This is a genomic window from Staphylococcus sp. EG-SA-14, assembly GCF_017151935.1.
GTDB lineage: Bacteria > Bacillota > Bacilli > Staphylococcales > Staphylococcaceae > Staphylococcus > Staphylococcus aureus.
On sequence record NZ_JACVZM010000008.1, the window covers coordinates 1 to 97524 of the forward strand.

Here is a 97524-nt window from a genome sequence, read left to right on the forward strand (position 1 = left end):
AATTGGAGCCGTTCTTATGGACCTACATGATGAATGGATTTATTCTTCAAGAAAATACATCAATTTTGATAAGTAGAAATGGTAAAAACATTGTATAGCATTTTACACAGGAGTCTGGACTTGACTTATTTTTATAGCTAGAAAGTTAGATATTTGTATTTTTTTAAATAATAAGTGCCGTTGTTATCGTTCAATTTAATTAATGATAGATTAGTATTATTATAGCTAAAGTAGTATACCTGAGAAAATAGCTCAATGTATCTCTTTATTAATAAGTTATATCATAATTATTTTAGTGCATACTTTATGGAAGGGATATCAGGGAATGGCTTTCAATTAAAGAAGAGGTTTAAAAGGATTACAACAGAATGTTATGATTTTGTAGAAAGATATATAACAACGTTTTATAAAAACATAATATTGTTAATGGAAAATGAAATGTAAGGGGGATTTCGAGTGACTAAGAAAGTTTATTTTAACCACGATGGTGGTGTAGATGATTTAGTATCTCTATTTTTATTATTACAAATGGAAAACGTTCAATTGATAGGGGTCAGTACAATTGGTGCTGATTGTTATTTAGAGCCATCTTTGAGCGCATCAGTAAAAATTATTAATCGTTTTTCAAATGAAGATATTCAAGTTGCGCCATCATATGAACGAGGAAAAAATCCATTTCCTAAAGAATGGCGTATGCATGCCTTTTTTATGGACGCATTGCCAATTTTAAATGAGCCAGTCAAACATGTTGCTTCAAATGTGAGCGACAAAGAAGCCTTTGAAGACATTATTCAAACTTTAAAGAGACAATCAGAAAAAGTAACATTATTATTTACAGGCCCGCTTACAGATTTAGCAAAAGCACTACAAAAAGATTCATCTATCGTTCAGTATATAGAAAAATTAGTTTGGATGGGTGGCACCTTTTTACCAAAAGGAAATGTTGAAGAACCTGAGCATGATGGTTCTGCAGAATGGAATGCATATTGGGATCCAGAAGCGGTTAAAATTGTTTTTGATAGCGATATAGAGATTGATATGGTTGCTTTAGAAAGTACGAATCAAGTACCGCTAACGTTAGATGTTAGACAAAGATGGGCGAATGAACGCCAATATACGGGCATTGATTTTTTAGGAGTAAGTTATGCAGCGGTACCACCATTAACACACTTTATAACAAATTCTACTTACTTTTTATGGGATGTTTTAACGACTGCTTATATTGGTAACAAGGACTTGGTTCATTCAATTGAGAAAAAAGTCGATGTAATAAGTTATGGACCAAGTCAAGGTAAGACATTTGAGTGTAAAGATGGGCGCAAAATTAATGTCATAAATCATGTAGATAACAACGCATTTTTTGATTATATAACTGCACTTGCTAAAAAAGTAAATTAACAGCTGTGTAGAATAATTAAGGTTTTAATTTATATAGAACAACTTATTGTAAACTTTTCGTTTCTTAAAGTTTACAATGGTGCTATAATAATGGTCATGAAATACGAAAGGAAGTAAAAAATGACAACAAAACAGTTAGTATATACAGCTTTAATGACAGCGATTATCGCTATTTTAGGATTGGTACCGGTAATTCCACTACCATTTTCTTCAGTACCAATTGTACTTCAAAACATTGGTATTTTCTTAGCAGGTGTGATTTTAGGACGTAAATATGGCACATTAAGTGTTATCGTCTTTTTATTATTAGTAGTTGCTGGCTTGCCATTGTTATCAGGTGGTCGCGGTGGCATCGGTGTATTCGCAGGTCCTTCAGCAGGGTTTTTACTATTATATCCAGTTGTAGCATTCATGATTGGTGCGATTCGAGATAGATTCATCAATGAAATTAATTTCTGGATTTTATTCGTTGGTATTTTAGTTTTTGGTGTTATAGCATTAGATGTTATTGGTACATTGATTATGGGCATGATTATTAACATACCATTTACGAAAGCTATTTCAATTTCATTAGCTTATTTGCCTGGTGATATATTAAAAGCAATTGTAGCAAGTTTGATTGGTACAGCTTTACTTAATCACTCGCAGTTTCGTCAAATTATGGGAATAAAATAATCATATTTAAGATAGTAAAGTAATTGAATAAGTTGCTTTGAAATTTATAAAAGTGAAAGGAGTAGGTGTCAATGGCTAGTATAAGTATGTCAGATATATATTGTAACGGCACTATATTTGAAAATGACGACGAGCAGTTGATTTATTTAACGCCTTCTTTTCCACAACGATACACAAGCAACACATGGATATATAAAAAGACGCCTACCCAAGAGCGATGGCTGAAAGACTTAGAACGTCAACATCAATTACATACAAATCAAGGTTCAAATCATTATGCGTTTAGTTTCCCGGAAAATGAACAACTTGATAATCATTGGATGGCTATGTTTAAAGATATGAATTTTGAACTAGGTATTATGGAATTGTATGCCATAGAAAGTGATGCGCTTGCCAATTTGCCGCGTAACTCTGACGTTGAAATTGCCATCGTTGACGAGTCGCATATAGATGCCTATTTAAAAGTTGCATATCAATTTAGTTTACCATTTGGAAAAGACTATGCAGATGCACATGAAGAAATGGTAAGGGAACATTATCAAAAAGATGTGATTAAACGCTTAGTAGCTTATTTAAATAATGAACCTATTGGCGTTGTAGATGTCATTGAAAGTGAAAATTACATTGAATTAGATGGATTTGGTGTATTAGAACAATTTCGACACCAAGGAATTGGATCTACAATTCAATCGTTGATAGGTGAATACGCCATATCAAAAAATCATAAACCAATCATATTAGTTACAGATGGTGAAGATACAGCAAAAGATATGTATGCAAAGCAAGGTTATGTCTATCAATCGTTTTGTTATCAAATATTAAAAGAAGATATTGGAAATTAACGATTGATGATATGTTTGTATTAGAATAAAAAAGCAGTAAGCTGGTTTCGAGTAGAAATCAACTTACTGCTTTTTAAATTATTTTGAGCTACTTATACTTATAAAAATAGTGCTTTTATATTGTTGATTCATGTAGAATATCGTTCATTATGACACACTATAATGAATATGTTATTGTTCAGAATCAATGATACGTTCTGGATGACTGTATATATTAAAGCCACCATTTCGAATAAATCCTACTGCCGTAATATTTAGGTCATTAGCTAAGGTTACAGCAAGCGTTGTCGGAGCTGATTTAGATAAAATGACGCCAACACCGATTTTCGCGGCTTTAATTAAAATTTCTGATGAAATACGTCCACTAAAAATTAATACTTTATCTCGGACAGTAATATGTCGCTGGATACAAAATCCATATAATTTATCTAGAGCGTTATGTCTACCAATGTCTTGTCGATGTACAAAAAATGTCAAACCATCGCTTATAGCAGCATTATGTAAGCCACCTGTTTCTTGGTAAATATGACTTGCACTTTGTAATCGAGTCATCATGTTAATAATTTGCATTGGAGTTAAAGTGATTTTAGACATAGATGTTTTAGCGATAGCAGCATCATTTTGAAAATAAAACTCACGACTCTTTCCGCAACAAGATGCAATCATTCGTTTTGTGGAATATTGAAAGCGATCGCCTAAATCTTTATTAAGTTCAACATGGGCAAAACCTTTACTATCATCAATCAGTACAGATTTTAATTCATCTCGCTTTAAAATGGCACCTTCCGAAGCCAGAAATCCAATGACTAACTCCTCAAGGTTTGTTGGACTGCATATAACAGTCGCAAATTCTTCACCATTCACCATAATTGTAAGTGGAAATTCTGTCACATATTGATCTGTTGTATTGAATAATTTTCCATCTTCATATCTAACAATTGGTTGACCTAAAGATACATCTTTGTTCATTATCTAACCCCTTTAATTAGCTTAAACTTTATTTTAAAGCAATTTGCTTAAAATTTTAACATATTTGCTTAAGTTTGAAATTTGATTGATAAAAATTAATAGCGAGCAATCTGTTTGATTTAAATTGAATTCGAGAATATACATACTAGGGCATCAATTAATAAATATCAATCTTATGCAAATTTGACAATTGTTTGAATCAATATATAAACAGGCAACGGTTCTTTTCAAATATAATAGTAAGTGTATAATGAAAATGTAAATATTATTAAAAATGGGGGTTCACTCAATGAAATTGAAACGTTTATTTGCTGTTGTGATTGCAATGCTTTTAGTATTAGCTGGTTGCTCTAATTCTAACGATAATAATGAAAGTAAAAAAGATGACGCAGACAATGGTAAGAAACAAGAGATTCAAGTTGCAGCGGCAGCAAGTTTAACAGATGTAACCAAGAAATTAGCTTCAGAATTTAAAAAAGAGCATAAAAATGCTGATATTAAATTTAACTATGGTGGATCAGGGACATTAAGAAAACAAATTGAATCAGGCGCACCTGTTGACGTATTTATGTCTGCAAATACTAAAGATGTAGATGTATTAAAAGACAAGAATAAAGCGCATGATACATATAAATATGCGAAAAATAGTCTAGTATTAATTGGTGATAAAGATTCAAATTACACTTCAGTAAAAGACTTAAAAGACAATGATAAATTAGCATTAGGTGAAGTGAAAACTGTACCAGCAGGAAAATATGCGAAACAGTATTTAGATAACAATAACTTATTTAAAGAAGTCGAAAGTAAAATCGTTTATGCTAAAGATGTAAAACAAGTATTAAATTATGTTGAAAAGGGTAATTCGAAACAAGGTTTTGTGTATAAAACTGACTTATATAAACAAAATAAAAAAATTGATACTGTAAAAGTAATTAAAGAAGTAGAACTTAAGAAGCCAATCACATACGAAGCTGGTGCTACATCAGATAGTAAATTAGCAAAAGAGTGGATGGAATTCTTAAAATCAGATAAAGCTAAAGAAATACTAAAAGAATACCACTTTGCAGCATAAGGAGTTGTAATCCATGCCTGACTTAACACCTTTTTGGATATCAATACGAGTTGCTGTAATCAGTACGATTATTGTAACGGTTTTAGGTATTTTTATATCTAAATGGTTGTATCGTCGTAAGGGTTCGTGGGTTAAAGTATTGGAAAGTTTATTGATATTACCTATTGTTTTGCCGCCAACGGTATTAGGTTTTATTCTATTAATCATCTTCTCGCCAAGAGGACCAATCGGTCAATTCTTTGCGAATGTACTACATTTACCTGTAGTGTTCACTTTGACAGGTGCTGTGATAGCATCTGTCATTGTTAGTTTTCCACTAATGTATCAACATACTGTGCAAGGCTTCAGAGGTATAGACACGAAAATGATTAATACAGCTAGAACGATGGGAGCAAGTGAAACGAAAATTTTCCTCAAATTAATTTTACCATTAGCTAAACGCTCTATTTTAGCAGGTATAATGATGAGTTTTGCTCGTGCATTAGGTGAGTTTGGTGCTACATTAATGGTTGCAGGATATATTCCAAATAAAACGAATACACTACCTTTAGAAATATACTTCTTAGTGGAACAAGGTAGAGAAAATGAAGCGTGGTTATGGGTATTAGTGCTAGTCGCATTCTCTATTGTGGTTATATCTACAATTAATTTATTGAATAAAGATAAATATAAGGAGGTCGACTAGATGCTTAAAATCAATGTGAAATATCAATTAAAGAACACTTTAATTCGCATCAATATAGATGATACTGAACCAAAAATTTATGCAGTTCGTGGTCCATCTGGCATTGGTAAAACTACTGTTTTAAATATGATTGCCGGATTACGTAAAGCAGATGAAGCTATTATCGAAGTGAATGGGCAATTACTTACTGATACGGCAAAAAACGTGAATGTTAAAATTCAACAACGACGTATTGGATATCTGTTTCAAGACTACCAATTGTTTCCTAATATGACGGTCTATAAAAATATTACTTTTATGGCTGAACCATCTGAACACATCGATCAATTAATTCAAACTTTAAACATTGATCATTTGATGAAACAATATCCTATGACATTGTCAGGTGGAGAGGCACAACGTGTAGCACTTGCACGTGCACTTAGCACGAAACCAGATTTAATTTTATTAGATGAACCTTTTTCTAGTTTGGATGATACTACAAAAGATGAGAGTATTACATTAGTTAAACGTATTTTCAACGAATGGCAAATACCAATCATATTTGTGACACATTCAAACTATGAAGCAGAACAAATGGCTCATGAAATTATTACAATTGGGTAATCATTTATTTGCCATTAAAGAGTTTAGAACGTATTTAAAATTGTAGAAGTGAATGCTTCTATCAGCATTTTAATGATGTTTTAAACTCTTTTTTAGGGGCAGTTTTTTTGAGAGACATTGACGCGCGTCATATAATGAAAGTAATGATAAAAAGAAAGGATAACTTAATGTGAGTCAAGAACGTTATTCAAGGCAAATTTTATTTAAACAAATAGGTGAAATAGGTCAAAGCAAAATAAATCAAAAATGTGCGTTGATTATTGGTATGGGCGCATTAGGTACACATGTGGCCGAAGGACTTGTTAGAGCAGGCATTGCCAAACTAATCATTGTTGATAGAGATTATATTGAATTTAGTAATTTACAAAGACAAACATTGTTTACTGAAGAAGATGCTTTGAAAATGATGCCTAAGGTGGTTGCAGCTAAAAAGCATTTGCTAGCGTTACGTAGTGATGTTGATATTGATGATTATATTGCCCATGTGGATTATTATTTTTTGGAAACACATGGACAGGACGTTGACGTTATTATTGATGCAACCGATAACTTTGAAACACGACAACTGATTAATGATTTTGCATATAAATATCGTATACCTTGGATTTATGGTGGTGTTGTACAGAGTACATATACAGAAGCTGCATTTATACCTGGTAAAACACCTTGCTTTAACTGTTTGGTACCACAATTGCCAGCATTAAATTTAACATGTGATACAGTAGGGGTCATTCAACCTGCCGTGACGATGGCAACAAGTTTACAATTAAGAGATGCGATGAAAGTATTAACGGAACAACCAATTGACACAAAAATAACTTATGGCGATATTTGGGAAGGTAGTCATTATTCATTTGGTTTCAGTAAAATGCAACGTTCAGACTGTACAACTTGTGGAGATGTACCAAGTTATCCGTATTTAAACAAGAATGAACAACGTTATGCAACATTGTGTGGTAGAGACACTGTACAGTATGAAAATGCATCAATTACACACGACATTCTTGTTCAATTTTTAAAACAACATCAGTTAAATTATCGCAGTAATTCGTATATGGTTATGTTTGAATTTAAAGGACACCGCATTGTTGCTTTTAAAGGTGGAAGGTTTTTAATACATGGCATGACACGCACATCAGATGCCACACATCTAATGAATTTATTGTTTGGATAAAAAAAGATAAGACAAAAGGAGTGTAATATTATGGGCGAACATCAAAACGTTAAATTGAATCGTACAGTTAAAGCAGCCGTACTAACGGTATCAGATACTAGAGACTTTGATACAGATAAAGGTGGTCAATGCGTGCGCCAACTATTACAAGCAGATGACGTTGAAGTGAGTGACGCACATTATACAATTGTGAAAGATGAAAAAGTAGCCATCACGACGCAGGTGAAGAAGTGGTTAGAAGAAGATATTGATGTCATCATTACGACTGGTGGAACAGGTATTGCACAACGTGATGTGACGATTGAAGCAGTAAAACCACTTTTAACTAAAGAGATAGAAGGCTTTGGGGAATTGTTTAGATATTTGAGTTATGTTGAAGATGTTGGCACGCGTGCATTATTGTCTCGTGCTGTAGCAGGTACAGTTAATAATAAATTGATATTTTCGATTCCAGGATCAACAGGCGCAGTTAAATTAGCATTAGAAAAGCTCATTAAACCAGAATTAAATCATCTGATTCATGAGCTTACAAAATAATTTATTGATTTGATTGGCGTTGAAAATCTCCAGATTTACCGCCAGACTTGCTTTCAAGGTAGGTTTCGCCAATAATCATACCTTTATCAACTGCTTTCGTCATGTCGTAAATGGTTAAAGCCGTTGCTGATGCAGCGGTTAAAGCTTCCATTTCAACACCGGTTTTGCCAGTTGTAGAGACAGTTGTTTGAATGTTTAAAGTATAAAGGGGTGCATTTGTTTCATCCCAGCTGAAGTGAACATCTATGCCAGTCAATGGTAATGGATGGCACATCGGAATAAGTGTTGATGTATTTTTGGCAGCCATAATACCAGCGATTTGAGCAGTGTTCAATACATTGCCTTTGGTATTGGTGTTATTAGAAATCTGCTTAAAAATAGTTTCATTTACAGTAATGCTTGAATGAGCGACAGCAGTTCTTTTTGTAATTTGTTTGTCTGATACATCGACCATTTTGGCGTGGCCTTGTTGATTAATATGAGTAAACTCAGTCATTTTACCCCTCCTAGTGCATCTAGTATATCATGAAAAAATAAAAGTTTTGGAGATGATTTTTAATGGTAGTAGAAAAAAGAAACCCAATCCCAGTTAAAGAAGCAATTCAACGTATCGTTAATCAGCAGAGTTCAATGCCGGCAATTACGGTAGCACTTGAAAAAAGTCTAAATCATATCTTAGCAGAAGATATTGTAGCTACTTATGATATACCAAGGTTTGATAAATCACCTTATGATGGTTTTGCAATTCGCAGTGTTGATTCACAAGGGGCAAGTGGTCAGAATCGCATTGAGTTTAAAGTGATTGATCATATTGGTGCAGGTTCAGTTTCTGATAAATTAGTTGGGGATCACGAAGCGGTGCGTATTATGACTGGAGCACAAATACCTAATGGCGCAGATGCTGTTGTTATGTTTGAACAAACGATTGAACTAGAAGATACATTTACAATTCGTAAACCATTTTCAAAAAATGAAAATATATCTTTAAAAGGTGAAGAAACAAAGACAGGCGATGTTGTTCTAAAAAAAGGACAAGTAATTAATCCAGGGGCTATCGCGGTCCTTGCAACATATGGCTATGCAGAGGTTAAAGTTATTAAGCAACCGAGTGTCGCTGTTATTGCAACAGGAAGCGAATTATTAGATGTTAATGATGTATTAGAAGATGGAAAAATTCGTAACTCTAATGGCCCAATGATTCGTGCCTTAGCAGAAAAATTAGGTCTTGAAGTTGGTATTTACAAAACACAAAAAGATGATTTAGATAGTGGCATCCAAGTCGTTAAAGAAGCTATGGAAAAACATGATATCGTTATTACAACGGGCGGAGTTTCTGTTGGAGATTTTGACTATTTACCTGAGATTTATAAGGCTGTAAAGGCGGAAGTGTTATTTAATAAAGTAGCAATGCGTCCTGGTAGCGTAACAACGGTTGCATTTGTAGATGGAAAGTATTTGTTTGGATTATCTGGAAATCCATCAGCTTGTTTTACAGGATTTGAACTATTTGTGAAACCAGCTGTTAAACATATGTGTGGCGCACTAGAAGTCTTCCCGCAAATAATTAAAGCAACATTAATGGAAGATTTTACCAAGGCAAACCCATTCACACGATTTATACGTGCTAAAGCAACGTTAACAAGTGCTGGAGCTACTGTAGTACCTTCAGGATTCAATAAATCAGGTGCGGTTGTAGCGATTGCACATGCTAACTGTATGGTCATGTTACCAGGAGGGTCACGTGGTTTTAAAGCGGGGCATACAGTAGATATTATATTGACTGAATCTGACGCTGCTGAAGAGGAACTTCTTTTATGATTTTACAAATTGTAGGTTACAAAAAGTCTGGTAAGACAACATTGATGAGGCATATTGTCTCTTTCTTAAAGTCACATGGTTATACAGTTGCTACTATTAAACATCATGGGCATGGTAAGGAAGATATTCAATTACAGGATTCAGACGTCGATCACATGAAGCATTTTGAAGCGGGGGCAGATCAAAGTATTGTACAAGGTTTTCAATATCAGCAAACTGTAACACGTGTAGATAATCAAAATCTTACTCAAATTATTGAAAAATCTGTTACAATTGACACCAATATCGTATTAGTTGAAGGCTTTAAAAATGCTGATTTTGAAAAAGTCGTAGTCTATCGAAATGAAGAAGAGTTGCAAGTATTACAACAATTGTCGAATGTTTGTTATAGCATTAATGTAAGGGAGCATGAAGATTTTACAGCATTTGAGCAATGGTTATTAAATAAAATTAAAAATGATTGTGATACACAATTAACATAGAGGATTGAAATGAATGAAACAATTTGAAATCGTGACAGAACCGATACAAACAGAACAATATCGTGAATTCACTATAAATGAATATCAAGGTGCAGTAGTTGTTTTTACCGGTCATGTTCGCGAATGGACTAAAGGCGTCAAAACGGAATATTTAGAATATGAAGCGTATATTCCAATGGCTGAAAAGAAATTGGCACAAATTGGAGATGAAATAAATGAAAAATGGCCTGGAACGATAACGAGTATTGTTCATAGAATAGGGCCATTACAAATTTCAGATATCGCTGTATTAATTGCGGTTTCTTCACCGCATCGTAAAGATGCCTATCGAGCAAATGAATATGCAATTGAGCGTATAAAAGAAATTGTTCCGATTTGGAAAAAAGAAATTTGGGAAGATGGTTCAAAATGGCAAGGGCATCAAAAAGGGAATTATGAAGAAGCGAAGAGGGAGGAATAAGAGAGATGAAGGTACTTTACTTCGCAGAAATTAAAGATATATTACAAAAAGCACAGGAAGATATTGTGCTTGAACAAGCATTGACTGTACAACAATTTGAAGATTTATTGTTTGAACGTTATCCGCAAATCAATAATAAAAAGTTTCAAGTTGCTGTAAATGAGGAATTTGTACAAAAATCGGATTTCATTCAACCTAATGATACTGTTGCATTAATTCCACCGGTTAGTGGAGGTTAAGGGAGCATGAAAGCAATAATTCTTGCAGGTGGTCATTCAGTGCGATTTGGTAAGCCCAAAGCTTTTGCGGAAGTGAACGGTGAGACCTTTTATAGTAGAGTAATTAAGACATTAGAATCAACAAATATGTTCAATGAAATTATTATTAGTACAAATGCGCAATTGGCAACGCAATTTAAATATCCAAATGTTGTTATAGATGATGAGAATCATAATGATAAAGGTCCATTAGCAGGAATTTATACAATCATGAAGCAACATCCTAAAGAAGAATTGTTTTTTGTCGTTTCTGTTGATACACCAATGATTACTGGTAAAGCTGTAAGCACGTTGTATCAGTTTTTAGTTTCTCATCTTATTGAAAATCATTTAGATGTCGCAGCTTTTAAAGAAGATGGACGTTTTATTCCAACAATTGCATTTTATAGTCCGAATGCATTAGGCGCTATAACTAAAGCACTACATTCTGATAATTACAGTTTTAAAAATGTATATCATGAATTATCAACGGATTATTTGGATGTAAGGGATGTAGATGCGCCCTCATATTGGTACAAAAATATAAATTATCAGCATGATTTGGACGCTTTAATTCAAAAATTGTAAGCTGTTAGGAGGTCCACAAATGGTAGAACAAATAAAAGATAAACTAGGACGTCCCATCCGTGACTTACGGTTATCTGTGACAGATCGGTGTAACTTTAGGTGTGATTATTGCATGCCTAAAGAGGTATTTGGAGATGATTTCGTATTTTTACCTAAAAATGAACTTTTAACGTTTGATGAAATGGCTAGAATCGCTAAGGTATATGCAGAATTAGGTGTAAAAAAAATACGCATTACAGGTGGAGAACCATTGATGCGACGGGATTTAGATGTACTTATAGCTAAATTAAATCAAATCGATGGTATTGAAGATATTGGTTTGACTACAAATGGTTTGTTATTAAAAAAGCATGGACAAAAGTTATATGATGCTGGGCTGCGCAGAATTAATGTCAGTTTGGATGCTATTGATGATACGCTATTTCAATCAATCAATAATCGTAATATTAAAGCGACTACGATTTTAGAACAAATTGATTACGCGACGTCTATTGGTTTGAATGTAAAAGTAAATGTTGTTATACAAAAAGGTATTAACGATGATCAAATCATACCAATGCTTGAATATTTTAAAGATAAACATATAGAGATTCGATTTATAGAATTTATGGATGTTGGTAATGATAATGGATGGGATTTCAGTAAAGTTGTAACTAAAGATGAAATGCTTACAATGATAGAGCAGCACTTTGAAATCGATCCTGTAGAACCAAAATATTTTGGGGAAGTAGCAAAATATTATCGCCATAAGGATAATGGTGTTCAATTTGGTTTGATTACAAGTGTTTCACAATCATTTTGTTCTACATGTACACGCGCAAGGCTGTCATCAGATGGGAAGTTTTACGGATGTTTATTTGCAACTGTCGATGGATTTAACGTTAAAGCGTTTATTCGTTCTGGCGTGACCGACGAAGAATTAAAAGAACAATTTAAAGCTTTATGGCAAATAAGAGATGATCGATATTCAGATGAGAGAACTGCTCAAACAGTTGCCAATCGTCAACGTAAAAAGATAAACATGAATTATATTGGTGGTTAATGTGTAGGGACCACTACATATTAAATCATTAGAGATGTTTTAATATTTCTGTCTTACTCCCTAAAATACAATATTATTTATTAAAGTAAAAACGGTCATATCTATGCCAGATTTAATAGAAATGATCGTTTTTAAAGTTTTTACAAATTGGCGGGGCCCCAACACAGAAGCTGACGAAAAGTCAGCATACAATAATGTGCAAGTTGGCGGGGCCCCAACATAGAGAATTTCAAAAAGAAATTCTACAGACAATGCAAGTTGCGGAACGGGGCCCCAACACAGAAGCTGACAAAAGTCAGCATACAATAATGTGCAAGTTGGCGGGGCCCCAACATAGAGAATTTCAAAAGAAATTCTACAGACAATGCAAGTTGGGGAACAACGAAATAAATTTTATGAGAATATCATTTCTATCCTACTCTTAAGAATCACTACATAATAAATCTTTAGTGGTTCTTTAACATTGATGTCACACTCCATGCCATTGAGTTGTAATATATCTTTTTTAGGTATAAATGTTGTCGAATAAACAACAAGTTGTCCAAAAGATATAAATCTAAACAAGATATAGCCAGCAATTTAATATTTGTAATAGATAAAATGCTAAGTTTGATATATAATAAATTTAAGTAATTGTATAATAATATGAATTACAAACATCTAAGAAGAAACATAGGAGGCATCATATTATGAGTAATAAAGTTCAACGTTTTATAGAAGCAGAAAGGGAGTTAAGTCAGTTAAAGCACTGGTTAAAAACAACACATAAGATTTCAATTGAAGAATTTGTAGTACTTTTTAAAGTGTATGAAGCTGAAAAGATTAGCGGTAAAGAATTGAGAGATACATTACATTTTGAAATGCTATGGGATACAAGTAAAATCGATGTGATTATCCGTAAAATCTATAAAAAAGAGCTTATTTCTAAATTGCGTTCTGAAACGGATGAAAGACAAGTATTCTATTTCTATAGTACTTCTCAAAAGAAATTGTTAGATAAAATTACTAAAGAAATAGAAGTGTTAAGCGTTACAAACTAAAAACTTAAAAAGCATGCCAATCAGTACATCATAATTGCGTCTTGGGGACAGACAAATGATGAATAGAGATTGGCATGCTTTTTATTTTTGAATATAAATATTTAGTTCATGGCATTTCTAGTTACATGACGTCCATGAATTAAGAAGTAAACAAGCATAGTAATGATTGCTAAAGCGGCCATAAAGCCGAAGATTTCACTATATGAAAACATATGAGTAAATAACCCAAGGAATGATGGACCGAAGCCGACACCTGCATCTAGACCAACGTAAAAAGTAGATGTCGCGATACCATATTTAATCGGAGGTGAGACTTTTATCGCAATAGATTGCATTGCAGATGATAAATTTCCATACCCTAAACCTAGGCAAGCACCAGCAAGTAATATTAACCAGCTTTGATAGCTTGAAATTAAGCATACAAATGAAAGGAAAAGCATGATAAATGCTGGGTAGACAATAATATTTTCATTTTTATCATCCATCAATCTACCAGCAATAGGTCTAGTAATTAACGATGCTATAGCATAGCAAATAAAGAAATAGCTTGCTGCAGTTACTAGGTGTCGCTCTAAAGCAAATGCTTGTAAATAAGTTAGGATGGACGCATAGGTAACGCCAATTAAAAGCATAATTACAGCAACAGGAATGGCCTCTTTTGCAATAAATTGATGAATACTAAATCTTGGTTTATCAATGACATTAGTTTCAGTTTTATTATTTGTTACTTCGAAATCAACTTTTATAAATAATGAGATAATGAGTCCGAGTATGCCTAATATGACACAAATAATAAACAGTAAATCAATTGGGTATTTTGTAATAAGTAACATGCCTAGAAATGGGCCAATCGCTGTACCTAATACTAAACTTAAGGAAAATAAACTGATGCCTTCACTTTTTCTATTAACAGGGGTAACGTATGCCGCAATAGTACCTGTTGCAGTTGTCACAACTGCAGTTGCGATACCGTTTATGAGACGTACAAAGATTAAAAAAGCTAAAGATCCATCAATAAAATAAAGTAATTGCGTGATAATTAAAGCAATTAAACCAATAAATAATAATCGTTTAGGTCCGATTTGATTTACAAATTTACCTGTAGCAAATCGACCAATTAAAGACCCGACAATAAATAGTCCTACAACTAATCCGGCTAATGAATCGGAAGCGTCGAAAGCTTGCTTACTATAGCCAGCAATAACTACAAGTAACAAATACATGCATAGGTATACGATAAAGTTGACAAAAAAGTTGATTGTAAAACTTTTGGTGAAAATAGGTGATTTATTTAATGAGCCTTGATTAGTCATTGTGTGTCTCCTTTAATAATATTTTATGAATTTGATTCATCACATTTATGGTTTCTTGCATTTGATCTTGCGAAATGTTTGTTTTGGCAACTACTGCTTGTTGGAGCTTTTGTACATCAAGACAAACAATCTCATATAATTCATGCCCTTTAGGTGTTAAAGTTAAAAACTTTTGTCGTTTATCCTCTAAACTGTTTTCAACTGTTATAAGGTCATTTTCTATTAGAGCTTTTAAAGTTTTTCTTGCAGTAGGCTTTTCAATTGCACGTCTATGTGAAATTTCAATAAGAGTAGTGGGCTGATGTTTAGCGATATCGCGTAAGATTAACCATTGGCCATAATATATATTGTGTTTTTCTAAAATCGGCTCGGCTAATTTTAAATAGGGGCGATATATTGTTATAAAACTATTGAAAAATTCTTGTGATAGCATAGTGACATCTCCTAAGACAAAATAGTTAGCTTAGCTAACCTTTTTACAACAATAGTAATTATAAAACGGGAGCAATTAGAAATCAATATATAATTATTAAGAGCAAAAATATTTATACTTTGTTAAAATAAGCGTAATTACATGTAAATAGGGGGATACTAATGATATTGAAATTTGATCACATCATTCATTATATAGATCAGTTAGATCGGTTTAGTTTTCCAGGAGATGTTATAAAATTACATTCAGGTGGGTATCATCATAAATATGGAACATTCAATAAATTAGGTTATATCAATGAAAATTATATTGAGCTACTGGATGTAGAAAATAATGAAAAGTTGAAAAAGATGGCAAAAACGATAGAAGGTGGAGTCGCTTTTGCTACTCAAATTGTTCAAGAGAAGTATGAGCAAGGCTTTAAAAATATTTGTTTGCGTACAAATAATATTGAGGCAGTTAAAAATAAACTACAAAGTGAGCGGGTTGAAGTAGTAGGTCCGATTCAAATGGAAAGAGATACACATAAAGATGGTAAGGTAAAGTGGCAATTGCTTTATATAATGAATCAGGATGATGATGAAATTAAGCCACCATTTTTTATTCAATGGGAAGAAAGTGATTCCATGCGTACTAAAAAATTGCAAAAATATTTTCAAAAACAATTTTCAATTGAAACTGTTATTGTGAAAAGTAAAAACCGATCACAAACAGTATCGAATTGGTTGAAATGGTTTGATATGGACATTGTAGAAGAGAATGACCATTACACAGATTTGATTTTAAAAAATGATGATATTTATTTTAGAATTGAAGATGGTAAAGTTTCAAAATATCATTCGGTTATCATAAAAGACGCACAAGCAACTTCACCATATTCAATTTTTATCAGAGGTGCTATTTATCGCTTTGAACCATTAGTATAAATATACGTAAGTGCTATGAGCGAGAATGCCCATATGAATAATGGCAAGCACAATGGAAAGAATCGTTAATATATTATTTAATCGTGATGACTTAATTAAAATGAAAAAGATTGATAATATAAATGTGAAAAAGATAAGTATAACCCGTAAACTAAAGTAATTCACGGTGAGAGGTTGACTCAATGTCATAATGATTGCAACGATGTTCATAATTATAAATAGACTTAAAATAATTGTTCTCATATCAAACACCTCATTGTTAGATTATTGACATTATAACAGGGGTAATTGTATATGAACATTAATGTGGTTGCTTGAGGAAAAATTTATTCATTGAAGTCAAGTTGGTTCATTTTAGAAATGAATATCGTGTTAGATGATGAAAGTATATTGAAGTATAGGTAACTAGTTGAAAAGTATTAATTGTACGATAACATTAAATTTAACACGAAACATAGATATAAAATGATTCACAATTAAAATGGGTAAATTTGAACTTGCTAAACTATTAATTGGAGCATGGACATTTCAAAAATAAGAGTTCAAATCTTACACAAGCTCTGAATCGACACTATAAGATACAAACTGTATAATTAAAGGTATTGTTAAATAGAAGGAGATATCATAAATCATGGAAAAGATGCATATCACTAATCAGGAACATGACGCATTTGTTAAATCCCACCCCAATGGAGATTTATTACAATTAACGAAATGGGCAGAAACAAAGAAATTAACTGGATGGTACGCGCGAAGAATCGCTGTAGGTCGTGACGGTGAAGTTCAGGGTGTTGCGCAGTTACTTTTTAAAAAAGTACCTAAATTACCGTATACGCTATGTTATATTTCACGTGGTTTTGTTGTTGATTATAGTAATAAAGAAGCGTTAAATGCATTGTTAGACAGTGCAAAAGAAATTGCTAAAGCTGAGAAAGCGTATGCAATTAAAATCGATCCTGATGTTGAAGTTGATAAAGGTACAGATGCTTTGCAAAATTTGAAAGCGCTTGGTTTTAAACATAAAGGATTTAAAGAAGGTTTATCAAAAGACTACATCCAACCACGTATGACTATGATTACACCAATTGATAAAAATGATGATGAGTTATTAAATAGTTTTGAACGCCGAAATCGTTCAAAAGTGCGCTTGGCTTTAAAGCGAGGTACGACAGTGGAACGATCTGATAGAGAAGGTTTAAAAACATTTGCTGAATTAATGAAAATCACTGGGGAACGCGATGGCTTCTTAACGCGTGATATTAGTTACTTTGAAAATATTTATGATGCGTTGCATGAAGATGGAGATGCTGAACTATTTTTAGTAAAGTTGGATCCAAAAGAAAATATAGCGAAAGTAAATCAAGAATTGAATGAACTTCATGCCGAAATTACTAAATGGCAGCAGAAGATGGAAACATCTGAAAAGCAAGCTAAAAAAGCGCAAAATATGATTAATGATGCGCAAAATAAAATTGCTAAAAATGAAGATTTAAAACGAGACCTAGAAGCTTTAGAAAAGGAACATCCTGAAGGTATTTATCTTTCTGGTGCACTATTAATGTTTGCTGGCTCAAAATCATATTACTTATATGGTGCGTCTTCTAATGAATTTAGAGATTTTTTACCAAATCATCATATGCAGTATACGATGATGAAGTATGCACGTGAACATGGTGCAACAACTTACGATTTCGGTGGTACAGATAATGATCCAGATAAAGACTCAGAACATTATGGCTTATGGGCATTTAAAAAAGTGTGGGGAACATACTTAAGTGAAAAGATTGGTGAATTTGATTATGTATTGAATCAGCCATTGTACCAATTAATTGAGCAAGTTAAACCGCGTTTAACAAAAGCTAAAATTAAAATATCTCGTAAATTAAAACGAAAATAGATTAACGACTGAAATCTGAACGCTCATAAGACTGTCATTTGCGTTCAGATTTTTTTACACAATATAGAATGGTTGAGTAAAATATTTTTGAATATAGTGAAAGAGGGGGAAGTACTGTGATAAAAAAACTATTACAATTTTCTTTGGGGAATAAGTTTGCTATCTTTTTAATGGTTGTTTTAGTTGTCTTGGGCGGTGTATACGCGAGTGCTAAATTGAAATTAGAATTACTACCAAATGTACAAAATCCAGTTATTTCAGTTACAACAACAATGCCGGGTGCAACGCCACAAAGTACCCAAGATGAAATAAGTAGTAAAATTGACAATCAAGTAAGATCGTTGGCATATGTGAAAAATGTTAAAACGCAATCCATACAAAATGCTTCAATTGTAACAGTTGAATATGAAAATAATACAGATATGGATAAAGCAGAAGAACAGCTTAAAAAAGAAATCGATAAAATTAAATTTAAAGATGAAGTTGGTCAACCAGAATTAAGACGTAATTCGATGGATGCTTTTCCGGTTTTAGCATATTCATTTTCAAATAAAGAGAATGACTTGAAAAAAGTAACGAAAGTACTGAATGAACAATTAATACCAAAATTACAAACGGTAGATGGTGTGCAAAATGCGCAATTAAATGGGCAGACGAACCGTGAAATCACCCTTAAATTTAAGCAAAATGAACTTGAAAAATATGGATTGACTGCTGATGATGTAGAAAACTATCTAAAAACGGCAACAAGAACAACACCACTTGGATTGTTCCAATTTGGTGATAAAGATAAATCAATTGTTGTTGATGGTCAATATCAATCTGTTGATGCTTTTAAAAACATAAATATTCCATTAACGTTGGCAGGAGGACAAGGGCAATCTCAATCCCAAAGTGACAATAAACAAAATTCAGCCATGTCAGATGTTAATCAGGCATCACCGCAGCAAAATTCAAAAGCGTCAGCATCAAATAATATAAGTGGTATGCCGACAGCGAAACTAGGAGATTTAGCTGATATTACAGTTGGTGATGTGCGTACTTCTATTTCTAAAACGAATGGCAAGGATGCGGTTAATTTACAAATAACTAAAGCTCAAGATGCCAATACAGTTCAAGTAGCCAAAGATGTACAACGTAAAATTGATACATTCGTTGATGAAAATAAAGATTTTAATGTCACAAAAACAATGGATACTGCAAAGCCTGTTGAGAAATCACTTTATACGATGGTTGAAAAAGCATCATTAGGTACAATCGTGGCAATTATAGTTATTTTGCTGTTTTTAAGAAACATTCGTACGACGGCAATTTCTATTATATCGATTCCGTTATCACTTCTTATGGCGCTTATTGCTCTGAAATTGAGTGATGTTTCATTGAATATACTAACGTTAGGTGCATTAACAGTAGCGATTGGACGTGTGATAGACGATTCGATTGTAGTTGTTGAAAATATTTATCGACGCTTAACAGATTCAGAAGAACAACTAAAAGGTGAAAATTTAATTATCAGTGCGACAACTGAAGTATTTAAACCAATAATGTCATCGACACTAGTTACTATTATCGTCTTCTTACCACTTGTGTTTGTATCAGGTTCAGTAGGCGAAATGTTTAGACCTTTTGCATTGGCTATTGCATTTAGTTTATTAGCATCGTTATTAGTGTCAATTACACTCGTTCCAGCGTTGGCAGCTACACTATTTAAAAAAGGCGTTAAACGTCGTAATAAACAACATCAAGAAGGATTAGGTGTTGTTAGTACAACTTATAAAAAAGTATTACATTGGTCATTAAATCATAAGTGGATTGTAATTATATTAAGTACATTAATTTTGGTTGCAACTATTGTATTTGGAGGACCGAGACTAGGCACTAGCTTTATTTCAGCAGGTGACGATAAATTTTTAGCTATTACTTATACACCGAAGCCTGGTGAAACGGAGCAAGCAGTGTTGAATCATGCGAAAGATGTTGAAAAATATTTAAAACAGAAAAAGCATGTAAAAACAATTCAATACTCAGTTGGCGGTAGTAGTCCAGTAGATCCAACGGGTAGTACAAATAGTATGGCAATCATGGTTGAATATGATAATGACACGCCTAATTTTGATGTAGAAGCGGATAAGGTTATTAAACATGCAGATGGCTTTAAACATCCTGGAGAGTGGAAAAATCAAGATTTAGGAACAGGTGCAGGTAATAAATCTGTAGAGGTTACTGTAAAAGGTCCATCAATGGATGCCATAAAATCAACTGTAAAAGATATTGAACAGAAAATGAAACAGGTTAAAGGACTAGCCAATGTCAAATCTGATTTATCGCAAACATATGATCAGTATGAAATTAAAGTCGATCAAAATAAAGCGGCAGAAAATGGTATTTCTGCAAGTCAACTTGCAATGGACTTGAATGAAAACTTACCAGAAAAAACAGTTACGACTGTTAAAGAAAATGGTAAAACTGTTGATGTTAAAGTCAAACAAAATAAGCAAACAGACTGGTCAGAAGATAAGTTGAATAATATAACTTTGAAAAAGCCGACTGGTGGTACGATTAAATTGGGAGATATCGCTACGTTAGTTAAAACAACGACACCAAGTAAATTGACGCAAGAACAAGGAGATTATGCAACGACGGTATCTGCTAAAGTAACAAATAAAGATGTGGGTGGCACAACACGACAAGTGATGTCTAAAATAAATAATTTGGACAAACCGAATAATGTAAAGGTTAATATCGGTGGTGCATCAGATGATATTAACAATGCAATGACACAATTAGCCTTTGCAATGTTAGCTGCAATCATTATCGTATATTTAATCCTAGTTATTACATTTAAAGGTGGCCTAGCACCATTTACAATTTTATTCTCTTTACCATTTACAGTTATCGGTGTAATTATTGCACTATTAATCACAGGAGAAACAATATCAGTACCAAGTTTAATTGGTATGCTAATGTTAATTGGAATCGTAGTAACAAATGCCATTGTGTTAATAGACCGTGTTATTAATAATGAGCAACAGGGCATGGAGATGAAAGAAGCATTAATCGAAGCAGGCGGTACTAGAATTAGACCGATATTAATGACGGCGATTGCAACAATTGGTGCATTAGTTCCTTTGTTATTTGGTCAAGATAGCTCGATTCTTATTTCGAAAGGATTAGCTGCTACAGTTATTGGTGGTTTAATTTCATCAACTTTATTAACACTTGTAGTTGTACCAGTAATATATGAAATTCTCTTTACTTTAAAAAAACGATTCACTAAACGATAGATAATATAAAAGCCATAAAAGCGGTCATGATATTGACTACTTTTATGGCTTTTTAAAATTTGAAATTTTAGACCTTATTTCACGTGCGATTTAATCGATGTGTTAATAAAACAATACTGGCATTCAACATGTAATCCGATAATAAAATAAGGTTGCAATTATGTTATTGCATATTTTGTTTATTACTTAGAATAATACGATGGTTAAGATGAAATATATGACAAAGATAAATAATGACATTAAATTCAAGATGTTTACGCCTTTTAGATCTTTTTTAAGCATTTTAAATCCTGTCACTTCGACATTACCGACTAAGAGTAATAAGACGATAAATACCCACCAATTCTCTTTTGGAAAACTCATCGTCGTTAATGCTAAGACGAATAATAACAACACACCCATAATAATTCTCAAAATGCGAGTAAATACAACTTCCATTTTAAAAATACTAATAAAACTAACAATTAGATAAAGTATTGCTAGTAAAATCAGATAAAATTGCATATGATAACTTCCTCTCCGTTTCAAAGGGTTCATGTAGTACAGCAGCGTAGAAAACATAAATAGCAGTGTTGGGATAGATATGCGTGTATGTTGTTAATGAAACACTAAATCATAACACGACAACATCTTGTGATTCTAGATGTAATTGAGCGAAAAATGAAGCAATTCATCAATATAACGTATTCAGAGCAATGCTAGTCAAATTTATGTAACAAAAAGCATTTATTGCTTGAATGATAGATTATTAATCTTGCATTTGAGCACGAACGTTTCTAATTTCATTTTCAATATCTTTAAGTTGACGAACAAGTGCGGAAGTATCTAAATTCAAAGATTCCCGTTTTTCTATGTCACCTTGAAGACGAACATAATCATATTTAAGTTCGGCTAGTTGGTTTTCTAAAGACATACTATAACACTCCTTTGAAATATAATTAAGTGCATTTAATGTAGATTATAGCATGAAACAGTAGACTTCTAAAATATCTGTGGAGTATGTTAAAGTTATAAATTATGAAGATTATTGAAAGAAGGGATAACAGTGACAGAACAATTTACTATGATTATTTTATTAATTGCGCTTGGTTACTTTTTGAAGCGCATTAATTTTATAAAAGCAACAGATAGTCAAGTCATTGCTACATTAGTTCTTAATGTCACACTCCCATCTTTAGTTATTGTGAATTTAAACAGTGCAGAATTAAAATTGTCATTCTCCATTTTACCAATTTTAATGATTATATATGGTATTGTGGCGAAAATGATTGCTGTCTGGTTTTTTAGAAAATATGATAATCACATGCGTGGATCAGTAGGTATGATGACTGGTGCTATGAATATTGGATTGTTTGCATATCCACTAATTGAAGTGATATGGCATAAAACGGGACTTATTTATTTTGTTATGGCTGATATAGGTGGTGCCTTTGTGATGTTTGGAATTACTTACTTTGTAGGTAGCTACTTTAGTGAAGGTAGTGATCAATTCGATTTTAAATATTTAGGTAAGAAATTATTACAATCAGTGCCACTCGTTACATACATTGTAATGTTTATATTGAATATAAGTCACATCCATTTACCACATGTGGCAATCGATTTCTTTAGCATACTTTCCCATGCAAATATGCCGTTATCAATGATTTTGCTAGGTGTCATGTTGAATTTTACTCTGGAAAGAAAGTATATACCTGCTACTATTAAATATTTATGTTTGCATTATGGATTAGCATTAGTTGCGGGATTTTTAGTATATGTGTTGTTACCAGTATCAGATGATATGATTAAGACGACATTGTTGGTCACTTGGATGTTCCCGGTAGGTGTTGCAATTATTTCTTATGGTATTCAGTTTAAATATCGAACACTGCCATTTATAGGTATGACGACCAATTTGACAATCATTATTAGTATCATTATTTTGTACGTGTATCAGGCAGTGTTTGTCTAGTTTACACATTTGAAAATAAAATCCATTTTAGTATTCGTAGAAAATGAGAGCCCCCTTTACCACAATATGTAAATGTATATTGTGAAAAGGGGGCTTTTATTTATGACATAGTTGTTCAACTCATACATTCAAGTTGATAATGCAGTGCGTTATGCAGCTATCCACTTCATATGTATGGCGCATACTTGATATATGAATATCATCAAGATTTTAAAAGTATCGCTAATTTTAAAGTCTTAAAACGCATGATTAATGTCATGATGTGTTATTGCGTTTTGTTTTTAGAGCCACGTATTTCCTAGGACATATAGAGGAACATTCAACGTAAAATTCCCGAAAATTAATTTTAATCATTCTATAAGTGAATGGTTATTTTCAGAAGTGATTACATTTTTACGTTACATGAGTATTTAACTTTCTATTTCAAATTACCTAGAATTATAGCAGCTATCACGATAATAATAATACCTGCCCAAATACCCGTCATCTGACGACGATCTTTTCTTTCTCCTAAAATGAAAATACCGCCTAAGGTTGAAACGATAACAAGTAACTGTGATAATGAGAAACTTGTAGCTACACCAACTTTTGGTTGAGAATAGAACATGAACAAGTTACCAATTCCCCAAATCACACCTGGCAATAGATTAAGTGCTGTTGATTTAAGTGATGTTTTATGATTCATGGATAGGATAAAGCCACCAATTGCCATACCGACAGATTGGAAGAACAATGCATCAGTTCCACCAACACCAAAGATGTCACCAAGTACAACGAAACCTACATATCCAACTGTAGATACAATTAAAATACCCATTGCTTTTTTAAATTCAGGATTATCTGATTGACGTTCATTTTTAGCTTTAAGTGAAGTAAGTGCTACACCAGTAACTAATAATATCATGGCGATTAAACCAAAGATAATTTGAGTCATTGAAGACCATTCACCTAAAAAGATAACGCTGAATAATGTTGTACCAACTAATTGCATACCTGTAGAAACTGGCATAGTATTTGATACACCGATTAAACTAATAGATTTAAGCTGATTCGCTTGTCCAAACGCCCATAATGCACCAGAAATAAGACCGACAATAATTACAGTAGGATTATTGAATTTTGCGAAACCAGTAATAAGTAAACCTAATCCAACAATGAGTGCGCCTAGCGTCGTACCACGAATTTGGTTGTAAGGTCCACCGCCGACGAACACATTAATAAGAACGACACTTCCCCAGAATAAAGCAGGTAAAAGTGCGATTAAGAAATCAAGAAATTGCAAGACTACTCACTCTCCTATACTATTTATGCAAGTGCTCCCCTTAATTGACACTTGCATGTTATTGTAAAGCATTCTGCCCTAATAGTAAAAAACAACTACTTATAATTTTCAATATTTACAAAAAGTAGAAAAACCCACAATACATGCTAATGATGTACTGTAGGGTATTTGCTTGGTATTTTATTCAGGGATTGTTTGATCTTTTACGTTACGTGATTCGAATTTGAATTTAATGTACTCATAGTTGATATGGAAACCTAGACCATTAAATCGTTCGATGAGTTTATTATTTTTATTACGAATTTTAAAATAAACTTTTCTAATATCAAAATTATCAAAAGCATATTGCAATGCATACGCAAGCAACTCGAAAGCGATACCTTTCAAACGGTAATCTACATGAGAACTGAAGTATTTAATCTCGGCGATTGACTGTTGTGAATCAATTTCAAGGTATAAATAACCTTTAAGTAAACCTTCGCTAACAAATAAAAACAAATGATGATGGTCGTCTAAACTATCAATGATATCTTGTGGTGACTGTGCCTGATATTTAAATGTAGTTGTGTGTAATTTGCTGAAAGCACGATAAAACCCTTTGTGATAAGGAATGATATTTGGTTGGTGCATATCTTCTTCTAATCTTGTACGGGCTTCTATGTAATAGTCAGTGAAGTTATAACTTGCTTGAATAACTTTCATTAATGATTTGTATTGTTGAATGCCTTCTTCAAAAGAAAAGTTAAAGACGGCATCGTCAGGTTGGTTCGAAGTCATTGCTTTAAATAGCGTTTCAAACGTATCGACAGATAATACATAATTGTCAGCCACGAAAGGGCCTATGACTTTGAATTTATTTTTATCGTATGCAAAAGACAATATGATTGCTTTGATTGAATCGTTTTCTTTAATCGAAAATACACCAGGTGATTTAATCGCATCGGTTATTAATACATCTATTTCATTGTACTGTTGAGGAAGTTTATATAAGTATGATGCTGATTCATAATTCGAATGTTCAATGAACGATTTTATTTGTGTAATATCATATAACTGAACTATGCTCATGTCATTACCTCCGTACTTTTTGTTACTTTTATTATATAGTATTTCAACTGAAATGAAAGTTAATAGTGATATTAACATGTTACAATACATTTAACACATCATTTGCAATCATTGAATTTAAATCAAAGATTAGTGGAATAGATGAAGCACGTTCGAAATAAAAGAACGTATGAGAAAGGATAATTTATGAAATCTTTAATATTAGCTGAAAAACCATCAGTCGCAAGAGATATTGCTGATGCTTTACAAATAAATCAGAAGCGTAATGGTTACTTTGAAAATAACCAATATATTGTCACGTGGGCGTTAGGTCATCTAGTGACAAATGCGACACCTGAACAATACGATAAAAATTTAAAGGAATGGCGATTAGAAGACCTTCCAATTATACCTAAATATATGAAAACTGTTGTTATTGGTAAAACAAGCAAACAATTTAAAACAGTAAAAGCGTTAATTTTAGATAATAAAGTGAAAGATATTATTATTGCAACAGATGCTGGACGAGAAGGTGAACTAGTTGCAAGATTGATTTTGGATAAAGTTGGTAACAAAAAGCCAATCCGTCGATTATGGATTAGCTCAGTTACTAAAAAAGCTATTCAACAAGGTTTTAAAAATTTAAAAGACGGGCGTCAATATAACGATTTGTATTATGCAGCGTTAGCGAGAAGTGAGGCAGATTGGATTGTTGGGATTAATGCAACGCGTGCACTAACAACAAAGTATGATGCACAGCTATCCCTGGGACGTGTTCAGACACCAACGATTCAATTAGTAAATACACGACAACAAGAGATTAATCAGTTCAAACCACAACAATACTTTACATTATCATTAACGGTAAAAGGGTTTGATTTTCAGCTAGAATCAAATCAGCGATATACCAATAAAGAAACTTTAGAACAGATGGTTAATAATTTGAAAAATGTCGATGGTAAGATTAAATCTGTTGCTACTAAACATAAGAAGTCGTATCCGCAATCACTGTACAATTTAACAGATTTACAACAAGATATGTATAGACGTTATAAAATTGGACCTAAAGAAACATTGAATACACTTCAAAGCTTATATGAGAGACATAAAGTCGTAACCTATCCAAGAACAGATTCAAACTATTTAACAACTGATATGGTAGATACTATGAAAGAACGTATTCAGGCGACGATGGCAACAACATATAAAGACCAAGCACGCCCATTAATGTCTAAAACATTTTCATCAAAAATGTCGATATTTAATAATCAAAAAGTATCTGATCACCATGCAATTATTCCTACAGAAGTGAGACCTGTCATGTCAGACTTAAGTAATAGAGAATTAAAGTTATACGATATGATTGTCGAGCGTTTTTTAGAAGCTTTAATGCCTCCGCACGAGTATGACGCGATAACTGTAACTTTAGAGGTTGCAGGGCACACATTTGTTTTGAAAGAGAATGTAACAACTGTTTTAGGTTTTAAATCTATTAGACAAGGTGAATCTATTACAGAGATGCAACAGCCTTTTTCAGAAGGCGATGAAGTGAAGATTTCAAAAACAAATATTAGAGAACATGAAACAACACCTCCAGAATATTTTAATGAAGGTTCGTTATTAAAAGCGATGGAGAACCCTCAGAACTTTATTCAATTGGAGGATAAAAAATATGCGCAAACTTTAAAACAAACAGGTGGTATCGGCACAGTTGCAACAAGGGCCGACATTATCGATAAATTATTTAATATGAATGCCATTGAATCAAGAGACGGTAAAATTAAAGTAACGTCAAAAGGTAAACAAATATTAGAATTAGCACCAGAAGAATTAACGTCGCCACTTTTAACTGCACAATGGGAAGAAAAATTACTTTTAATTGAACGTGGTAAATATCAGGCGAAAACATTCATTAATGAAATGAAAGATTTTACGAAAGATGTTGTAAATGGGATTAAAAATAGTGATCGTAAATATAAACACGATAATTTAACAACCACAGAATGCCCAACGTGTGGTAAATTCATGATTAAAGTTAAAACTAAAAATGGTCAGATGCTTGTGTGCCAAGATCCATCTTGTAAGACGAAAAAGAATGTACAGCGCAAAACAAATGCAAGATGTCCAAACTGTAAAAAGAAATTAACGTTGTTTGGTAAAGGGAAAGAAGCGGTATATCGTTGTGTTTGTGGACATTCTGAAACGCAAGCACATATGGATCAGCGTATGAAGTCTAAATCCTCTGGTAAAGTATCTCGTAAAGAAATGAAAAAGTATATGAATAAAAATGAAGGTTTAGACAATAATCCGTTTAAAGATGCATTAAAGAACTTGAATTTATAGATAAAATCGAACAAAGTTGAATCAGAAAAACGAAAAGTTCGCTTTTGGTATTGTTTTTTATTAAGAATGATATTAAACTATTAAGGTATTTTAAAAAAAGGAGCATCCATTCGTGAAAAACTATTTCCAGTTCGATAAATATGGAACAAACTTTAAAAGAGAAATCTTAGGCGGTATCACAACTTTCTTATCTATGGCCTATATTTTAGCAGTTAACCCGCAAGTTTTAAGTTTAGCAGGTGTTAAAGGCGTATCAGAAGATATGAAAATGGACCAAGGTGCCATTTTTGTAGCGACTGCATTAGCAGCATTTGTAGGCTCGCTATTCATGGGGCTAATAGCTAAATATCCAATTGCGTTAGCACCAGGTATGGGATTAAATGCATTCTTTGCATTTACTGTTGTGTTAACCATGGGTATTCCTTGGCAAGTTGGTTTAACAGGCGTTTTATTCTCAGGTATATTCTTTGCGATATTAACCGTCACAGGGTTTAGGGAAGTTATTATTAATGCAATTCCTTATCAAATGAAGATGGCTGTTTCAGCAGGTATAGGATTATTCATTACATTTGTAGGTTTACAAAGTTCGGGTATTATAGTTAAAAATGAATCTACATTAGTAACATTGGGACATTTAACTGATCCACCAGTACTTTTGGCGATATTCGGTATCGTTATTACAGTTATTTTATATGCAATTAAATTGCCGGGTTCTATCTTTATCGGTATGATCATCACAGCAATCGTTGGTATGTTCACTGGATTGATTCAAATGCCATCTGGTATTGTAGGTAAGATTCCAAGTATTGAACCAACGTTCGGTGCTGCATTTGAAGCGTTTAAAGACCCAAGTCAATTATTAACGATACAGTTCTTAATTGTTATTTTAACGTTCTTATTTATTGATTTCTTTGATACAGCTGGTACATTAGTAGCTGTTGCTACTCAAGCAGGTATTATGAAAGATAATAAATTACCAAGAGCTGGTAGAGCATTGTTCTCAGATTCTTTAGCTACGATTGTAGGATCAGTTTTTGGAACAACTACAACAACTTCTTATATCGAATCAACTTCAGGTGTTGCTGTAGGTGCTAGAACAGGATTTGCTAGTATCGTAACAGGTTGTTGTTTCCTATTAGCGCTGTTCTTTAGTCCGTTAATCGCTGTTGTAACAAGTGCAGTTACGACACCAGCTTTAGTGGTGGTAGGTGTATTAATGGCTGCAAACTTTGCTGAGATAAACTGGAAAAGTTTTGAAGTTGCAGTGCCAGCATTCATTACAATCATTATGATGCCTTTATCATACTCAATTGCAACTGGTATTGCGTGTGGATTTATTTTCTATCCAATTACAATGCTTATCTCTAAAAAACATAAAGAAGTACATCCGATAATGTATGTATTAATGGTACTATTCATTCTGTACTTCATATTTGTTCATGGTTAAATCCAGACACAAAAAACGACTGCCAATGATTGGTAGTCGTTTTTTCTTTGAAAAGAAAACCATACGCTATGCGTATGGTTCAGAAAAGGTTCTACCATTGTCACAAAAAATGCATCTCTACGTGCTAGAATAAATATTGGTCAGCCAACCAAAATAATCAACACGAGGAGATGCTATTTAATGTCATCTGACACAAACAGTTTAGCACATACAAAATGGAATTGTAAGTATCATATTGTCTTTGCACCTAAATACAGAAGACAAGTGATATATGGAAAAATAAAAAAAGATGTAGGGATTATATTGCGTCAATTATGTGAGAGAAAAGGTGTAGAGATAATTGAAGCAGAGGCATGTAAAGATCATATCCATATGTTAGTAAGTATTCCACCCAAACTTGGGGTATCATCATTTGTTGGCTATTTAAAAGGAAAAAGTAGTTTAATGATATTTGATAGACATGCTAACTTAAAGTATAGATATGGAAATAGAAAATTTTGGTGTAAAGGATTTTATGTGGATACAGTAGGTAGAAATAAAAAAGTGATTGAAAATTATATTCGTAATCAATTACAAGAGGATATCGTTGCAGACCAAATCTCAATGGAAGAATATTTAGATCCTTTCACTGGAGAGAAAAATAGAAAAAGAAAGAAAAAAGAGTAACCCTTTAGGGTTGCTGGAATAGTAGTGCAGTTGGCTGACTTTTCAGTGCCCTTTTAGGGCTGGCCAGTAAGGAAGGCTTATAGCCGCTGAACAAACCACCCGTTCACACGGGTGGTTTTGATTGAAGTAAGGATAAAATAAGAAGCGAAATAACATAAAGCAATATTATGAATGTCTTTAAATATCCGATATAAATATACTTCTTTTAAAATTGTTGGACGTGTTTCTTCTATATTATATACCTGATTAAAAAGGTTTTAAGAATTATTCTCTATGTCCATCTTTGTATTGTGTGTAAATGACACGAGCATTTTTATTAGGTATATAGGTTGGCGCTGATAATACAACTAGGACAAATAGAATCATTAGGAAAAATAAAATCCAATGAATCAAAATTCCTAAGAAGGGGATGATAGCTAAAAAACTACCTACTATACCAAATATTGGAATAATCGCTATAGGTCTAATCGCATTTTGTCTATTCACTAATAATATAATAGTAAGAATTAGATAAAGTAATGCATTAAAGATTAAAGGCTGCCATCCAAAACTTAAAATAAACGTTGCACCTAAAAAAGGAATGCCATAGAAAAACTCACAAAGTATTAAAAAGATACCTATAAGTGCTAAAGATAATTTTGGTCCATTTTTCATATTCATTCACCACCGTTCTTATGACTAATTATATAGAATAATTTTCAATGATAATAATAAAATGATTCAAGGTACGAATTTACAATAAAGAAGGAAATAAAAAATATCTCGAAAATAGTTGAACTGACTAAGTATATAAAGTAAAATATAAAAGTATGTGTTAGACAGATAGAAAAATTATGTGAAAAGCCTTGATTTATCGATGTTTTTCGTGTAATATAACTAACGTTGGACTTTAAGAAAAGCGATGAAGCGAAAGGTTACTGACACACCCGGCCGCTTTGCCATGGCGCTGTGTAAGATAGTTTTCGTGGAGAAGTCTATCACTAAATGTAGACGAATAAGGAGGGAAAATTATGGCAAAACAAAAAATCAGAATCAGATTAAAAGCTTATGATCACCGCGTGATTGATCAATCAGCAGAGAAGATTGTAGAAACAGCGAAACGTTCTGGTGCAGATGTTTCTGGACCAATTCCGTTACCAACTGAGAAATCAGTTTACACAATCATCCGTGCCGTGCATAAGTATAAAGATTCACGTGAACAATTCGAACAACGTACACACAAACGTTTAATCGATATTGTAAACCCAACACCAAAAACAGTTGACGCTTTAATGGGCTTAAACTTACCATCTGGTGTAGACATCGAAATCAAATTATAATAGACAATTTTAGGAGGTGGACTTTCGATGACCAAAGGAATCTTAGGAAGAAAAATTGGGATGACACAAGTATTCGGAGAAAACGGTGAATTAATCCCTGTAACAGTAGTAGAAGCTAAAGAAAATGTTGTATTACAAAAGAAAACTGTAGAAGTTGATGGATACAACGCAATCCAAGTTGGATTTGAAGACAAAAAAGCATACAAAAAAGATGCAAAATCTAATAAATATGCTAATAAACCAGCTGAAGGTCACGCTAAAAAAGCTGACGCAGCACCTAAGCGCTTCATTCGTGAATTCCGCAATGTAGACGTGGATGCTTACGAAGTAGGTCAAGAAGTCTCAGTAGATACTTTTGTAGCTGGCGACGTTATTGACGTAACAGGCGTATCAAAAGGTAAAGGTTTCCAAGGTGCAATTAAACGCCACGGACAATCTCGTGGACCTATGTCACACGGTTCTCATTTCCACAGAGCACCAGGTTCTGTAGGTATGGCTTCAGATGCTTCTAGAGTATTTAAAGGCCAAAAAATGCCAGGACGTATGGGTGGAAACACTGTAACTGTTCAAAACTTAGAAGTAGTTCAAGTTGACACAGAAAACAAAGTTATCTTAGTAAAAGGTAACGTACCTGGACCTAAAAAAGGTTTAGTAGAAATCAGAACTTCAATTAAAAAAGGTAATAAATAATAAGAAGTGAAAGGAGGAAATGCATAATGGCTAATTATGATGTTTTAAAATTAGACGGAACTAAATCAGGTTCAATCGAATTAAGCGATGCAGTATTCGGTATTGAGCCAAATAATAGCGTTTTATTCGAAGCTATTAATTTACAACGTGCTTCATTACGTCAAGGTACGCATGCTGTTAAGAATCGTTCAGCAGTAAGCGGTGGCGGACGTAAACCATGGAAGCAAAAAGGAACAGGTCGTGCTCGTCAAGGTACAATCCGTGCTCCACAATGGCGTGGCGGTGGTATCGTATTCGGACCAACTCCAAGAAGTTATGCATACAAAATGCCTAAGAAAATGCGTCGTTTAGCTTTACGCTCAGCATTATCTTTCAAAGCTCAAGAGAATGGCTTAACTGTAGTTGACGCATTCAACTTCGAAGCTCCAAAAACTAAAGAATTCAAAAATGTATTATCTACATTAGAACAACCTAAAAAAGTATTAGTAGTTACTGAAAACGAAGATGTAAATGTTGAATTATCAGCACGCAACATCCCTGGCGTTCAAGTGACAACTGCTCAAGGTTTAAATGTTTTAGATATCACTAATGCTGACAGCTTAGTAATTACTGAAGCTGCTGCTAAAAAAGTTGAGGAGGTGCTCGGATAATGGAAGCAAGAGATATTCTTAAGCGCCCCGTAATCACTGAGAAATCTTCTGAAGCAATGGCTGAAGACAAATACACTTTCGACGTTGATACTCGTGTTAACAAAACACAAGTAAAAATGGCTGTTGAAGAAATCTTCAACGTAAAAGTTGCAAGTGTTAATATCATGAATTACAAACCTAAGAAAAAACGTATGGGCCGTTACCAAGGCTATACAAACAAAAGAAGAAAAGCGATTGTAACTCTTAAAGAAGGATCAATCGACTTATTTAACTAATAAAACAATTACCATTAAGGAGGTAAGCGACAATGGCTATTAAAAAGTATAAGCCAATAACAAATGGTCGTCGTAATATGACTTCGTTAGATTTCGCAGAAATCACGAAAACTACACCTGAAAAGTCATTATTAAAACCGCTACCGAAAAAAGCGGGACGTAACAACCAAGGTAAATTGACTGTAAGACACCATGGTGGTGGACACAAACGTCAATACCGTGTTATCGATTTCAAACGTAACAAAGATGGTATCAATGCAAAAGTTGATTCTATTCAATATGATCCAAACCGCTCAGCAAACATCGCTTTAGTTGTATATGCAGACGGTGAAAAACGATATATCATTGCTCCTAAAGGATTAGAAGTAGGTCAAATCGTTGAAAGTGGTGCTGAAGCTGACATCAAAGTTGGTAACGCATTACCATTACAAAACATTCCAGTTGGTACAGTAGTACACAACATCGAGCTTAAACCTGGTAAAGGTGGACAAATCGCTCGTTCAGCTGGTGCAAGTGCTCAAGTACTTGGTAAAGAAGGTAAATACGTATTAATCAGATTAAGATCTGGTGAAGTTCGTATGATCTTATCTACTTGCCGTGCTACAATCGGTCAAGTTGGTAACCTACAACACGAATTAGTTAACGTTGGTAAAGCCGGACGTTCAAGATGGAAAGGTATCCGTCCAACAGTTCGTGGTTCTGTAATGAACCCTAACGATCACCCACACGGTGGTGGTGAAGGTCGTGCTCCTATCGGTAGACCATCTCCAATGTCACCATGGGGTAAACCTACGCTTGGTAAGAAAACTCGTCGTGGTAAAAAATCATCAGACAAACTTATCGTTCGTGGACGTAAGAAAAAATAATATAATCAACTTATTTGGGTGTGCGGCTTAAAGCTGCACGCACATAATAAGAAGGGAGGCGCCCAAATGGCTCGTAGTATTAAAAAAGGACCTTTCGTCGATGAGCATTTAATGAAAAAAGTTGAAGCTCAAGAAGGAAGCGAAAAGAAACAAGTAATCAAAACATGGTCACGTCGTTCTACAATTTTCCCTAATTTCATCGGACATACTTTTGCAGTATACGACGGACGTAAACACGTACCTGTATATGTAACTGAAGATATGGTAGGTCATAAATTAGGTGAGTTTGCTCCTACTCGTACATTCAAAGGACACGTTGCAGACGACAAGAAAACAAGAAGATAATATCTATTAAGTAGAGGAGGACATCCTAATGGAAGCAAAAGCGGTTGCTAGAACAATAAGAATCGCACCTCGTAAAGTAAGACTAGTTCTTGACTTAATCAGAGGTAAAAATGCTGCTGAAGCTATTGCAATTTTAAAATTAACAAACAAAGCTTCATCACCAGTAATTGAAAAAGTATTAATGTCCGCTTTAGCTAATGCTGAACATAACTATGACATGAACACAGATGAATTAGTAGTTAAAGAAGCATATGCTAACGAAGGACCAACATTAAAACGTTTCCGTCCACGTGCGCAAGGTCGTGCAAGTGCGATTAACAAACGTACAAGCCACATTACAATCGTCGTAAGTGACGGTAAAGAAGAAGCTAAAGAAGCTTAATTAACTTTTAAGGAGGGAATACTGTGGGTCAAAAAATTAATCCAATCGGACTTCGTGTTGGTATTATCCGTGATTGGGAAGCTAAATGGTATGCTGAAAAAGACTTCGCTTCACTTTTACACGAAGATTTAAAAATCCGTAAATTTATTGATAATGAATTAAAAGAAGCATCAGTTTCTCACGTAGAGATTGAACGTGCTGCAAACCGTATCAACATTGCAATTCATACTGGTAAACCTGGTATGGTAATTGGTAAAGGCGGTTCAGAAATCGAAAAATTACGCAACAAATTAAATGCGTTAACTGATAAAAAAGTACACATCAACGTAATTGAAATCAAAAAAGTTGATCTTGACGCTCGTTTAGTAGCTGAAAACATCGCACGTCAATTAGAAAACCGTGCTTCATTCCGTCGTGTACAAAAACAAGCAATCACTAGAGCTATGAAACTTGGTGCTAAAGGTATCAAAACTCAAGTATCTGGTCGTTTAGGCGGAGCTGACATCGCTCGTGCTGAACAATATTCAGAAGGAACTGTTCCACTTCATACGTTACGTGCTGACATCGATTATGCACACGCTGAAGCTGACACTACTTACGGTAAATTAGGCGTTAAAGTATGGATCTATCGTGGAGAAGTTCTTCCTACTAAGAACACTAGTGGAGGAGGAAAATAATAATGTTACTACCAAAACGTGTAAAATATCGTCGTCAACATCGTCCTAAAACAACTGGTCGTTCTAAAGGCGGTAACTACGTAACATTTGGTGAGTTTGGTTTACAAGCTACAACAACGTCTTGGATCACATCTCGTCAAATCGAATCTGCTCGTATAGCAATGACACGTTACATGAAACGTGGCGGGAAAGTTTGGATTAAAATCTTCCCACATACACCATATACTAAAAAACCTTTAGAAGTACGTATGGGTGCTGGTAAAGGTGCGGTTGAAGGCTGGATCGCAGTTGTTAAACCAGGTAGAATTTTATTCGAAGTTGCTGGCGTTTCTGAAGAAGTTGCGCGTGAAGCACTACGTTTAGCAAGTCACAAACTTCCAGTAAAAACTAAGTTTGTAAAACGTGAGGAATTGGGTGGTGAAACAAATGAAAGCTAAGGAAATTAGAGACTTAACCACTTCAGAAATCGAAGAACAAATCAAATCTTCAAAAGAAGAGCTTTTTAACCTACGCTTTCAGTTAGCTACAGGTCAATTAGAAGAAACTGCACGTATTCGTACAGTAAGAAAAACGATTGCACGTCTAAAAACTGTTGCTCGTGAAAGAGAAATTGAACAAAGTAAGGCTAATCAATAATTAAGTAAGAGGAGGTTACAAAAGTGAGCGAAAGAAACGATCGTAAAGTTTATGTAGGTAAAGTTGTTTCAGACAAAATGGACAAGACTATTACAGTACTTGTTGAAACTTACAAAACACACAAATTATACGGTAAACGAGTAAAATACTCTAAAAAATACAAAACTCATGATGAAAACAATTCAGCTAAATTAGGAGACATTGTTAAAATTCAAGAAACTCGTCCTTTATCAGCAACAAAACGTTTTCGTTTAGTAGAGATTGTTGAAGAGTCAGTAATTATTTAATACAAGTTTAGAGATAAGGGAGGTTTAACTAATGATCCAACAAGAAACACGCTTGAAAGTAGCAGACAACTCTGGTGCTCGTGAAGTTCTTACAATCAAAGTATTAGGTGGATCTGGTCGTAAAACAGCAAACATCGGCGATGTTATCGTATGTACTGTTAAAAATGCAACACCAGGTGGCGTTGTTAAAAAAGGTGACGTTGTCAAAGCTGTAATCGTACGTACTAAGTCAGGTGTTCGTCGTAATGACGGTTCATACATCAAATTTGATGAAAATGCATGTGTTATCATCCGTGATGACAAAGGCCCACGTGGTACTCGTATCTTCGGACCTGTTGCTCGTGAATTACGTGAAGGTAACTTCATGAAAATCGTATCATTAGCACCAGAAGTACTTTAATTAATAACAACCAATACAAATAAGGAGGTGCCCACATGCATATCAAAAAAGGTGACAACGTTAAAGTTATCGCAGGTAAAGACAAAGGTAAAGAAGGTAAAGTAATTGCTACTCTACCTAAAAAAGACCGTGTCGTTGTGGAAGGTGTTAACATTATGAAAAAACACCAAAAACCAACTCAATTAAATCCTGAAGGTGGAATCTTAGAAACAGAGGCAGCAATCCATGTTTCTAATGTACAATTATTGGACCCTAAAACAAACGAACCAACTCGTGTAGGTTACAAATTTGTTGATGGTAAAAAAGTTCGTATCGCTAAAAAATCTGGCGAAGAAATTAAATCTAATAATTAATAACAAGTTGAAAGGAGGATCCCACTTTGAACCGTTTAAAAGAAAAGTTTAACACTGAAGTTACTGAAAACTTAATGAAAAAATTCAATTATAGTTCAGTAATGGAAGTACCAAAAATAGATAAAATCGTTGTGAACATGGGTGTAGGTGACGCAGTACAAAATTCTAAAGTATTAGACAATGCTGTTGAAGAATTAGAATTGATCACTGGTCAAAAACCATTAGTAACTAAAGCTAAAAAATCAATCGCGACTTTCCGTTTACGTGAAGGTATGCCAATCGGTGCGAAAGTAACACTTCGCGGTGAAAGAATGTATGAATTCTTAGACAAATTAATTTCAGTATCATTACCACGTGTACGTGACTTCCAAGGTGTTTCTAAAAAAGCATTTGACGGACGCGGTAACTACACTTTAGGTGTTAAAGAACAATTAATTTTCCCAGAAATCGACTATGATAAAGTAAGTAAAGTTAGAGGAATGGATATTGTTATCGTAACGACTGCTAACACTGATGAAGAAGCTCGTGAATTGTTAGCTAACTTCGGTATGCCATTCCGTAAATAATTATTTAAAGGAGGCTAATTAAGTGGCTAAAACTTCAATGGTTGCTAAGCAACAAAAAAAACAAAAATATGCAGTTCGTGAATACACTCGTTGTGAACGTTGTGGCCGTCCACATTCTGTATATCGTAAATTTAAATTATGCCGTATTTGTTTCCGTGAATTAGCTTACAAAGGCCAAATCCCTGGCGTTCGTAAAGCTAGCTGGTAATAAAAAAGAGTCTGAAAGGAGGCAACAATCAATGACAATGACAGATCCAATCGCAGATATGCTTACTCGTGTAAGAAACGCAAACATGGTGCGTCACGAGAAGTTAGAATTACCTGCATCAAATATTAAAAAAGAAATTGCTGAAATCTTAAAGAGTGAAGGTTTCATTAAAAATGTTGAATACGTAGAAGATGATAAACAAGGTGTACTTCGTTTATTCTTAAAATATGGTCAAAACGATGAGCGTGTTATCACAGGATTAAAACGTATTTCAAAACCAGGTTTACGTGTTTATGCAAAAGCTAGCGAAATGCCTAAAGTATTAAATGGTTTAGGTATTGCATTAGTATCAACTTCTGAAGGTGTAATCACTGACAAAGAAGCAAGAAAACGTAATGTTGGTGGAGAAATTATCGCATACGTTTGGTAATAAAAAATAAGGAGGTGCCATAACATGAGTCGTGTTGGTAAGAAAATTATTGACATCCCTAGTGACGTAACAGTAACTTTTGATGGAAATCATGTAACTGTTAAAGGTCCTAAAGGTGAATTATCAAGAACTTTAAATGAAAGAATGACATTCAAACAAGAAGAAAACACAATTGAAGTTGTAAGACCATCTGATTCTAAAGAAGATAGAACAAACCATGGTACAACTCGTGCTTTATTAAACAATATGGTACAAGGTGTTTCTCAAGGATACGTAAAAGTACTTGAACTTGTTGGTGTAGGTTACCGTGCTCAAATGCAAGGTAAAGACTTAATCCTTAACGTTGGTTATTCTCACCCAGTAGAAATTAAAGCTGAAGAAAACATTACTTTCTCAGTTGAGAAAAACACAGTCGTTAAAGTTGAAGGTATTTCAAAAGAACAAGTTGGAGCATTAGCATCTAACATCCGTTCAGTAAGACCTCCAGAGCCTTACAAAGGTAAAGGTATTCGTTACCAAGGTGAATACGTTCGCCGTAAAGAAGGTAAAACTGGTAAATAATAGATAAACTCTAAAGAAAGGAGTATTGAAATGATCAGTAAAATTGATAAAAATAAAGTGCGTTTAAAAAGACATGCTCGTGTTCGTACTAACTTATCAGGTACAGCTGAAAAGCCACGTTTAAACGTATATCGTTCAAACAAGCATATCTACGCTCAAATTATTGATGATAATAAAGGCGTAACATTAGCTCAAGCTTCTTCAAAAGACAGCGACATTGCTACTACAGCAACTAAAGTTGAATTAGCAACTAAAGTCGGTGAAGCAATTGCTAAAAAAGCTGCTGACAAAGGCATTAAAGAAATCGTATTTGACCGTGGAGGATATTTATATCACGGACGTGTTAAAGCATTAGCTGAAGCAGCAAGAGAAAGCGGATTAGAATTTTAATTTAAAGGAGGGACAAATACATGGCTCGTAGAGAAGAAGAGACGAAAGAATTTGAAGAACGCGTTGTTACAATCAACCGTGTAGCAAAAGTTGTAAAAGGTGGTCGTCGTTTCCGTTTCACTGCATTAGTTGTAGTTGGAGACAAAAATGGTCGTGTAGGTTTCGGTACTGGTAAAGCTCAAGAGGTACCAGAAGCAATCAAAAAAGCTGTTGAAGCAGCTAAAAAAGATTTAGTAGTTGTTCCACGTGTTGAAGGTACAACTCCACACACAATTACTGGCCGTTACGGTTCAGGAAGCGTATTTATGAAACCGGCTGCACCTGGTACAGGAGTTATCGCTGGTGGTCCTGTTCGTGCCGTACTTGAATTAGCAGGTATCACTGATATCTTAAGTAAATCATTAGGATCAAACACACCAATCAACATGGTTCGTGCTACAATCGATGGTTTACAAAACCTTAAAAATGCTGAAGATGTTGCGAAATTACGTGGCAAAACAGTAGAAGAATTATACAATTAAGGAGGGAAAACTAGTTATGGCTAAATTACAAATTACCCTCACTCGTAGTGTTATTGGTCGTCCTGAAACACAACGTAAAACTGTTGAAGCTTTAGGTCTTAAAAAGACTAACAGTTCAGTAGTTGTTGAAGATAACCCTGCTATTCGTGGGCAAATCAACAAAGTTAAGCACTTAGTAACAGTAGAAGAAAAATAATCAAGGAGGTGCCGAAATGAAATTACATGAGTTAAAACCGGCAGAAGGTTCACGTAAAGAACGCAATCGTGTTGGACGTGGTGTTGCGACAGGTAACGGTAAAACAAGTGGTCGCGGACACAAAGGTCAAAAAGCTCGTTCAGGCGGTGGTGTAAGACCAGGATTTGAAGGTGGTCAATTACCATTATTCCGTCGTTTACCAAAACGTGGTTTTACTAACATAAATCGTAAAGAATATGCTATTGTTAACTTAGACCAACTTAATAAATTTGAAGATGGTACTGAAGTAACTCCAGCTTTATTAGTAGAATCTGGTGTTGTTAAGAATGAAAAATCTGGTATCAAAATACTAGGTAATGGTTCACTTGATAAGAAATTGACAGTGAAAGCTCATAAATTCTCAGCTTCAGCAGCAGAAGCTATTGATGCTAAAGGTGGAGCACACGAGGTGATCTAATGATTCAAACCCTTGTGAACTTCTTTAGAACAAAAGAGGTTCGTAACAAGATTTTCTTCACACTAGCAATGTTAGTAATTTTTAAAATAGGGACTTATATACCAGCTCCAGGAGTAAATCCTGCAGCTTTTGATAATCCCCAAGGTTCTCAAGGTGCCACTGAGTTATTAAATACTTTTGGTGGCGGAGCCTTGAAACGATTTTCTATTTTTGCAATGGGTATTGTACCCTACATCACTGCATCAATCGTAATGCAATTATTACAAATGGATATTGTCCCTAAATTCTCAGAATGGGCAAAACAAGGTGAAGTAGGTAGAAGAAAGTTAAATAACGTTACTCGTTATTTAGCAATTTCTTTAGCATTTATCCAATCTATAGGTATGGCATTCCAATTTAATAATTATCTCAAAGGTGCGCTGATTATCAATCAGTCAATTATGAGTTATTTATTAATAGCACTAGTTTTGACAGCAGGAACTGCTTTCTTAATATGGCTTGGTGATCAAATCACTCAGTTCGGTGTTGGTAATGGTATTTCTATTATCATATTTGCGGGTATTTTATCAACGTTGCCAGCCAGTCTAATTCAATTTGGACAAACTGCGTTCGTTGGGCAAGAAGATACATCATTAGCATGGTTGAAAGTATTAGGACTTTTAGTGTCACTGATACTATTAACTGTAGGTGCTATTTATGTACTTGAAGCCGTTCGTAAAATTCCGATTCAATATGCTAAGAAACAAACTGCTCAAAGATTAGGTTCACAGGCAACTTATCTACCTTTAAAAGTGAACTCAGCCGGTGTTATTCCTGTAATCTTTGCAATGGCGTTCTTCTTACTGCCTAGAACATTAACGTTGTTCTATCCAGATAAAGAATGGGCACAAAACATTGCGAATGCTGCAAATCCTTCAAGTAATGTTGGTATGGTTGTATATATTGTACTAATTATACTATTCACATACTTCTATGCATTTGTACAAGTTAATCCGGAAAAAATGGCTGATAACCTTAAGAAACAAGGTAGCTATGTTCCAGGTATTAGACCTGGTGAACAAACCAAAAAATATATTACTAAAGTTTTATATCGTTTAACTTTTGTAGGTTCTATCTTCTTAGCCGTTATTTCAATTCTACCGATATTAGCAACTAAGTTTATGGGATTACCACAATCAATTCAGATTGGTGGTACAAGTTTACTTATCGTTATTGGTGTAGCGATTGAAACAATGAAATCTTTAGAAGCTCAAGTATCTCAAAAAGAATATAAAGGCTTTGGTGGTAGATAATTTTAGGAGGGCACTTATGAATATCATTTTGATGGGTTTACCTGGCGCAGGTAAAGGAACTCAAGCAAGTGAAATTGTCAAGAAATTCCCAATACCCCACATTTCAACTGGTGACATGTTCAGAAAAGCTATAAAAGAAGAAACTGAATTAGGTAAAGAAGCTAAGTCTTATATGGACCGTGGCGAATTAGTTCCTGATGAAGTGACTGTAGGTATCGTTAAGGAAAGAATTTCTGAAGACGATGCAAAAAAAGGCTTTTTATTAGATGGCTTCCCAAGAACAATCGAGCAAGCTGAGGCATTAAATAATATTATGTCTGAGCTTGACAGAAACATTGATGCTGTCATCAATATCGAAGTTCCGGAAGAAGAATTAATGAACCGTCTTACAGGTCGTCGAATCTGTGAGTCATGTGGTACAACGTATCATCTTGTATTTAATCCTCCGAAGGTCGAAGGTATTTGTGATATCGATGGTGGTAAATTGTATCAACGAGAAGATGATAATCCTGAAACGGTAGCTAATCGTTTGAGTGTTAATATTAAACAATCTAAGCCTATTTTAGATTTCTATGATCAAAAAGGTGTATTGAAAAATATTGATGGTTCAAAAGATATTAGCGACGTTACCAAAGATGTCATTGATATTTTAGATCATTTGTAATAGATCAACTTTTAGCGGTCTATTTTAAGTGAGGCATGATTTAATCATATTAGATAGATGAGAGTGGCAATTAACGATAATTAATTCCCGTAATTTTTGTTTAACTTATAAAATTAATCACTGATAGATTCGTAACAATAAAGTTGTCTATTGACGATTACCTTACTATTGCAAAAAGGGGGAAGTTAATCAATGGCTAAACAAGATGTAATTGAATTAGAAGGTACTGTATTAGATACTTTACCGAACGCAATGTTTAAAGTAGAATTAGAAAATGGTCATGAGATTTTAGCTCACGTAAGTGGTAAAATCAGAATGAATTACATTCGTATTCTACCTGGCGACAAAGTAACTGTTGAGATGTCTCCGTACGATTTAACACGCGGAAGAATTACTTATCGTTATAAATAATCGTCACTCCATAATATAGGGAGGTATAAAAATGAAAGTAAGACCATCAGTAAAACCTATTTGCGAAAAATGTAAAGTCATTAAACGTAAAGGTAAAGTAATGGTAATTTGTGAAAATCCAAAACACAAACAAAGACAAGGTTAATAAAAGAGAGGTGTAAATTAATATGGCACGTATTGCAGGAGTAGATATTCCACGTGAAAAACGCGTAGTTATCTCATTAACTTATATATACGGTATCGGTACGTCAACTGCTCAAAAAATTCTTGAAGAAGCTAACGTATCAGCTGATACTCGTGTGAAAGATTTAACTGATGACGAATTAGGTCGCATCCGTGAAGTTGTAGACGGTTATAAAGTCGAAGGTGACTTACGTCGTGAAACTAACTTAAATATCAAACGTTTAATGGAAATTTCATCATACCGTGGTATCCGTCACCGTCGTGGTTTACCAGTTCGTGGTCAAAAAACGAAAAACAACGCGCGTACTCGTAAAGGACCAGTTAAAACGGTAGCTAACAAGAAAAAATAATAGGTAAAGGAGGCAAATTTTAAATGGCACGTAAACAAGTATCTCGTAAACGTAGAGTGAAAAAGAATATTGAAAATGGTGTAGCACACATCCGTTCAACATTCAACAACACTATTGTAACTATCACTGATGAGTTCGGTAATGCTTTATCATGGTCATCAGCTGGTGCATTAGGATTCAAAGGATCTAAAAAATCAACACCATTTGCAGCACAAATGGCTTCTGAAACTGCATCTAAATCAGCTATGGAGCATGGTTTAAAAACAGTTGAAGTAACAGTTAAAGGACCTGGTCCAGGTCGTGAATCAGCTATTCGTGCATTACAATCTGCAGGTTTAGAAGTAACTGCGATCAGAGACGTTACTCCAGTACCTCATAACGGTTGTCGTCCACCAAAACGTCGTCGTGTATAATTTATGATGGTATTGTTACAGGTCACTGAGCAAACATTTTAAATTAAGTCGACGTATATAAGGAGGATATTTAAATGATAGAAATCGAAAAACCTAGAATTGAGACAATTGAAATTAGTGAAGATGCTAAATTCGGTAAGTTCGTTGTTGAACCACTAGAACGTGGCTACGGTACTACACTAGGAAACTCCTTACGTCGTATCCTACTATCTTCATTACCAGGTGCAGCCGTTAAGTATATTGAAATTGAGGGAGTTTTACATGAATTCTCAGCAGTAGACAATGTAGTTGAAGATGTTTCTACAATTATTATGAACATTAAACAATTAGCATTGAAAATTTACTCTGAAGAAGATAAAACTTTAGAAATTGATGTACGTGATGAAGGCGAAGTAACAGCAAGCGACATTACACATGATAGTGATGTTGAAATTTTAAACCCAGAGCTTAAAATTGCAACAGTATCTAAAGGTGGTCACTTAAAAATTCGTCTAGTTGCTAACAAGGGTAGAGGTTACGCATTAGCAGAACAAAATAATACTAGTGATTTACCAATTGGTGTAATCCCTGTTGATTCATTGTATTCACCTGTTGAACGTGTGAACTATACTGTTGAAAATACACGTGTAGGTCAAAGCAGTGATTTTGATAAATTAACATTGGATGTTTGGACTAATGGTTCAATCACACCACAAGAATCAGTTTCATTAGCAGCAAAAATAATGACTGAACACTTGAATATCTTCGTTGGTCTTACTGATGAAGCGCAAAACGCTGAAATCATGATTGAAAAAGAAGAAGATCAAAAAGAAAAAGTATTAGAAATGTCTATTGAAGAATTAGACTTATCTGTACGTTCATATAACTGCTTAAAACGCGCAGGAATCAATTCTGTTCAAGAGTTAGCTGACAAATCTGAAGCTGACATGATGAAAGTGCGTAATTTAGGTCGTAAATCTTTAGAAGAAGTTAAATACAAATTAGAAGATTTAGGATTAGGATTAAGAAAAGAAGATTGATAAAGGAGGTTAACTCATGGGTTACAGAAAATTAGGTCGTACTTCTGATCAACGTAAAGCTATGTTACGTGACTTAGCTACATCACTTATTATTAGTGAACGTATTGAAACTACAGAAGCTCGTGCAAAAGAAGTTCGCAGTGTTGTTGAGAAATTAATCACTTTAGGTAAAAAAGGAGATTTAGCTTCTCGTCGTAATGCAGCTAAAACTTTACGTAATGTTGAAATCTTAAACGAAGATGAAACTACACAAACTGCACTTCAAAAATTATTTGGTGAAATCGCAGAGCGTTACACAGAACGTCAAGGTGGTTACACTCGTATCCTTAAACAAGGCCCTCGTCGCGGTGACGGTGCTGAATCAGTAATTATCGAATTAGTATAAGAATTTATATAAATACACTAACTACTTTTATATAAAGCAAATGAGTGCAACGATAATGTTTGCCACATACAAATATTGTCTAGCTCAGAGTACCCCATCAACTAAATAAAGATTTAAAGCGTGAACTCAACAAACTTATGATGGGGTGCGCGCTTTTTTATTGAATAAGATATCGGACTTATGAACAGAAATGTTTTTAAGTCCGATTTCTTTATATCTACTTTTTTGAGTGCGAATCTAAAAATATGATCAAGCTAGTTTGATTAATTTCACTAGAACTGTATGAAGTGAAAGTATTATCGTTGAATCAAACGCGGCCAACCCTATGTTAGTAAATCATTTATTTTATTAACGTTTATACATAATTGTTAGAGAGGGATAAATGTCCTTATCATTAGTTGTTAAACAACACTTTAAAGACTAGAAATGAGTCAGAAAATACTAGTAATATATAGAGAACCCAGTCAATGTCATATACAGCGATTTATAAATATTGTAAAATATGATAGATACACGAATCGTAAAGGAGAGAGACAAGTGGAGGATAAGAATTCAGTTATTGTATTTAAAAATGTTTCATTTCAATATCAAAGTGATGCATCCTTCACATTGAAAGATGTTTCTTTTAGTATACCTAAAGGTCAGTGGACATCTATTGTTGGTCATAACGGTTCTGGAAAATCTACAATTGCCAAGTTAATGATTGGCATAGAGAAAGTTAAATCTGGAGAAATTTTTTATAATAATCAAACTATAACAGATGATAATTTTGAAAAGTTAAGAAAAGACATAGGAATAGTATTCCAGAATCCGGATAATCAATTTGTTGGTTCAATTGTAAAATACGATGTGGCATTTGGACTCGAAAATCATGCGGTTCCACATGACGAAATGCATAGAAGAGTCGGCGAAGCACTTAAACAAGTTGATATGTTAGAACGTGCAGATTATGAACCTAATGCATTATCGGGGGGACAGAAGCAGCGTGTGGCTATAGCAAGTGTATTAGCACTTAACCCCTCTGTCATTATATTAGATGAGGCGACTTCTATGTTAGATCCTGATGCACGTCAAAATTTATTGGATTTAGTGAGAAAAGTTAAATCAGAACATAATATTACAATCATTTCTATTACGCATGATTTATCTGAGGCGATGGAAGCAGATCATGTTATCGTTATGAATAAAGGGACTGTCTATAAAGAAGGCACAGCGATTGAAATTTTCGACCATGCAGAAGAGTTAACAACAATAGGTCTAGATTTGCCATTCCCAATCAAAATAAATCAAATGCTGGGATACCAAACATCATTCTTAACTTATGAAGGGCTGGTGGATCAACTATGACTATACGCTTTGACAATGTAAGTTATACCTATCAAAAAGGGACACCATACCAGCATCAAGCTATTCATGATGTTAATACAGAATTTGAACAAGGTAAATATTACGCCATCGTTGGACAAACGGGTAGTGGTAAATCAACATTGATACAAAATATTAATGCACTGTTAAAGCCAACTACTGGGACAGTTACAGTTGATGACATTACTATTACACATAAGACCAAAGATAAATATATTAGACCTGTAAGAAAAAGAATTGGAATGGTATTTCAATTTCCCGAATCTCAATTATTTGAGGACACAGTAGAGCGTGAAATGATATTTGGACCTAAAAACTTTAAAATGAATTTAGATGAAGCCAAAAACTATGCCCATCGTCTGTTGATGGATTTAGGCTTTTCAAGAGATGTAATGTCACAATCACCATTTCAAATGTCAGGTGGACAAATGCGTAAAATAGCGATTGTATCGATATTGGCAATGAATCCTGATATTATCGTGGTTGATGAACCCACAGCAGGACTTGATCCACAAAGTAAACGACAAGTAATGCGATTACTAAAGTCATTACAAACAGATGAAAATAAGGCAATTATCCTAATTTCACATGATATGAATGAAGTCGCGCGTTATGCAGATGAAGTCATCGTTATGAAAGAAGGTAGTATAGTGTCGCAAACATCACCAAAAGAGCTCTTCAAAGATAAAAAAAAATTGGCGGATTGGCATATTGGTTTGCCAGAAATTGTTCAGTTACAATATGACTTTGAACAAAAATATCAAACAAAATTAAAAGATATTGCCTTAACTGAAGAAGCATTTGTAAGCTTGTATAAGGAGTGGCAACATGAAAAATAAATTGATTATAGGGCGATATTTACCAATTAATTCTTTTGTTCATCATCTTGATCCAAGAGCAAAGTTAATGTTTGTTTTTCTTTTTATTATATTAATATTTTTCTGTCATTCACCATTAACATATCTTTGGGTGTTTGCACTTATCTTATTCATTATGAGATTAGCAAAAATTCAATTATGGTTCCTAATCAAAGGTTTAACACCAATATTTTTCTTTTTAATCTTCACATTAATGATGCATATATTTTTAACTAAAGGTGGATATGTATTAGTTGAATGGCATGGCATCACGATTGAAACTAATGGTATTTTAGAAGGGCTTTATATATCATTGCGTTTAATTGGGATTGTGATGATTGCAACAATTATGACACTATCTACAAGTCCAATTGATTTAACAGATGCGTTTGAAAGATTACTTGCACCACTAAAGATGTTTAAATTACCAGTTCATCAATTAAGTATGATAATGTCCATTGCGTTACGATTCATCCCGACGTTAATGGATGAGTTAGATAAAATTATTTTGGCACAAAAGTCGCGTGGTTCTGAAATAAGTTCAGGGAACATTGCAACACGTATTAAATCATTTATTCCACTACTAGTGCCACTATTCATCTCAGCTTTCCAACGCGCCGAAGAATTAGCGGTCGCAATGGAAGTTAGGGGTTATGATGCCAATGTTAAGAGAACGAGCTACAGACAGCTTAAATGGCAATTGAGAGATACGTTATCTTTAATCATGATTATCCCAATTGCTATTATTTTATTCGTATTAAAATATTCAGGAGTGTAAATTCATGCGTATATTAGTAGAAATTGCGTATCAAGGAAATAATTTTCTAGGTTTTCAAATTCAACAAAATGGTCGAACGGTACAGCAACAATTTGAAAAGCTATTACAACGCATGCATAAAAGACATGTGAGAATCCATCCTTCAAGTAGGACTGATAGAGGTGTACATGCGATACAGCAATACTTTCATTTCGACACAGAGCTGAATATACCTATGTCACAATGGCAATATGCAATGAACCGAACGTTACCTGATGATATTTATGTCAACAATGTAGTTACAGTCGATGACGATTTTCATTGTCGTTACGATTGTGTAGGTAAACGCTATCGATATAAAGTATATCAAGCACAACACCGCGATCCATTTCAAAGTGGTTTGAAAACATTTATTCCTGAAACGTTGGATTTAGATAAAATGAACAGAGCGGCACAACAATTCATAGGTACACATGATTTTACGGGATTTTGTTCGCAAAAAACTGAAGTAGAAAGCAAGGTTAGAACATTATACCAAAGTGAAATTGTAAAGACAGATGATGGCTTTGATTATATTGTCACTGGATCTGGATTTTTATATAACATGGTGCGTGTCTTAGTTGCATTTTTAATAGAAGTTGGAAAAGGACGACATGAAATTTCTGATGTGCCGAAGCTACTTGAATCAAAGAATCGTAAGAATGTTCCTTTCACTGCAACGGCTGAAGGATTATATTTAGAGAAGATTTATTTAGATGAAAATGAGTTATTAAAAGACTTTGGCAACGATATCAAAATACATCGTAAAAAATCATTACAAAATGACTGATTGCCATTGACAAAAAGCTTGTGAAATTATAAGATTATTAACGGTATTGTTTTATATCCACCCCACGATAAGCCCCGGAAACTTATTGTGTTACAAGATATATAAGCAGAAACGAACAACAGTTAACAAAATAAATGAAATTAAACGTTTTAAAAATGAAACAAATGAAATCATCTATTAGGTTATGAAACTGTTTATAGCTTGAATAGAAGCATTTATTTTTTAGGAGGACAATTATTATGCGTCAAACATTTATGGCAAATGAATCAAACATTGAGCGCAAATGGTATGTTATCGATGCTGAAGGCCAAACATTAGGTCGTTTATCATCAGAAGTAGCATCTATCTTACGCGGTAAAAATAAAGTAACTTACACACCACACGTTGATACTGGTGATTATGTAATCGTTATTAATGCATCAAAAATCGAATTTACTGGTAACAAAGAAACTGACAAAGTTTACTACCGTCACTCAAATCACCCAGGTGGTATCAAATCAATCACTGCTGGTGAATTAAGAAGAACTAACCCAGAACGTTTAATTGAAAACTCAATTAAAGGTATGTTACCAAGCACTCGTTTAGGCGAAAAACAAGGTAAAAAATTATTTGTATATGGTGGCGCTGAACATCCACACGCTGCACAACAACCAGAAAACTACGAATTACGTGGTTAATTAGAAGGAGGAAATGACTTTGGCACAAGTTGAATATAGAGGCACAGGCCGTCGTAAAAACTCAGTAGCACGTGTACGTTTAGTACCAGGTGAAGGTAACATCACAGTTAATAACCGTGACGTACGCGAATACTTACCATTCGAATCATTAATTTTAGACTTAAACCAACCATTTGATGTAACTGAAACTAAAGGTAACTATGATGTTTTAGTTAACGTTCATGGTGGTGGTTTCACTGGACAAGCTCAAGCTATCCGTCACGGAATCGCTCGTGCATTATTAGAAGCAGATCCTGAATACAGAGGTTCTTTAAAACGCGCTGGATTACTTACTCGTGACCCACGTATGAAAGAACGTAAAAAACCAGGTCTTAAAGCAGCTCGTCGTTCACCTCAATTCTCAAAACGTTAATTGTCGGACGATATATACAAAACACCTCGAAGTTATGTCGAGGTGTTTTTTTACGTTTGTGTGGGGAATATGGAACGTGTAGAGTATAATGAATTTTCCTTTATTTAATGTCTCAGGAATAGAATAAATTCAACTATGTATTAGTGATTTGCACGTATGATTTGTACATGCTTAAACAATCAAAAGTGTCCATTATTAAATTATCATTTAGCTTGCGGAGGCCGTATGATAACCGGACGATTGTGTTCTAATCATAGAGGCTCAATGGAAGAACTACGGGACGAAAACCAGACGATAACTCAAGAACCATGATTTAAGAGTATTATCAAAATAAGGAGTGACTTAATTGAAAGATTCTATATTTTGGAAGAAAGCTTTTATTCCTGTTTATTTTATTGTTGCGATGCTGGTGTTTCTACTTTTTAGGTTTTATATTAAAACAGACAACTTTTCTATGTATTTAATGATTATCTTCTTAATTTGTTTAGGAACTGCATCTATCATTTATAACTATAAAAACAATCGATAAATATAAGTATGAAATGTATAAGTCACAGTTAGATCTAAGTCTTGCTGTGGCTTTTTTTATCGAAATGACAATTTTAAATCGCCAAAAACAACATTTTCAGTCCGCCATAAAACAACAATTTCAAATCGCCATTGACTAAACACGACATCCAAAAATTATTGTAACAATTCTTCACATCAATCAATCCAACATCCCTCATAATCACAACGCACAAAATCTATTCATGCATTTTTGGAATACTTAGTATTACAAATAACGATTTTTATTCATCTAACAAAGGTTATATAATGTACTGAAGGCAATTTTTATGTATTACAAATCTAATCGTACATGTAAAATTTTGATAAACATCATTAATTTTGCGTAACTATCATTAGATTACAAATCACAAAGTAATTACATGTAATACACATCTATACATCACATTTGAAGGGAAATGAATATAAATGACTGATAAAAAGTACACTGCAGCCGATATGGTTATTGATACTTTGAAAAATAATGGGGTAGAATATGTTTTTGGTATTCCGGGTGCAAAGATTGACTATCTATTTAATGCTTTAATTGATGATGGTCCTGAACTTATTGTCACTCGTCATGAACAAAACGCCGCAATGATGGCGCAAGGTATTGGAAGATTAACAGGCAAACCGGGTGTAGTACTTGTTACAAGTGGTCCTGGTGTAAGTAATTTAACTACTGGATTATTAACCGCAACATCTGAAGGGGATCCTGTATTAGCGTTAGGTGGCCAAGTGAAACGTAATGATTTATTACGATTAACGCATCAAAGTATTGATAATGCTGCGCTATTAAAATATTCATCAAAATATAGTGAAGAAGTACAAGATCCTGAATCATTATCAGAAGTTATGACAAATGCAATTCGAATTGCTACTTCAGGAAAAAATGGCGCAAGTTTTATTAGTATTCCGCAAGACGTTATTTCTTCACCAGTTGAATCTAAAGCTATATCACTTTGCCAAAAACCAAATTTAGGAGTACCGAGTGAACAAGATATTAATGATGTCATTGAAGCGATTAAAAATGCATCATTTCCTGTTTTATTAGCTGGTATGAGAAGTTCAAGTGCAGAAGAAACAAATGCCATTCGCAAATTAGTTGAGCGCACGAATTTACCAGTTGTAGAAACATTCCAAGGTGCAGGTGTAATTAGTCGTGAATTAGAAAATCATTTCTTCGGTCGTGTGGGCTTATTCCGCAATCAAGTTGGTGATGAATTATTACGTAAAAGTGATTTAGTTGTTACAATCGGTTATGATCCAATTGAATACGAAGCTAGTAACTGGAATAAAGAATTAGAAACACAAATTATCAATATTGACGAAGTTCAAGCTGAAATTACTAATTATATGCAACCGAAAAAAGAGTTGATTGGTAATATTGCTAAAACGATTGAAATGATTTCTGAAAAAGTGGATGAGCCATTTATAAATCAACAACATTTAGACGAATTAGAACAATTAAGAACACATATTGATGAAGAAACTGGTATTAAAGCGACGCATGAAGAAGGAATTCTACATCCAGTGGAAATTATTGAATCTATGCAAAAGGTATTAACTGATGATACTACTGTAACAGTTGATGTTGGAAGTCACTATATTTGGATGGCACGTAATTTCAGAAGTTACAATCCAAGACATTTATTATTTAGCAATGGTATGCAAACGCTTGGTGTAGCATTACCGTGGGCAATTTCAGCTGCACTTGTGCGCCCTAATACGCAAGTTGTGTCCGTTGCTGGCGATGGTGGCTTTTTATTTTCATCACAAGATTTAGAAACGGCCGTACGTAAAAATTTAAATATCATCCAGCTTATTTGGAATGATGGAAAATATAACATGGTTGAATTCCAAGAAGAAATGAAATATAAACGTTCGTCAGGTGTAGACTTCGGTCCTGTAGATTTTGTAAAATATGCAGAATCATTTGGCGCGAAAGGTTTACGAGTTACTAATCAAGAAGAATTAGAAGCGGCAATTAAAGAGGGCTATGAAACAGATGGTCCAGTATTAATTGATATACCTGTAAATTACAAAGATAATATCAAACTTTCAACAAATATGTTACCTGACGTATTTAACTAAAATAAAGATAAATGTTAAAGAGGAGTGGGAGATTTTATGACTAATGTTTTATACCAACATGGTACATTAGGCACATTAATGGCAGGATTATTAAAAGGAACTGCATCAATAAATGAATTATTGCAACATGGTGACTTAGGTATCGCTACACTAACAGGTTCAAACGGTGAGGTAATCTTTTTAGATGGAAAAGCTTACCATGCAAATGAACATAAAGAATTTGTAGAATTAAAAGGTGACGAGTTAACACCATATGCAACTGTAACTAAATTTGTAGCAGATACAAGCTATGAAACGAAAGATAAATCTTCAGAAGCAGTTTTTGCAGAAATTAAGGAAAAGATGTTGAGTGAAAATTTATTTTCAGCAGTAAAAATTTCAGGCTTATTTAAAAAAATGCATGTACGTATGATGCCGGCTCAAGAACCACCTTATACACGTTTAATCGATTCAGCTAGAAGACAACCTGAACAAACTGAAACGTATGTCAAAGGTTCAGTCGTTGGTTTCTTTACACCAGAATTATTCCATGGTATCGGATCAGCAGGATTTCATGTACACTTTGCGAATGATGATCGTAACTTTGGTGGACATGTCTTAGATTTTGAAGTAGAAGATGTTAAAGTAGAAATCCAAAATATAGAAACATTTGAACAGCATTTTCCAATTCAAGATAAAGATTTCACTAAAGCAAATATTGACTATAAAGATATTGCAGACGAAATTAGAGAAGCTGAATAATGAATCCAGAAATATAATGACGGTTTATGAAAATTGACTTCATAATGCGCGATTTAGAAATGATAGTTTGTAAATATGATTAACCATGACTACAATAGAACAAATATATTTATAATTACGTCTAAGTAATAAAATAAATCCCTTCACTATTAGCAGTAGTGAGGGGATTTATTAGGTTCCAGATATTTGAGATTTGCTGTTATGTTTAGATTATAAATTGTGGTACACACTCATATAAAATTTACTATTGTATAGGCCAATCTGTTACTACGAGAAGCAAACAACAATAATTTACAAGTTCAATAACTAAAAAGACAAACGCCAATTTTTCAGCGCTTGCCCTATAAAACTATTTTCAAATTATTATTTAACTACAATTTGTATCTGTTTGATTGTACTTGGATCAATTGAATTTTTAGCGTCGTCATTTTTCTTTAGATTCACTACTTTTTTATTACCATCATTCAAAGTAAGCGTATAAGTTGCTGTTTGGGCATTATTAATTTTTTCTGTTGTAACACCACGTTGAGAAGCTAATTCATTTTTTACTTTACTGTCAATTTCTTGATAAAGAACATTTTTATTTTCTGGGAAGATAAAGTAAGTTCGATGTAATGCAGTAATACCATCTACTGAAATTGTGTAAGGAACAGTGTGATAACCATCCACAGTCATTTCTTTATAGCCGTTATTACTATCTGCAGATGCTTCGTGACTCGGTAATGCAGCTCCGACCGTTGATAATAATCCCAATGCTAAAGTGGCAGTAACAAATGATTTTAGTTTCATATCTCAATCTCCTTTTCGGGTTGTATGATATTACACTATTTGTATAACACGTTTCATAAAGTTTAAAACATACTTTTTGCATTTTTTATATTTTAATTTTTAGTAATAGTTTTTAACGAGGGATATGACTCGTGCATTTTGAAAAGTGGTAAGCAATGTTTTTAGTTTATAGGGATTGATTAGTTGTATATAATAATCATGAAAAGCATATAGTCGATCTTATACTTTTAATTGAGACTTATAGTGTATTTAAGTTATAGATAAATTCATTAAAATATTATGGGGGAATGAGTATGTCAAAGCGTCTATTATTGTTTGATTTTGATGAAACATATTTTAAACATAATACAAATGAAGAAGATTTAAGTCATTTAAGAGAAATGGAAAAATTGTTGGAAAAACTAACTAATAATAATGAAGTGATCACTGCTGTATTGACAGGAAGTACATTTCAAAGTGTCATGGATAAAATGGATCAAGTTAATATGACGTTTAAACCATTACATATCTTTTCTGATTTGAGTTCTAAAATGTTCACTTGGAATAATGGCGAATATGTTGAATCAGAAACATATAAAAAGAAAGTCTTGAGCGAACCATTTTTATTTGAAGATATTGAAGATATATTACGTCATATTTCTGCGCAATATAATGTCGAATTTATTCCACAAAGAGCATTTGAAGGTAATGAAACACATTATAATTTTTATTTTCATTCAACAGGTAATCACAACAATGATAGTCGTATCCTAGAAGCACTTGTCAGATACGCAAATGACCAAAACTATACAGCGAGATTTAGTCGAAGCAATCCATTAGCTGGTGATCCTGAAAATGCGTATGATATTGACTTCACACCGTCAAATGCTGGAAAATTATATGCTACTCAATTTCTGATGAGGAAATATAATATACCAGTAAAATCAATATTAGGTTTTGGAGATAGCGGCAATGACGAAGCATATTTAAGCTATCTTGAACATGCATATTTGATGTCGAATAGTAGAGATGAAGCATTAAAGCAGAAATTTAGATTAACAAAATATCCATATTATCAAGGGATAACACTGCATGTTAAAGAATTTGTTGAAGGTAAGTATGATTATTGATTAGTTGAGTGATATGTATACTTTTTAAGTGCAAATATTAATATTTAAGGGATGATTAGAAAATATGGTGAATCGACTACACTTTAGCTTTAAAAAATTATTTATATGTTGATTTATCCAATTAAGTGTAGACGATTCAGGTAGCGCAAAAATGACGCAGGAACTGGAGAAAGAATTGATACCAAAATTAATATAATAGGTTAAGTATATATGAATAAAACAAACTTTGGGGCTTATTTAAATAAAAGTAAGAGCAGGAAAATATATAAGATTTTTAATCAAAATTTGAAGCGAGAGTTTAGTTATTGGCAGTTTAGGAAACTTTTCAAATCTTATACAAGGCAGTCTGATGTACATGAATTAAAAGTGTGTACTCAAAATGATGGTACTATTGAGCAAATATGGATAGATGAAGCAAATCAATTTGGAGTGTCAGTGACTTGGAAAGATAATAGTATTATCGGATTTGTTATGCGTCCGTTAATTAATTATGATGCGATTAAGAATGAAACGACTTTAAAATACGCAGTGCCGACAACAGATTGCTATGAGATTTTTTGGGGTGGAGATAATGAATTATATAATTATCACTATTTATACCCACATCAAAGGTATGCTATTGATTTAGTTATTAAAGAAAATCATAAAACATATAAGAATCAAGGAAAAGTAAATACTGATTATTTTTGTTTTGGAAAAGATATCATTGCGCCAGCAAATGGTACAGTTGAAAAAGTAGTGAATGGGGTTCAAGACAACAGTATTGGAAGTACGAATGAATCACAGTTTTTAGGAAATTATATTGTAATTAAGCACGCAGAAAATGAGTATAGCTTAATAGCTCATTTACACCAATATTCAATCATTGTGAATGAGGGGCAAAATGTTAAATATGGTGATATCATTGGGAAGGTTGGGAATTCTGGCAATTCTACTGAACCTCATATACATTTTCAAGTAATGAATGATAAGAATATTGAAGCATGTACATCTTTAAAAATTCGATTTATAAATAATCGAGAACTTATCAAAGGGGATGTGGTCTGCGGATTACAAGCTGAATGATGGCGATACTTATAAAATCTCGACACTATAAAAATGGTATAGTGTCGAGATTTTCTTGCTTATTTAGTTAATTCAAAGTGCACGCCGGATTCATTAGAAGTCGACGTATTTTTGTTTGTAATAGAGTAACCGGTCATTGAAATTTTAGATTCAATATCTGAAGCGGAATTTGTAGATTCAGGATTATAGAAGCTACATTCATAAGTGTTATCATCTTTCTTTTTAAGTATAAACATACCTTTGGCTTTAACTTCGACTTTAGTGTTGTTAATGTCAAAAGTTTGAGTGCTATTACTATAATTAACACCAGCCCAAACCGATTCATTATCTTTCACAACGTGGAAGTCATCTTCTTGCTTAACGACAGTTACTTCATCTTTTTTTGTCTTAAAGACATCTTTAGATAAGCCTGGATACAACACATATCCATATTTATTGTCAGAATTAGAATGCTTTTGAGTTACTTCATAATACTCATCAGTTTTTTGTGTATCTTTTTGACTTTTATTTATTTCTTTCCACTTACCAGTATGACTTTCTTTTTTTACAGTTATTTTCGGTTTGTTTAAAAAATGATAACCGATGTTCTTTTTGGTATCTGTGGACTCTAAAAAGACTGAATTGTTTTCCTGATTATCAGAATTGGTTGTTTGTTTATCGTCTGTATATAACGTATACCCATTCGCTTTGCGATTTTCAATCGTTGTAACTGGATTCTTTGATGAATCAGTACTTTTAATGCCAGTTCCTAAGAAGACAATTTTATCGTTTAATATGAAATATGATTTTTTGGCAGTTAAAGTTTTGTCCTGATTTTCAAAATCCATTCCGATACTAGCATGTTGGTCATCAACTTTTGTTCCGCCAACAAAAGTTTTACTCGACTTTTTATCATCCGTATCTTTTAATATTTCATTGTCTAAAGTTGTTGTACCTGATAAACGTTTCATATCGGCTGTCACCCAGAAGTTATCACGATAGTGTTTGACATCGCTGTTATATAAATAAGACATTCCAGCACCAGTGTGCCAACCTTTTAAATTCTCTCCGTTGATACTTTCATAGCGTGCTACGTTTTTCGACGTCATACTTAAACCAAATGCAAAGTCTAAGTCTTTGTTATGATAGGTGACACGATCCATGTCATTATATATTTTAAGTTGTTGTGTTAATCCGTTTTTAGAAATACTGTTATCTGTCATTAAAGACTTCATTTTATCTATGTCCGAATATGAATTTAAATAATCATTTTGTTTATAACTTGAATCTGACTCTACTGAAGATTTGACAATCTTTTTATACTTAGCTTTTGTTGAATCATCCATGGCATCACTTAATCTCAACAATGATTTCATTACTGTTGCAGATGCTGAGTGACTGGTTTCATTTTCACGACTGATAGCTCTACCTCGTGATAAATCCATCATTTCACCTTTATAAATGAGTGGCATAAATCCGTCGTCAATCCATGACTTTAAGGTTGTATCATTTTGGGTTTTATCATTAAAAGGTGTTTCTTTTATCATCGGCATCATTTGAGAAATCCCCTCTAAGAGTACAACGCCATAAGCACCAGTGTATGGAACGTCTTGATGATCAATGTAAGAGCCATCTTTATAAAATCCATTACGTTCTTTACCAGTGGCAGAATCTTGAACGTAAGTGAAGACTTTATTAAATGAATCTATAGACTTTTTCATCATATCTTTATCTTCTTCGATAATACATTCTAAAAGTTTCACCTTAGAAATGTCTACTAGATTTCCGCCTTTAGCAAGTTCAGCTTTTCCTACAGAAGATAATATTTTGTCACTATCTGGGGCGAAAGTTTTAATAGGGGCAGTGAATTTTTTCTTTTCTTCATTTGAAAATTGATCATTCAGCAATATAAGCGTATTTGTTAATGATTTAGGTGTTCCAATTTCATAATCCCACCAATTTAAGTTGGTATTCTTGCCAGTTGTTTTAGTAAAATTCTCACTTAATTCTTTTACTTTTTTATCTGGTTCTTTTCCATATGCATTTTTATGCAGCCACTCAAGGGCATCTTTCACTTTCTTCTTATTTTCGTCAGTATTTAAAGTGGTTTTAGGATTCCTCATCGCTTCTGCGATTTTCTCAATATTACGATAGGTACGAGTCATATGAGAAGAATTAGTTTCAAGGGTTTCCGCTCCTGACCACAAGTATTTCCTACCACTTTCAGTTTTCATTTCCTTGAGTAAATTCGTCGCCTCTTTCTCTGTAGCATCAAACTTCTTCTTCATATCTGGATTATTCTCATCATACTTATCATAACCATAGTTAACGTCCAGCCATGTGTTCCTCAATTTTTCATAATCTGGCGTTTGAACATTCGTATCAGCCACAGCGATTTGATGTTTATCAACACTTCTGAATTCACCACCATTCAAAGTAATCACACCAGCCATTAATAACGTAATGGTGGATAATTTTTGCCATTTCTTTATTCTATATGTCATTGACATGTCTCCTTTTTGTGTTGCGCGTGCGCAATGAATATTATGATTAAATAATGATTCAATTTTTCAAAATTCGTTAACGTATACAAATGACTGTCTACTGTCAAACAATCCACAAAGAATGTTGATGCATATAAACAATCGATCACCCAAATTTTCCGCATCACCCAAAAATTGCAACTAAAATAATTTTCAAAAAATTAAATATTATCAATCTTAGTGATTATATCATTTTAAATATTTAAGTTATACAATTTTTAAAGTAATTAAAAACGATGAAATGTAAAATGTTAAAAAAGAGACAAATTTAAATTTGAGTAATAAAATAAGAAGTATTCAAACGAAGATGACAATATATAAAGCAACATTACTTTAGACGACCAAACATAACTGAAAGGATAGTCGCAATGAAAACTAAAGAAGTCGTAGCGCTCATGAATATATCTCAAGACACTTTAAGATATTATGAAAAGGTTGGTGTGATTCCACCAGTTAATCGAGATGAAAATGGATATAGAATATATAATGATAGTGATTTAAATTGGATTTATTTAGTGAAAAATTTGCGAAATGCAGGCGTCAGTATTGAATCGCTTATCGAATTTTGCAGGTTAGCGCAGCTTCCTAAAAATGAAAATATTCAAGCACAGCAAAAGCAAATTTTAAATAAGCAACTCGAAGAATTAAATGAAAACTTAAAGACAATTCATGATGCGAGAGATTTACTACAATATAAAATTGATAATTATGATAATCATATTGCTAAAATCAATGCTAGTGATAATTATGATGACAATGTTGAACGTCTTTGGGAGAGAAAGTAAACCTATGGCTTGCTATAGAGTTCGCTCCATGGTTTATAGTGGACATACAAGATAAAGGAGGTTCATTTTATGAATCATATTGAAATAAGTAAAGATGTAAAGATACCAGTATTAGGTTTCGGAGTATTTCAAATTCCTCAAGAACAAACAGCAGAAGCGGTTAAAGAAGCAATTAAAGCGGGTTATAGACATATTGATACAGCACAAAGTTATTTAAATGAAACTGAAGTAGGTCAAGGTATTGAAGCTTCAGGTATTGATAGAAGTGAACTATTCATTACGACTAAAGTATGGATTGAAAATGTTAACTATGAAGATACTATCAAATCAATCGAACGATCATTACAACGATTAAATTTGGACTATCTTGATCTAGTGCTTATTCACCAACCTTACAATGACGTATATGGCTCATGGCGTGCATTAGAAGAGTTAAAAGAAAATGGTAAAATTAAAGCAATCGGTGTATCTAACTTCGGCGTTGATCGAATTGTAGATTTAGGTATTCACAATCAAATTCAACCACAAGTGAACCAAATAGAAATTAATCCATTCCATCAACAAGAAGAACAAGTTGCAGCACTTCAACAAGAAAATGTTGTGGTAGAAGCTTGGGCACCATTTGCAGAAGGTAAAAATCAATTATTCCAAAATCAATTGTTGCAGGCCATTGCAGATAAATACAACAAATCAATTGCACAAGTTATTTTACGCTGGTTAGTAGAACGTGACATTGTTGTACTCGCAAAATCAGTGAATCCAGAACGTATGGTTCAAAACTTAGATATATTTGATTTTGAACTTACAGAAGAAGATAAACAACAAATTGCGACATTAGAAGAAAGTAATAGCCAATTTTTCTCACATGCTGATCCAGAGATGATTAAAGCACTTACAAGCAGAGAATTAGATGTTTAATCATAATATAACAAAGTAAATCATTTACATTACACTAACCTGAAACTTGGATGTTAAAGTCTATGTTTCAGGTTATTTTTTACTCTTAAAAAGTGAAAGGAGCAAGCAAATAAGTTATTATATATTTTTATATTATGTAATAACGTAACTAAGGTTATAATTAGATAATTAATATGTCTTGGAATTAATTATTTAATAAGTTGTATAGCAGGTGGCGATATGAGATATATACACTTTTCTATTATTACATTAATTACAGGTATCATTATGCATATTACAATGTACTTTGTACCATTTGAATCTCGGAAAATGCCACTATTTATGACGATAATTTTTACAATCTAAAAGCAGTAAAGACTCATAATATAACCAAAAACATTAATAAAAGTTTGTTAAATGATAAGGGGATGAGTATTGGTAAATTTACTCAAAAGGTTTAAGGGAAAAATCCTACCTGGAGAGATTCAAAAACTAAATGGACTATTTCCAAAAATAAAGGGCAATCACATGGTGGTTCTTATTGGAAGTTAATAAATAACAAAGGAAAAAGAATAGCTTCTTTAACTAAAGAAGGAAAAATCTTAAGGGAATAAGGTGTTGTAAATTATGTGCTTTGATATAAATAATTTGGATATAAAAAAGTTGAATTTTAGAAAGGTAAAAAACGCAATTCATTTAAGTTTAAGTGGCGATAAATACCAGTTTTTGGAGGACGGTAAAACTATCAATAATACTTATTTTTTAGCTGTATATGATAATGCAATAAACATTTTTGAAGATTTGTTTTCGCCTTCTGATTCTATAAATTTGGTTCATGTAGTATATGTTTATAGTGAACCTTATAAGAAAACAAATGTTATAAAAAAATTTACATCGTTAACAATAGATGAATTGTATTACTTTAAAGAATATAAAAAGGAGAAGGATGATAATATTTTGTGCGAGGAGTTTTCATATAAGTGTTCCATAAAAGATATAAAATATAAAAAATTATTAAAAGCTATATCCAATCAAGACTTTAAAGGGTTAGTTCCAAATATCAATCAGAATGATAATTATTCTGAAATATATATAATTAACAATACTAAAAACTTAATATATCATTTATATGATGATAGAGGTCTATGGCTAGCTTTTAATAATAATGAAGATTATGCAAGATATTCTGAAAAATATAATGATTTAATATCGGAATTTGATAATGAAGATATCTAATTTTTTAATATTCGTAGCTTTTATTTTTCTACTTATTTTATGTTTATTTTTAATCTTACAAATGACAAACCATTAAAAGTAGCATCCCAACATCAAACAAAAAAACAATTCATCAAATAAAAATCGCTACAAAACCAAGTCATTAAACACGCAATAATTAAAATTTTCCACTCATTATAATTCTGAATTCCAAATGTCGAATTCCGAAAACCAAACTCCAAATTCCAAAAACGCAACTCCAAAATTAAAAGCATTTCCCTACCATTCGGGAAATGCTTTTTACATACTGATTACTCTGTCATTAATGATTTTACAACGGAAACCATGTCGTCATGTATGACCAAAGTAGCGTCGCTATCATAAGGTGTGCGGTCTTTATTGATAATAATTAAATTGTCGCCTTTAAAATGTGATATTAATCCTGCGGCAGGTTGTACAACGAGTGATGAACCTAGTACAACAAGGGTGTCAGCATGTTCAATTTTATTTAATGCCCTTATGATGGTAGGTTGATCTAACATTTCACCGTATAATACGATGTCCGGTCGAATGGCACCACCACAATTATCACAATGTTTCAAAGTTCTATCAATAACATCTGACTTCGTATAAGATTTATGACATGCATTACAATAAAAACGATTTAACGTGCCATGTAATTCATCAACATGTTGACTTCCAGCGTCTGAGTGCAAACCATCGATATTTTGCGTGATGACACCTAAAGATTGTTGATTACGTTCTAATTTTGCAATCCAATCATGAACGATATTGGGCATCGTATCGACAAATAGTAAGCGCTTATGGCAGAAATTGATAAAACCTTCAGGATCATCTTCTAAATAATCACGGCTTAACAAGTATTCTGGCGAAAGCCCATCTTTTGAAATTTCATCAAATAAGCCACCCATTGAGCGGAAATCTGGAACACCACTTGCGACAGATACACCAGCACCTGTAAAAAATGTAATACGATTCGAACTATCTATAATATGTTTTAGTGTCTCTAAATCATGTTTCAAGTTAAACACCCCATCAAAATAATGAATGATTTATAACGTCTTTTGCTTTTATTATAGTATATTCATTTTACGATTATCAAAAGCGCAGTTTAAACAGTTCTTTTTAAAAATGAATTATACATATAATCGAACAGTTAAATTATATTAGTTTTTACGCAATTTTTATTATAGAATAAGCATGTATATTAAAATTGATGTCTAAACATAAAGGATAATGACCCATCGCCTAAATAAAGGAGGCAATTTTACATTGAATAAACATGAACGTTTGGACGAAATTGCTAAACTAGTGAATAAAAAGGGCACGATAAGAACGAATGAAATCGTCGAAGGTTTAAATGTGTCTGATATGACAATTCGAAGAGATTTAATTGAGTTGGAAAATAAAGGGATTTTAACGAAGATTCATGGTGGTGCACGCAGTAATTCAACATTTCAGTATAAAGAAATATCGCATAAAGAAAAACATACCCGTCAAATTGCAGAAAAACGATTTATAGCTAAAAAAGCTGCATCATTAATTGAAGATGGGGATACTTTGTTTTTCGGACCGGGAACAACAGTGGAACTATTAGCGGAAGAAGTCAATCATCATACGCTCACAATTATTACGAATTGTTTGCCAGTGTATAAAATTTTGTTGGAAAAACAAACAGCACATTTTCGTGTCTATTTAATTGGTGGTGAAATGCGCCATATTACAGAAGCGTTTGTAGGTGAAATGGCGAATGCCATGTTGGAAAAACTAAGATTTAGCAAGATGTTCTTTAGTAGTAACGCAGTAAATAAAGGTGCTGTGATGACATCTACATTAGATGAAGCCTATACGCAACAACTGGCACTCAGTAATTCAATTGAAAAATACTTGTTAATCGATCATACGAAAGTTGGCAAAGAAGATTTTACATCATTTTGTCAGTTAAACGAATTGACTGCAGTGGTCATGGATTATGAAGATGAAGAAAAGGTAGAAACGATTAAAACATATATTGAAGTAGTCGACTAAATTAAAAATATAACTGCATTGTTAAAATATGTGTCTATATGCTCATAAGTGAATGTGAATTTGCATTCATTTATGGGTTATTTTTTTGCAAATTTATGTCAACGGGAACCTCGACAAAGTTTTACTACAATTTCAGACGAATACCTAATTAAAACAACACCACAATATGAATGTTCACTTATTGTTTGAAAATACGTCATAAACAAACAGATTATAAACATATTATGTTGATTTATTGTTTGTTTATGTTTATAATTTAAACGTAATCAAATTGAAAGCCTTTTCTCAAGATTTTCATAACCTACAAATAAATATGTCACATTTTAAGAAAGGTATTTCAAAATTAAAGTAAAAAGGAGTCTTATTATGGCGATTATTATTGGTTCAGATGAAGCTGGCAAACGATTAAAAGAAGTCATCAAATCATACTTATTAGACAATAAATATGATGTTGTTGACGTAACAGAAGGACAGGAAGTTGACTTTGTTGATGCAACTTTGGCTGTAGCAAAAGATGTTCAAAGTCAAGAAGGTAACTTAGGTATTGTTATCGATGCATTTGGTGCAGGTAGCTTTATGGTTGCTACAAAAATCAAAGGCATGATTGCTGCTGAAGTATCAGATGAACGCTCTGGATATATGACTAGAGGCCATAACAATTCAAGAATGATCACTATGGGATCTGAAATTGTTGGAGACACATTAGCGAAAAATGTCGTTAAAGGTTTTGTTGAAGGTAAATACGATGGTGGTAGACACCAAATCCGCGTAGATATGCTTAATAAAATGTGCTAAGGAGGAAAAATTACTATGAAGATTGCATTAGGATGCGACCATATTGTTACAGATACAAAAATGCGTGTATCTGAATTTTTAAAATCAAAAGGACATGAAGTCATTGACGTAGGAACATACGATTTCACAAGAACACATTATCCAATTTTTGGTAAAAAAGTTGGCGAACAAGTTGTTAGCGGTAATGCAGACTTAGGTGTTTGTATTTGTGGAACAGGTGTTGGTATTAACAATGCTGTAAATAAAGTACCTGGCGTTCGTTCAGCACTAGTACGTGATATGACATCAGCGTTATATGCTAAAGAAGAATTAAATGCGAACGTTATTGGCTTTGGTGGACGTATTATAGGTGAGTTATTAATGTGCGATATTATCGATGCATTTATTAACGCTGAATATAAACCAACTGAAGAGAACAAAAAATTAATCGCTAAAATTAAACATTTAGAAACAAGCAATGCAGATCAAGCTGATCCACATTTCTTTGATGAATTCTTAGAAAAATGGGACAGAGGCGAATACCACGATTAAGGGACGACACATATGATTTTAACTTTAACATTAAATCCATCCGTTGATATTTCATATCCATTAACAGCATTGAAATTAGATGATGTTAATCGTGTTCAAGAAGTAAGTAAAACAGCTGGTGGTAAAGGTTTAAATGTAACAAGAGTACTTGCGCAAGTAGGCGAGCCAGTCCTTGCGAGTGGTTTTATTGGCGGTGAATTAGGTCAATTTATTGCTAAAAAATTAGATCATGCCAACATCAAGCATGCATTTTATAACATTAAGGGTGAAACACGAAACTGCATTGCAATTTTACATGAAGGGCAACAAACAGAAATTTTAGAGCAGGGACCGGAGATTGATAATCAAGAGGCTGCAGGATTTATTAAACATTTTGAACAATTATTAGAAAAAGTTGAAGCAGTTGCTATTTCAGGTAGCTTACCTAAAGGATTAAATCAAGATTATTATGCACAAATTATTGAACGATGCCAAAACAAAGGTGTGCCTGTGATATTGGACTGCTCGGGTGCAACTTTGCAAACTGTTTTGAAAAATCCATACAAACCAACAGTCATTAAACCAAACATTTCTGAACTATATCAATTGCTTAACCAGCCACTTGATGAAAGTTTAGAAAGTTTGAAACAGGCAGTGTCACAACCCTTATTCGAAGGGATTGAGTGGATTATTGTGTCTTTAGGTGCACAAGGTGCATTCGCTAAGCACAATCATACATTCTATAGAGTGAATATTCCGACAATAAGCGTATTAAATCCGGTTGGTTCAGGTGATTCTACAGTTGCTGGAATTACTTCAGCAATTCTCAATCATGAAAACGACCACGATTTACTAAAAAAAGCTAATACTTTAGGCATGCTGAATGCGCAAGAAGCACAAACAGGATATGTCAATTTAAATAATTATGATGAATTATTCAATCAAATTGAAGTTTTAGAGGTGTAAATAATGTCAAAATCTAATCAAAAAATCGCATCAATTGAACAATTAAGTAATAACGAAGGTATCATTTCTGCATTAGCATTTGACCAACGTGGTGCTTTAAAACGAATGATGGCTAAACATCAAACGGAAGAGCCAACTGTCGCTCAAATTGAACAATTAAAAGTATTAGTTGCGGAAGAATTAACACAATATGCATCTTCAATTTTATTAGATCCTGAATATGGTTTACCAGCTTCAGATGCACGTAACAAAGATTGTGGATTATTACTTGCTTATGAAAAAACTGGATATGACGTAAATGCTAAAGGTCGTTTACCTGACTGTTTAGTAGAGTGGTCTGCAAAACGTTTAAAAGAACAAGGTGCAAATGCTGTTAAATTCTTACTTTACTATGATGTTGATGATGCTGAAGAAATTAACATTCAAAAGAAAGCATACATTGAAAGAATCGGTTCAGAATGTGTTGCAGAAGACATTCCTTTCTTCTTAGAAGTATTAACATACGATGACAACATTCCTGATAACGGTAGTGTTGAATTCGCAAAAGTTAAGCCTAGAAAGGTTAACGAAGCAATGAAATTATTCTCAGAACCACGCTTTAATGTTGATGTATTGAAAGTTGAAGTACCAGTAAACATGAAGTATGTAGAAGGCTTTGCTGAAGGTGAAGTGGTTTATACGAAAAAAGAAGCAGCACAACACTTTAAAGATCAAGACGCTGCAACAAATTTACCATACATTTACTTAAGTGCTGGTGTTTCTGCGGAATTATTCCAAGAAACTTTAAAATTTGCTCACGAAGCTGGTGCTAAATTCAACGGGGTACTTTGTGGCCGTGCTACATGGTCTGGTGCTGTTCAAGTATACATTGAACAAGGTGAAGATGCTGCTCGTGAATGGTTACGTACAACTGGTTTCAAAAATATTGATGACTTAAATAAAGTATTAAAAGATACTGCGACATCTTGGAAACAAAGAAAATAAGTTTAAAAGGGGATTAATGCTATGAATAGAGAAGAAGTCCAATTATTAGGTTTTGAAATTGTTGCATTTGCAGGGGATGCACGTTCTAAGTTTTTAGAAGCATTAACAGCAGCTCAAGCTGGAGATTTTGCAAAAGCAGATGCACTGATTGAAGAAGGAAACAATTGCATTGCGGAAGCACATAGAGCACAAACAAGCCTGTTGGCTAAAGAAGCGCAAGGTGATGATATTGCATACAGTGTAACGATGATACATGGTCAAGATCATTTAATGACAACAATTTTACTGAAAGATTTAATGAAGCATTTATTAGAATTTTATAAAAGAGGGTGATGACAATGATGCAAAAATTGATCGCACAAATTGAAAAAGGGAAGCCATTTTTCGAGAAATTATCACGAAACATATATTTAAGAGCCATCCGTGATGGATTTATTTCTGCAATGCCTGTCATCTTATTCTCAAGTATCTTTCTATTAATTGCATATGTGCCAAATATATTTGGTTTTAAATGGGATAAAGGCATGGAAGCCATTTTAATGAAACCATATAACTATACGATGGGGCTTGTAGCATTTTTAGTAGCAGGAACGACAGCGAAATCTTTAACAGATTCATTTAACCGTAAGCTAGAAAGTACAAATCAAATTAACTTTATTTCTACAATGCTAGCAGCGATGTGTGGATTCTTGTTCTTAGCTTCTGATCCAGCCAAAGATGGTGGATTCTTAAGTGCATTTATGGGAACTAAAGGTTTATTAACAGCATTCTTATCAGCATTTGTAACTGTTATTGTTTATAACTTCTGTGTGAAGCGCAATATTACAATTAAAATGCCGAAAGAAGTACCGCCGAATATTTCACAAGTATTTAAGGACTTAATTCCATTTTCAGCGGTAATCATCATTCTTTATGCATTAGATTTAGTCATTCGCAACAGCTTTAAATCAAATGTAGCGGAAGGTATTTTAAAATTATTCGAACCATTATTTACAGCAGCAGATGGATGGATTGGTGTCACAATTATCTTTGGTGCCTTTGCATTATTCTGGTTTGTAGGTATTCATGGTCCGTCAATTGTAGAGCCAGCAATTGCAGCCATTACATATGCGAATATCGAAGCGAACTTCAAGTTGCTTCAAGCTGGAGAACACGCAGATAAAATTATTACATCAGGTACACAAATGTTTATCGTTACTTTTGGAGGTACGGGTGCAACATTGGTCGTCCCGTTCATGTTTATGTGGATGACGAAATCTAAACGAAACAAAGCGATTGGACGTGCATCAGTTGTACCAACATTCTTTGGTGTAAACGAACCAATTTTATTTGGTGCACCACTAGTATTGAATCCTGTGTTCTTTATTCCATTTGTATTAGCACCAATTGTTAACGTATGGATTTTCAAACTTTTCGTTGAAGTGTTAGGAATGAATAGTTTTAGTGTGAATTTACATTGGACAACACCAGGTCCATTGGGCATTATCATGGGTACAGGTTTTGGTTTATGGTCATTCGTTCTAGCTATTACTTTGATTGTTGTAGATATTATTATTTACTACCCATTCCTAAAAGTTTATGATAGTGAAATTCTTGATGAAGAAGAAGGACGTAAAGAAAGTAATTCAGATTTAAAAGAAAAAGTTGCAGCAAACTTTGATACGAAAAAAGCTGATTCAATTTTAGCGGCAAGTGGTGTATCAGACGATGCAGCTAAAGCTTCAAATATCACAGAACAAACAAATGTCTTAGTACTTTGTGCCGGTGGTGGTACAAGTGGATTATTAGCCAATGCACTTAATAAAGCAGCTGAAGAATATCATGTGCCAGTGAAAGCGGCAGCTGGCGGATATGGCGCACATATGGACATTATGAAAGAGTACCAATTAATCATTTTAGCGCCACAAGTTGCGTCTAACTATGAAGATATTAAGCAAGATACAGATAGATTAGGTATTAAATTAGCGAAGACTCAAGGTGCCGAATATATCAAATTGACACGAGACGGCCAAGCAGCCCTTGATTTCGTTCAACAACAATTTGAAAATTAAGAATAGGAGTTTTTCATATGACTAAAACATTACCTGAAGATTTTATTTTTGGTGGAGCAACAGCAGCATATCAAGCAGAAGGTGCGACAAATACGGATGGTAAAGGTCGTGTAGCATGGGATACGTATTTGGAAGAAAACTATTGGTACACTGCAGAACCAGCGAGTGATTTTTATAACAGATATCCAGTGGATTTAGAATTAAGTGAAAAATTCGGTGTTAATGGTATCCGTATTTCAATTGCATGGTCACGTATCTTCCCAAATGGATATGGCGAAGTTAACCCTAAAGGTGTTGAGTATTACCATAAGTTATTTGCAGAGTGTCATAAACGTCATGTTGAACCATTTGTAACATTGCATCATTTTGATACACCAGAAGTGTTACACAAAGATGGCGATTTTCTAAATCGTAAAACGATTGACTACTTTGTAGATTATGCTGAATATTGTTTTAAAGAATTCCCAGAAGTAAAATATTGGACTACATTCAATGAAATTGGACCAATTGGTGATGGCCAATATTTAGTAGGTAAATTCCCTCCAGGTATTAAATATGATTTTGAAAAAGTTTTCCAATCTCATCATAATATGATGGTTGCTCATGCAAGAGCAGTGAAATTATTCAAGGATGGCGGCTATCAAGGAGAAATTGGTGTTGTACACGCATTGCCAACAAAATATCCGTTCGATCCATCAAATCCTGAAGATGTTCGTGCAGCAGAATTAGAAGATATCATCCATAATAAATTCATCTTAGATGCAACATATTTAGGTAAGTATTCTCGTGAAACGATGGAAGGTGTGCAACATATCTTATCTGTTAATGGCGGTAAATTAAATATTACAGATGAAGATTATGCCATTTTAGATGCAGCCAAAGATTTAAACGACTTCTTAGGTATCAATTACTACATGAGTGACTGGATGAGAGGTTACGATGGAGAATCTGAAATCACGCATAATGCGACAGGTGATAAAGGCGGTTCTAAATACCAACTTAAAGGTGTCGGACAACGTGAATTTGATGTCGACGTACCTCGCACAGACTGGGACTGGATGATCTATCCTCAAGGTTTATATGATCAAATCATGCGTGTTGTTAAAGATTATCCTAACTATCACAAGATTTATATCACTGAAAATGGTTTAGGATATAAAGATGAATTTATTGAATCTGAAAAAACAGTTCATGATGATGCACGTATTGATTATGTAAGACAACATTTGAACGTTATTGCAGATGCTATTAAAGATGGTGCAAATGTTAAAGGTTACTTTATTTGGTCATTAATGGATGTGTTCTCTTGGTCAAATGGTTATGAAAAACGATATGGTTTATTCTATGTCGATTTTGAGACTCAAGAACGTTATCCTAAGAAAAGTGCTTATTGGTACAAAGAGTTAGCCGAAACAAAAGAAATTAAATAATTATAGATATTAAAAGGCCTATCAGTCGAGTGCTGGTAGGTCTTTATTTATAAAAAGAGATAAATTAAACATGCATATACATATTTATATATTAATCAATGGGTGACACACCATTGAAAGCTAAAGAAGCAATCAATTAACAAATGTTAACGGACAACTTTCCAAAGTCATCTTAAAAGTTAATGATGTATTCAAAATCAACTAAAGGACATTTTTAATCACATCCTTTATACTTATATAAAAGACATGAATGGGAGTTAAAAGTGTGAAGAAAATTTTTGTAATTATTACGACATTGTTAGCGGTCGCTATTATTATAGGCTCTATTATTACGGTGGTGTTTAGTCAACGACAGGCACAAACATTTAAAATACAACAACAGCAATTTGTTAAAAAGCCAATTCCAACATTGTTCTTACATGGATTTGGTGGTAGTGCCAATTCTGAAAAGTTTATGGTGAAGCAAGCAGAAAAAAGAGGGGTAACTAAAGATATCATCACTGCTTACGTTTCAAAGGATGGTGCAGTGACATTTAAAGGGAAACTAAGAAAAGATGCAGTGAATCCTATTGTGAAAATTGAACTTGAAAATAACAGACAAGGCTATTTGGATAAGAATGCTGCGTGGTTTAAAAATGTACTGACTAAGTTACAATCTGAATACAATTTCGATAAATTCAACTTTGTCGGTCACTCAATGGGGAACTTAACATTTGCACAATATATGATGACATATGGTAACGACAAGTCACTGCCACAGTTAAACAAACAAGTGAATATTGCAGGGACATTTAATGGTGTTTTAAATATGAATGAAGATGTCAATGAAATTACAGTTGATAAAGATGGTAAACCAAGTCGAATGAATCAACCTTATCAGCAATTACGCGTGCTAAAAGATATTTATAAAGGTAAAGGTATCGAAGTGCTAAATATTTATGGAGATTTGAAAGATGGTACACATTCAGACGGCAGAGTGTCTAATAGTTCTTCGAAATCATTAAAATATTTACTGGGAAATAGTCCGAAAAGTTATCGAGAATCTAAATATGAAGGTGAGCCTGCACAACATAGTCAGCTTCATGAGAATGAAAATGTTGCTAATGAGTTAATCGACTTCTTATGGAAAAAATAAAGCAACTGCTAGTTTTTCGGGGGCAAAAAAGCTTGTAATATTAGAGCTTTTCAAAAATTATCTATTGTTTGAGAGTTTCCATAAAATGTCTAAGTCGTAACATTTTAAATTTATGATTATAGCAAATATAATGTGGTTGAAGTTACATGAATGAATCAGTGCTTAAGTCAAAATATAACAACTAAGAATGTATTTGCATACAGACATCACGAAGACACAATTCAAACTTAACGCTTAAGTAACAAATAAGTAAAAGTTTCAAATAAAGAAAGGTGATTAATGATGCAAAATAAACAAATTCTTTTTAACAAAATACCAGAAGGCATGCCTCAAGAGGATACATTCAAAATTGAAGAGACTGACACGCCTAAACTTGAGAGCGATGGCGTACTTGTACAAACGCTGTATATTTCAGTGGATCCATATATGAGAGGACGTATGACTAAGGCAGATTCGTATGTACAGCCTTTTGAAATTGGTAAACCGATTGTTAGCCATGTCGTTGCAAAAGTAATTGATTCGACACTCGCAGATTATAAAAAAGGAGATGTCGTTGTAGGTATGTTGCCTTGGCGAATCATTAATCATGTCCAAGCGGATCAAATTACTAAAGTTCCAACGACAGATGTACCACTTGATTTATATTTAAGTGTTTTAGGAATGCCAGGACAAACAGCATATCATGGTCTGCTTGATATTGGACAACCTAAAGCCGGTGATACTGTTGTGGTTTCAGCTGCATCTGGTGCTGTAGGTTCAGTTGTAGGTCAAATTGCTAAGATTAAAGGTTGCCGTGTTGTAGGTATTGCGGGTGGCGACAAAAAAGTAAATTATTTAACAGAGACACTGGGCTTTGACGCTGGTATTGATTATAAGAAAGAGGATTTTGCAGAAGCGTTAGCACAAGCAGTACCAGATGGTATTGATGTTTATTTTGAAAATGTTGGTGGTACAGTTGGCGATGAAGTATTTAAGCATTTAAATCGTTTTGCACGTGTACCAGTATGCGGCGCAATTTCGTCATATAATCATCCTGAAGCAGATATCGGACCACGTATTCAAGGTACGCTTATTAAGAAGCAAGTAATGATGAGAGGCTTCTTAGTAAGTGAATTCGCTAATGCTTTTAAAGAAGCTAGTGAACAGCTCGCAACATGGGTTCAAGAAGGTAAAATTCAGTCACAAGTAACCATTGAAGATGGTTTTGAAAATGCGCCACATGCATTTAAAAATTTATTTACTGGCGATAACTTTGGTAAACAAGTTATTAAAGTAACGGAATAATAAAGTATACGTTTTAACAAACTAACTTTGTTAATTGATCAAAATTTAATAACTTTCTTATCTAAAGCAAATTTGTTCAGTAACATGGTAGAAATAAGTCTAAAATGTAATACGAAAGTCGTCTGTAATTATTTATATATTCAAATGAAAAAGGAGTCATGATGCTGCGGTATAAGCACACATGGCTTCTATTTTGTATAATAAGAAATAAGTTCATAAATGAGGTGAAACGATATGAAAATGATAGGATTTGAAAAGCCCTTTAAATTGGAAGAAGGAAATTTATTTAAAGTATACGAACAAAGAAAGCCAACGCCAGAAAACGATGATATCTTAGTCAAAGTAAATAGTATTAGTGTAAATCCTGTAGATACAAAACAACGTCAAATGAAAGTCACTCAAGCACCTCGTGTACTTGGGTTTGATGCTATTGGTACTGTTGAAGCTATCGGACCAGACGTTACATTATTTAGTCCGGGTGACGTTGTATTTTATGCTGGATCGCCAAATAGACAAGGATCAAATGCGACATATCAATTGGTGTCAGAAGCTATAGTTGCAAAAGCACCACACAACATAAGTGCTAATGAAGCGGTTAGTCTACCGCTAACTGGTATTACGGCATATGAAACGTTTTTTGATACATTTAAAATTTCACATAATCCTGCTGAAAACGAAGGGAAGTCTGTCTTAATCATTAATGGTGCCGGTGGTGTAGGCAGTATAGCCACTCAAATTGCTAAACGGTATGGTTTAACTGTCATTACAACAGCATCACGACAAGAAACAACAGAGTGGTGTGAAAAGATGGGCGCAGATATCGTATTGAATCATAAAGAGGATTTAGTGCGTCAATTTAAAGAAAAAGAAATTCCATTAGTAGATTATATATTTTGCACCTATAATACAGACTTGTATTACAATACTATGATTGAACTGATAAAACCATTAGGGCATATTACAACTATCGTAGCTTTTAATGAAGATCAAGATTTAAATGCACTAAAATTAAAAAGTATAACATTTACACATGAATTTATGTTTGCGCGTCCAATTCATCGAACGCCTGATATGATTAAACAACATGAGTATTTAGAAGATATTACGAAAAATATAGAATCAGGGCATTACCAACCAACAACGACACAAGTTTTTGAAGGTTTATCACCTGAAAACTTATATCAAGCACATCAATTGTTGGAAAAACAATCAATGATTGGAAAATTAGTAATTAATATATAGTTTAGTAAGTAAAGTCGCCTTATGCAGAAAATACTGTATAGGGCGACTTATTTTTTGTGTCTAGCGACTATTGATTCTAAATGGAAATATGGCAACTTTGCAGGTATCAATTCAATAATGCATTAGAAAGGCATTACTTAAATACAATAAAATACTTTGTTGCTCAATGATAAATAATTTGAGTGTGTTTTATATATCATTTTTAAAAGATGAGGCATTATTAATTGTGTCTATATAAAATTATAAATGATTAAAATGTTGCAGTTATGGGTATGAACTTACCATTACACAGAAAGGGTTTGTATTTATGAAAAATAAATCAGTAAGTCTAGTGTTTTGGGTATCTTTAGTGATATGTACGATATTTGTTGCTTTTGGAGCAATATTTCCGAAACAGTTAGAAAAACTCACGCAAAACATTACTACATTTATTGCGCTACATTTTTCTTGGTATTATTTATTGCTCGTTTTAGTTATTTTATTTGTCTGTGTTTATATTTTATTTTCGAGATACGCAAACATTACATTAGGTGAAGAAGGCGAAGATCCTGAATTCTCATTGCCGTCTTGGTTTGCTATGTTATTTAGTGCTGGTATGGGAATAGGACTTGTGTTCTGGACAACGGCAGAACCAATCAGTCATGCCTTCAAATTAACGCCTATTCATAAAGCTGGCACGCAATCTGCAATTAATGATGCAATGCAGTTTTCATTTTTCCATTGGGGGATTCATGCATGGGCAGTCTATGGTATTGTCGCGCTTGTGTTTGCATATTTTAGCTTTCATAAAGGATATCCTGGCTTAGTCAGCGCTACATTGACGCCTTTATTAGGTGAAAAGGCAATGCGTGGACCTTTAGGTGGTGCCATTGATGTATTGGCAGTCATAGCTACAGTAACAGGCGTTGCTGCAACATTAGGTTTCGGTGCATTGCAAATAAACGAAGGTTTACATTTTTTATTTAATGTACCGAGTAATTTCACGATGCAAGTAATCTTGATTGTCATTGCAACCATATTATTTACTTGGTCAGCATGGTCAGGTATAGATAAAGGTATCAAAACGTTGAGTAATATCAACATGTTACTTGCTTTTGTAGTACTTATTGGTCTTTTTATTGTTGGGCCAACGCTATACATTTTAAATACATTTACGAATGGTCTAGGTAATTATATTGCAAATTTCTTTAGTATGAGTTTACGCATTCCGTCAGGCGGTCAAAAATTCCAATGGTTACAAAATTGGACAATCTTTTACTGGGCATGGTGGATATCTTGGGCACCATTTGTAGGTATATTTATTGCACGTGTGTCAAAAGGACGTACGATTAAAGAATTTATTCTAGGTGTACTTTTTGTCCCGGCATTAGTTTGCTTTATATTCTTTGCGGTATTCGGCGCGTCAGCAATTTACTTACAAGATAATCATATTGCCGATATTGCTAAAGCAGCGACAGAAACAGCAACTTTTGCAACGCTACAACATTACCCACTAGGTTTTGTATTAAGCTTAATTACTTTACTTGTTATTATGATTTTCTTTGTTACATCAGCGGATTCGGCAACTTATGTTTTAGGTATGTTGAGTTCAAGAGGTGATATTAATCCGAAGTCATTTGTCAAAGTGAGTTGGGGTATCATTATGGCATTATTTGCAATTATTATGATTTACACAGGTGGTACGCAAGCGATACAAAATTTATTAATCATTGCTGCGTTACCATTTTCCGTGGTCATTATAGCGATGATATGGTCGCTTTTAAAATCTTTGAGTGAGGAGAAACCGAGAAATAGTAATAAGGTTTTAATTAAACATCGTGACCCAGATATTTTAGAATATCGTTCTTCAAAACATATTGATGAAAATTAATTAATAATGAGGTTTTATTTACAAAAACTAGGGAATATATTACTAAATGGTACTTCATCTTATATATTAAAAATAAATTTAAAGTTATTAATTTATTATGTTTAAGAAAAAAACTGATGGGTACATATTTAATATGTTTTTAAATTAACTTTAACTAAGGAGGTGTCGTTAGGGGTGAAACGACTTAAAAACTTTATCCTTGGCTTATTAATAGTAGTAATCGTGGGGTTCCTGTTATTCATGTATATCCAAGATGGACGTATAACTGAATATCAAGACTACTTCCTTCAATTTGAATGGTTCCAACCATTACTTATTTCACTTGCTGCACTATTGATATTAATAGGTCTTATATTAGTATTTAGTATCTTCAAACCTACGCATCGAAAACCTGGATTATACAAAGACTTCGATGATGGTCATGTTTACGTATCTCGTAAAGCTGTTGAAAAGACGGCATTCGATACGGTTGCAAAATATGATCAAGTAAGACAACCAAATGTAGTTGCGAAACTATATAACAAAAAAAATAAATCTTATATCGACATTAAAACTGACTTTTTCGTACCAAATAATGTTCAAGTTCAATCTTTAACTGAAGCAATTCGTTCGGATATTAAAAAGAATGTAGAATATTTCACAGAAATGCCAGTACGTAAGTTAGAAGTTAATGTGAGAGATCAGAAAACTTCTGGTCCACGAGTGTTGTAAGGGAGGTATATCATGGCTAACAATCATAACCAAAACGGACAAGACTCTACACAACAAGTGATTAATTTTTTAAAAGTATTTAAATGGAGAATCGTTGGTTTCCTAGCGTTTCTATTAATCGCGATATTATTCTTAACGTTAGGTTTTTGGAAAACAGTACTTATCATCGTTTTATGTTTAATTGGTGTAGGTATTGGGTATATGAAAGACCGTAAGCAAGATTTTATGAATTTTTTAAATCGATGGAGTTAATTCATCAATTTAGAATTTAATTAAAAAAATATAAAAATTAACAAGTAAAAGGAGAATCTATTATGACTGTAGATAACAATAAAGCAAAACAAGCATACGACAATCAAACTGGTGTTAACGAAAAAGAAAGAGAAGAGCGTCAAAAACAACAAGAACAAAATCAGGAGCCTCAATTCAAAAACAAATTAACATTCTCTGATGAAGTTGTTGAAAAAATTGCTGGTATCGCTGCACGTGAAGTTAAAGGTATCTTAGATATGAAAGGTGGCTTAACTGATACATTCACTAATGCATTCTCAAGTGGCAACAATGTTACTCAAGGTGTATCTGTTGAAGTTGGTGAAAAACAAGCTGCTGTAGACTTAAAAGTAATCTTAGAATATGGTGAATCAGCACCAAAAATCTTCCGTAAAGTAACTGAATTAGTTAAAGAACAAGTTAAATATATTACTGGTTTAGATGTAGTTGAAGTTAACATGCAAGTTGACGATGTAATGACTCAAAAAGAGTGGAAACAAAAACACGAAAAAAATAACGAAAACAATAACCAAGAAAGACAAGGTTTACAATAAGTTATTCGATAAAAAAGCTCGGCACTCAATTTAAGTGCCGAGCTTTTTTGTGATTTTTAATAATTTGAATATGGAAAATGTATTATTCTCTCATTTGTATAGATTGTATTTAATAAGTTAATGTAATCCTTGAGCTCACGATTAATAAAATTCTATAATTTTAATTATTTTCTCGATACAAAGGGTTATTAACTTTAATATAAGTATAATGATGTGCCTCATCTTCAAGACGCATTGTTGTAACACACTTATAATCTATAAATGGCGCGAACATGGTATCTTTAATTTCATTTATGCGATTCTCATTTACTTGATTAGATTTGTGTGTCGAAAGTACAAGTTGATCAAAAATGTTATCTAGTACATCACGAACGATATACCACATATGTCTTTCTAAGTTTGAATCATTTGATGCTTTAGAGATTGTAAGAATTAATTCGCCTAAATGGTTTTGAACGGTAGAATAAAAGGCTTTGTTAAACACAGACGTTTTTGAATCAGTAAGAATTCTTGATTTTTCATGGAAATGAGATGTACTGTATCCCATTTCATTTAGTTGTGCTTTATCAATTCTTAAACCTTCAAAGTCTCTAATATACATCGTGTCCAATAGACCATCTTTCCGAAATGTTGCAATAGCATTTTGCAAGTGAGCCTCTAATGCAATGCCATATTTAGTAACTAGTGGGATTACGAGACCAAGCAATGCTTTACTATAAGTTTCAATCCACGATTTCGCCGATGATTCAAAATCAGACAATGATGCAGCTAATTGATAACGTTTAATCAATGTCACGATAGGTGATTCATTGTTAAATGGGTAGGTTGCAACTAAGCTTGAAGGAATCATTGGTGTGACTTCTTGTGGAATCATTTGGTATATGTTTTTTCTAAATAATGTACCTAATTGTTCACTTCGTTCAGTTTGATAGTCTGCTTCGTCTTGCACATTATAAAAATGAATACCAGCAACTTCATCAATAATTGTTGATGCATAGGACTTAAATATGACATCTTTCTCCAAAATATCATTTAAAATACGTGTCATTAGTGGACCATTGTGCGTCGTTTGTTCTGATAATGTACGAATCTCACCTGTAATATGAACGTTTGTCGACAATTTGATGTGTGGCGACATAGCTGGGTATTTAGGAACTAATGTTCTGAAAGATAAACCAGCATAATAATCCAACGTATGTTTTGCTTCAATGATTAATTCTTTATCTACTTCTGCTTGATAATCAGAATGTAATACGTCATCTAATTGCCATGGATGAACAATCATAATGTGATAATCATTAAAGTTAAACTTTGGCGTAAATTCATTTTCTAATTGTTTAATTAAGTCCGGAAATAGTTGATGAACAGTTGTATCATAATCTTTAGACAGTGACATAGTACGGCTTAATTTACTGTGAATCAGTACTATTTTCAACTTAATAGGTTGATTGAATTCTGAAGAATATAGGAATGTTTGTAATGCATTTAAACCTTTACGTAATTTAGCCCCAGGATGTAGCGGATGACCTTCAATAACGGCTTGCTCTGAACGCAAGTAACTATCTTCGCTATTTTCGATAATATTAAATAAAGGTGCAGAATCATGTTGCATTGACAGTGCTTGATAGCTAATTGCAAATGTCATATTAGTTGCACTGTTTATTAAATCTTGCTGAAATTGATCACTAGCAGCATTTTTTAAATCTGGTGCTTCAATTAAAATACACTCAAGAATTTCATTTGGATGGTGTACTCGTGTAATCGTATTTGTAATGTCATCTTTAATGTAGAAAGGGCCTTCAACATCAATTCGATCAAAGGCGTGTTCTCCAGTGATAGGAGCATATAATGTTTGCTTAGCTTGTGGGAACTGGATTTCTAGTATATGAGTCGTTGAGATATCTAACATAATCAAATCACGACTCAATATTTTCTTACTTTGAGTGCGCGCTTTAACTAAGTTTTCGCGATGCATTGATGTGACCAATCTCTGAGTGACTTTATCTCTTCCTTGTAAAATCATCTCTTTAAAAATATTAGCCCAATCGCTATTATGTTGTTGTAAAAATAAATATGTTTCTTGTTCTTCTTTGTTAAATTTTAATGTCTGTTCTTTAAAAATTAAGTTCAAGTTCATAATTCACCTCTATGAAATATTTTACAAAAGCAAGATAGATTTGTATAATCCATATTAATGATAATGATTCTTATTATCAACAGAATGCGGGTGTAAGTTTTATGACAAAATATTTTTTTAGCAGTTCTTTTCTACTATTTCTAGGTAATTGGATTGGACAAATAGGGCTAAATTGGTTTGTACTTACCACTTATCATAACGCAGTTTATCTGGGGATTGTCAATTTTTGCAGACTTGTACCAATATTATTACTAAGTGTGTGGGCAGGGGCAATTGCCGATAAATATGATAAAGGGCGATTGCTGAGAATTACAATTTCATCATCATTTTTAGTAACTGCAATTTTATGTGTGCTCACGTATAGTTTCACTGCAATTCCAATTAGCGTCATTATTATATATGCGACATTAAGAGGGATTTTAAGTGCGGTTGAAACACCTTTAAGACAAGCAATCTTACCAGATTTATCAGATAAAATATCTACTACACAAGCTGTATCATTTCATTCATTCATCATTAATATTTGTCGTTCAATAGGGCCTGCCATTGCTGGTGTCATATTAGCAGTTTATCATGCGCCAACAACATTTCTTGCACAGGCAATTTGTTATTTTATCGCAGTTTTATTATGCTTACCATTACATTTTAAAGTAACTAAAATACCTGAAGATGCATCAAGATACATGCCGTTAAAAGTTATTATAGATTACTTCAAATTACATATGGAAGGTCGACAAATATTTATAACATCATTATTGATTATGGCGACAGGTTTTTCATATACGACACTTTTACCAGTTTTGACAAACAAAGTATTTCCGGGGAAATCTGAAATATTTGGTATCGCTATGACGATGTGTGCCATTGGTGGTATTATTGCAACGCTAGTTTTACCTAAAGTACTTAAATATATTGGTATGGTAAATATGTATTATTTAAGTTCATTTTTATTTGGCATTGCTTTGTTAGGTGTGGTATTTCACAATATTGTCATCATGTTCATTTGTATTACATTGATTGGGTTATTTAGTCAATGGGCACGTACGACAAATCGCGTTTATTTTCAAAATAATGTTAAAGATTATGAACGTGGTAAAGTACTGAGTATTATTATGATGGATAGAGGTATGATTCCATTGGGAAGTCTATTAATGAGTATATGTGCAGATGTGTTTGGCATTGTTAGAACTTTTTCAATAATGGGAATAAGTACTATATGCATTACAATGGTATTCTATTTTATAAATAGAAAGTTGAAGTTAAAGTTGGAGGAAAGTAATCATGGTATATCTTGAATGGGCAAAGGCAGATAGAAATATTCAATATCGTGTAATTAACGCCATTATTAAAGAACGTATTTACCCCGAGCAAACATTTATTTCGCAAAAAGGATCTTTAATTGAAATTCAGTATCATATGCATGTGTTGACTATTGAAGTTGTTAGAAAAAGTGCATTAGAACGCTATGAGTTTACAGGTGATATTACTTATTTAAATAAAGGTGAAACGTCATTAATTATAACTTTAGAAGGTTTATTAGATGTGTTGAATCATGACTTTGATATCCCTATTTCAGAGCGACTACGCGAAGAGTTAATACACAGTCGAGATAGTTTAGTTGAAACATATAAGCAAATGTCTCACAGACAAACGTTAATAAGTCAAAGTTTTAAATTTTCAAGGTTACCACAAGATATTAACTTTTTTTCATGGTTACAACATGTAAAAGATAGTGATAAGACAGATGATTTAACTTATTCTGAGAGTTTGGTACCAGAGGGGCATCCAACACACCCTTTAACCAAAACGAAATTGCCCTTAACTATGGAAGAAGTACGAGCATATGCACCTGAGTTTGAAAAAGAAATCCCTTTGCAAATTATGATGATTGAAAAAGACCATGTTGTGTGCACAGCTATGGATGGTAATGATCAATTTATTATTGATGAAATAATTCCCGAATACTACAATCAGATTCGTGTGTTTTTAAAGAGTTTAGGTTTGAAAAGTGAAGACTATAGAGCGATTTTAGTACATCCTTGGCAATATGATCATACGATAGGGAAATATTTTGAAGCATGGATTGCTAAAAAAATATTAATTCCAACGCCGTTTACAATACTTTCAAAAGCAACTTTATCATTTAGGACGATGTCTTTAATTGATAAACCATACCATGTTAAGTTGCCCGTCGATGCACAAGCAACAAGTGCCGTTAGAACAGTCTCAACTGTGACTACTGTAGATGGACCAAAGTTAAGTTATGCCTTACAAAACATGTTGAATCAATATCCAGGATTTAAAGTTGCTATGGAACCGTTCGGTGAATATGCAAATGTTGATAAAGATAGGGCACGTCAGCTTGCTTGTATTATAAGACAAAAGCCTGAAATTGATGGAAAAGGTGCAACAGTAGTTAGTGCAAGTCTAGTTAATAAAAATCCAATAGATCAAAAAGTTATCGTGGATAGTTACTTAGAGTGGTTAAATCAAGGAATTACTAAAGAAAGTATTACGACATTTATTGAACGATACGCTCAAGCATTAATCCCGCCTTTAATTGCTTTTATTCAAAATTATGGAATTGCTTTAGAAGCACACATGCAAAATACAGTAGTGAACTTGGGGCCACATTTTGACATTCAATTTTTAGTGAGAGATTTAGGTGGTTCTAGAATTGATTTAGAAACATTACAACATCGTGTATCAGATATTAAAATTACAAATGATAGTTTAATAGCTGATTCTATAGATGCAGTGATTGCAAAATTCCAACATGCTGTTATTCAAAATCAAATGGCAGAATTAATCCATCATTTTAATCAGTATGATTGTGTTGAAGAAACCGAATTATTTAACATAGTACAGCAAGTAGTAGCGCATGCCATTAACCCAAGGCTACCACATGCAAATGAGTTAAAAGATATTTTGTTTGGACCAACAATTACTGTCAAAGCGTTGTTAAATATGAGAATGGAAAATAAAGTAAAGCAATATTTAAATATTGAGTTAGATAATCCGATAAAAAAAGAGGTGTAGTACTACATGGCACACGTTAACATAAATATATCGAAGATTAAATATAACGCCAAAGTACTTCAAACAGTTTTTCAAAGTAAAAATATGCAATTCACACCAGTAATTAAGTGCATAGCTGGTGATCGTACAATTGTAGAAAGCTTAAAAGCGTTAGGTATCAATCATGTTGCAGAATCCAGATTGGATAACATAATTAGTATTGCAGATCAGGATTTAACATATACGTTATTGCGTACGCCTGCCAAAAAAGAGATTTCAGATATGATAGAAAAAGTTGATATGAGTATCCAAACAGAATTATCTACCATACATCAAATAAATGAAGTAGCAGAAGTTTTAGGAAAAAAACATAAGATTTTATTAATGGTAGATTGGAAAGATGGCCGTGAAGGTGTTCTGACTTATGATGTTTTAGATTATATTAAAGAGATTATTCACTTGAAAAATATCCATTTTGTAGGTTTAGCATTCAATTTTATGTGTTTTAAATCTGATGCGCCAAGTGATGATGATATCTTTATGATTAATCGATTCGTCTCAGCTGTTGAAAGAGAAATAGGATATCGATTGAAAATTATTTCAGGTGGTAATTCGAGCATGTTACCACAACTTTTATATAATGATTTGGGTAAAATAAATGAATTGCGAATAGGTGAAACGTTGTTTAGAGGTGTTGATACAACGACAAATCAAGCGATCGCTATGCTTTATCAAGATGCGATTACATTGGAGGCTGAGATTTTAGAAATTAAACCTCGAGTTAATACACAAACGCATGAATCATTCTTACAAGCTATTGTAGATATTGGTTATTTAGATACAAAAGTCGATAATATTTCACCTATGGATCAGCATATCAATATTTTAGGCGCTTCGAGTGATCATTTAATGCTTGATTTAAATGGTCAAGGACACTATCAAGTTGGAGATCATATATCTTTTTCATTAAATTATGAAGCACTTTCTCATTCGATGTATATGAAAAATTTACATAAGGTATATATTGATGATTCAAAGATTGATACGCTACTTCAAAATTTTGATGTGAAATCTCCTGCTATGGTAAACCAATATTAATATATTTATCAATAAGTCTAAGTTGACAAGTTATACTACATATCGTTTACACGGTTGTATCATAATTGTTCAACTTAGATTTTTTGTATTTGTTGATTTATCAAATTAAGTGCAACAGTTCGTCACATAAAATTGCAACAGATAATATCAGCTGAATTACAGGGATAACGGTCATGCTAAATGGTGTCAATTGTATTAATGCAAAGATGATATAGCAATGATACATTATCAGTATTTTGTCTAAGGAAATGTGCTAATTGTAGTCATAATTATTAGAGAAAATATATAGTCATACATTTTAGTAATATAAAAAAGATTGAACACTACTTGACAATGATAATTGTTATCAATAAAATAATAAATGAAGTTATACATATTAAGGAGTGGAACGATGAGAGGTCTAAAAACTTTTAGTATATTGGGATTAATAGTTGCCTTACTTTTAGTTGCAGCTTGTGGTAATACGGATAATTCAAGTAAAAAAGAATCATCAACTAAAGATACTATTTCGGTAAAAGATGAAAATGGTACAGTAAAAGTACCTAAAGATGCAAAACGTATCGTTGTATTAGAGTACTCATTTGCAGATGCATTAGCAGCATTAGACGTTAAACCAGTTGGTATTGCTGATGATGGTAAGAAAAAACGTATCATTAAACCAGTTAGAGAAAAAATTGGGGATTATACTTCTGTAGGTACACGTAAACAGCCAAACTTAGAAGAAATTAGTAAATTAAAACCGGATTTAATTATCGCTGATAGCAGTAGACATAAAGGTATTAATAAAGAATTAAACAAAATTGCACCAACATTATCATTAAAGAGTTTTGATGGAGACTACAAACAAAACATTAATTCGTTCAAAACAATTGCTAAAGCTTTAAATAAAGAAAAAGAAGGCGAAAAACGTCTTGCTGAGCATGATAAATTAATCAATAAGTATAAAGATGAAATTAAATTTGATAGAAATCAAAAAGTGCTTCCAGCAGTAGTTGCTAAAGCTGGTTTATTAGCACATCCAAACTATTCATATGTTGGACAATTTTTAAACGAACTAGGATTTAAAAATGCATTAAGTGACGATGTAACAAAAGGTTTAAGTAAATATTTGAAAGGACCTTACTTACAATTAGACACTGAACATTTAGCTGATTTAAATCCAGAGCGTATGATCATTATGACTGATCACGCTAAAAAAGATTCTGCTGAATTCAAGAAATTACAAGAAGATGCAACATGGAAAAAATTGAATGCAGTTAAAAATAATCGCGTGGATATTGTTGACCGTGATGTTTGGGCAAGATCTCGTGGCTTAATTTCTTCTGAAGAAATGGCTAAAGAACTTGTTGAATTATCAAAAAAAGAACAAAAGTAAGGTGGAAGTAAATGGCTATAAAAGAAATAAGTAGCCAATCTGCCATTGATCATAAAAGAAAAAGACGCACAACACTCACGTATATAGTGAGTTTGTGCTTTCTTTTTATTTGTATATATTTAAATATGGCGATTGGTTCTTCGAAAATTAATTTTAGCGATATCGTTCACTATGTTACTGGTCATACAGATACGAAAGCAACGTTTTTATTGCATAATGTACGTATGCCAAGGATGATTGCAGGGTTATTTATTGGCGGTGCATTAGCGGTATCTGGTTTGTTAATGCAAGCAATGACACGCAATCCGCTAGCATCACCTAAAATTTTTGGTGTCAGTTCTGGTGCATCTTTTTTCATTGTATTTGTGACGATTATCATTCCATCATTAGAATATTATGCATTATATTTAGGTGTGATAGGTGCATTTATAGGTGGTTTAACTGTTTATACACTTTCAGGTGCTACGAAAGGTATGACACCCATTAAATTAGCATTGGCTGGTATGGCCATCCATTTGTTTTTTAGTAGTATGACCGAAGGTATTATTATTTTGAATGAGAATTCAAACGAACAAGTGATGTTTTGGCTTGTCGGTTCATTATCCAGTATGAAGTGGGATGAAATTTTAACCATTCTACCATGGCTTATTGGTGCTTTAATTGTAACGATTTTTATTGGACGTCAACTAACGATAATGGAACTAGGCGATGACATTGCTAAGGGATTAGGTCAAAATATAAATAAAGTTAGAATTATCATTGGACTATTAGTCATTATTCTTACAGGTATGTCGGTGTCAGTGGCAGGACCAATTGGATTTGTTGGCTTAATCGTACCGCATATAGTCAAACGCTATGTGAGTAAGAATTATTTAGTCATGATTCCATTAACATTTATTATAGGTGCAGATTTGTTACTACTATCAGATGTATTAAGTCGTTTAATTACATATCCTTATGAATCACCAGTAGGGATTGTTACATCATTCGTAGGTGCACTTTACTTCTTATTTATAACGATTAAAGGGGTGAAAAGAATATGATGACAACGAAAATTATACGTCGTTATAGTTTAATCACAATCCTTTTAATTGTGAGTATATTCATAAGTTTATGTGTAGGGTCTGTCATGATTCATCCGATTGATGCTATTAAGGGAATCTTTACACAAGATGATTTTATTTTAAATGAGTATCGTATACCTAGAACATTACTTGGTATTATTATCGGCAGTAGCTTGGCTATTTCAGGTGCAATTATACAAGCTGTAATAAGAAACCCGTTAGCCTCACCTGATGTTATAGGTATTTCTAAAGGTGCCAGTTTAGCTGCTGTGATTATTATTATGACCTTTCCAACAGCACCATTGTTTGTATTACCTATAGGTTCATTCTTAGGTGCCTTTGCAGTAAGTTTATTTTTATCATTTTTAATTTCAAAATATGATGTTAAAGGTTCAAAGCTTGCTTTAATTGGTTTAGCAATAGGCGCAATATGTATGGCGATTGTGCAGTTCTTATTAATCAGAAATCCACTGGAAGCAAACAAAGCGCTTGTTTGGTTGACAGGTAGTCTATATGGACATGATATGTCGAATATTTATACTATATTACCTTGGTTTTTAATAACGATACCAATCATCATTTTATTGAGTTATCAATTAGATGTATTGAATCTAGGTGATGCTGTTGCAACCGCACTCGGTTTAAAAGTTAAAACTATTAAAATGCTATTGCTAATTTTAGCAGTAATATTAGCAGGATCCGCAATTTCAGTTGTCGGTGGTATTAGCTTTTTAGGATTAATTGCACCTCATATTGCGAGACAATTAATAGGAAATAAAACATTACACGTTATTATCATGTCGGGGTTAATTGGTGCTATATTGTTAACATTTGGAGATGGTTTAGCCCGTGGCATTCATCCGCCACTGGATATTCCTGTAGGGGTTATCATTGCAATTATCGGTGCACCATACTTCTTAATATTATTACGAAGAATGAAATAACTAACATATGATTAGAGTTTAAAAAAGGTTAAGTACGAAATCAGTAATTGTACTTAACCTTTTTTGAATTCATCTTGAAAAATTACAAGAAATAGCGTATATTTAATAACTGTAATTATTCATTATTTTGCATACATAAACATTTTAAAAGATAGAATGATAAGGAATATGTTTGTTAACTGAATAGAATTCTGTATATACTTAAAACGAATACATAGAGAAATGGATTGATTTTATGGATAGCTTTTCAAGGAAAGAGATAGTTATTGGGAGACTTAAGTTTATTACGATGTCTTTAATTGGTATCTTATTATTTTTAGTACCAATTCCAGTCGAACAAGATGGACAGAAGCAAACAACGTTGCCCGTGGCATTTTTAGCAGGCGTGCTTAAAGATGTATTAGGTGGCGTAATGCCATTTTTAATTGTGACGATAATTACTTTATCGGGTATCATAACTCTGATTTGTTCAACTATTTTAAAAGATAAATTGAAACCTGACGGGCTAATGAACAATGCTTTTAACGTTAGAATTGGTTGGTTAATTTTACGAATATTAGCAGTTGTTTTTGCATGGATGACATTTTTACGAATTGGTTCAAAGGTTATTTACTCAGATGAAACGGGTGGATTATTGTTCTCAAGTTTATTGCCAACATTAGTGGCAGTATTCTTATTTGCAGCTCTATTTTTACCGCTATTAATGGAATACGGTTTGTTAGAGATGTTGGGTCCTATTTTTAGACCGGTTATGAGACCTTTATTTACATTGCCAGGACGTTCGACGGTAGATAATTTAGCATCATTTATTGGAGACGGAACTGTTGGGGTCTTAATTACAAGTAGACAATATGGTGAAGGATATTATTCTCGTCGTGAGGCAACAGTTATTTCAACGACATTTAGTGTAGTTTCTATCACCTTTGCAATTGTAGTTGCTGAAACAGTGCACATGCAAAATCAATTTTTTGCTTTCTATTTATCAGTGATAGTATCCTGCCTCGTTGCAGCAGTCATTATGCCAAGAATTTGGCCTTTAAATAAAATTCCTGATGAGTATGCTAAGGAGGTACCTGAAAGTGCGCGTACTGAGGCATTGCCAGAAGGAAAGACGGCATTGAGACATGGCTTTGATACTGCAACAGAAGTTGGTATTAAAGCACCGGGCGTTATTGACTTTTTTAAGTCAGGATTAAAAACAGTCATTGATATGTGGTTTGTTATTTTGCCTGTAGTGATGAGTATTGGTACTATTGCTACCATTATTGCGAACTACACGCCCTTTTTTGTCATATTGGGTAAACCTTTTGTTCCATTTTTAGAGTTAATGCAAATACCTGAAGCGGCACAGGCTTCTCAAACGATTATTATCGGTTTTGCCGATATGTTTTTACCTTCTATATTAATTGAAGGTGTACAAAATGATATAACTCGTTTTGTTATTGGGGCACTTAGTATATCGCAGTTAATATACTTGTCTGAAGTAGGTGGCGTCATACTTGGTTCGAAGATTCCTGTAAGCATCGGCAAATTGTTTATGATTTTCTTGATTAGAACAATCATTACACTACCAATTATTTCTTTGATGGCACATCTTTTGTTATAAATATATGTGAAAAAGGACAACTGTTAAAATTATGAGAACAGTTGTCCTTTTGTATTTGTTTATGCTGGGTGTTGAATCAATTAAAAAAATCATTCATGAAGCCCTCACCATGAATGATTTTTTTATACAATTTATTTAGTTAATTCATTGTAAACTTTTTGATCATTTTGAGTATAAATAATGTATTCGTGGTCTTCAGTATCGATAATAACGCGATTCGTTTTACCAAACGTTGAGCCGATTCTAGATACATCTTTGCTGTCTAATTTAGGAACTGCATGAATATCTTGGTCTTGTGTAATATTTTTAATTTCACTTGTAGGAATTTTGATATCAGCAACTCTCCATTGAATACGCACTTCATTATTATCTTTCTTTACTGTCATTGCCATTATTCAAACACATCCTTTAAATATTTTGTAAATACATCATAAACGATTTTGTAATCGTTTTCAAGAGTTATGTGATACTTTTTTAAATTGTGTCATACTAATGAATTTTAACCCGAAAATATGTTCGTGTTTTTGTTAGGGATATGGTAAAATGTGAGTATTAAAGGAGAACAAATATGACAGGTAAAACACATGCTTCATGCGGCATGCTCGTTGGAGCGCTAACAACACAATATTTTCAAACGGATATTTTTTCGTCGGTTACGGTTATCATTCTAGCAACTCTAGCTAGCTTATTACCCGATATATGTCACACTCAAAGTAAGATTGGCAGAAGGTTTAAGGTAATTAGTTTTTTTGTGAGATTGATCTTTGGACATCGAACCTTTACGCATTCAATATTATTTATCGCAATCATAGCATTTTTATTGCAAATTATTCAGACGCCTAATTATTGTATGGCAGCAATTATAATTGGGTTAGTGTCACATGTTATACTAGATATGATAACACCAAAAGGCGTGAAATTATTTTATCCGTTACCGTTTAATGTGAAGACACCGATCCAATTTAAAACAGGTGGACTTGTAGACTTATCTTTAGCTACTGCGTTAATGGTCGGAACAGTTTATGTTTTATTTCAGCCTTTCATCAATGATATAATAAGCAACTGGAATACTAAGTTTTTATAGAAAATAAATTATTAAAGGTTACAAACTCAGCAGGAGGCATAAAATGCTAGATAAAAATCAATTAGCTAAATATAAACAAGATCATTTGTGTGAATATGAAAAAATAATGAGTAACAATGAAAAAGAAGCACTTGAAGAGAAGGTAGCGTCATTAGATTTAGATTTTATTGCCAAATTATATAACGATTTATACATCAATAAGAAAACAATAGATGATGTATCTGCAGTTTCTGAAGTGAAATATGATATTAAATCACAAATGAGTGATGATGAGATTAAGCGTTTAGAGGAACAAGGACTTCAAGCTATTAAAGAAGGACAATTTGCAGTACTTTTGATGGCAGGTGGTCAAGGAACAAGACTTGGTTACAAGGGCCCTAAAGGTTCGTTTGAAATTGAAGGTGTAAGTTTATTTGAACTTCAAGCTAACCAATTAAAAACATTGAATCATCAATCTGGACATACGATTCAATGGTATATTATGACAAGTGATATCAATCATGAAGAAACTTTAGCTTATTTCGAAGCACATAGTTATTTTGGATATGATCAAGAAGCAATCCATTTCTTTAAACAAGATAATATTGTGGCGCTTAGTGAAGAAGGGAAGTTAATTTTAAATCAACAGGGTCGTATTATGGAAACGCCGAATGGTAATGGTGGCGTGTTTAAATCTTTAGACAAGGCAGGATACTTAGAAGAAATGTCTAATAATGGCGTTAAGTATATTTTCTTGAATAATATCGACAATGTTTTAGTAAAAGTGTTGGATCCACTATTTGCAGGATTTACGGTAGAACATGATTACGATATTACTTCTAAAACGATTCAACCAAAACCAGGAGAAAGTGTTGGACGTTTAGTTAATGTCGATTGTAAAGATACAGTACTGGAGTATTCAGAATTAGATCCAGAAGTTGCAAATCAATTTAACAATGCTAATATCGGTATTCATGCATTTAAACTTGGTTTTATTTTAAACGCTGTAAATCGTGAGTTACCTTATCATTTAGCTATTAAGGATTTGAAACAATTAGATGAGAACTTTGGTGTTATTGAACAACCAACTTTAAAATTCGAATTGTTCTATTTTGACATATTTACTTATGGAACTAGTTTTGTCACGTTACAAGTTCCTAGAGAAGAAGAATTTTCACCTCTTAAAAATAAAGAAGGTAAAGATAGTGTTGCAACTGCAACAGAAGATTTACGTAGAATGGGTTTAATTTAATGATAGGCGGTGACTATGATGTCCAAATCAACTAAAAAAAGTAATGACACAATCGTAGAAACATTTAAGGATATCATCCCTTTATCATTTGGAGAAGAAATTGGTAATGCGGCATCTCATGGTGTTGCAGCTTTGTTAACATTATTAGTGTTACCCTATGCGGCTGTGCACAGTTATATTGCACATGGTACGCTTGCGTCTGTGAGTATGTCTATTTATGTTATTTCTATCTTTATGATGTTTATTTCATCTACTATTTATCATTCTATGCAAAATGAAACACCTCATAAATATATTTTAAGGATTATCGATCACAGTATGATTTACGTAGCAATTTCTGGTACATATACGCCTATTTTGTTAACAGTTGTAGGTGGTTGGATAGGTTGGACAGTATTTATTTTATTATGGGGAACGACACTTTGGGGGATTTTATATAAATCCATAGCTGTCAAAGTTAACCAAAAGTTAAGCTTAATTGTCTATTTAGTGATGGGCTGGGTAGGTATTATCTTGTTACCAATTATTTTTATTCGCACATCATGGATATTCATATTATTCATTTTCTTAGGTGGTGTGTCTTATACAATTGGTGCGTGGTTTTATGCACAAAAGAATAGACCATATTTTCATATGATTTGGCATATTTTTATTGTAATAGCATCACTATTGCATTTAATTGCAATCTTATATTTTATGTAGTCGTTTAGAAAAGCTGGGGGAAACTCCGCTTTTTTTATTACATAAATCATTCTAATAGGGGATTGTATTGTAATAGAATTATCGTTAAGATTTGAAAGTCAAAAGTGTTTATACATATGAAAACCAATTATTAGTAAATGAAATCTTATAAATAAATATATATAGAAGGAGGTATTTCATGCGATTAAAGTCAATCATAACTGTTATAGCTTTAATATTAATTATGTTTATGTCAGCGATTGAATCATCTATTATTTCGCTTGCATTACCTACAATTAAACAAGATTTAAATGCAGGAAATTTAATTTCATTAATTTTCACAGCGTATTTTATCGCATTAGTAATTGCCAATCCTATAGTGGGCGAATTACTTTCGAGATTTAAAATTATTTATGTGGCAATTGCAGGATTACTTTTATTTAGTATAGGTAGTTTTATGTGTGGTTTAAGTACTAATTTTACTATGCTAATTATATCACGCGTGATACAAGGTTTTGGATCAGGTGTATTGATGTCATTATCGCAAATTGTTCCAAAGTTAGCATTTGAAATTCCGTTACGATATAAAATTATGGGCATAGTTGGCAGTGTTTGGGGTATTTCGAGTATCATTGGGCCACTTCTAGGTGGTGGTATATTAGAATTTGCAACATGGCATTGGTTATTCTACATAAATATACCGATTGCGATCATTGCCATTATATTAGTTATATGGACATTTCATTTTCCAGAGGAAGAAACAGTTGCTAAATCAAAATTTGATACTAAAGGGCTCACGCTATTTTATGTATTTATTGGATTGATTATGTTTGCTTTATTAAACCAACAGCTATTACTTTTAAATTTCTTGAGTTTTATCTTAGCTATCGTTGTGGCAATGTGTTTATTTAAAGTAGAAAAACATGTTTCTTCACCATTTTTACCTGTGGTGGAATTTAATCGTTCGATTACTTTAGTTTTTATAACTGACCTTCTAACAGCTATTTGTTTAATGGGATTCAATTTATATATTCCAGTCTACCTTCAAGAACAACTAGGATTATCTCCATTGCAAAGTGGATTGGTTATTTTTCCTTTATCTGTAGCTTGGATTACATTGAATTTTAATTTACATCGAATTGAAGCAAAACTATCAAGGAAAGTTATTTACTTACTATCATTTACATTGCTACTAGTAAGTAGTATTATCATTTCATTTGGTATTAAATTGCCGGTACTTATAGCATTTGTGTTAATTTTGGCAGGATTAAGTTTTGGATATATTTATACGAAAGATAGTGTAATTGTCCAAGAGGAAACTAGCCCATTACAAATGAAGAAAATGATGTCATTTTATGGATTAACTAAAAATCTTGGGGCATCAATAGGTTCAACAATAATGGGATATCTTTATGCGATACAATCAGGAATCTTTGGTCCAAACTTACACAATGTGTTAAGTGCTGTTGCTGTAATTAGCATTGGGCTTATTGTTTTATGGGTCGTATTTTTTAAAGAACAGTCATCTCAATCAAAAGAATAGAATTATGATTAAAATTGATGTAGTGTAATTAAAGTAAGAAATAATAAATTCCCTAGATACTAGATAAATCGTTCAATATTTTATTAATAAGGAGGCCAATGATTGTGAATTATCTTAAACATAAGTTTTATAACTTGTTAACTACAATGATTGTTCTCTTTATTTTTGTACTTTCTGGTGCGATTTTTTTAACATTTCTAGGGTTTGGTTTATATGGATTAAGTAGAATACTTATTTATTTTAGGTTAGGTGACTTTACATATAATAGAAGTATGTACGATAACCTATTATATTATGGCAGTTATATAATCTTTGGGTACTTCATCATATTTGCAGTCGAGCATTTAATGGATTATTTTAGAAAAATGTTGCCTGAAAATGCATATTTTAGAGGCGCGACTTTTCATTTGATTTCTTACACAGTTGCAACAACGTTATTTTATTTCATCATTCATTTAAATTATGTTTATATCAATATCGATTTTTGGGTCATCATGGTTATTATAGGGTTCTTATATGTTTGTAAGCTTCAATTTTACCCTGAAAGTAAAAATTTAAATAATAGAAAATAGATATCTGAAGTTGAGGGCACATATGTGTTCCAACTTCTTTTTGTTCAATAGAAGAATCGATAATAGTGAGTCTTAGTGCTCAATTTGTGGTAAATAAGTTAAATAACCATTGTATGAGTCTGAGACATAAAATAAATTATTAGGCCCTACAATGTTATATTGTTAGTTTTTTAAGTACACATTAGCTGTGCCTAATGTGTAAGAACCAATAATGATTTAATATGTAGTGCTACTTTATCATTTGAGTACTACTCCCATTATGTTCATGGCTATATGTATTGAAGGGACAAGTGTATATCTGTTTTAAAAAGGAGGAATTATGATGGCTAAAGTTGAATTAACAACCCGGAGACGAAACTTCATAGTTGCTGTTATGTTGATTAGTGCGTTTGTAGCTATTTTAAATCAAACATTATTAAATACAGCGTTACCTAGTATAATGAGAGAATTAAATATTAATGAAAGTACATCGCAATGGCTAGTTACTGGGTTTATGCTTGTTAATGGCGTCATGATACCTCTGACGGCATATCTAATGGATAGAATTAAAACTAGACCTTTATACTTAGCGGCGATGGGGACATTTTTATTAGGTTCTATTGTTGCAGCCTTAGCTCCGAATTTTGGAGTTTTAATGTTAGCACGTGTAATTCAAGCGATGGGTGCAGGCGTACTTATGCCCTTAATGCAATTTACGTTATTTACATTGTTCAGTAAAGAACATCGAGGTTTTGCAATGGGACTAGCAGGTTTAGTAATTCAATTTGCACCAGCAATAGGCCCTACAGTTACAGGATTAATTATTGATCAAGCGAGTTGGCGAGTACCATTTATTATAATTGTAGGAATTGCTTTAGTTGCCTTTGTTTTCGGCTTAGTTTCAATCTCAAGTTACAATGAAGTGAAATATACGAAATTAGATAAGCGCTCAGTAATGTATTCAACTATTGGATTCGGGTTAATGCTATACGCATTTAGTAGTGCAGGAGATTTAGGATTTACAAGTCCAATAGTAATAGGTGCGTTGATAATAAGTATGGTTATTATCTATTTATTTATACGTAGACAATTTAATATTACTAATGCACTTTTAAATTTAAGGGTTTTTAAAAATAGAACATTTGCATTATGTACGATTAGTTCAATGATTATAATGATGTCAATGGTTGGACCTGCGCTGCTTATACCGCTATATGTTCAAAACAGTTTATCTTTATCTGCCTTGTTATCAGGACTTGTTATCATGCCTGGTGCAATAATAAATGGTATTATGTCAGTTTTTACAGGTAAATTTTATGATAAGTATGGTCCTAGACCATTGATTTATACTGGTTTTACAATTTTAACAATTACTACAATTATGTTGTGTTTCTTGCATACAGACACATCTTATACGTATTTAATAGTCGTATATGCAATTAGAATGTTTTCAGTTTCTTTACTCATGATGCCGATAAATACTACAGGAATTAATTCTTTGAGAAATGAAGAAATCTCACATGGCACGGCTATTATGAACTTTGGTCGTGTAATGGCTGGTTCACTAGGCACAGCTTTAATGGTTACATTAATGAGTTTTGGTGCAAAAATATTTTTATCTACATCGCCATCGCATTTAACTGCAACTGAAATTAAACAGCAATCCATTGCTATAGGGGTGGATATCTCATTTGCTTTTGTAGCTGTGCTTGTTATGGCAGCTTATGTGATAGCACTTTTTATAAGAGAACCTAAAGAAATAGAAAGTAATAGAAGGAAATTTTAAAATAATTATAGTAGTTGGTCTATTTAAAATAATAGGCTAACTGCTTTTTTTATTTAATAAAAAGTTTTATACTTTTAGTGATAGACTAAGCAAAAATTGTTATTTGCTATGATGTAGATGTCTTAAAATGATTAAGGGGGATTTGCTTTGTTAACGGTAGATCAAGTGAAAGAATTGGTAGGAGAAATTAAAGATCCTATTATAGATGTGCCTTTAAAAGAAACAGAAGGTATTGTTGAAGTTTCTATTAAGGAAGAAAAAGAACATGTGAGTGTTAAATTAGCAATGGCACAATTAGGTGGTGCACCGCAATTAGATTTACAGATGGCTGTTGTTAATGCATTAAAAGAAAACGGTGCGAAAACGGTCGGTATACGATTTGAAACATTGCCGGAAGAAAAAGTAAATCAATTTAAACCAAAAGAAGAAAATAAACCTAAAACGATAGAAGGCCTATTATCTCAAAATAATCCAGTCGAATTTATTGCAATAGCCTCCGGTAAAGGTGGTGTCGGTAAATCTACTGTTGCAGTAAATTTAGCCGTTGCCTTAGCTCGTGAAGGGAAAAAAGTCGGATTAGTAGATGCCGATATATATGGATTTAGTGTACCAGATATGATGGGTATTGATGAAAAGCCTGGAATTAAAGGGAAGGAAGTAATTCCAGTTGAACGTCATGGCGTTAAAGTTATATCAATGGCCTTTTTTGTGGAAGAAAATGCGCCAGTTATATGGAGAGGGCCAATGTTAGGTAAAATGTTGACGAATTTCTTTACAGAAGTTAAATGGGGAGACATTGAATATTTAATACTCGATCTTCCACCTGGAACAGGAGATGTAGCTTTAGATGTTCATACGATGTTACCTTCAAGTAAGGAAATTATTGTAACGACACCTCATCCTACAGCAGCATTTGTTGCAGCTCGCGCAGGTGCGATGGCAAAACATACGGATCATTCTATTCTTGGCGTAATTGAAAACATGAGTTATTTTGAAAGTAAAGAGACGGGTAATAAAGAATATGTCTTTGGCAAAGGTGGCGGTACTAAGTTAGCTGATGAACTTAATACTCAATTACTTGGGGAATTACCTTTAGAGCAACCATCTTGGAATCCAAAAGATTTTGCACCGTCAATATATCAATCAGATGATCATCTAGGTAAAATTTATAGCTCGATTGCACAAAAAGTTATAGCTGCTACAAATAAATAGGTATAATATATGCTAAACGTACAAAATTACTTTTATTTTGTACGTTTTTATGTTGATTTGTTTTGGAATGCTGGTAAAATAAGTTCTTGTGTTAAGCAATAAACGCGTTGAAAAAGAAGCGGGTTGTGAACACAAAAAGTTTTAAAAAAGTTATTGACTTTAAATTCCAAAGTTGATAATATGATAAAGTCGTCAAAAACGACGCAGTTGTTTTTAAAGAAGAATTTCAAAAGTGTAAAACTTACCATTGAAATAACTATAAAAACAATATAGAATAAATAAAGTAATCGTTCAAAAAGTTATTGACTTCAAGAAACAAATGAAGTAGAATAAAAGAGATTGAACATTAATGAACATTGAAAACTGAATGACAATATGTCAACGTTAATTCCAAAAAACGTAACTATAAGTTACAAACATTATTTAGTATTTATGAGCTAATCAAACATCATAATTTTTATGGAGAGTTTGATCCTGGCTCAGGATGAACGCTGGCGGCGTGCCTAATACATGCAAGTCG

Annotated in this window: 116 protein-coding genes, 1 rRNA gene and 3 pseudogenes; 100 read left to right on the top strand and 20 right to left on the bottom strand. The window is 33.2% G+C overall.

Translation table 11 applies throughout. From position 1 onward, the window contains the following. Positions 1 to 456: 456 nt before the first annotated feature. The 3 genes from IDG63_RS06410 (at position 457) to IDG63_RS06420 (ending at position 2915) form a co-directional block, all read left to right on the top strand. Positions 457 to 1398 carry a nucleoside hydrolase gene (locus IDG63_RS06410; protein WP_000163416.1) on the top strand — a complete coding sequence of 314 codons (942 nt, stop codon included), beginning with the start codon at positions 457 to 459 and terminating at the stop codon, positions 1396 to 1398. 120 nt (positions 1399 to 1518) lie between these two features. Further along, positions 1519 to 2073 (top strand): biotin transporter BioY, encoded by a 555-nt coding sequence (locus IDG63_RS06415; RefSeq protein WP_000208736.1) that lies wholly within the window; start codon positions 1519 to 1521, stop codon positions 2071 to 2073. Positions 2074 to 2144: 71 nt separating this feature from the next. Further along, the gene (locus IDG63_RS06420) at positions 2145 to 2915 is read left to right on the top strand and encodes a GNAT family N-acetyltransferase (RefSeq protein WP_000146746.1); all 771 of its coding nucleotides are present in this window, start codon (positions 2145 to 2147) and stop codon (positions 2913 to 2915) included. A 171-nt stretch (positions 2916 to 3086) separates the two neighbouring features. Here IDG63_RS06420 and fdhD read toward each other — a convergent pair whose 3' ends face one another. After that, positions 3087 to 3884, bottom strand: a complete 798-nt coding sequence (gene fdhD / locus IDG63_RS06425) for a formate dehydrogenase accessory sulfurtransferase FdhD (RefSeq protein WP_001030825.1) — start codon at positions 3882 to 3884, stop codon at positions 3087 to 3089. A 289-nt stretch (positions 3885 to 4173) separates the two neighbouring features. On the opposite strand from fdhD, the gene modA reads away from it, so the two are divergent. The 5 genes from modA (at position 4174) to IDG63_RS06450 (ending at position 7958) form a co-directional block, all read left to right on the top strand. Then, positions 4174 to 4956 (top strand): molybdate ABC transporter substrate-binding protein, encoded by a 783-nt coding sequence (modA, locus tag IDG63_RS06430; RefSeq protein ID WP_100160454.1) that lies wholly within the window; start codon positions 4174 to 4176, stop codon positions 4954 to 4956. A gap of 13 nt (positions 4957 to 4969) precedes the next feature. Continuing rightward, positions 4970 to 5641 carry a molybdate ABC transporter permease subunit gene (gene modB, locus IDG63_RS06435; RefSeq protein ID WP_001113093.1) on the top strand — a complete coding sequence of 224 codons (672 nt, stop codon included), beginning with the start codon at positions 4970 to 4972 and terminating at the stop codon, positions 5639 to 5641. Further along, the gene (locus tag IDG63_RS06440) at positions 5642 to 6247 is read left to right on the top strand and encodes an ATP-binding cassette domain-containing protein (protein ID WP_000913019.1); all 606 of its coding nucleotides are present in this window, start codon (positions 5642 to 5644) and stop codon (positions 6245 to 6247) included. 169 nt (positions 6248 to 6416) lie between these two features. After that, the gene (locus IDG63_RS06445; protein WP_000076929.1) at positions 6417 to 7421 is read left to right on the top strand and encodes a ThiF family adenylyltransferase; all 1005 of its coding nucleotides are present in this window, start codon (positions 6417 to 6419) and stop codon (positions 7419 to 7421) included. Positions 7422 to 7451: 30 nt separating this feature from the next. Further along, the gene (locus IDG63_RS06450; RefSeq protein ID WP_000503820.1) at positions 7452 to 7958 is read left to right on the top strand and encodes a MogA/MoaB family molybdenum cofactor biosynthesis protein; all 507 of its coding nucleotides are present in this window, start codon (positions 7452 to 7454) and stop codon (positions 7956 to 7958) included. A gap of 1 nt (position 7959) precedes the next feature. Here the strand turns inward: IDG63_RS06450 and moaC are convergent, their stop codons facing one another. Next, positions 7960 to 8454 carry a cyclic pyranopterin monophosphate synthase MoaC gene (gene moaC / locus IDG63_RS06455; RefSeq protein ID WP_000134528.1) on the bottom strand — a complete coding sequence of 165 codons (495 nt, stop codon included), beginning with the start codon at positions 8452 to 8454 and terminating at the stop codon, positions 7960 to 7962. A 62-nt stretch (positions 8455 to 8516) separates the two neighbouring features. Between moaC and IDG63_RS06460 the strand changes: the two genes are divergently transcribed. The 6 genes from IDG63_RS06460 to moaA are packed head-to-tail and all read left to right on the top strand — an operon-like array spanning position 8517 to position 12605. After that, positions 8517 to 9776: a molybdopterin molybdotransferase MoeA gene (locus IDG63_RS06460; protein ID WP_000259718.1), complete on the top strand. Its 1260-nt coding sequence runs from the start codon at positions 8517 to 8519 to the stop codon at positions 9774 to 9776. Beyond that, entirely contained in the window at positions 9773 to 10258 is a 486-nt protein-coding gene (gene mobB, locus IDG63_RS06465) for a molybdopterin-guanine dinucleotide biosynthesis protein B (protein ID WP_000602937.1), read from the top strand. The genes IDG63_RS06460 and mobB overlap by 4 nt, the downstream gene beginning before the upstream one ends. A gap of 13 nt (positions 10259 to 10271) precedes the next feature. Next, positions 10272 to 10718: a molybdenum cofactor biosynthesis protein MoaE gene (locus IDG63_RS06470; protein WP_000808500.1), complete on the top strand. Its 447-nt coding sequence runs from the start codon at positions 10272 to 10274 to the stop codon at positions 10716 to 10718. 5 nt (positions 10719 to 10723) lie between these two features. Further along, positions 10724 to 10957, top strand: a complete 234-nt coding sequence (gene moaD, locus IDG63_RS06475) for a molybdopterin converting factor subunit 1 (protein ID WP_000866971.1) — start codon at positions 10724 to 10726, stop codon at positions 10955 to 10957. 6 nt (positions 10958 to 10963) lie between these two features. Further along, a complete protein-coding gene (gene mobA, locus IDG63_RS06480) occupies positions 10964 to 11563 on the top strand; it encodes a molybdenum cofactor guanylyltransferase MobA (protein WP_000643992.1) in 600 nt (199 codons plus the stop codon). Between the two features lie 19 nt (positions 11564 to 11582). Then, the gene (gene moaA / locus IDG63_RS06485) at positions 11583 to 12605 is read left to right on the top strand and encodes a GTP 3',8-cyclase MoaA (RefSeq protein WP_000230173.1); all 1023 of its coding nucleotides are present in this window, start codon (positions 11583 to 11585) and stop codon (positions 12603 to 12605) included. 393 nt (positions 12606 to 12998) lie between these two features. Here moaA and IDG63_RS06490 read toward each other — a convergent pair whose 3' ends face one another. Further along, positions 12999 to 13169 carry a hypothetical protein gene (locus tag IDG63_RS06490; RefSeq protein ID WP_031835033.1) on the bottom strand — a complete coding sequence of 57 codons (171 nt, stop codon included), beginning with the start codon at positions 13167 to 13169 and terminating at the stop codon, positions 12999 to 13001. 125 nt (positions 13170 to 13294) lie between these two features. Here IDG63_RS06490 and sarV point away from each other — a divergent pair, with 125 nt between their 5' ends. Then, positions 13295 to 13645: an HTH-type transcriptional regulator SarV gene (gene sarV, locus IDG63_RS06495; RefSeq protein ID WP_000066900.1), complete on the top strand. Its 351-nt coding sequence runs from the start codon at positions 13295 to 13297 to the stop codon at positions 13643 to 13645. A 101-nt stretch (positions 13646 to 13746) separates the two neighbouring features. Here the strand turns inward: sarV and IDG63_RS06500 are convergent, their stop codons facing one another. Beyond that, on the bottom strand, positions 13747 to 14958 hold the full coding sequence (locus tag IDG63_RS06500; protein WP_000184413.1) for an MFS transporter: 1212 nt from the start codon (positions 14956 to 14958) through the stop codon (positions 13747 to 13749). Then, positions 14951 to 15391, bottom strand: coding sequence for a MarR family winged helix-turn-helix transcriptional regulator (locus IDG63_RS06505; RefSeq protein ID WP_000951060.1), 441 nt, complete (start codon positions 15389 to 15391; stop codon positions 14951 to 14953). The genes IDG63_RS06500 and IDG63_RS06505 overlap by 8 nt, the downstream gene beginning before the upstream one ends. Positions 15392 to 15552: 161 nt before the next feature. On the opposite strand from IDG63_RS06505, the gene IDG63_RS06510 reads away from it, so the two are divergent. Further along, a complete protein-coding gene (locus IDG63_RS06510) occupies positions 15553 to 16317 on the top strand; it encodes a VOC family protein (RefSeq protein ID WP_000600973.1) in 765 nt (254 codons plus the stop codon). Here the strand turns inward: IDG63_RS06510 and IDG63_RS06515 are convergent. Next, entirely contained in the window at positions 16309 to 16560 is a 252-nt protein-coding gene (locus IDG63_RS06515; protein ID WP_001566779.1) for a hypothetical protein, read from the bottom strand. The two genes, IDG63_RS06510 and IDG63_RS06515, sit on opposite strands and share 9 nt — an antisense overlap. A 388-nt stretch (positions 16561 to 16948) precedes the next feature. Here IDG63_RS06515 and femX point away from each other — a divergent pair, with 388 nt between their 5' ends. Continuing rightward, entirely contained in the window at positions 16949 to 18214 is a 1266-nt protein-coding gene (gene femX / locus IDG63_RS06520; protein WP_000413866.1) for a lipid II:glycine glycyltransferase, read from the top strand. Positions 18215 to 18330: 116 nt separating this feature from the next. Further along, complete coding sequence (locus IDG63_RS06525; RefSeq protein ID WP_000592311.1) at positions 18331 to 21498, top strand: efflux RND transporter permease subunit; 3168 nt, start codon at positions 18331 to 18333, stop codon at positions 21496 to 21498. Between the two features lie 186 nt (positions 21499 to 21684). Here IDG63_RS06525 and mspA read toward each other — a convergent pair whose 3' ends face one another. Together mspA and IDG63_RS06535 are read right to left on the bottom strand one after the other, a co-directional pair. Continuing rightward, the gene (mspA, locus tag IDG63_RS06530) at positions 21685 to 22002 is read right to left on the bottom strand and encodes a membrane stabilizing protein MspA (RefSeq protein ID WP_001161085.1); all 318 of its coding nucleotides are present in this window, start codon (positions 22000 to 22002) and stop codon (positions 21685 to 21687) included. A gap of 244 nt (positions 22003 to 22246) precedes the next feature. After that, positions 22247 to 22411, bottom strand: coding sequence for an SE1832 family protein (locus tag IDG63_RS06535; protein WP_000051206.1), 165 nt, complete (start codon positions 22409 to 22411; stop codon positions 22247 to 22249). 132 nt (positions 22412 to 22543) lie between these two features. Here IDG63_RS06535 and IDG63_RS06540 point away from each other — a divergent pair, with 132 nt between their 5' ends. Together IDG63_RS06540 and IDG63_RS06545 are read left to right on the top strand one after the other, a co-directional pair. Beyond that, a complete protein-coding gene (locus tag IDG63_RS06540) occupies positions 22544 to 23452 on the top strand; it encodes an AEC family transporter (protein WP_000139179.1) in 909 nt (302 codons plus the stop codon). 170 nt (positions 23453 to 23622) lie between these two features. Then, a complete protein-coding gene (locus tag IDG63_RS06545; protein ID WP_001789121.1) occupies positions 23623 to 23754 on the top strand; it encodes a hypothetical protein in 132 nt (43 codons plus the stop codon). A 116-nt stretch (positions 23755 to 23870) separates the two neighbouring features. On the opposite strand, the gene IDG63_RS06550 is transcribed toward IDG63_RS06545, so the two are convergent. Together IDG63_RS06550 and IDG63_RS06555 are read right to left on the bottom strand one after the other, a co-directional pair. Beyond that, the gene (locus tag IDG63_RS06550; protein ID WP_001159898.1) at positions 23871 to 24734 is read right to left on the bottom strand and encodes a GRP family sugar transporter; all 864 of its coding nucleotides are present in this window, start codon (positions 24732 to 24734) and stop codon (positions 23871 to 23873) included. Between the two features lie 180 nt (positions 24735 to 24914). Further along, positions 24915 to 25802, bottom strand: coding sequence for a GNAT family N-acetyltransferase (locus tag IDG63_RS06555; RefSeq protein ID WP_086095923.1), 888 nt, complete (start codon positions 25800 to 25802; stop codon positions 24915 to 24917). 65 nt (positions 25803 to 25867) lie between these two features. On the opposite strand from IDG63_RS06555, the gene IDG63_RS06560 reads away from it, so the two are divergent. From IDG63_RS06560 to tnpA, 4 genes are all read left to right on the top strand, one after another. Next, complete coding sequence (locus IDG63_RS06560; protein WP_001790553.1) at positions 25868 to 25963, top strand: hypothetical protein; 96 nt, start codon at positions 25868 to 25870, stop codon at positions 25961 to 25963. Between the two features lie 25 nt (positions 25964 to 25988). Then, complete coding sequence (locus tag IDG63_RS06565; RefSeq protein WP_086095924.1) at positions 25989 to 28124, top strand: DNA topoisomerase III; 2136 nt, start codon at positions 25989 to 25991, stop codon at positions 28122 to 28124. A 112-nt stretch (positions 28125 to 28236) separates the two neighbouring features. Beyond that, on the top strand, positions 28237 to 29571 hold the full coding sequence (stgP, locus tag IDG63_RS06570; RefSeq protein ID WP_000800700.1) for a 6-thioguanine permease StgP: 1335 nt from the start codon (positions 28237 to 28239) through the stop codon (positions 29569 to 29571). Between the two features lie 180 nt (positions 29572 to 29751). Then, positions 29752 to 30237: an IS200/IS605 family transposase gene (gene tnpA / locus IDG63_RS06575; protein WP_000093396.1), complete on the top strand. Its 486-nt coding sequence runs from the start codon at positions 29752 to 29754 to the stop codon at positions 30235 to 30237. Positions 30238 to 30501: 264 nt separating this feature from the next. On the opposite strand, the gene IDG63_RS06580 is transcribed toward tnpA, so the two are convergent. After that, a complete protein-coding gene (locus tag IDG63_RS06580; RefSeq protein WP_000788441.1) occupies positions 30502 to 30891 on the bottom strand; it encodes a hypothetical protein in 390 nt (129 codons plus the stop codon). A gap of 356 nt (positions 30892 to 31247) precedes the next feature. Here IDG63_RS06580 and rpsJ point away from each other — a divergent pair, with 356 nt between their 5' ends. From rpsJ to IDG63_RS06760, 36 genes are all read left to right on the top strand, one after another. Then, positions 31248 to 31556 carry a 30S ribosomal protein S10 gene (gene rpsJ, locus IDG63_RS06585; protein WP_001118667.1) on the top strand — a complete coding sequence of 103 codons (309 nt, stop codon included), beginning with the start codon at positions 31248 to 31250 and terminating at the stop codon, positions 31554 to 31556. A gap of 27 nt (positions 31557 to 31583) precedes the next feature. Continuing rightward, a complete protein-coding gene (rplC, locus tag IDG63_RS06590; protein WP_000160212.1) occupies positions 31584 to 32246 on the top strand; it encodes a 50S ribosomal protein L3 in 663 nt (220 codons plus the stop codon). Positions 32247 to 32272: 26 nt separating this feature from the next. Further along, entirely contained in the window at positions 32273 to 32896 is a 624-nt protein-coding gene (gene rplD, locus IDG63_RS06595; protein ID WP_000024827.1) for a 50S ribosomal protein L4, read from the top strand. Further along, positions 32896 to 33171 carry a 50S ribosomal protein L23 gene (gene rplW / locus IDG63_RS06600; RefSeq protein WP_000388082.1) on the top strand — a complete coding sequence of 92 codons (276 nt, stop codon included), beginning with the start codon at positions 32896 to 32898 and terminating at the stop codon, positions 33169 to 33171. The genes rplD and rplW overlap by 1 nt, the downstream gene beginning before the upstream one ends. A 32-nt stretch (positions 33172 to 33203) precedes the next feature. After that, the gene (gene rplB / locus IDG63_RS06605) at positions 33204 to 34037 is read left to right on the top strand and encodes a 50S ribosomal protein L2 (protein ID WP_000985472.1); all 834 of its coding nucleotides are present in this window, start codon (positions 33204 to 33206) and stop codon (positions 34035 to 34037) included. 66 nt (positions 34038 to 34103) lie between these two features. Further along, positions 34104 to 34382, top strand: a complete 279-nt coding sequence (gene rpsS, locus IDG63_RS06610; protein WP_000124353.1) for a 30S ribosomal protein S19 — start codon at positions 34104 to 34106, stop codon at positions 34380 to 34382. Positions 34383 to 34410: 28 nt separating this feature from the next. After that, positions 34411 to 34764 carry a 50S ribosomal protein L22 gene (rplV, locus tag IDG63_RS06615; RefSeq protein WP_000387527.1) on the top strand — a complete coding sequence of 118 codons (354 nt, stop codon included), beginning with the start codon at positions 34411 to 34413 and terminating at the stop codon, positions 34762 to 34764. Positions 34765 to 34787: 23 nt separating this feature from the next. Continuing rightward, on the top strand, positions 34788 to 35441 hold the full coding sequence (gene rpsC, locus IDG63_RS06620; protein ID WP_000529877.1) for a 30S ribosomal protein S3: 654 nt from the start codon (positions 34788 to 34790) through the stop codon (positions 35439 to 35441). A gap of 2 nt (positions 35442 to 35443) precedes the next feature. Next, positions 35444 to 35878 carry a 50S ribosomal protein L16 gene (gene rplP / locus IDG63_RS06625; RefSeq protein ID WP_000926310.1) on the top strand — a complete coding sequence of 145 codons (435 nt, stop codon included), beginning with the start codon at positions 35444 to 35446 and terminating at the stop codon, positions 35876 to 35878. After that, positions 35868 to 36077: a 50S ribosomal protein L29 gene (rpmC, locus tag IDG63_RS06630; RefSeq protein WP_000644737.1), complete on the top strand. Its 210-nt coding sequence runs from the start codon at positions 35868 to 35870 to the stop codon at positions 36075 to 36077. Before rplP ends, rpmC begins: the two co-directional genes overlap by 11 nt. A gap of 23 nt (positions 36078 to 36100) precedes the next feature. After that, positions 36101 to 36364 carry a 30S ribosomal protein S17 gene (gene rpsQ, locus IDG63_RS06635; RefSeq protein ID WP_000004086.1) on the top strand — a complete coding sequence of 88 codons (264 nt, stop codon included), beginning with the start codon at positions 36101 to 36103 and terminating at the stop codon, positions 36362 to 36364. Positions 36365 to 36395: 31 nt separating this feature from the next. Beyond that, positions 36396 to 36764, top strand: a complete 369-nt coding sequence (rplN, locus tag IDG63_RS06640) for a 50S ribosomal protein L14 (protein ID WP_000615921.1) — start codon at positions 36396 to 36398, stop codon at positions 36762 to 36764. Between the two features lie 35 nt (positions 36765 to 36799). Beyond that, positions 36800 to 37117 carry a 50S ribosomal protein L24 gene (gene rplX, locus IDG63_RS06645; RefSeq protein ID WP_000547687.1) on the top strand — a complete coding sequence of 106 codons (318 nt, stop codon included), beginning with the start codon at positions 36800 to 36802 and terminating at the stop codon, positions 37115 to 37117. Positions 37118 to 37143: 26 nt separating this feature from the next. Beyond that, the gene (rplE, locus tag IDG63_RS06650) at positions 37144 to 37683 is read left to right on the top strand and encodes a 50S ribosomal protein L5 (RefSeq protein WP_001080824.1); all 540 of its coding nucleotides are present in this window, start codon (positions 37144 to 37146) and stop codon (positions 37681 to 37683) included. Positions 37684 to 37705: 22 nt separating this feature from the next. Beyond that, on the top strand, positions 37706 to 37891 hold the full coding sequence (locus IDG63_RS06655; RefSeq protein ID WP_001140799.1) for a type Z 30S ribosomal protein S14: 186 nt from the start codon (positions 37706 to 37708) through the stop codon (positions 37889 to 37891). A gap of 31 nt (positions 37892 to 37922) precedes the next feature. Beyond that, on the top strand, positions 37923 to 38321 hold the full coding sequence (rpsH, locus tag IDG63_RS06660; RefSeq protein WP_000178881.1) for a 30S ribosomal protein S8: 399 nt from the start codon (positions 37923 to 37925) through the stop codon (positions 38319 to 38321). Between the two features lie 24 nt (positions 38322 to 38345). Beyond that, a complete protein-coding gene (rplF, locus tag IDG63_RS06665) occupies positions 38346 to 38882 on the top strand; it encodes a 50S ribosomal protein L6 (protein WP_000091975.1) in 537 nt (178 codons plus the stop codon). A 30-nt stretch (positions 38883 to 38912) separates the two neighbouring features. After that, positions 38913 to 39272: a 50S ribosomal protein L18 gene (rplR, locus tag IDG63_RS06670; RefSeq protein ID WP_000623881.1), complete on the top strand. Its 360-nt coding sequence runs from the start codon at positions 38913 to 38915 to the stop codon at positions 39270 to 39272. Positions 39273 to 39292: 20 nt separating this feature from the next. Beyond that, on the top strand, positions 39293 to 39793 hold the full coding sequence (rpsE, locus tag IDG63_RS06675) for a 30S ribosomal protein S5 (protein ID WP_000113851.1): 501 nt from the start codon (positions 39293 to 39295) through the stop codon (positions 39791 to 39793). Positions 39794 to 39809: 16 nt separating this feature from the next. Then, entirely contained in the window at positions 39810 to 39989 is a 180-nt protein-coding gene (rpmD, locus tag IDG63_RS06680; protein WP_001096577.1) for a 50S ribosomal protein L30, read from the top strand. A 16-nt stretch (positions 39990 to 40005) separates the two neighbouring features. Continuing rightward, positions 40006 to 40446, top strand: a complete 441-nt coding sequence (gene rplO, locus IDG63_RS06685) for a 50S ribosomal protein L15 (RefSeq protein WP_000766074.1) — start codon at positions 40006 to 40008, stop codon at positions 40444 to 40446. Then, positions 40446 to 41738 (top strand): preprotein translocase subunit SecY, encoded by a 1293-nt coding sequence (secY, locus tag IDG63_RS06690; RefSeq protein ID WP_000616784.1) that lies wholly within the window; start codon positions 40446 to 40448, stop codon positions 41736 to 41738. The genes rplO and secY overlap by 1 nt, the downstream gene beginning before the upstream one ends. A 16-nt stretch (positions 41739 to 41754) precedes the next feature. Further along, on the top strand, positions 41755 to 42402 hold the full coding sequence (locus IDG63_RS06695; protein WP_001021468.1) for an adenylate kinase: 648 nt from the start codon (positions 41755 to 41757) through the stop codon (positions 42400 to 42402). A 192-nt stretch (positions 42403 to 42594) separates the two neighbouring features. Beyond that, positions 42595 to 42813: a translation initiation factor IF-1 gene (gene infA / locus IDG63_RS06700; protein WP_001118443.1), complete on the top strand. Its 219-nt coding sequence runs from the start codon at positions 42595 to 42597 to the stop codon at positions 42811 to 42813. A 31-nt stretch (positions 42814 to 42844) separates the two neighbouring features. Next, a complete protein-coding gene (gene rpmJ, locus IDG63_RS06705; protein WP_000868342.1) occupies positions 42845 to 42958 on the top strand; it encodes a 50S ribosomal protein L36 in 114 nt (37 codons plus the stop codon). A gap of 22 nt (positions 42959 to 42980) precedes the next feature. Further along, positions 42981 to 43346, top strand: coding sequence for a 30S ribosomal protein S13 (gene rpsM, locus IDG63_RS06710; protein WP_000090796.1), 366 nt, complete (start codon positions 42981 to 42983; stop codon positions 43344 to 43346). Between the two features lie 23 nt (positions 43347 to 43369). Further along, positions 43370 to 43759, top strand: coding sequence for a 30S ribosomal protein S11 (rpsK, locus tag IDG63_RS06715; RefSeq protein ID WP_000101625.1), 390 nt, complete (start codon positions 43370 to 43372; stop codon positions 43757 to 43759). A 74-nt stretch (positions 43760 to 43833) separates the two neighbouring features. Continuing rightward, complete coding sequence (locus IDG63_RS06720) at positions 43834 to 44778, top strand: DNA-directed RNA polymerase subunit alpha (protein ID WP_000569649.1); 945 nt, start codon at positions 43834 to 43836, stop codon at positions 44776 to 44778. Positions 44779 to 44794: 16 nt separating this feature from the next. Beyond that, entirely contained in the window at positions 44795 to 45163 is a 369-nt protein-coding gene (rplQ, locus tag IDG63_RS06725; protein ID WP_000542274.1) for a 50S ribosomal protein L17, read from the top strand. Between the two features lie 537 nt (positions 45164 to 45700). Further along, entirely contained in the window at positions 45701 to 46510 is an 810-nt protein-coding gene (locus IDG63_RS06730) for an energy-coupling factor transporter ATPase (protein ID WP_000389676.1), read from the top strand. Next, positions 46507 to 47367 (top strand): energy-coupling factor transporter ATPase, encoded by an 861-nt coding sequence (locus IDG63_RS06735; protein ID WP_000155386.1) that lies wholly within the window; start codon positions 46507 to 46509, stop codon positions 47365 to 47367. The genes IDG63_RS06730 and IDG63_RS06735 overlap by 4 nt, the downstream gene beginning before the upstream one ends. Further along, on the top strand, positions 47357 to 48163 hold the full coding sequence (locus IDG63_RS06740) for an energy-coupling factor transporter transmembrane component T family protein (protein WP_000791621.1): 807 nt from the start codon (positions 47357 to 47359) through the stop codon (positions 48161 to 48163). The genes IDG63_RS06735 and IDG63_RS06740 overlap by 11 nt, the downstream gene beginning before the upstream one ends. 4 nt (positions 48164 to 48167) lie before the next feature. Continuing rightward, positions 48168 to 48971: a tRNA pseudouridine(38-40) synthase TruA gene (truA, locus tag IDG63_RS06745; RefSeq protein ID WP_001221855.1), complete on the top strand. Its 804-nt coding sequence runs from the start codon at positions 48168 to 48170 to the stop codon at positions 48969 to 48971. 239 nt (positions 48972 to 49210) lie between these two features. Next, positions 49211 to 49648 carry a 50S ribosomal protein L13 gene (rplM, locus tag IDG63_RS06750; RefSeq protein WP_001250038.1) on the top strand — a complete coding sequence of 146 codons (438 nt, stop codon included), beginning with the start codon at positions 49211 to 49213 and terminating at the stop codon, positions 49646 to 49648. A gap of 19 nt (positions 49649 to 49667) precedes the next feature. Continuing rightward, complete coding sequence (rpsI, locus tag IDG63_RS06755) at positions 49668 to 50060, top strand: 30S ribosomal protein S9 (RefSeq protein WP_001790547.1); 393 nt, start codon at positions 49668 to 49670, stop codon at positions 50058 to 50060. 346 nt (positions 50061 to 50406) lie between these two features. Continuing rightward, the gene (locus IDG63_RS06760) at positions 50407 to 50589 is read left to right on the top strand and encodes a hypothetical protein (protein WP_000655245.1); all 183 of its coding nucleotides are present in this window, start codon (positions 50407 to 50409) and stop codon (positions 50587 to 50589) included. On the opposite strand, the pseudogene IDG63_RS06765 reads toward IDG63_RS06760, so the two are convergent. Next, a pseudogene (locus tag IDG63_RS06765) lies at positions 50571 to 50803 on the bottom strand (hypothetical protein). The gene IDG63_RS06760 and the pseudogene IDG63_RS06765 overlap by 19 nt on opposite strands. A gap of 232 nt (positions 50804 to 51035) precedes the next feature. Between IDG63_RS06765 and alsS the strand changes: the two are divergent. Together alsS and budA are read left to right on the top strand one after the other, a co-directional pair. Beyond that, positions 51036 to 52700, top strand: coding sequence for an acetolactate synthase AlsS (alsS, locus tag IDG63_RS06770; RefSeq protein WP_000130149.1), 1665 nt, complete (start codon positions 51036 to 51038; stop codon positions 52698 to 52700). Between the two features lie 36 nt (positions 52701 to 52736). Next, positions 52737 to 53441, top strand: coding sequence for an acetolactate decarboxylase (gene budA / locus IDG63_RS06775; RefSeq protein WP_000186134.1), 705 nt, complete (start codon positions 52737 to 52739; stop codon positions 53439 to 53441). A 363-nt stretch (positions 53442 to 53804) separates the two neighbouring features. Here budA and IDG63_RS06780 read toward each other — a convergent pair whose 3' ends face one another. Beyond that, positions 53805 to 54230 (bottom strand): MAP domain-containing protein, encoded by a 426-nt coding sequence (locus IDG63_RS06780; RefSeq protein ID WP_001549607.1) that lies wholly within the window; start codon positions 54228 to 54230, stop codon positions 53805 to 53807. Between the two features lie 293 nt (positions 54231 to 54523). Here IDG63_RS06780 and IDG63_RS06785 point away from each other — a divergent pair, with 293 nt between their 5' ends. Both IDG63_RS06785 and IDG63_RS06790 read left to right on the top strand, forming a co-directional pair. Then, entirely contained in the window at positions 54524 to 55339 is an 816-nt protein-coding gene (locus IDG63_RS06785; RefSeq protein WP_000044363.1) for an HAD-IIB family hydrolase, read from the top strand. A 210-nt stretch (positions 55340 to 55549) separates the two neighbouring features. Continuing rightward, on the top strand, positions 55550 to 56404 hold the full coding sequence (locus IDG63_RS06790) for a M23 family metallopeptidase (RefSeq protein ID WP_206176397.1): 855 nt from the start codon (positions 55550 to 55552) through the stop codon (positions 56402 to 56404). A gap of 59 nt (positions 56405 to 56463) precedes the next feature. Here the strand turns inward: IDG63_RS06790 and hysA are convergent, their stop codons facing one another. Together hysA and IDG63_RS06800 are read right to left on the bottom strand one after the other, a co-directional pair. Then, complete coding sequence (gene hysA, locus IDG63_RS06795) at positions 56464 to 58887, bottom strand: hyaluronate lyase HysA (RefSeq protein WP_000222242.1); 2424 nt, start codon at positions 58885 to 58887, stop codon at positions 56464 to 56466. Further along, positions 58884 to 59051, bottom strand: a complete 168-nt coding sequence (locus tag IDG63_RS06800; protein WP_001790107.1) for a hypothetical protein — start codon at positions 59049 to 59051, stop codon at positions 58884 to 58886. Before IDG63_RS06800 ends, hysA begins: the two co-directional genes overlap by 4 nt. A gap of 243 nt (positions 59052 to 59294) precedes the next feature. On the opposite strand from IDG63_RS06800, the gene IDG63_RS06805 reads away from it, so the two are divergent. The 5 genes and pseudogenes from IDG63_RS06805 (at position 59295) to IDG63_RS06820 (ending at position 61844) form a co-directional block, all read left to right on the top strand. Beyond that, positions 59295 to 59711: a MerR family transcriptional regulator gene (locus IDG63_RS06805; RefSeq protein WP_000850011.1), complete on the top strand. Its 417-nt coding sequence runs from the start codon at positions 59295 to 59297 to the stop codon at positions 59709 to 59711. A 69-nt stretch (positions 59712 to 59780) separates the two neighbouring features. After that, on the top strand, positions 59781 to 60629 hold the full coding sequence (locus tag IDG63_RS06810; protein ID WP_206176399.1) for an aldo/keto reductase: 849 nt from the start codon (positions 59781 to 59783) through the stop codon (positions 60627 to 60629). A 219-nt stretch (positions 60630 to 60848) separates the two neighbouring features. Continuing rightward, a complete protein-coding gene (locus IDG63_RS06815; RefSeq protein WP_001549596.1) occupies positions 60849 to 60974 on the top strand; it encodes a hypothetical protein in 126 nt (41 codons plus the stop codon). Positions 60975 to 60985: 11 nt separating this feature from the next. Next, a pseudogene (locus IDG63_RS14695) lies at positions 60986 to 61222 on the top strand (SAR2788 family putative toxin); the annotation flags it as partial. A 13-nt stretch (positions 61223 to 61235) separates the two neighbouring features. Further along, a complete protein-coding gene (locus IDG63_RS06820; RefSeq protein WP_000333465.1) occupies positions 61236 to 61844 on the top strand; it encodes a DUF3885 domain-containing protein in 609 nt (202 codons plus the stop codon). A gap of 92 nt (positions 61845 to 61936) precedes the next feature. On the opposite strand, the gene IDG63_RS06825 is transcribed toward IDG63_RS06820, so the two are convergent. Both IDG63_RS06825 and IDG63_RS06830 read right to left on the bottom strand, forming a co-directional pair. After that, complete coding sequence (locus tag IDG63_RS06825; RefSeq protein ID WP_001791678.1) at positions 61937 to 62098, bottom strand: hypothetical protein; 162 nt, start codon at positions 62096 to 62098, stop codon at positions 61937 to 61939. A gap of 36 nt (positions 62099 to 62134) precedes the next feature. Next, the gene (locus tag IDG63_RS06830) at positions 62135 to 62875 is read right to left on the bottom strand and encodes an NAD-dependent protein deacylase (protein ID WP_001566761.1); all 741 of its coding nucleotides are present in this window, start codon (positions 62873 to 62875) and stop codon (positions 62135 to 62137) included. A gap of 241 nt (positions 62876 to 63116) precedes the next feature. Between IDG63_RS06830 and IDG63_RS06835 the strand changes: the two genes are divergently transcribed. The 15 genes from IDG63_RS06835 to IDG63_RS06905 all read left to right on the top strand — a co-directional run bounded on the left by IDG63_RS06835 (position 63117) and on the right by IDG63_RS06905 (position 77674). Next, the gene (locus IDG63_RS06835) at positions 63117 to 63872 is read left to right on the top strand and encodes a DeoR/GlpR family DNA-binding transcription regulator (protein ID WP_001032737.1); all 756 of its coding nucleotides are present in this window, start codon (positions 63117 to 63119) and stop codon (positions 63870 to 63872) included. Between the two features lie 366 nt (positions 63873 to 64238). Continuing rightward, complete coding sequence (gene lacA, locus IDG63_RS06840; protein ID WP_000974608.1) at positions 64239 to 64667, top strand: galactose-6-phosphate isomerase subunit LacA; 429 nt, start codon at positions 64239 to 64241, stop codon at positions 64665 to 64667. A gap of 15 nt (positions 64668 to 64682) precedes the next feature. Further along, positions 64683 to 65198, top strand: coding sequence for a galactose-6-phosphate isomerase subunit LacB (gene lacB, locus IDG63_RS06845; protein WP_000684746.1), 516 nt, complete (start codon positions 64683 to 64685; stop codon positions 65196 to 65198). A gap of 12 nt (positions 65199 to 65210) precedes the next feature. Next, entirely contained in the window at positions 65211 to 66143 is a 933-nt protein-coding gene (gene lacC / locus IDG63_RS06850; RefSeq protein WP_000604145.1) for a tagatose-6-phosphate kinase, read from the top strand. Between the two features lie 3 nt (positions 66144 to 66146). After that, positions 66147 to 67127: a tagatose-bisphosphate aldolase gene (lacD, locus tag IDG63_RS06855; RefSeq protein WP_000047016.1), complete on the top strand. Its 981-nt coding sequence runs from the start codon at positions 66147 to 66149 to the stop codon at positions 67125 to 67127. Positions 67128 to 67148: 21 nt separating this feature from the next. Next, positions 67149 to 67460 (top strand): PTS lactose/cellobiose transporter subunit IIA, encoded by a 312-nt coding sequence (locus IDG63_RS06860; protein ID WP_001078308.1) that lies wholly within the window; start codon positions 67149 to 67151, stop codon positions 67458 to 67460. A gap of 5 nt (positions 67461 to 67465) precedes the next feature. Beyond that, a complete protein-coding gene (locus tag IDG63_RS06865; RefSeq protein ID WP_000983325.1) occupies positions 67466 to 69178 on the top strand; it encodes a lactose-specific PTS transporter subunit EIIC in 1713 nt (570 codons plus the stop codon). Between the two features lie 17 nt (positions 69179 to 69195). Next, positions 69196 to 70608, top strand: a complete 1413-nt coding sequence (lacG, locus tag IDG63_RS06870) for a 6-phospho-beta-galactosidase (protein WP_000169224.1) — start codon at positions 69196 to 69198, stop codon at positions 70606 to 70608. Between the two features lie 265 nt (positions 70609 to 70873). Continuing rightward, positions 70874 to 71743 carry an alpha/beta hydrolase gene (locus IDG63_RS06875; RefSeq protein WP_000719329.1) on the top strand — a complete coding sequence of 290 codons (870 nt, stop codon included), beginning with the start codon at positions 70874 to 70876 and terminating at the stop codon, positions 71741 to 71743. Between the two features lie 282 nt (positions 71744 to 72025). After that, entirely contained in the window at positions 72026 to 73027 is a 1002-nt protein-coding gene (locus IDG63_RS06880; RefSeq protein WP_001180227.1) for an NADP-dependent oxidoreductase, read from the top strand. 234 nt (positions 73028 to 73261) lie between these two features. Beyond that, complete coding sequence (locus IDG63_RS06885) at positions 73262 to 74269, top strand: zinc-binding alcohol dehydrogenase family protein (protein ID WP_000781950.1); 1008 nt, start codon at positions 73262 to 73264, stop codon at positions 74267 to 74269. A 307-nt stretch (positions 74270 to 74576) separates the two neighbouring features. After that, entirely contained in the window at positions 74577 to 76139 is a 1563-nt protein-coding gene (locus IDG63_RS06890) for a BCCT family transporter (protein ID WP_000792342.1), read from the top strand. 174 nt (positions 76140 to 76313) lie between these two features. Next, the gene (gene amaP / locus IDG63_RS06895) at positions 76314 to 76850 is read left to right on the top strand and encodes an alkaline shock response membrane anchor protein AmaP (protein WP_000825819.1); all 537 of its coding nucleotides are present in this window, start codon (positions 76314 to 76316) and stop codon (positions 76848 to 76850) included. Between the two features lie 12 nt (positions 76851 to 76862). Next, the gene (locus IDG63_RS06900; RefSeq protein ID WP_000002683.1) at positions 76863 to 77102 is read left to right on the top strand and encodes a DUF2273 domain-containing protein; all 240 of its coding nucleotides are present in this window, start codon (positions 76863 to 76865) and stop codon (positions 77100 to 77102) included. 62 nt (positions 77103 to 77164) lie between these two features. Further along, complete coding sequence (locus IDG63_RS06905) at positions 77165 to 77674, top strand: Asp23/Gls24 family envelope stress response protein (RefSeq protein ID WP_000215236.1); 510 nt, start codon at positions 77165 to 77167, stop codon at positions 77672 to 77674. A 160-nt stretch (positions 77675 to 77834) separates the two neighbouring features. Here IDG63_RS06905 and sfaD read toward each other — a convergent pair whose 3' ends face one another. Continuing rightward, on the bottom strand, positions 77835 to 79811 hold the full coding sequence (gene sfaD, locus IDG63_RS06910) for a D-ornithine--citrate ligase SfaD (protein ID WP_001052569.1): 1977 nt from the start codon (positions 79809 to 79811) through the stop codon (positions 77835 to 77837). Positions 79812 to 79912: 101 nt separating this feature from the next. Here sfaD and sfaA point away from each other — a divergent pair, with 101 nt between their 5' ends. Genes sfaA through sfaC form a run of 3 tightly spaced genes read left to right on the top strand, consistent with a single transcriptional unit; the run spans position 79913 to position 83927 of the window. Further along, positions 79913 to 81106, top strand: coding sequence for a staphyloferrin A export MFS transporter (sfaA, locus tag IDG63_RS06915; RefSeq protein ID WP_000170403.1), 1194 nt, complete (start codon positions 79913 to 79915; stop codon positions 81104 to 81106). Then, the gene (gene sfaB / locus IDG63_RS06920) at positions 81093 to 82850 is read left to right on the top strand and encodes a staphyloferrin A synthetase SfaB (RefSeq protein WP_000262639.1); all 1758 of its coding nucleotides are present in this window, start codon (positions 81093 to 81095) and stop codon (positions 82848 to 82850) included. Before sfaA ends, sfaB begins: the two co-directional genes overlap by 14 nt. Positions 82851 to 82856: 6 nt before the next feature. Beyond that, positions 82857 to 83927 (top strand): staphyloferrin A biosynthesis protein SfaC, encoded by a 1071-nt coding sequence (gene sfaC, locus IDG63_RS06925; protein WP_000951637.1) that lies wholly within the window; start codon positions 82857 to 82859, stop codon positions 83925 to 83927. Positions 83928 to 84027: 100 nt separating this feature from the next. Here the strand turns inward: sfaC and IDG63_RS06930 are convergent, their stop codons facing one another. Further along, positions 84028 to 84153, bottom strand: coding sequence for a hypothetical protein (locus IDG63_RS06930; protein ID WP_001789076.1), 126 nt, complete (start codon positions 84151 to 84153; stop codon positions 84028 to 84030). A 165-nt stretch (positions 84154 to 84318) separates the two neighbouring features. Between IDG63_RS06930 and IDG63_RS06935 the strand changes: the two genes are divergently transcribed. The 4 genes from IDG63_RS06935 (at position 84319) to IDG63_RS06950 (ending at position 88916) form a co-directional block, all read left to right on the top strand. After that, positions 84319 to 85302: an ABC transporter substrate-binding protein gene (locus IDG63_RS06935; protein WP_001214661.1), complete on the top strand. Its 984-nt coding sequence runs from the start codon at positions 84319 to 84321 to the stop codon at positions 85300 to 85302. Between the two features lie 11 nt (positions 85303 to 85313). Next, positions 85314 to 86345: a FecCD family ABC transporter permease gene (locus IDG63_RS06940; RefSeq protein ID WP_000974914.1), complete on the top strand. Its 1032-nt coding sequence runs from the start codon at positions 85314 to 85316 to the stop codon at positions 86343 to 86345. Continuing rightward, the gene (locus IDG63_RS06945; protein WP_000989089.1) at positions 86342 to 87310 is read left to right on the top strand and encodes a FecCD family ABC transporter permease; all 969 of its coding nucleotides are present in this window, start codon (positions 86342 to 86344) and stop codon (positions 87308 to 87310) included. The genes IDG63_RS06940 and IDG63_RS06945 overlap by 4 nt, the downstream gene beginning before the upstream one ends. Positions 87311 to 87545: 235 nt before the next feature. Then, positions 87546 to 88916 carry a YjiH family protein gene (locus IDG63_RS06950; protein WP_001549577.1) on the top strand — a complete coding sequence of 457 codons (1371 nt, stop codon included), beginning with the start codon at positions 87546 to 87548 and terminating at the stop codon, positions 88914 to 88916. Positions 88917 to 89047: 131 nt separating this feature from the next. Here IDG63_RS06950 and IDG63_RS06955 read toward each other — a convergent pair whose 3' ends face one another. Next, positions 89048 to 89308: a SunI/YnzG family protein gene (locus tag IDG63_RS06955; protein ID WP_001251935.1), complete on the bottom strand. Its 261-nt coding sequence runs from the start codon at positions 89306 to 89308 to the stop codon at positions 89048 to 89050. Positions 89309 to 89484: 176 nt separating this feature from the next. Between IDG63_RS06955 and IDG63_RS06960 the strand changes: the two genes are divergently transcribed. The 9 genes and pseudogenes from IDG63_RS06960 to IDG63_RS07000 form a co-directional block, all read left to right on the top strand. Continuing rightward, on the top strand, positions 89485 to 90000 hold the full coding sequence (locus IDG63_RS06960; RefSeq protein WP_000147092.1) for a metal-dependent hydrolase: 516 nt from the start codon (positions 89485 to 89487) through the stop codon (positions 89998 to 90000). A gap of 43 nt (positions 90001 to 90043) precedes the next feature. After that, positions 90044 to 91231, top strand: a complete 1188-nt coding sequence (locus IDG63_RS06965) for a UTP--glucose-1-phosphate uridylyltransferase (protein WP_000884733.1) — start codon at positions 90044 to 90046, stop codon at positions 91229 to 91231. A gap of 18 nt (positions 91232 to 91249) precedes the next feature. Beyond that, positions 91250 to 91933 (top strand): PAQR family membrane homeostasis protein TrhA, encoded by a 684-nt coding sequence (trhA, locus tag IDG63_RS06970; RefSeq protein WP_000047255.1) that lies wholly within the window; start codon positions 91250 to 91252, stop codon positions 91931 to 91933. Between the two features lie 178 nt (positions 91934 to 92111). Beyond that, positions 92112 to 93455 (top strand): multidrug efflux MFS transporter SdrM, encoded by a 1344-nt coding sequence (gene sdrM, locus IDG63_RS06975; protein WP_001237506.1) that lies wholly within the window; start codon positions 92112 to 92114, stop codon positions 93453 to 93455. A 98-nt stretch (positions 93456 to 93553) separates the two neighbouring features. Further along, positions 93554 to 94027, top strand: a complete 474-nt coding sequence (gene sepA, locus IDG63_RS06980) for a multidrug efflux transporter SepA (protein WP_000636857.1) — start codon at positions 93554 to 93556, stop codon at positions 94025 to 94027. 322 nt (positions 94028 to 94349) lie between these two features. Then, entirely contained in the window at positions 94350 to 95792 is a 1443-nt protein-coding gene (gene lmrS / locus IDG63_RS06985; protein ID WP_001141006.1) for a multidrug efflux MFS transporter LmrS, read from the top strand. Between the two features lie 147 nt (positions 95793 to 95939). Then, on the top strand, positions 95940 to 97004 hold the full coding sequence (locus tag IDG63_RS06990) for an Mrp/NBP35 family ATP-binding protein (protein ID WP_000958529.1): 1065 nt from the start codon (positions 95940 to 95942) through the stop codon (positions 97002 to 97004). An 88-nt stretch (positions 97005 to 97092) separates the two neighbouring features. Next, a pseudogene (locus IDG63_RS06995) lies at positions 97093 to 97277 on the top strand (hypothetical protein). Positions 97278 to 97460: 183 nt separating this feature from the next. After that, positions 97461 to 97524, top strand: a 16S ribosomal RNA gene (locus IDG63_RS07000); the annotation flags it as partial.

Bases quoted from the DNA above. Each gene is read 5' to 3' on its own strand.
- IDG63_RS06415 (WP_000208736.1), top strand. From the start codon at position 1,519: ATGACAACAAAACAGTTAGTATATACAGCTTTAATGACAGCGATTATC.
- IDG63_RS06420 (WP_000146746.1), top strand. From the start codon at position 2,145: ATGGCTAGTATAAGTATGTCAGATATATATTGTAACGGCACTATATTT.
- fdhD (WP_001030825.1), bottom strand. From the start codon at position 3,884: ATGAACAAAGATGTATCTTTAGGTCAACCAATTGTTAGATATGAAGAT.
- modA (WP_100160454.1), top strand. From the start codon at position 4,174: ATGAAATTGAAACGTTTATTTGCTGTTGTGATTGCAATGCTTTTAGTA.
- modB (WP_001113093.1), top strand. From the start codon at position 4,970: ATGCCTGACTTAACACCTTTTTGGATATCAATACGAGTTGCTGTAATC.
- IDG63_RS06440 (WP_000913019.1), top strand. From the start codon at position 5,642: ATGCTTAAAATCAATGTGAAATATCAATTAAAGAACACTTTAATTCGC.
- IDG63_RS06450 (WP_000503820.1), top strand. From the start codon at position 7,452: ATGGGCGAACATCAAAACGTTAAATTGAATCGTACAGTTAAAGCAGCC.
- moaC (WP_000134528.1), bottom strand. From the start codon at position 8,454: ATGACTGAGTTTACTCATATTAATCAACAAGGCCACGCCAAAATGGTC.
- IDG63_RS06460 (WP_000259718.1), top strand. From the start codon at position 8,517: ATGGTAGTAGAAAAAAGAAACCCAATCCCAGTTAAAGAAGCAATTCAA.
- mobB (WP_000602937.1), top strand. From the start codon at position 9,773: ATGATTTTACAAATTGTAGGTTACAAAAAGTCTGGTAAGACAACATTG.
- IDG63_RS06470 (WP_000808500.1), top strand. From the start codon at position 10,272: ATGAAACAATTTGAAATCGTGACAGAACCGATACAAACAGAACAATAT.
- moaD (WP_000866971.1), top strand. From the start codon at position 10,724: ATGAAGGTACTTTACTTCGCAGAAATTAAAGATATATTACAAAAAGCA.
- mobA (WP_000643992.1), top strand. From the start codon at position 10,964: ATGAAAGCAATAATTCTTGCAGGTGGTCATTCAGTGCGATTTGGTAAG.
- moaA (WP_000230173.1), top strand. From the start codon at position 11,583: ATGGTAGAACAAATAAAAGATAAACTAGGACGTCCCATCCGTGACTTA.
- sarV (WP_000066900.1), top strand. From the start codon at position 13,295: ATGAGTAATAAAGTTCAACGTTTTATAGAAGCAGAAAGGGAGTTAAGT.
- IDG63_RS06500 (WP_000184413.1), bottom strand. From the start codon at position 14,958: ATGACTAATCAAGGCTCATTAAATAAATCACCTATTTTCACCAAAAGT.
- IDG63_RS06505 (WP_000951060.1), bottom strand. From the start codon at position 15,391: ATGCTATCACAAGAATTTTTCAATAGTTTTATAACAATATATCGCCCC.
- IDG63_RS06510 (WP_000600973.1), top strand. From the start codon at position 15,553: ATGATATTGAAATTTGATCACATCATTCATTATATAGATCAGTTAGAT.
- IDG63_RS06515 (WP_001566779.1), bottom strand. From the start codon at position 16,560: ATGAGAACAATTATTTTAAGTCTATTTATAATTATGAACATCGTTGCA.
- femX (WP_000413866.1), top strand. From the start codon at position 16,949: ATGGAAAAGATGCATATCACTAATCAGGAACATGACGCATTTGTTAAA.
- mspA (WP_001161085.1), bottom strand. From the start codon at position 22,002: ATGCAATTTTATCTGATTTTACTAGCAATACTTTATCTAATTGTTAGT.
- IDG63_RS06535 (WP_000051206.1), bottom strand. From the start codon at position 22,411: ATGTCTTTAGAAAACCAACTAGCCGAACTTAAATATGATTATGTTCGT.
- IDG63_RS06545 (WP_001789121.1), top strand. From the start codon at position 23,623: ATGTATGGCGCATACTTGATATATGAATATCATCAAGATTTTAAAAGT.
- IDG63_RS06555 (WP_086095923.1), bottom strand. From the start codon at position 25,802: ATGAGCATAGTTCAGTTATATGATATTACACAAATAAAATCGTTCATT.
- IDG63_RS06565 (WP_086095924.1), top strand. From the start codon at position 25,989: ATGAAATCTTTAATATTAGCTGAAAAACCATCAGTCGCAAGAGATATT.
- tnpA (WP_000093396.1), top strand. From the start codon at position 29,752: ATGTCATCTGACACAAACAGTTTAGCACATACAAAATGGAATTGTAAG.
- IDG63_RS06580 (WP_000788441.1), bottom strand. From the start codon at position 30,891: ATGAAAAATGGACCAAAATTATCTTTAGCACTTATAGGTATCTTTTTA.
- rpsJ (WP_001118667.1), top strand. From the start codon at position 31,248: ATGGCAAAACAAAAAATCAGAATCAGATTAAAAGCTTATGATCACCGC.
- rplC (WP_000160212.1), top strand. From the start codon at position 31,584: ATGACCAAAGGAATCTTAGGAAGAAAAATTGGGATGACACAAGTATTC.
- rplD (WP_000024827.1), top strand. From the start codon at position 32,273: ATGGCTAATTATGATGTTTTAAAATTAGACGGAACTAAATCAGGTTCA.
- rplW (WP_000388082.1), top strand. From the start codon at position 32,896: ATGGAAGCAAGAGATATTCTTAAGCGCCCCGTAATCACTGAGAAATCT.
- rplB (WP_000985472.1), top strand. From the start codon at position 33,204: ATGGCTATTAAAAAGTATAAGCCAATAACAAATGGTCGTCGTAATATG.
- rpsS (WP_000124353.1), top strand. From the start codon at position 34,104: ATGGCTCGTAGTATTAAAAAAGGACCTTTCGTCGATGAGCATTTAATG.
- rplV (WP_000387527.1), top strand. From the start codon at position 34,411: ATGGAAGCAAAAGCGGTTGCTAGAACAATAAGAATCGCACCTCGTAAA.
- rplP (WP_000926310.1), top strand. From the start codon at position 35,444: ATGTTACTACCAAAACGTGTAAAATATCGTCGTCAACATCGTCCTAAA.
- rpmC (WP_000644737.1), top strand. From the start codon at position 35,868: ATGAAAGCTAAGGAAATTAGAGACTTAACCACTTCAGAAATCGAAGAA.
- rplN (WP_000615921.1), top strand. From the start codon at position 36,396: ATGATCCAACAAGAAACACGCTTGAAAGTAGCAGACAACTCTGGTGCT.
- rplX (WP_000547687.1), top strand. From the start codon at position 36,800: ATGCATATCAAAAAAGGTGACAACGTTAAAGTTATCGCAGGTAAAGAC.
- rpsH (WP_000178881.1), top strand. From the start codon at position 37,923: ATGACAATGACAGATCCAATCGCAGATATGCTTACTCGTGTAAGAAAC.
- rplF (WP_000091975.1), top strand. From the start codon at position 38,346: ATGAGTCGTGTTGGTAAGAAAATTATTGACATCCCTAGTGACGTAACA.
- rplR (WP_000623881.1), top strand. From the start codon at position 38,913: ATGATCAGTAAAATTGATAAAAATAAAGTGCGTTTAAAAAGACATGCT.
- rpsE (WP_000113851.1), top strand. From the start codon at position 39,293: ATGGCTCGTAGAGAAGAAGAGACGAAAGAATTTGAAGAACGCGTTGTT.
- rpmD (WP_001096577.1), top strand. From the start codon at position 39,810: ATGGCTAAATTACAAATTACCCTCACTCGTAGTGTTATTGGTCGTCCT.
- rplO (WP_000766074.1), top strand. From the start codon at position 40,006: ATGAAATTACATGAGTTAAAACCGGCAGAAGGTTCACGTAAAGAACGC.
- secY (WP_000616784.1), top strand. From the start codon at position 40,446: ATGATTCAAACCCTTGTGAACTTCTTTAGAACAAAAGAGGTTCGTAAC.
- IDG63_RS06695 (WP_001021468.1), top strand. From the start codon at position 41,755: ATGAATATCATTTTGATGGGTTTACCTGGCGCAGGTAAAGGAACTCAA.
- infA (WP_001118443.1), top strand. From the start codon at position 42,595: ATGGCTAAACAAGATGTAATTGAATTAGAAGGTACTGTATTAGATACT.
- rpmJ (WP_000868342.1), top strand. From the start codon at position 42,845: ATGAAAGTAAGACCATCAGTAAAACCTATTTGCGAAAAATGTAAAGTC.
- rpsM (WP_000090796.1), top strand. From the start codon at position 42,981: ATGGCACGTATTGCAGGAGTAGATATTCCACGTGAAAAACGCGTAGTT.
- rpsK (WP_000101625.1), top strand. From the start codon at position 43,370: ATGGCACGTAAACAAGTATCTCGTAAACGTAGAGTGAAAAAGAATATT.
- IDG63_RS06720 (WP_000569649.1), top strand. From the start codon at position 43,834: ATGATAGAAATCGAAAAACCTAGAATTGAGACAATTGAAATTAGTGAA.
- rplQ (WP_000542274.1), top strand. From the start codon at position 44,795: ATGGGTTACAGAAAATTAGGTCGTACTTCTGATCAACGTAAAGCTATG.
- IDG63_RS06735 (WP_000155386.1), top strand. From the start codon at position 46,507: ATGACTATACGCTTTGACAATGTAAGTTATACCTATCAAAAAGGGACA.
- IDG63_RS06740 (WP_000791621.1), top strand. From the start codon at position 47,357: ATGAAAAATAAATTGATTATAGGGCGATATTTACCAATTAATTCTTTT.
- truA (WP_001221855.1), top strand. From the start codon at position 48,168: ATGCGTATATTAGTAGAAATTGCGTATCAAGGAAATAATTTTCTAGGT.
- rplM (WP_001250038.1), top strand. From the start codon at position 49,211: ATGCGTCAAACATTTATGGCAAATGAATCAAACATTGAGCGCAAATGG.
- alsS (WP_000130149.1), top strand. From the start codon at position 51,036: ATGACTGATAAAAAGTACACTGCAGCCGATATGGTTATTGATACTTTG.
- budA (WP_000186134.1), top strand. From the start codon at position 52,737: ATGACTAATGTTTTATACCAACATGGTACATTAGGCACATTAATGGCA.
- IDG63_RS06780 (WP_001549607.1), bottom strand. From the start codon at position 54,230: ATGAAACTAAAATCATTTGTTACTGCCACTTTAGCATTGGGATTATTA.
- IDG63_RS06785 (WP_000044363.1), top strand. From the start codon at position 54,524: ATGTCAAAGCGTCTATTATTGTTTGATTTTGATGAAACATATTTTAAA.
- IDG63_RS06790 (WP_206176397.1), top strand. From the start codon at position 55,550: ATGAATAAAACAAACTTTGGGGCTTATTTAAATAAAAGTAAGAGCAGG.
- hysA (WP_000222242.1), bottom strand. From the start codon at position 58,887: ATGACATATAGAATAAAGAAATGGCAAAAATTATCCACCATTACGTTA.
- IDG63_RS06800 (WP_001790107.1), bottom strand. From the start codon at position 59,051: ATGCGGAAAATTTGGGTGATCGATTGTTTATATGCATCAACATTCTTT.
- IDG63_RS06805 (WP_000850011.1), top strand. From the start codon at position 59,295: ATGAAAACTAAAGAAGTCGTAGCGCTCATGAATATATCTCAAGACACT.
- IDG63_RS06810 (WP_206176399.1), top strand. From the start codon at position 59,781: ATGAATCATATTGAAATAAGTAAAGATGTAAAGATACCAGTATTAGGT.
- IDG63_RS06815 (WP_001549596.1), top strand. From the start codon at position 60,849: ATGAGATATATACACTTTTCTATTATTACATTAATTACAGGTATCATT.
- IDG63_RS06820 (WP_000333465.1), top strand. From the start codon at position 61,236: ATGTGCTTTGATATAAATAATTTGGATATAAAAAAGTTGAATTTTAGA.
- IDG63_RS06825 (WP_001791678.1), bottom strand. From the start codon at position 62,098: ATGCTTTTAATTTTGGAGTTGCGTTTTTGGAATTTGGAGTTTGGTTTT.
- lacA (WP_000974608.1), top strand. From the start codon at position 64,239: ATGGCGATTATTATTGGTTCAGATGAAGCTGGCAAACGATTAAAAGAA.
- lacB (WP_000684746.1), top strand. From the start codon at position 64,683: ATGAAGATTGCATTAGGATGCGACCATATTGTTACAGATACAAAAATG.
- lacC (WP_000604145.1), top strand. From the start codon at position 65,211: ATGATTTTAACTTTAACATTAAATCCATCCGTTGATATTTCATATCCA.
- lacD (WP_000047016.1), top strand. From the start codon at position 66,147: ATGTCAAAATCTAATCAAAAAATCGCATCAATTGAACAATTAAGTAAT.
- IDG63_RS06860 (WP_001078308.1), top strand. From the start codon at position 67,149: ATGAATAGAGAAGAAGTCCAATTATTAGGTTTTGAAATTGTTGCATTT.
- IDG63_RS06865 (WP_000983325.1), top strand. From the start codon at position 67,466: ATGATGCAAAAATTGATCGCACAAATTGAAAAAGGGAAGCCATTTTTC.
- lacG (WP_000169224.1), top strand. From the start codon at position 69,196: ATGACTAAAACATTACCTGAAGATTTTATTTTTGGTGGAGCAACAGCA.
- IDG63_RS06880 (WP_001180227.1), top strand. From the start codon at position 72,026: ATGCAAAATAAACAAATTCTTTTTAACAAAATACCAGAAGGCATGCCT.
- IDG63_RS06885 (WP_000781950.1), top strand. From the start codon at position 73,262: ATGAAAATGATAGGATTTGAAAAGCCCTTTAAATTGGAAGAAGGAAAT.
- IDG63_RS06890 (WP_000792342.1), top strand. From the start codon at position 74,577: ATGAAAAATAAATCAGTAAGTCTAGTGTTTTGGGTATCTTTAGTGATA.
- IDG63_RS06900 (WP_000002683.1), top strand. From the start codon at position 76,863: ATGGCTAACAATCATAACCAAAACGGACAAGACTCTACACAACAAGTG.
- IDG63_RS06905 (WP_000215236.1), top strand. From the start codon at position 77,165: ATGACTGTAGATAACAATAAAGCAAAACAAGCATACGACAATCAAACT.
- sfaD (WP_001052569.1), bottom strand. From the start codon at position 79,811: ATGAACTTGAACTTAATTTTTAAAGAACAGACATTAAAATTTAACAAA.
- sfaA (WP_000170403.1), top strand. From the start codon at position 79,913: ATGACAAAATATTTTTTTAGCAGTTCTTTTCTACTATTTCTAGGTAAT.
- sfaB (WP_000262639.1), top strand. From the start codon at position 81,093: ATGGTATATCTTGAATGGGCAAAGGCAGATAGAAATATTCAATATCGT.
- sfaC (WP_000951637.1), top strand. From the start codon at position 82,857: ATGGCACACGTTAACATAAATATATCGAAGATTAAATATAACGCCAAA.
- IDG63_RS06930 (WP_001789076.1), bottom strand. From the start codon at position 84,153: ATGTATCATTGCTATATCATCTTTGCATTAATACAATTGACACCATTT.
- IDG63_RS06935 (WP_001214661.1), top strand. From the start codon at position 84,319: ATGAGAGGTCTAAAAACTTTTAGTATATTGGGATTAATAGTTGCCTTA.
- IDG63_RS06940 (WP_000974914.1), top strand. From the start codon at position 85,314: ATGGCTATAAAAGAAATAAGTAGCCAATCTGCCATTGATCATAAAAGA.
- IDG63_RS06945 (WP_000989089.1), top strand. From the start codon at position 86,342: ATGATGACAACGAAAATTATACGTCGTTATAGTTTAATCACAATCCTT.
- IDG63_RS06950 (WP_001549577.1), top strand. From the start codon at position 87,546: ATGGATAGCTTTTCAAGGAAAGAGATAGTTATTGGGAGACTTAAGTTT.
- IDG63_RS06955 (WP_001251935.1), bottom strand. From the start codon at position 89,308: ATGGCAATGACAGTAAAGAAAGATAATAATGAAGTGCGTATTCAATGG.
- IDG63_RS06960 (WP_000147092.1), top strand. From the start codon at position 89,485: ATGACAGGTAAAACACATGCTTCATGCGGCATGCTCGTTGGAGCGCTA.
- IDG63_RS06965 (WP_000884733.1), top strand. From the start codon at position 90,044: ATGCTAGATAAAAATCAATTAGCTAAATATAAACAAGATCATTTGTGT.
- trhA (WP_000047255.1), top strand. From the start codon at position 91,250: ATGTCCAAATCAACTAAAAAAAGTAATGACACAATCGTAGAAACATTT.
- sdrM (WP_001237506.1), top strand. From the start codon at position 92,112: ATGCGATTAAAGTCAATCATAACTGTTATAGCTTTAATATTAATTATG.
- sepA (WP_000636857.1), top strand. From the start codon at position 93,554: ATGATTGTGAATTATCTTAAACATAAGTTTTATAACTTGTTAACTACA.
- lmrS (WP_001141006.1), top strand. From the start codon at position 94,350: ATGGCTAAAGTTGAATTAACAACCCGGAGACGAAACTTCATAGTTGCT.